Origin of the sequence: uncultured Parabacteroides sp., from assembly GCF_905196875.1 — a bacterium.
GTDB lineage: Bacteria > Bacteroidota > Bacteroidia > Bacteroidales > Tannerellaceae > Parabacteroides.
In genome coordinates this window covers 57,672-173,014 of the sequence record NZ_CAJJWO010000003.1, presented here as the reverse complement: position 1 = coordinate 173,014, position 115,343 = coordinate 57,672, and the positions used below count along the sequence as shown (strand labels likewise).

Annotated in this window: 65 protein-coding genes (1 of these 65 only partly in view); 3 read left to right on the top strand and 62 right to left on the bottom strand. The window is 42.0% G+C overall.

From position 1 onward, the window contains the following. The 23 genes from QZ076_RS02185 to QZ076_RS02075 form a co-directional block, all read right to left on the bottom strand. Nucleotides 1-1,610, bottom strand: partial view of a RagB/SusD family nutrient uptake outer membrane protein gene (locus QZ076_RS02185; protein WP_365324320.1) — the 5' portion only. The gene continues 178 nt to the left of window position 1, outside the view; only the first 1,610 of its 1,788 coding nucleotides appear in the window; its start codon is at nt 1,608-1,610; its stop codon lies beyond the left edge, outside the window. A 19-nt stretch (nt 1,611-1,629) separates the two neighbouring features. Further along, complete coding sequence (locus QZ076_RS02180; protein ID WP_293709903.1) at nt 1,630-5,094, bottom strand: TonB-dependent receptor; 3,465 nt, start codon at nt 5,092-5,094, stop codon at nt 1,630-1,632. A gap of 121 nt (nt 5,095-5,215) precedes the next feature. Then, nucleotides 5,216-6,298, bottom strand: coding sequence for a FecR domain-containing protein (locus tag QZ076_RS02175; protein WP_293709901.1), 1,083 nt, complete (start codon nt 6,296-6,298; stop codon nt 5,216-5,218). A gap of 67 nt (nt 6,299-6,365) precedes the next feature. Next, nucleotides 6,366-6,914, bottom strand: a complete 549-nt coding sequence (locus QZ076_RS02170; protein WP_293709900.1) for a sigma-70 family RNA polymerase sigma factor — start codon at nt 6,912-6,914, stop codon at nt 6,366-6,368. A gap of 489 nt (nt 6,915-7,403) precedes the next feature. Next, complete coding sequence (locus QZ076_RS02165) at nt 7,404-8,294, bottom strand: YitT family protein (RefSeq protein WP_293709899.1); 891 nt, start codon at nt 8,292-8,294, stop codon at nt 7,404-7,406. Between the two features lie 165 nt (nt 8,295-8,459). Further along, nucleotides 8,460-9,551: a glycoside hydrolase family 43 protein gene (locus tag QZ076_RS02160; RefSeq protein WP_293709926.1), complete on the bottom strand. Its 1,092-nt coding sequence runs from the start codon at nt 9,549-9,551 to the stop codon at nt 8,460-8,462. Between the two features lie 34 nt (nt 9,552-9,585). Further along, a complete protein-coding gene (locus QZ076_RS02155; protein WP_293709896.1) occupies nt 9,586-10,470 on the bottom strand; it encodes a TIM barrel protein in 885 nt (294 codons plus the stop codon). Nucleotides 10,471-10,703: 233 nt separating this feature from the next. Continuing rightward, nucleotides 10,704-13,871 (bottom strand): DUF5107 domain-containing protein, encoded by a 3,168-nt coding sequence (locus QZ076_RS02150; RefSeq protein ID WP_293709891.1) that lies wholly within the window; start codon nt 13,869-13,871, stop codon nt 10,704-10,706. 101 nt (nt 13,872-13,972) lie between these two features. Further along, a complete protein-coding gene (locus tag QZ076_RS02145; RefSeq protein ID WP_293709888.1) occupies nt 13,973-16,957 on the bottom strand; it encodes a glycoside hydrolase domain-containing protein in 2,985 nt (994 codons plus the stop codon). Between the two features lie 19 nt (nt 16,958-16,976). Further along, complete coding sequence (locus tag QZ076_RS02140; protein ID WP_293709886.1) at nt 16,977-17,984, bottom strand: sulfotransferase; 1,008 nt, start codon at nt 17,982-17,984, stop codon at nt 16,977-16,979. Between the two features lie 5 nt (nt 17,985-17,989). Next, nucleotides 17,990-19,168, bottom strand: coding sequence for a chromate efflux transporter (gene chrA / locus QZ076_RS02135; protein WP_293709885.1), 1,179 nt, complete (start codon nt 19,166-19,168; stop codon nt 17,990-17,992). Between the two features lies 1 nt (nt 19,169). Then, complete coding sequence (locus QZ076_RS02130; RefSeq protein WP_293709883.1) at nt 19,170-20,660, bottom strand: aryl-sulfate sulfotransferase; 1,491 nt, start codon at nt 20,658-20,660, stop codon at nt 19,170-19,172. Between the two features lie 74 nt (nt 20,661-20,734). Further along, nucleotides 20,735-22,291 (bottom strand): RagB/SusD family nutrient uptake outer membrane protein, encoded by a 1,557-nt coding sequence (locus tag QZ076_RS02125; RefSeq protein WP_293709881.1) that lies wholly within the window; start codon nt 22,289-22,291, stop codon nt 20,735-20,737. Nucleotides 22,292-22,322: 31 nt separating this feature from the next. After that, a complete protein-coding gene (locus QZ076_RS02120) occupies nt 22,323-25,490 on the bottom strand; it encodes a TonB-dependent receptor (protein ID WP_293709879.1) in 3,168 nt (1,055 codons plus the stop codon). 501 nt (nt 25,491-25,991) lie between these two features. Further along, complete coding sequence (locus QZ076_RS02115) at nt 25,992-26,387, bottom strand: hypothetical protein (RefSeq protein WP_293709877.1); 396 nt, start codon at nt 26,385-26,387, stop codon at nt 25,992-25,994. A 272-nt stretch (nt 26,388-26,659) separates the two neighbouring features. Beyond that, the gene (locus QZ076_RS02110; protein WP_293709875.1) at nt 26,660-29,488 is read right to left on the bottom strand and encodes an NPCBM/NEW2 domain-containing protein; all 2,829 of its coding nucleotides are present in this window, start codon (nt 29,486-29,488) and stop codon (nt 26,660-26,662) included. Between the two features lie 81 nt (nt 29,489-29,569). After that, entirely contained in the window at nt 29,570-32,329 is a 2,760-nt protein-coding gene (locus QZ076_RS02105) for a GH92 family glycosyl hydrolase (RefSeq protein WP_293709873.1), read from the bottom strand. A gap of 83 nt (nt 32,330-32,412) precedes the next feature. Further along, nucleotides 32,413-34,389, bottom strand: coding sequence for a glycoside hydrolase family 97 protein (locus tag QZ076_RS02100; protein ID WP_293709871.1), 1,977 nt, complete (start codon nt 34,387-34,389; stop codon nt 32,413-32,415). A gap of 196 nt (nt 34,390-34,585) precedes the next feature. Then, complete coding sequence (locus QZ076_RS02095; RefSeq protein ID WP_293709869.1) at nt 34,586-36,736, bottom strand: TIM-barrel domain-containing protein; 2,151 nt, start codon at nt 36,734-36,736, stop codon at nt 34,586-34,588. Nucleotides 36,737-36,794: 58 nt separating this feature from the next. Beyond that, nucleotides 36,795-38,507 (bottom strand): RagB/SusD family nutrient uptake outer membrane protein, encoded by a 1,713-nt coding sequence (locus QZ076_RS02090; protein WP_293709866.1) that lies wholly within the window; start codon nt 38,505-38,507, stop codon nt 36,795-36,797. Between the two features lie 18 nt (nt 38,508-38,525). After that, complete coding sequence (locus QZ076_RS02085) at nt 38,526-41,897, bottom strand: TonB-dependent receptor (protein WP_293709864.1); 3,372 nt, start codon at nt 41,895-41,897, stop codon at nt 38,526-38,528. Nucleotides 41,898-42,091: 194 nt separating this feature from the next. Next, entirely contained in the window at nt 42,092-43,072 is a 981-nt protein-coding gene (locus QZ076_RS02080; protein ID WP_293709863.1) for a FecR family protein, read from the bottom strand. 64 nt (nt 43,073-43,136) lie between these two features. After that, entirely contained in the window at nt 43,137-43,682 is a 546-nt protein-coding gene (locus QZ076_RS02075) for an RNA polymerase sigma-70 factor (RefSeq protein ID WP_365324330.1), read from the bottom strand. A gap of 475 nt (nt 43,683-44,157) precedes the next feature. On the opposite strand from QZ076_RS02075, the gene QZ076_RS02070 reads away from it, so the two are divergent. After that, entirely contained in the window at nt 44,158-44,604 is a 447-nt protein-coding gene (locus QZ076_RS02070) for a helix-turn-helix transcriptional regulator (RefSeq protein WP_293709859.1), read from the top strand. Nucleotides 44,605-45,382: 778 nt separating this feature from the next. Here QZ076_RS02070 and QZ076_RS02065 read toward each other — a convergent pair. The 34 genes from QZ076_RS02065 to QZ076_RS01900 all read right to left on the bottom strand — a co-directional run bounded on the left by QZ076_RS02065 (nt 45,383) and on the right by QZ076_RS01900 (nt 100,566). After that, nucleotides 45,383-47,848: a beta-galactosidase gene (locus tag QZ076_RS02065; protein ID WP_293709857.1), complete on the bottom strand. Its 2,466-nt coding sequence runs from the start codon at nt 47,846-47,848 to the stop codon at nt 45,383-45,385. 16 nt (nt 47,849-47,864) lie between these two features. Further along, the gene (locus tag QZ076_RS02060; RefSeq protein ID WP_293709855.1) at nt 47,865-49,691 is read right to left on the bottom strand and encodes a right-handed parallel beta-helix repeat-containing protein; all 1,827 of its coding nucleotides are present in this window, start codon (nt 49,689-49,691) and stop codon (nt 47,865-47,867) included. Beyond that, the gene (locus QZ076_RS02055) at nt 49,688-52,072 is read right to left on the bottom strand and encodes a glycoside hydrolase N-terminal domain-containing protein (protein ID WP_293709853.1); all 2,385 of its coding nucleotides are present in this window, start codon (nt 52,070-52,072) and stop codon (nt 49,688-49,690) included. Before QZ076_RS02055 ends, QZ076_RS02060 begins: the two co-directional genes overlap by 4 nt. A gap of 32 nt (nt 52,073-52,104) precedes the next feature. Then, entirely contained in the window at nt 52,105-54,378 is a 2,274-nt protein-coding gene (locus QZ076_RS02050; protein WP_293709851.1) for a hypothetical protein, read from the bottom strand. Nucleotides 54,379-54,413: 35 nt separating this feature from the next. Further along, complete coding sequence (locus tag QZ076_RS02045) at nt 54,414-55,994, bottom strand: glycoside hydrolase 43 family protein (protein WP_293709850.1); 1,581 nt, start codon at nt 55,992-55,994, stop codon at nt 54,414-54,416. 108 nt (nt 55,995-56,102) lie between these two features. Then, nucleotides 56,103-57,713, bottom strand: a complete 1,611-nt coding sequence (locus QZ076_RS02040; protein WP_293709848.1) for a RagB/SusD family nutrient uptake outer membrane protein — start codon at nt 57,711-57,713, stop codon at nt 56,103-56,105. Nucleotides 57,714-57,747: 34 nt separating this feature from the next. Continuing rightward, nucleotides 57,748-61,038, bottom strand: coding sequence for a TonB-dependent receptor (locus QZ076_RS02035; RefSeq protein WP_293709846.1), 3,291 nt, complete (start codon nt 61,036-61,038; stop codon nt 57,748-57,750). A 231-nt stretch (nt 61,039-61,269) separates the two neighbouring features. Next, nucleotides 61,270-62,274: a FecR domain-containing protein gene (locus tag QZ076_RS02030; protein ID WP_293709844.1), complete on the bottom strand. Its 1,005-nt coding sequence runs from the start codon at nt 62,272-62,274 to the stop codon at nt 61,270-61,272. 136 nt (nt 62,275-62,410) lie between these two features. Further along, nucleotides 62,411-62,971 carry an RNA polymerase sigma-70 factor gene (locus tag QZ076_RS02025; RefSeq protein WP_293709842.1) on the bottom strand — a complete coding sequence of 187 codons (561 nt, stop codon included), beginning with the start codon at nt 62,969-62,971 and terminating at the stop codon, nt 62,411-62,413. 595 nt (nt 62,972-63,566) lie between these two features. Further along, nucleotides 63,567-63,815 (bottom strand): hypothetical protein, encoded by a 249-nt coding sequence (locus tag QZ076_RS02020; RefSeq protein ID WP_293709840.1) that lies wholly within the window; start codon nt 63,813-63,815, stop codon nt 63,567-63,569. A gap of 39 nt (nt 63,816-63,854) precedes the next feature. Beyond that, on the bottom strand, nt 63,855-64,103 hold the full coding sequence (locus QZ076_RS02015; RefSeq protein WP_293709838.1) for a hypothetical protein: 249 nt from the start codon (nt 64,101-64,103) through the stop codon (nt 63,855-63,857). Nucleotides 64,104-64,419: 316 nt separating this feature from the next. Next, complete coding sequence (locus tag QZ076_RS02010; protein WP_293709837.1) at nt 64,420-65,799, bottom strand: hypothetical protein; 1,380 nt, start codon at nt 65,797-65,799, stop codon at nt 64,420-64,422. Beyond that, the gene (locus tag QZ076_RS02005; RefSeq protein ID WP_293709835.1) at nt 65,693-66,433 is read right to left on the bottom strand and encodes a hypothetical protein; all 741 of its coding nucleotides are present in this window, start codon (nt 66,431-66,433) and stop codon (nt 65,693-65,695) included. The genes QZ076_RS02010 and QZ076_RS02005 overlap by 107 nt, the downstream gene beginning before the upstream one ends. 86 nt (nt 66,434-66,519) lie before the next feature. After that, complete coding sequence (locus tag QZ076_RS02000; RefSeq protein ID WP_293709834.1) at nt 66,520-68,991, bottom strand: hypothetical protein; 2,472 nt, start codon at nt 68,989-68,991, stop codon at nt 66,520-66,522. Nucleotides 68,992-69,167: 176 nt separating this feature from the next. Further along, a complete protein-coding gene (locus QZ076_RS01995; RefSeq protein ID WP_293709832.1) occupies nt 69,168-72,065 on the bottom strand; it encodes a hypothetical protein in 2,898 nt (965 codons plus the stop codon). Between the two features lie 33 nt (nt 72,066-72,098). Beyond that, entirely contained in the window at nt 72,099-74,300 is a 2,202-nt protein-coding gene (locus QZ076_RS01990; protein WP_293709830.1) for a hypothetical protein, read from the bottom strand. A 100-nt stretch (nt 74,301-74,400) separates the two neighbouring features. Beyond that, a complete protein-coding gene (locus tag QZ076_RS01985; protein WP_293709828.1) occupies nt 74,401-76,263 on the bottom strand; it encodes a RagB/SusD family nutrient uptake outer membrane protein in 1,863 nt (620 codons plus the stop codon). Nucleotides 76,264-76,274: 11 nt separating this feature from the next. Next, complete coding sequence (locus QZ076_RS01980; protein ID WP_293709826.1) at nt 76,275-79,607, bottom strand: TonB-dependent receptor; 3,333 nt, start codon at nt 79,605-79,607, stop codon at nt 76,275-76,277. A 242-nt stretch (nt 79,608-79,849) separates the two neighbouring features. Beyond that, complete coding sequence (locus QZ076_RS01975) at nt 79,850-80,839, bottom strand: FecR domain-containing protein (RefSeq protein ID WP_293709824.1); 990 nt, start codon at nt 80,837-80,839, stop codon at nt 79,850-79,852. 82 nt (nt 80,840-80,921) lie between these two features. Then, the gene (locus tag QZ076_RS01970; RefSeq protein WP_293709822.1) at nt 80,922-81,500 is read right to left on the bottom strand and encodes an RNA polymerase sigma-70 factor; all 579 of its coding nucleotides are present in this window, start codon (nt 81,498-81,500) and stop codon (nt 80,922-80,924) included. A gap of 585 nt (nt 81,501-82,085) precedes the next feature. Continuing rightward, nucleotides 82,086-83,378, bottom strand: a complete 1,293-nt coding sequence (tyrS, locus tag QZ076_RS01965) for a tyrosine--tRNA ligase (RefSeq protein ID WP_293709820.1) — start codon at nt 83,376-83,378, stop codon at nt 82,086-82,088. A gap of 120 nt (nt 83,379-83,498) precedes the next feature. Next, nucleotides 83,499-84,140, bottom strand: coding sequence for a TatD family hydrolase (locus QZ076_RS01960; protein WP_293709818.1), 642 nt, complete (start codon nt 84,138-84,140; stop codon nt 83,499-83,501). Between the two features lie 2 nt (nt 84,141-84,142). Further along, nucleotides 84,143-84,364 carry a membrane protein insertion efficiency factor YidD gene (gene yidD / locus QZ076_RS01955; protein WP_075559599.1) on the bottom strand — a complete coding sequence of 74 codons (222 nt, stop codon included), beginning with the start codon at nt 84,362-84,364 and terminating at the stop codon, nt 84,143-84,145. Continuing rightward, a complete protein-coding gene (gene rnpA / locus QZ076_RS01950; RefSeq protein WP_293709815.1) occupies nt 84,364-84,750 on the bottom strand; it encodes a ribonuclease P protein component in 387 nt (128 codons plus the stop codon). Before rnpA ends, yidD begins: the two co-directional genes overlap by 1 nt. Next, nucleotides 84,740-85,507: a uroporphyrinogen-III synthase gene (locus tag QZ076_RS01945; RefSeq protein WP_075560210.1), complete on the bottom strand. Its 768-nt coding sequence runs from the start codon at nt 85,505-85,507 to the stop codon at nt 84,740-84,742. The genes rnpA and QZ076_RS01945 overlap by 11 nt, the downstream gene beginning before the upstream one ends. Then, nucleotides 85,504-86,232: a DUF4271 domain-containing protein gene (locus QZ076_RS01940; RefSeq protein ID WP_365324290.1), complete on the bottom strand. Its 729-nt coding sequence runs from the start codon at nt 86,230-86,232 to the stop codon at nt 85,504-85,506. Before QZ076_RS01940 ends, QZ076_RS01945 begins: the two co-directional genes overlap by 4 nt. A gap of 952 nt (nt 86,233-87,184) precedes the next feature. Next, nucleotides 87,185-88,534, bottom strand: a complete 1,350-nt coding sequence (lpdA, locus tag QZ076_RS01935) for a dihydrolipoyl dehydrogenase (RefSeq protein WP_293709811.1) — start codon at nt 88,532-88,534, stop codon at nt 87,185-87,187. Between the two features lie 47 nt (nt 88,535-88,581). Continuing rightward, a complete protein-coding gene (locus tag QZ076_RS01930; protein WP_293709809.1) occupies nt 88,582-89,004 on the bottom strand; it encodes a PH domain-containing protein in 423 nt (140 codons plus the stop codon). A gap of 1 nt (nt 89,005) precedes the next feature. Next, on the bottom strand, nt 89,006-89,389 hold the full coding sequence (locus tag QZ076_RS01925; RefSeq protein ID WP_293709808.1) for a hypothetical protein: 384 nt from the start codon (nt 89,387-89,389) through the stop codon (nt 89,006-89,008). A 203-nt stretch (nt 89,390-89,592) separates the two neighbouring features. Next, on the bottom strand, nt 89,593-90,981 hold the full coding sequence (locus QZ076_RS01920) for a right-handed parallel beta-helix repeat-containing protein (RefSeq protein ID WP_293709807.1): 1,389 nt from the start codon (nt 90,979-90,981) through the stop codon (nt 89,593-89,595). Between the two features lie 158 nt (nt 90,982-91,139). Next, nucleotides 91,140-92,780 (bottom strand): RagB/SusD family nutrient uptake outer membrane protein, encoded by a 1,641-nt coding sequence (locus tag QZ076_RS01915; RefSeq protein WP_293709805.1) that lies wholly within the window; start codon nt 92,778-92,780, stop codon nt 91,140-91,142. An 11-nt stretch (nt 92,781-92,791) separates the two neighbouring features. Next, the gene (locus QZ076_RS01910) at nt 92,792-95,554 is read right to left on the bottom strand and encodes a TonB-dependent receptor (protein WP_293709802.1); all 2,763 of its coding nucleotides are present in this window, start codon (nt 95,552-95,554) and stop codon (nt 92,792-92,794) included. Nucleotides 95,555-95,582: 28 nt separating this feature from the next. Further along, a complete protein-coding gene (locus tag QZ076_RS01905) occupies nt 95,583-97,343 on the bottom strand; it encodes a RagB/SusD family nutrient uptake outer membrane protein (RefSeq protein WP_293709799.1) in 1,761 nt (586 codons plus the stop codon). A 13-nt stretch (nt 97,344-97,356) separates the two neighbouring features. Continuing rightward, nucleotides 97,357-100,566: a TonB-dependent receptor gene (locus tag QZ076_RS01900; RefSeq protein ID WP_293709797.1), complete on the bottom strand. Its 3,210-nt coding sequence runs from the start codon at nt 100,564-100,566 to the stop codon at nt 97,357-97,359. A 322-nt stretch (nt 100,567-100,888) separates the two neighbouring features. Between QZ076_RS01900 and QZ076_RS01895 the strand changes: the two genes are divergently transcribed. Next, nucleotides 100,889-104,830, top strand: coding sequence for a hybrid sensor histidine kinase/response regulator transcription factor (locus tag QZ076_RS01895; RefSeq protein ID WP_293709795.1), 3,942 nt, complete (start codon nt 100,889-100,891; stop codon nt 104,828-104,830). Nucleotides 104,831-104,918: 88 nt separating this feature from the next. Here QZ076_RS01895 and QZ076_RS01890 read toward each other — a convergent pair whose 3' ends face one another. After that, the gene (locus QZ076_RS01890; protein ID WP_293709793.1) at nt 104,919-105,614 is read right to left on the bottom strand and encodes a hypothetical protein; all 696 of its coding nucleotides are present in this window, start codon (nt 105,612-105,614) and stop codon (nt 104,919-104,921) included. Between the two features lie 201 nt (nt 105,615-105,815). Between QZ076_RS01890 and nadB the strand changes: the two genes are divergently transcribed. Next, nucleotides 105,816-107,384, top strand: a complete 1,569-nt coding sequence (nadB, locus tag QZ076_RS01885; protein WP_293709791.1) for an L-aspartate oxidase — start codon at nt 105,816-105,818, stop codon at nt 107,382-107,384. A gap of 73 nt (nt 107,385-107,457) precedes the next feature. Here nadB and QZ076_RS01880 read toward each other — a convergent pair whose 3' ends face one another. The 4 genes from QZ076_RS01880 to QZ076_RS01865 all read right to left on the bottom strand — a co-directional run bounded on the left by QZ076_RS01880 (nt 107,458) and on the right by QZ076_RS01865 (nt 115,334). After that, nucleotides 107,458-108,957 (bottom strand): alpha-L-fucosidase, encoded by a 1,500-nt coding sequence (locus QZ076_RS01880; RefSeq protein ID WP_293709789.1) that lies wholly within the window; start codon nt 108,955-108,957, stop codon nt 107,458-107,460. 90 nt (nt 108,958-109,047) lie between these two features. Next, the gene (nanU, locus tag QZ076_RS01875; RefSeq protein ID WP_293709787.1) at nt 109,048-110,586 is read right to left on the bottom strand and encodes a SusD family outer membrane lipoprotein NanU; all 1,539 of its coding nucleotides are present in this window, start codon (nt 110,584-110,586) and stop codon (nt 109,048-109,050) included. A gap of 38 nt (nt 110,587-110,624) precedes the next feature. Beyond that, nucleotides 110,625-114,089 carry a TonB-dependent receptor gene (locus QZ076_RS01870; RefSeq protein ID WP_365324278.1) on the bottom strand — a complete coding sequence of 1,155 codons (3,465 nt, stop codon included), beginning with the start codon at nt 114,087-114,089 and terminating at the stop codon, nt 110,625-110,627. Nucleotides 114,090-114,392: 303 nt separating this feature from the next. Then, nucleotides 114,393-115,334 (bottom strand): FecR domain-containing protein, encoded by a 942-nt coding sequence (locus tag QZ076_RS01865; RefSeq protein ID WP_293709785.1) that lies wholly within the window; start codon nt 115,332-115,334, stop codon nt 114,393-114,395. Nucleotides 115,335-115,343 lie beyond the last annotated feature (9 nt).

Sequence of the window (115,343 nt, the reverse complement as noted above, 5' to 3'; positions counted from 1 at the left end):
ACATTCAATTTGTATTTCTCTTTATCGGCCTGAGGAATAGCATCGGCATCGGCCTGTGTTGCTACCACAGCAAAGTCAGGCTGACCATCCCCTGTCAAATCAATATACCCCAGCTTACCGATATACATTCCTTCCGGAGCTTTTTCCATCAATTTACCGGCTCCCCAACGCATCAAATCTGCGAAACGGAATCCTTCACAAGCCAATTCGATACGTCTTTCACGTCTGACTTCCAAAATAGCTCCCTTCTGTGCAGAAGTGACATTCGGATAACGATTTGACTGAATCGGATCTACATTTGCCATCCAATCCGCCAAGGTAGCCCGGGGCACACCTGCACGATCCCGAATCAGATTGATACTTTGATCAATATCGTCCTGAGTCAACTCTCCCAACTCTGCTTTTGCTTCAGCATACATCAATAGTACTTCTGCATACCGGATCAATGGCAGGTCTGTATAAGCTTTACCCCATTCTGTCTGGTCGAATGTCAGCGGAGAATATTTCACCTGCGGATACCCGCCGATAGTGATTTTCTGACGATGAGGTTCTGTTTCACCCGGACGCATAAAACCGGGCATCATGAAGGTTTGTCCCAGGCGAGGATCCCTGTTCTCAAAGATCTCAAGAAATGTTTTCTTATCATAACCAGGTACATCCTGAAATCTCTTTGTCTTACCATCCTCAATCACGTAATAATCTTCCATCAAGTCGCGTGACAAACCGGTTGTCCAGTCAAACCGGGCACCGGCACCATGCTTGCGTCCCAGTTCATTGCTATAATCTTCAAAGATGATCATTTCCTTATTGGAAGACAGATCCTGGCTATTAAACAAAGCTTCATAAGCACCTTCACCAGTAGACAACTCATAATTGCCTGTATTCATAATGGCTTTACAAGCATCGGCAGCCACCCGGAAGAAACGATCGGCATCATTCAATCCCAACTCCGAATGATATTTACGCCAACAACCTTCTGACAGAGCGATACGTGCCTGCATAGCCAATGCACCACTCTTATACCAACGCGTCCGACCACCACTTTCATCCTTCATAGTAGCTACCGCGAAATCCAAATCGGCCATGATAGAGTCAACAACCAGAGCACGCGTATCCTGCGGTTTAAACAATTCTTCCGTATCCGTTGTCTGCAAATCGCGGCTGTACCAGGGCACATCCGAATAAGACAACACTTTGTCATAATACAATTTAGCTCTGAACATACGGGCCATACCGATATAATGGTTGATTTCAGCCACATCACCTTCTGCTTTATGCGCTCTTGCCAGCATAAAATTGACATTGCGAATATCTCCCCATCCCCATGTTCCTGCATTATCCGGATTGAGTTCTCCCCGCATCCTTGAATAAATGTTGGACTCTTCCACATATATCACATTATCAGATGCAACATCCCAATAATCGGAAACAATATACCCGTACATTTTATTGGTATAGATCTCCAGGTCACCGGCTGACTTGAAAAATCCTTCTTCCGTAATGGAAGTCTCAGAGTATTTATCCATAAACGAATCGTTACATCCGCTTAACCCTAAAATGCCGACGAATCCTATCGCAGCTATTTTCATAATATTTTTATTAATAGTCATAACTTTCAGCAATTAAAAATTAGAATGTAACATTTAAACCAAACGAATAAGAGCGTTGCAACGGATACATCTGGCCACCCAAACATTCCGGATCCAGTTTATAATGCTTGTACAAGCCTGTTATTTCACATAAGTTGTCACCAGAGAAGAAAAGGCGTAAACGCTGGATATTGGCTTTATCTGTCCACTGTTTCGGAAGTGTGTATCCAAATGTCAGGTTCTTCAAACGGGCATAAGTGGCATTCTGCAAATAACGGGTCTGGGTAAGAGCCGCTTCAGATCCTCCTTCCGCAACGTACGATTTAAAACGTGGGAAATAAGCATCCTGACTTGGATTTTCTTCCGTCCAACGATCATAGTAATTACCATAAGTAATATTTGTCCACGGCTGTGCATAAATACCCCAGAAATACAAGTCGCCACTCGGACTATAATTTTTCTTTAAAACTCCCTGGACAAACAGACTCAAGTCAAAACCATTCCAATCGGCATTCATATTAAAACCAAAACCATAACGGGCACGGTTATTACCGATAATCTTATAATCGCCATGATCGTCAATTGTCCAGGCTCCTTTATCTATTTTGCCATCATTATTTAAATCTTTAAACTTCAAATCGCCTGGTGCAATCGGTCGTGTACCGATATAAGAGGCTACTTGTGTTTGGTCGGCATGGCTGTCAATATCTTCCTGAGAAGTAAAGAATCCTTCTGTTTCCAATCCCCAGATAGATCCCATTTCCCAACCTTCATAATAGCTATCCAAGGACCCCGTATCATTCGAGAACTTGGTAATCCAGGAACGGCTATCACCGATATTAAAGCTCAATCCGTAATTCAATGTTTTACCTGCCAGTTTCACATTATCACGCCAGCTAACCGTCAAATCCCAACCGGTTGTTTTCAAGTCTGCCGCATTTTCCAGAGGTTCACTGGTTCCCAAAACATTAGGAAGTTCCGCTCCTGCTGTCAACATATCTTTTGTACGGCGGATATATCCATCGACAGTAGCAGTCAGCCGATTATTCAAGAAATTAACATCCATACCCCAGTCGGCAGTCGTCACCTTCTCCCAGGTTAAGTTACCAGCAACCAGTCCCGGTGCAGAAACACCTATCGGTTGTTTGCCATCCAAAATCTGAGAAATCTTTCCTGAACCCATAGTTGCCAGGTAAGCGTAATAATTCTCTTTCAGGTCCTGATTACCCAAACTACCATAAGAGAATCTGAATTTCAAGAAATTAACAACATCACGTACCGGTTCAAAAAAGCTTTCTTCCGAAAGTCCCCAAGCCACAGAACCTGAAGGGTTAAATGCATACCGATCATCATGCGGAAAACGCGATGTTCCATCATAACGACCATTAAATGCCAGAATATACTTATTATTATAAACATAATTCAAACGACCGAATACACTGCGCATAGAAAGCGTATAGACACGTTGTCCGACATTCATATCACCTGAGGCCAATCCTAATGAAGGTAAAGAAGATGAAATCAACTCTTTACGGCTGGCAGAGGTATAATTGTCACGCCAGTCTTCCTGATTGAAACCGACCATCGCCGTAAAATCATGTTTGTCATTGAACAGCTTGTGGAAAGTAGCATAGGCATCAAATGTAAGTGTACGTGCATTAGTATGGTTCAGGTAAGCCTGAGATACCGGATCCTGCTGGGCCGCCGGTCTATCCGGACCATCATAGTAATCAACAGGCAAAGAATATCCTTCTTCTGCATTTTTATTCGTCGAATAGTTGAACGAACCATTTACAAAAAGGACGTCTTTAATAATATCGATCTTTGTTGTAAATTGTGTTGAGAAAGTTGTTTTCTGCTGGTTCCAACGACCTCCGTCTATCAAACGGCCAAATACACTACTACCAGCCTTTGTCCAAGAACCATCCGGATTAGAAATCACATCCAGCGGATTGATACGGTTTACTTCCCAATAATAAGAATCGCCCAGATAATTCGGAGAATCATAATCCGAATTTACAAAGCTGGTATTATTACCCAATGTCCACCAGTCAGTCAATTTAAAATCCAGTTTGGAACGAAGGTTATAACGATTATATTTATCAGTTCCGTACTTCACCATACCGTCCTGGAAATTGTAATTGGCAGAGAAATAATAATTTAAACGATCCGTTTTACCTGACACATCGATTGTATGGTTAGTAGAGAATGCCAAATTTTTATACGCCTCATCAAACCAGTCAGTACTGCCAAAATAAGCATATGTACCGTCCGGGTTCAAATAATAAGGGGAAGTACTTGGATCTCCCGATACCTTTTTAGCATAGGCCAATTGTTCTTCGTTATATAAGTTATACCAGGGGTAAGACATGGTATTTCGAGTTGAAGCCACGATATAAGGATCGGTAATGACGTCTGCCATTCCGGTCAACTTACGCATTGCAAAGTTATTATTGTAATTGATTGTCAACTTTTCCTGACCGGCTGTCTTAGTAGTAACCAAAATCACACCGAATGCTGCACGCGAACCGTAAATGGCCGCTGACGCTGCATCTTTCAATACAGAAATACTACCGATATCGGTAGGGTTCATTCTATTCAACTCTTCAGCCGAAGAAACAACACCGTCAATTACAACCAGGGGATTACCACCATTGATAGAAGTTGTACCACGAATGTTAAAGCTGGGAGAATCCGTCGCCTGCCCACTACCAATCGAAACAGTCAGGTTAGCCACCGACCCCTGCAATGCCTGTCCAACCGTCAAAACCGGACGGTTTTCCAATACTTTTGTCGGAACAGTCGACACCGCTCCCGATAAGTCTGCCTTTTTCAGTGTACCATAGCCGATAACCACTACTTCATCCAAAGCTTCGCTATCTTCGCTCAGAGTCACATTCACCGAATTCTTACCGTTCAGGGCTACTTCCCGTGTTTTATAACCGATATAAGAGATACTAACAACAGCATTCGGAGAAACATCCGATAATGAAAAGTTACCATTGGCATCCGTTACACTACCAACAGTTGTTCCTTTTACCATGACATTCACCCCAATCAGCGGTTCGCCTGTCGCATCTTTTACATTTCCTGTTACAGTAATTTTCTTCTCTTGCTGAGGAACAACTACAGCAACTTGCTTTTTGTTTGTTTCGTTTTTCCGTACGATGATCTGACGGTCATTAATGATATACTCTATATCCGTCCCCGCGAACATTTTGCTCAAAATGGCTTCTACAGTCTGATTACTAACATCTACATTAACTTTCTTGTTCAGATTGATGTTTGAACCATGATACACAAAAATAAATTCGCTGTTCTTCTCGATGTAAGAAAATACATCTTTTACGGTGCGGTTATTCATACGGACTGTTAATGTGGTTTGCTCCGCATAGGACGACGCTGCATATATAGCAGATCCTCCATAACTTACCAGACATAAGGCTAAACAGGCACTTTTAAGAAAATGAGCCGATTTTCGGCTGAATTCTTCATTCTTTTTCATACATTTGTAATGTTTTTTCTTTGATACATAAATTAATAGATTAAACAAAAACTATTGAACCGGGTGATATGGCCGTATCATTCGGTTCGTTTTTTTACTCGACGTCTTTTACATAGGCATTCTATTTTGATATTATTATGTTATTGTTCGCATCAGTTTTGTATTGCAGGAACAAAGACTGACAAAGGATACTGATCACATCTTCCATATTCTCCCGCAAGTCCAGTTTGCCAGAAACAGGTATATTCCCTATTTCTTCATTATACCAGATACCACGTCCGTAATAGCGCGAAAGGCGGTCGAGAGTCTCTCCCACTTTCCGGTCGTTCAGTAACATCATATTATCTTTCCAGCAGATATATTCAAATACATCTACTTCACTTATGTTCGAACCCTTCTCATTAATTTCAATCCGTTGGTTGGGAGAAAGCTGTGATTTTTCATTCCTACCCATCCGAACCTCTACGCTTCCATTCACCAGAACCACAAAGGCCGAAACATCCTCTTTATATGCACAGACATTAAATTCAGTTCCAAGCACTTTCACGTCAAATCCATTCGTTTTAACTATAAAAGGACGTGAAGGATCTTTTTCCACCTCCAGGTAAACTTCACCTTCCACCAGAATTTCCCTTTTATCTTTCTTGAATACAGCCGGATAGATAACCCGTGTACCCGCATTCACAAACATTTTGGTACCATCCGAAAATGTTATATTAGCCCTTCTTCCTTTCGGAACGATGATCTGGTTGACTTCTTCTTTCTTCTCTTCCCTTTCGACAGCTGTCTCCTTCTTTACCACGTGCTCTTCCACATTCGATTTTCCCTGAGCATCATACCGGATAGATGATTCATCCTTCAACTGCATCTTATCTTTATTTTCTATCAGGACAATCTCATCACCGGACAAGGAAGAATTTGCCGTATCCAGCAAGGCAAGCGACATAGATGAGTTTTCCTCTGTTTCCATCCAGTAATAGATCCCGATTGAGAGAAGAACCGCAAGAGAAGCGGCAACAGAAAGGATACGCCGGATATAAAAACGGGTTGAAGAGTGAGTCTTTTCCAAATGTAATTCTATTTCCTGCCATGAATTCAGAGCTTCACGCAGTTCTTTCTTCTCCGCCTCACGCACCTTTTGAAGCAAGTCCCGGCCAGCCTGTTCAAATGATTGTTTATCTGATATATTTTGTTTTTTATCCACGAGTAACCTCTTTTTTACTTTTATTACGGGGAAAATTTCATTTGGTACTCACTTTCCGGAATAAAAATCAATTATTTTTCAAATATAATCTTCTCAACTTAGACAAAGACCTGAATAATAAATTCTTACTGGATTGATAATTTATTTCCATGATCTCTGCGATCTCTTCATGCTTCAGTTCATTTACATAATAAAGATAGATGATCTCCTGCTGATGAGGGGACAATTCTGAAAAGACCTTCATCAGATGCTTAGCGCGATGATCCGCATCGGAATCATCGAAAGAGAGTAAAGGGAGTAGTTCATCGGTTACAAACGTTTCCTCATAAAGGGATATATCATCGGTGGCTCTTTCCTTTTCCAATGTATCGTATAATTTGTTACGAAAAGCTTTTAGCAGATATCCTCTTACATTCGGAGTCGCAGAAAGAGATTGATAGTTCTGGATCAGTTTAATGAAAATATCCTGTATACAATCTCTCACCAGATCCTGGTCTGAGACTAATTTAGAACCATAATTATATAACAGAGAATAAAAGCGGCAGTAGATTTCCTTAAAGGCCTCTTTATTCCCCATCAGGCATGATTCCCATAACTTCTCATCGGATATTTGCATATAAATAACTACTTATAATTTTGTAATAGCGCCTCAACGGCAACTGGGTGCGCAAAAATAGATACACTGTATTACACTCACATTACATAAAAATTAAGTAAGCATTAGTATTAAGATTATATAATTTGAAAGTCTCCCAATAGTATTCCTACTCAAAATACATCTATCCCTTTAAAATAAAATGATATGGAAATAGTTCTGTTAGAACTAAGATATAAACAAGTAACTTTACTAGAAAAACAATGTTTTTTACGCACATCGATCCTCAAATATGTTAACAAATGTTCTTGTCAATTTGTATTATTGGCACTTATTTAACCTCTCATAATAAAAATGAACTATATTTGCATCCGTTGTGGTCTTAGTTCTAACAGAACGAAGGTAGATTTATATGATTTAACCAATCTTTCAGAAAAGCAAATAGCGTTTCTACAGGATAATTCCTATAAAAACGCTACCTGAAAATAAACAGTATTATAAAGCCTGTCCCTATTTCACTTTAATATGGTCGAACCCTTCCCCATACACGCCGATGACAGAACTCTGTGATACAAATGCATTCGGATCTATATCCTTGATCAATCGGAAAATAGTGGTCGATTCACGCTTCTTGGCCAACACGAACATCATCTTAATCCCCAGACCGGTATACAATCCGGTTCCGTCGATTACCGTCACTCCACGATGCAGATCTTTATTGATACGGCGGCCGATCTCTTCATATTGCTTGGAAATGATGAAGAACTGTACAGACTGACGTGCACTGTTCACTACCTGATCGAGCACAAAACTGGAAATATAAAGGGTAGCAAAACCATAAACAACCTTCTCCCAATCATGCAGAACGAAATAACTGGAAGAAATAATAATCATATCCGTCATCAGGATCACACGTCCTAAAGTGATATCACGGTACTTATTGATGATAGCGGCAATAATATCCGTACCTCCCGAACTGCCGTTGGCAGAAAAAGCGATGCCGATACCAGCTCCACAGAAAGAAGCACCAATCACGCAAGCCATGAACGGCTGATCACCAAGTAAATGCAAACCGGATGTCGCTCCCTGGATGATGGGCAGGATAGTAGTCATCACCATCACGGCGAAAATAGTTTTTACACTGAACTTCCATCCGAGAACAATCAGAGAAGCGATCAACAATCCGCCGTTAATCGCAAAATAAGTGTACTGCACATTCAGGCCTGTCGCCCAATATACAATAGAAGCAATACCCGGCACACCTCCGGTAGTAATGTCATTGGGTAACAGAAAGACAGTCCACCCGATGGCATAGGAAAGCATCCCCAGTGCGATCATCAGATAATCATGCATTTCCCTCCACATTAATTGTCGTGAAGAAACTGATAAAGAAGGTTTCATTTCAAATGTTTATTATGTATTAAAGATCTGTTGCCACAAAACAAATTTGCAGCTCCGCGAAAACGAAGCTGCAAAATTAATCAAGATTAAATCAATTTATGATGCGGGCCTGATGAATTTACCAAAAACATACTGTTAATTTTCAATTCCATCTTTCCTACGAAGTCAATAACTCCATGTATCCAGCCATTCGATGACAGGTTGATCACCTTCAAAGCGGATAGGAAGCCATATATAACGACCGTCGATAGCATTCTCCGGAGTCCAGCGGTCGCCCATATAAATGAACTGTCCCGGTTTACCCGGAGTAGGCAATACATAGGTACTCTGCGAATGGAAAGAGAGATCGGCATCCGGTCCGACAAAGGGATTTTCGAGTTCTTTCCAGGGTCCCCAGATAGAAGAGGCAACAGCCGAGCGTCCGGCATTCGGCGCCCAACCTGTACAACCCGACATGATCAGATAATATTTACCGTCATGTTTGAACATGGCCGGTGCTTCCATAAACCGTCCGATGAAGAAACGGGAATAAGTACCGGCATAGTTGGTATAATCGTCCGTCAGCTGAGAGATATGCAATGTACTGTTCTCCTCTGAAGAATAAATATGGTAAGCTTTACCATCGTCATCTACGAAAAGATTCATATCGCGTGCCATCTGTCCGCCTTCTCTGTCACGTCCCAGGAGATTCAGACTGTCGGGATGTGCAGGCAGACTGCCCCCTGTCATACCCTCACGATCGGTCACAGGCTGTTTGGTCTTATGAATATCCTGTACATTCTGAGGCCAGTAACCGGCATTCGGACGAACGGCACGGAGGAATTTATACGGGCCCGCCACGTTATCACTTATAGCGATACCGCTAAGCGCACCGGAATAGCCGGCACCTTTGGGCTCCAGATGGAACCACATCACATAGTTATTATTCTTCTTGTTATAGATCACCTTAGGACGTTCCAGGATGCAACCTTCTGCAATGCTATGAGCAGGATCATCTTTCACAACGGATAAAGCGACGCCTTCATCTTTCCAGTTATACAGGTCTTTGGAAGAATAGCAATGAACACCGACCAGGGCATTATTACCGGCAGTACCTTCCGTCTTATGCTCGCCAAACCAGTAATAAGTATCTCCCTGATGCAGGATACCGCCACCGTGAGCGTTAATATGCACACCGTTATTATCCGGCCAAAGTTCGCCCGGAGTAAACGCGCCTCCGGGCTTACATCCTGTTAACACAAGAGCGAACAACAGCATACAAAGCTGTATCAATCTTATCTTATTCATCTTATCAGACATCACATATACGGATACATTTTTCAAGGGAAGCGATCTTGTCCGGCTGGCGGGGAACAAACTCCTGGCCGACAAATCCTTTATAGCCGGTTTCTACTATCGCCTTCATAATAGCCGGATAATAGAGCTCCTGTGTTTCGTCTATCTCCGCACGGCCCGGATTACCTCCGGTATGGATATGGGAGAAATATTGGTGATACTTCTGGATATTCTCGATAATATTCCCTTCCATGATCTGCATGTGGTAGATATCATATAACAGTTTGAAGTTGGGAGAACCGATACGACGGCATAGTTCAGCCCCCCAAACAGTATGGTCGCACTGATAATCTTTATGTCCTACGCTGTTCAGCAATTCCATAGTAAGGACTACATTATGCTTTTCAGCCAATGGTATCAGTCGTTTCAACCCCTTTTCGCAGTTTTCCCAACCTTGCAGGTCAGTCAGGCCGTTTCGTCTGCCGGAGAAACAGATCAGATTGGTCAGTCCGGCTGCGGCAACCTGCGGGATAACTTCTTCGTAGCTGGCTACCAGTTCATCATGCAGTTTCGGATCGTTAAATCCACGGTCGATACCCAGGCCGGCACCTTGTGCCATTGCCACAGTTAGGCCGTGCTTCTGAACGATCGGCCAGTCCTTCGGGTCGAGCAGTTCGATAGATTCGATACCGATCTTCTTACATATTCCGCAAAACTCTTCCAGCTCATAATCACCAAAGCACCATTTACTTACGGAGTGACGAATATTCCCTTTCAAAGGTTCGGGTGCTTCCGTCTTTTTCTTCTTTGCCGGATTTGCAGCCTCCAGGCCGGATACAGCTATCGCTGCTCCTCCGACTAACGCGGTCTTAATTGCAGTTCTTCTTGAAATGTTTTCCATGCTATTAGAATTGATAATTAATTAGATGCTACAAATATAAGTAAAATTAATCTACTTCAATAACTCATCCAGCCAGGGTAATACCCACTCTTCTTTAAAATAATGATTCTTCGCAGTCCGAAAGTTCTGGCTCCATATATCTATGGGATATCACATAGGTAAAAGAAAAGTTTCATAGGCATGAAACAGTTGTTTCACCTAGAAGAAACAACTGTTTCACTATAGAGAAACTATTAGCGGAAGCTATTACCGTTATTTGAAAACAGACGGACGATCAAATCAAAGTTAGCGTCGCGGAAAGAAGTTTCCCACGGAGTAGTATCCGCCTGATCGTTGCGGGATTCAAGTATCCCGGCAGCTTTCTCCTTTTCACCGTTATAAACGGCGGCACACCATTGGGCGATACGGTTTTCCGGGAAGCCGGTAGCCCACGAAGCCACCATACGATCCGCTTCGGCCTGTTTGCCTGATTCACGCAAAGCGAGTGCACTCAACAGGTTTCCGGAACCGAAATGAGAACGGGCGGAGGGATAGCCGACAACTGAAGCCAATAAAGCCTCCGATTTCTGTTTATCACCCAGTCCGGCGTATGCCTGTGCTTCCATATAATCTTCCAGACGGCTGTCGATCATATTGTCGTAAGGCTTGCCTACACCTAAGTTTTCGGGCCATTCCTTCGATGTTTCCACACTCTTCAAGACCTGTTTATAACTCTTTTTACCCAGCTGTTCCATCGCCTTATATAGATTGGCTTCACGGTAGACAGCACGGCCGGCATAAGAACCTTCGTTGGGAAGAACCTGTATTTTGCTCAACAAGGAAATACACGGCTGATACTGGCCTGTCTCACACAATGCTTTTGCATACTTCAAACCGATGTAGTAGTTCGACGGATATTTCTTCGTGTATTTCTTTCCTGTTTCAACCGCTTGCTGCCATTGGTTATTGGAGATATAGTGGTTGATCAATGCAAAACCGGTACGCCATGACATTTCTGTCTGCTCCGCTTTCAGCAGGTCTACCAGGCGGGCTTCGCCGCTCTTCAATGACGCACGGCTCAGGTAGAAAGGAGCATAATCCGCTTCACCACAGTTGTTAAAGAGTTCGAGTGCCTTCTCCTTATTATGGTTTGCCCAATAAATAAGGCCCTGATAATAACCGGTCTTCCAATCGGGACGAACCGTTTCAGCCCACTTCAATGCTTCCAGTGTGGAAGGACGGAAAGGGAATACCGACTGGGGAGATCCGGCGTTTGCCTTCTCCAAAGCGGCCAAGCTTCCGGTTTCATCGCCTTTCTTATGCAGAAGATAGGCCGTCTTATAGTTTGCCATCGGATAGTCAGGGACAAAAGACAGTAATGTCAATGCCTCCTCTTCACAGCCGGCTGATTCATACCATTCAGCCAGTTCCATATAGGTTTCGAAAGGTAGTTCGTTGCGGATCAGGGATCCGAAGTCCTTTTTATCCGTGCCGTTCAATAGATAGTTTTCAAACCGTGCAACATGATATAACGGAAGTTCCTCCAGGAGTGAAGAGATGATCGCTTTCGCCTTTTCCGGTCGATTTGTTTTACGATAGACAACCATCAATACATGATCGGCACTCAGGTTCAGCTTATTGAAGTCAAGACTCTTCAACGCATAATGTTCTGCTTTCTCCCAGTTCTGATCGATCAGGAACATTTCCGCCAGCTTTTCATAAGCAGCGCTACGTACCGACGGAGAATAAGAAGCGACGGAGAAACCGTCCTTTGCATCGGTATTATTTCCCAGTGCCCTATTACATAAGCCGTATAGATAGTTGGCTTCTCCCTGATACGTATTAATGCTCAGTGCCGTACGGCAATGCTTCAATGCTTCTTCGTATCGTCCTTCCCGGTAATAGAGGGAAGCCAGGCTTGTCAGCGCCGGAAGGAAATAAGGATCTTTCTCCAATGAGGCGGAGAGATATTTTTCTGCCTTGTCGTATACTTTCTGGTTCATCCACTGATCGCCCTGCGTATAAAGGCCGTAAACAGAATTCCAGTCAAAGTCCGATGACAATTGTTTCGGACGGTTAGTAATATTATCCGACGGGACTTCCGAATAAACCAGCAGGTCGTTGCCGACCACCACTTTCAGCTTTCCGGCGGCAACGGCATTGTCCAACGGAACAGAATCCTTCCATGTCTCCAAAACACCGCAACGAAGCGGAAGGGAACGAACCATCTTATCGCCATCGTAAAGCTTGATCTCTGTGGATAATTGTTGCAACGGAGAGAAATACAGTTTCAGGAAACCGTCTTCCCTCAGCACATTCAATGCACCGATACGTCCGGCTTTGGATACGCCTTTGATGCCTTTTACCGGAAACCAGTATTCCGTCCACTGGTCGGTTGCCTGCGGGCCGAATGCGGTATGTTTATACGGAGTAAAGCTACTGCCCGATGCCGGTTGGTTATACATGCGGCCGGATTGCAATTCGATATACTGACCGTCGGTATCCGTCAGCAGGTCTTCCCAGATACCGCCTTCACGGGACAGTCCCCAAAGGAATATTTTCATACCCAGCTTCTCGTCGTAATCGGTATGATGGATGGAACCGAAATCATCGTCGTGCCAATAGGCTCCATAGAAATCGTTGTATTTACCCAACACGTGGTAGGATTTGGAATTTCCGAAGTCATTCTTTTCATACCAGGAGATATCGCGTCCCTGTTCATCGATAGGGAAGGAATAAAGCTCGCCACCGTGGCCGATGTAGTTGGTGCCGGGATAACAGAACTGCGCGTTTCCGGCTGCCTTATAGCCTGCATTCATCCACTGGTAATAGGGTTGGTCGATCGAAGAACTGTTATGCCAGGTCGTTGTTGTCGTAAAGTAAGCCTTGTCTTTGGGAAGGTTTACTTCGACTGTCCAAAGGGTGCGGGTTACCAGTTCATAGGAAGAAACATAGCAACTGACACTGCCGTCGGCTTTCTGTCGGGTTACATAGTCGACCGGCGTGCTGGAGGTCGGTACATGACCTATAATACCGAAGTTAAACTCGATACCGCCGGAAGTCCACGGCCCACGCATGGCAATATCACGGAACTTCACCACGTGGTTGTTATAGATAAATTCTTTGCCGGTCGTTTTATCTACTGCTCCCCAGATCTTCCCTCCTATCTCGGGGAAAAGAGTCAGGCGGATATAATCGTTTTCAAGTGCCACCACTTTCCACTCTTTATCCACCCCTTTAGCGGCAAAGCCATCAAAACGGAAATAGGGATAGAAGAGGTCGGAAGGATCGGCCACCGGGTCCGGATCGGAGAATGGATAGGTTTTAACCGTTTGTATACTTTCGGAAACAGTAGCCTGTTGTTGTGCAGATAAAGGTTGCAATATAGCGGTTGCACAAAGAAGGATGAGAATCTTTTTCATGGTAATTTCTTTAAATAATAAACAATTGTATAAGGGGAGAAATTCTCCCCTTATACAATTAAGGAGTACATTTACTGTCAATTATACTATATCAGCCCGCTTTATTTTGCAATAATTAACAAGCCTTTCCCTTTTGGTACGGTGATCTCATCACCCGGTTTCCAGGTTGCTTCGGTCTGGAAATTATCTATGGCCGGAGCATACAATGTTACTTTTGCCGGATCGAGGCCCAGTTTCGCCCAGTCGACAGAAAGAGTGACCCGGGCATCGCCCTCTTCCCAGGTAGCCAGCGAGATCAAAGTCTTCTCTCCCGGATGCGTGTAAATGGTAGCCAACGTCTTTTCACTGTTCGTCTTCACCGGGTTGTCTTTCACCCAGTAGCCGATCATTTCGCTTTTCTGCATACCGAATGAATCCCAAAGATGCCACAACGGTCCATTGTCTACACGCGGACTGCGACCGGTCATGCCATACAGCATTCCACGCCAGGCGTTACCGCCGCCTTCCAGCATTTCACCCATCAATCCGTAAGGGATACCGGATACTTCAATCAGCCAGAATTCGGGCGGGAAGTCATAATTGAAATATTCGCCGAACCACAAACGATCCAGATACGGGAAATGTTCGAGATAAAGATTGGCGCTGTTGGCAAAGCCATCCTTCGGATTATACTGATTAGCCGAATGCAGGTCGATCATTGCGCCCGGATTCGTACGGTTCAGTACCTTACGGATACGTTTCATCGTCATACGGTCGAATGCCAGGTCATCGATATACAGGCCGTCGATACCGACATTTTTGCCCAGCCAGTCGAGTCCTTCCAAATAATAATTATGCCAACGGGATACACCGCTGTTCACGATCGCTGCATCTTTCAGGTGAGGGACAAACCAGGCTCCGATATAATTCTGATCCAGATGCTCCTGCAACCAGGAGAAGCCGCCGCCGGGACCTTCCGAGAATATCTCATTTCCCAGACTGCGAAGGGCATACATTTCCACACAGCTGTTGGACAGTTCGCGGACAGTATTATAGATCTTCACCTTCATATCCCGTGCATGTGCACCATCGATATAAGCCTTCATTTCTTTCGTGCGAAGGAACGGATAGTTGATAAACGGATTGATACCCGTTGCATGGTGGATATTCAGCACATTGGCACCCAACTTCTCTACCTTTTCGATAAAGTCATAACTATGATAGTAGCGTTCGCGCCATTGCTTATCCGTATCGATCGGGCGGAACGGGGTGATTGCCACATTGAAATAGTAATACAGCTTATCGCCTTTCTTTACTTCCCGTTTACCGGAATAAGCATTGATCCGTGTCCCATCGGAAGCGTTATTGATGTCGATCCCTCCGTTTCCGTTATTGCACCAGGACAGAGGCATATGTAACGGTTTCTGATGATAGAAGTTTGTATTCAGCGGACGCTCATATTTATTATCGTAGAAACGGATCTGAAGACCGGCATTTACATCGCCCACCCACGGGCCGTCCTGGTTCTTTTCAACATCCCATTTCCAACGCAGGTCATTAGGGCAAAAGCCGCCTTTCTCTCCCAGTCCCATCATATAACGTCCGATGCCGGGAGCCAGATGAGTACGCAGACCGATATCTTCGACAGATGCATTTTCGCGGGCAACCAGCGTTACCTTATATTCGATATTTCCATCCGACTCCATCTCTCCTTCCAGATCCATCAGGAAATGGCTGTTCTGGTTCAACGCTTTCCAGGCAATAGCGCCCTGTTTATGTTTTGTAATTTCGAAGTTCAGATTTTCCCAGGCACCGCCGTCTGCCGCCAGTTCCATAGGTGCAGCCAGGATAGAACGGCCATCGGTACCGATACCGGTCATCGTTTCTTTAAAATAACTGGTGATATCTGCCGGCAGGCCGAGAGAAGACAGTTTCACTTCACGTCCCAGGCAACTGATCGTTTTATCCTTCAGGACTAATGGTGTGTAAGGAGCGATCACCTCATCGTCAAAACCGATCTGTGAGTTCAGCCAACGCAAGCGGGAGTGACGCCAGGGTTCATTATCCCCATGATTGGCTATTATATTCTTAGAGACATTCAACGTTACCTGTACAGTCTTACTTTCCGCATTGGCGGCAGACACAGTAACCGTACCCTGATACATCCCCGAAGAAAGATGTTCCGGCAACTGGGTTCCGATCCATAATGCCTGTACCTTGCCTTGCTCGACAGAACAGTTCTTTTTGAAAACAGTGCCCGTTACATCCGTTCCTTCCGTATTGAAACAGGTAAATGAAGATGCCGGAATCTGTTCGCCAGTAGCTGTATTTGTCAGAGCAGAGAAGTCTACGTGCAGGTTCTCCACCTTTGAACGGGCCGCCCATACGCCTAACTGGAAAACATAATATTCGCCCTTGTCTGCCTGGCCGCTGAAATGGTCGTGACGGTCGTCAGCAATCCATTTATAAGGAATATCGGTTGTCATACGGATCGGATATTCCCGGTCTTCGGTAAACAGGATATATTTTTCTCCCGGACGCTCTTTCAGTAAACGGGCCGTTTCATCAGCCGTAGCAATCACTTCCATCGGATAGAAGCTGTTCAACTGGTTTATAGCCTGGAATTGTACTACCTTAGCAGCCGGAAGCGACGGGGCTTTCTTTCCCGACAGTTTATTCTTCTTCACCCAATCGGCTGAAGCCGTATTTTCGAACGGCGGATAATTAACGGTTGGATAATACGGGCTACCGCTCATTACATTCTTCAGGTAATAGATATAATACTCGCCCGGAACTGTCTGCGGTTGAAAAGCGACTTCCCCTTTCTCCCGGTTCACTGTAAAGCGGCATACATTTGTAATATGTTTTCCCGTGGCAGCATCTACCACAATCAGATTCTTATCTTCCGGATTCAAATCACGGCGACGCCATTCGATCGTTGCCAGCACTACATCCGACGGTTTCTCTACCGATACGACTACCCGATGGTTTCCCAGGGAGTCGGCATTCCAGGTCCCCAACCCATACAACTCGTCGGTAGGTACGGTCTGAGCTTGTAAGTTACTGAAGGTAAACAAACAAAGCAGAGTAAATAGCATTTGTTTCATACGCATTAGTGTTTAACGATTAATATTGTTTTATTCGATTGATCAATTCATCCTGCGGACGCCTTTTCTCGAGGTCGGTCGGATCGGCCTGCTGAATAAAAGCATTCTTTAAGCGACTGTTTTCTTCATTAAATATCTCTATCTCCTTGTCGGAAAAGCTATCTTTCAGTAGATCAGGGGGAGTACATAAGGAATACCCCAGTTGCTGTAAAAGATCTCCGGCTACGGATTCAAAGATAGTAATATCTTCCGAAGATAATTCACGCAAAAACTTATTCGTGTTATCTTTTATGATCGGCTTGGTTACATTCGACCACATCTTACCGGCTACAGCTGTATTTTCCGACTCCCGGCTCTTATAATACTCCATTACCTGATCGGAATAGGGTACATGCAGGAAGTCACAAAGGCGGCGCATCGTTTCTTCCGGACAGGCAATCAGTGTTTCATAGTTCAGCATAAAGAAATGATCTTCTGCAGTTTTCTCTTTTAAACGAAGTGCCGCCTCCTGATCTTTTTTCCAGTTTTGAGCCAGCGCATAAATATGTTTTTCTCCTACAATCGCTTTTTTAAAGGAGAGAGCCACATCACGTCCGTCACGATAGAGATAGATATAATAAGGCCGAACTCCCGTAGACTCGATTCCTTCTGCATAAAACATATTCTTCATGCTCTTACAAAGCCAGAAAGAAGCTCCGGTCTGACAGGCTGCCGCTTCATAGATCACACGGAACAGTTCATATACTGTTTGCTGTTTACAAGCTGCAAGTATTTCATCGGTGCGGATGCTAATTCCCTCCCAGGAGACAGGATTTACTGTAACCAGTTCGCAGACATCCGTTGCTAGTCGATGAAAATTCGACTGATCCGACAAGTCGCCATACTTAGGTAATAAAGGCAGGAAACGCTGAAGAATATGCGGAGGATGCGGAGCGACAATCTGTTCTATACCATCCAGCATTACACGCAGCAGATTGGAACCGGATCGCTGCGTTCCAATCATTTGTATTCCTTGTATTGTATTCATAGAATTTAGAATAAGATAAAACCCGCCACGCCTGCTCCAAGGATCAGGTAGATCGGGCTGATTGTGTATTTAAATGAGATAATGAATGTGATTATAAAAATAGCGACCGCGCCAACCGATAATGTGATCGTCTGCCCTATCGTTATTGCCGAAGCGAAGATCATCCCGATAACAGCCGCCCGTATCCCTTTCATTGCGGCTTTTACTACAGATGAATGATTCAGCACCTCTACAAAACGGGATAATAAAACCGTCAGGATTGCCGGTGGAGTAAATATGGCAAAGGTAGCCAGGAAAGCTCCCAATACTCCGGCCACTTTATAACCGATAAAGGTCGCTGTAATAAAAATAGGACCGGGAGTAATCTGCCCGATAGCAATACCGTCGGCAAATTCCGCCGAAGTAAGCCATTTCAGATTCTCTACAAATAATTCATGTAATGCGGGAATGACAACGTAACCTCCTCCAAACAGTGTCAGGCTTATTCCGGAGAAAGTAGACAGTATCTGAATATCCTTAGGTGCCTCCGGAATTTGTCCACCCCATAACAACGTACAAAGTAGCAATAACAGCACTATACCCGACACAACCAGCTGTTTCCTATTTATTAACGCTTTTCCATCAGGCAATACATCTTTCTTTCCCGGCTGACGGAATAAGAAGGCTCCGGCTATCCCACTACACACCAGCAATAAAAAAGTAACAGTAAAACCTCCTATGAAAATCAACAACAAGGCAGCTAACAGGCAAATAATCCATTGCATGGTTAGTTTCACTGTCTTACGCGTCATTCCAATAGCAACCGTAACGATAAGGGCCATAATAGCTGGCGTTATTCCGCTGAATACATTCTTCACTGCCGGAATATTTCCATAAGAAAAATACAGCCAGGAAAGCAGAATCACCAATAGGAAAGAAGGAATGATTATTCCGGCAAAGGCCATTATCGCTCCCGGAATTCCTCTCAGGCGATACCCGACATAAGCGATTGTATTCACCGCTACAGGCCCCGGTAATACCGAGGTCAACGATATCCCATCCAGCAAATCTTCTTCTTTCAGTTTTTTATCAACCTCCACTAACTGTTTCTGTACGATAGCGATAAGTGACATATAACCGCCAAATGCCGTAGCGCCCAATTTCAAGAACGTGAGGAAAATGTAAAAGAGTGAAGCCTGCCCCATATCACTTAATTTCTTTAAAATATTTATCCCAGGTTTCTACCGGAACATACACTGCCCGATAGGGGGCATAATACATGATACTTTCCCAGAGAACCTTTCCGGATTGGTCGGTAACCATTATAGAACCGGTCTTCGAACTGGTCTGCAACAGATTTCCGTTAGGAAGGAGATAAGCATTCCCCATGCGGGAAGTATACTTTTCGGGAGGCAACATAGCATTAATAACCGTTTCTGCTGTAAAGTTCTTTTCATCTAGTTTAAAAGCTTTCGCTCCCGAACGTTTGTCATACAAGCCGTTATCAAACAGCATCAAATCCCCCTGTTCCGTAATATAGGGAGCATGCTGAAAAGAGAAATAGGCAGTTGTATCCATTTTGAAGTCCCCATTTCTACCAAACTTCCAAAGTAATTTACCACTCTGACGGTCAATCTTCCATATCTGGTCTTCAATCGGATTAGACACCAGGTAATTTCCATCCTTATCAAAGCACAATCCGTTCATATGGAAACGGTCGTAACGGTATTCATCGATATACGGATCGTTAGCGACATCCCATACATCCCATGCCGACCAGGTTTTCAAAACATTTCCCAGGGTATCTATAACCATGATTCCGTCACCCCCCAACGTATCGGTCACCATTTTACCATTCACCGGTATTTCTGCAATCTTTTTAGGGCGGTATAAAGTGTGGATATGATTTTCTTCATCCATCCAGATATCATGGTGGATAATCTGGTGGTCTTTTTCTTTTTCAATTTTATTAAGGTCTAGGCGCCACATTTGTTCGCCCGTTAAAGAGACTTCGACCAGTCCGGTTCCACCAGCAAAACCCATAGAACCACGGCGCATCGGTTTCTTATGTTCTTCATTGGCTATTTCGGCCGGCGTTTGGGGAGCATCATCTATCTGATCCATTTCAAAGGGACGGAGCATTGCCAGAATCGTACCACGCGGCGTTAGTGAGGCTGCACGTACCCCCACATCATCCACCTGCCAGTACCAACGTACTTCTCCCTCATTATCAATCAAGGCCATATATCCGGGCAAACGACCGAAACAAACCAAAATCATACCATCACCCAAAGCAGAAGAATCATGCGGATATTTTTCACTAAACCAGTGATTAACGAGCCAGGAAGACTGTTCACGGGTTTTAAACGTCAAAGGTTTCGATTTCTGTTTAAACAGATTATCTATCACTATCTGATAAGTATATTCAGTATTGGCTTTCAAGAGCAGGAGGTCCAGGTGGTGAAGCGTATCAGCCGGAGTTGTAACTGTTCTGAATTTCTTTCCTGTTAAGTTTTCCGTGTATTCTATGTAAACAGGAGCCGGTTTTTGAAGGACTATCTCTGCTCTATTATACATAGCGGTATTTCCAGGAGAAGTTAACGTAACTTCTACAATCGCATTCCGTTCGCTTAAATAAATCCAACCTATAACTACTCCGACAATCAATATACAAACAAAAAAAATCAGACGCTTCATATCAATCTCTTTAAAAATATTAAACAAAGGATGCCTGTATCCCTCTTAGATACAGGCATCCGACAAACTCGAATTTATTTAGGAAGGCGTTTAGGATTTTCTGCCTCCATATAGCTATTCTGCTTAGTTTCTACAAAAGGATACGGCAAATAACGCATATCAGGTGTTACTGTAGTTCCCGTTATATCCATCTCTTTCAGATGAGCATTTACAGTCTCTTCATATTTACCAAAGCGGATCAGGTCAGGACGGCGTTTATACTCAAACACCAGTTCAAAACCACGCTCATCAAGAATAGCCTGATTCATAGCTTCCTTACTTGCAGGAACTGGGAAACGAGGATCTTTTCCATAAGCAGGAGCACCGGCACGTTCACGAATCTCATTCAAATAAGGCAATGCAGCTCCCGGTCCATTCAAGTTGTTTTCTATTTCAGCTTTACACAAAATAACATCTGCCAAACGGAAGATAGAGATAGTACGTCCATCATAATATACATCCGAGACCATCTCATAAGTATATTTTTTGGTCGCTACGTTAAGTAACAGTTTTGTTGTGTCATTAGGAGGTGTGTTCTGTCCCTTTTCCGGCATCATATAATAGAAACCATAATCGGTTTTATCATCTCGGGGACTTCCTCCTGTATAATTAAAATAGAAAAACTGCTTACGCGGGTCTGCATCATCAAATTTGCGCCAGAAAGGCAAAGACACAGCATAGAACTGCCAACGTCCCATAACTTCCGGATGATCGGAAGGACCAAAGTGAAGAGCTATTTCACCACCATTTGAACCATTTTCATGTAAGATACAAAAGATAGATCCCATATCATATTTATTGGATTCAGACCATTCATTCTTAAAGTCAGGATTCAAAGTATAAATGCCCTTATCACGCAAAGCCAATACCATATCGATATAAGTTTTTGCATTCTGATAATCATGTGCACGCATATAAATTTGTCCGATCAAAGTTGCAGCAGCGCCTTTAGTTGCACGGCATAAATCCGTTCCAGTCCATTTCTCAGGCAAGACCTCGAGTGCTTCTTTCAAGTCTTTCAAAATGAAAGCATCAATCTCTTCTACAGAAGTTAAAGGCATATCCCTCATTGCAAGCGGATTTTCAGAATATTCCGTCACCAATGGAATCGGTCCAAAAGCATCTGTCAGATCGCGATAAGCCAACGCCCGAAGAAATTTAAGCTGAGCAGCTATCAGTTGCATCTTTTCTTCAGTCATATCTGCATTTACATTTGTATTGTTCAACTTTTGAAGAACTGTATTGGCATTCGATATAACCTGATAAATATATCTCCAGTTATCACGAAGATACTGATTGTTTGCATCATAAGACATGACACTCATAGCAAGCGGATCACTTGCTGTTGAATAACCAATATCTGTTGTGTAATCAGTAATCATTACCAAATAACCTGCATAATACTGCCAGGCATCACCCGGGAACGGATTTAAATCCGCATAAACACCGACTAACGCTGCATTGAAATCTTTTTCCGTTATATAAGCGTTGTCAGTCGTCAAATTGCTATATAAGGTCGGCTCCAAATCTGTACATGCCGTAAATCCGGAAACTAACCCGGTGGCTAATAGGCCCATCAATATTTTTTTCATATATCTCATTATTTAGAAAGTAACAGATTATTTAAAATGTAATATTTAAACCTACCGTGTATGTTCTCATACTTGGATAGGCATTAAAGTCGAGACCGGCACCCACATTGGCCGTTTGATTGGAACCACTATTCTTGGCTGTATCATAGGCTTTAGTATCTACTTCAGGATCCCAACCACTATAACCGGTTATTGTGAACAGATTCTCCATAGATACATAAACACGACAGGAAGAAACTACTTTCTTAAACGGAACAGTATATCCAATTGTTAAATTCTTCAAACGCAAATAAGAAGCATCTTCAATAAAGTGGTCATTTACATATCCCCCCTTATTCTTTGTTATATTAAAGAAACCATTACGAGGTATATCTGTATTCGTATTAGTAGGTGTCCAACGCTTCAAAGCATCGGTTGTACGATTCAGTTCCATATTCATGCGTGTCATATTCAGCAACTCGTTGCCTATAGAGCCTTGGAAGAAAATAGAAAGATCAAATCCTTTATAAGCAAAATTATTCGTCAAACCAAAAATAAAGTCAGGAGTAGCATGACCAATAATCTCACGGTCTTTATCATTCAATTCACCGTCACCGTTCAAATCTGCGAATTTAGGATCCCCAGGTTTAGCATCCGGCTGTAACGGATAGGTTTCTCCCTCCTGTATTACACCTAAATATCTATAGCCAAATAATGATCCTAGGGGTTCTCCTTCACGAACAATAGCATATTCCTGTTCTGTGACTGTACCTGTCGGCTTAGATGTTTTAAGACGTATTTCACCATTTGTACCCAAATCAAGAACTTTGTTGCGGTTGAGTGAGAAATTAAATTTAGTATCCCAAACAAAATCACCGGTCAGGTTATGTGAGGTCAAATCCAGTTCAAAACCTCTGTTTTGAATAGAACCTACGTTGCTCTGTCCCGAAACAAAACCGCTATAGAAAGGCATATCCATATTCAGCAACAAATCTTTTGTCTTTTTGAAATAACCATCCACTGTTACCGACAACCGATTGTTGAAAAAGCCCATGTCCAGACCGATATTATATTGTTGAGTTGTTTCCCATTTTAAATCGGGATTTGCCGGACTAGATTGGTTCATATGCATACCGGCAAGATTACTGGAGCCGTCCATCGTCAGATGTGTGTTTGACATAAGAGCAAAAGAAGCATAATCGCCAATACGTTCGTTACCTGTAACACCAAAACCGGTTCTTAATTTCAAGCTGCTGAAAATATTCAGATTCTTAATGAAGTCCTCTTCACTCATTCTCCAAGCTAAAGAACCTGAAGGGAAAGTACCCCAACGATTATTTGCACCAAAACGGGAAGAACCATCACGACGAACTGTTACTGTTGCCAGATATTTGTCCATCAAGGTATAATTAACACGTCCGAAGAAAGAGATCAGGATATTTTCAGTTTTATTGGAAGCGATACTTGTCTTCTGAGCAGCAGCACCTAAATTGTTATAGCTGAATACGTCGGTAGAGAAATCTTTTGCATTGATCTTTCGATAATCAGCAGAAAACTTTTCATAAGTATAACCGACCATCGCTCCGAGGTCATGAATCGTATTGAATGTCTTCATATAATTAACAACACCTTCAAATAACTGACGGGTACCGGTATAATCATACGTACTGGCTACGCCATTATCGATACTTCCCTGATAAGTTGTAGAGGCAGGAAGATAAGTGCCCTGAAAGTCATGCATAATTTCGACACCACCTGTAGCTTTAGCAACAAGTCCTTCTAACGGATGAATCTCCAGATAAGCACTACCGTTAAATTTATCATTTTTAGCGTCATTCTGACGTTCCATCAGGTTAGCCAACGGGTTATCTCCACGGCCACCAGGCACACGGCCGTAAGTGCCATCATCATTATATGGTTTTACTGTCGGATCATACGACAGAATGCTAAGTAATACGTTAGAATTAACTATATTACCACTATATTCCTGAAATTTAGAAGTTTCACGATGTGCATATACCGTAGCACCAGCTTTAATATAATCATTAATAGTCTGATCCACATTTACACGTCCCGAAATACGTGAAAAGTCTGTATTCTTCAAAATACCATCTTGTTTATAATATCCTAAACTGGTAAGTACTTTTGTTTTTTCAGAACCACCCTGAAACTGGATACTATGATCCTGTACCATACCCAGACGTGTACAGACATCGATCCAGTCTGTATCTACATCCGATTGCAACTGTGAAGGAGTATAAACGCCATTCTCCGTATTTTCACGTCCTGGCAATTCCTTGAACAATGCATTTTGTAGATTCATATAATCCTTTGCATTAAGCAGGTCAAACGGGTTAAGTCTTTTTTGTACTCCAAAATAGCCATTGTAAGAGATCTTATTCTCACCGCTCTTTCCACGTTTGGTTGTGATCAACACAACTCCATTTGCTCCACGGGCACCATAAATAGCAGTAGCGGAAGCATCTTTCAGAATTTGCATGGATTCAATATCATTCGGATTAATATTCAACCCCTCTGAAGAAGGGAAACCATCCACAACATACAATGGTTCATTAGTAGAACTGATAGAGTTGCTACCACGCACACGTACAGAAATACTTCCTCCCGGAGCTTTAGATGTTTGAGATACCTGAACACCAGCAGTTTTACCCTGCAATGCCATAGCAGCATTACTTACCGTACCTCCCATAGTCATATCATCTGCCGATACGGAAGATACAGAACCTGTTAAATCTTTCTTCTTTTGATAGCCATAACCAATTGCTACAACTTCATTCAGCCCGATCGCATCTTCTGCTAAAACAACATTAACAGTGGGTTGGCTACCAACTTTAACTTCTTTGGTTGTATAACCAATAAAAGAGATAACCAATGTCGCATTATTAGGAACTTCCAATGTATAGTTACCATCCATATCGGTAACCGTACCATTTGTAGTTCCTTTTACTACCACATTTGCTCCGGCAATGGGTTCACCCGCATTGTCTTTTACTACACCCGACACCTTTTTAGCCTGTTGAGTGATCGTAACACTTTCATTTTTAGCTTTCGTTGCATCTATTCCGGTCGGAATTGCATACGAAGAAACGATGGAAGAAATACATAATCCGACTATAAGACCGGATCTTGATAGCACCTTCCGCGTTTGAAAATCTGTTGCTTTAGCAACAAAGTTCTCTTTTGGTAAAGCGTTGTTCATAAAATAGAATAATTAGATTTATATCTGCGTTACAATAGCATTAACTCTTACAATAAACTTATCAGAATACCAACAATTGACCTGAGTTCAATAAGAACTCAGGCAAAAACATATAAATTCTAGGATGGGAATACGTAAAATGGTCTTAGGTTGCCTCTATTCATAAAAAATTGAGTAACAAGAGTGTTAAATCCTTATTATTTTTAATAAAACCAACCGATATTAGTTCTTTTTTTATATATTTGGCAAAAAATTGAAAGAGTTCTTATTGGACTAAATCATATCTTTAAGAAAGGTTTTCTTGATCCACAAAATGATATTCATAGCATAAAGTTGATTTACAACAAATTACATACTGCTTTGTAAAAAAGAAGCGGGAATTATTTTAGCCTAATAATACATACATTGATAAATTTATAATAAAAAAGGCATGCTTCGTTTTGAACATGCCTTTTTAAAATATATTCGTTATACCTAAACTAAGAAAATAAGTTAATTGACCTATTTACGTACACGAAAATAAATTTCATAAACTTCTGAACCACTCCCATAGTCTGCAACAATTTTATATTTAACTGCTACTGGAGTTTTATCACCCACACAAAACCAAAAGCTAGGTCCCGTACCAGATGTAGGTCCACAGCCAGCCGTTTCCGGAGTCTCCAATGTCCAACTACAAGAAATTAGGCCTGCTGTATTTAAATATACAGATACATCTTGATTATTCTGTATATAGTTCTCATCTCCCAACTGGAGTTGACCAGACGTATTTGACGTAGTATAATAACCGAGAGGGCTAGGAAGTGCAGAAGCCTTTTCCCCAGCATTAACCAATAACAAGCTTATTCCGCAGAATAAGAACAATAAGAAAATCTTAATAAATTTCACTCTTTTCATAATCAGTCTTTTTAATTAGGTTACTGTTTCTAAAGATACAATAAAACAATCACAAACAGCCCCATCCTTCCTTAAATATTCAATGCGTTAACATTATTTACACGAAGATCGCAAAATCAATATTACGTTATTTCATAAGTATCTCCAATTGCATATACTTTTAAGCAAATAAATTTTCACTTTTCACCTACTACAATATAAAATACTGATTTAAAAAGCAATACCTATTCAAATAGCAGGTGAATAGTTTAAATACCATTTTAATATGTAGATTATTCGATCACCAACCAGGTATTTCCGCGAGCAGGTATTGTTACTTTTATATCTACCGTATAATCGCGATTCAACTTGTAAGAAAGCGGAGCATTCTCCTGTTCCCGTATCCTGGCAACATCAGAGATTCCCGTATAGTAAAGCGGAAGGCGCACTGTCCGGGTAATCGGCTGGTCGGTCGGATTGAACAACAAGGCAAACCCTTTTTCTTTTTCGTCCGGATTCACATGCATAAAGCCGTCCCAGTCGCGTCCATCGGCACGGCGCAGATGGATCAGTTCGCTGTTGAGGATATTACGGTATTTCTTATACCAATCGATCACCTCGACTACGGCCGCCTTTGTTTCCGGGGTGTCATATAGACGAGGACCACGATAGCAAGCCTGTACACCGGCTCCGTAATTCTGGATCATATGGGCTTTATAGTCGAGGATATGGTCTTTCAAAGGTTCCAGTGTAGCGGCTGATCCGCCTCCGTGGTATTGGGTAAGCGGAACAAATGTCCAACACATTCCCGGAAGACGTTCCCACAAGCCATCGTACATCACCTGACGTCCCAGCACCAACTGACGTTCGCGGGGAAGCGACCAGTTTACTTCACGATAACCGATACCGACTTTCGATCCGCCATTCAGCATATAACCGCAATCGGGGATGTTCGTATAAATACCGGTTTCACACATCCACTGGTAGAGGTCGACTATTTGTTTTCGCTGTTTCCATTGGGAGTCTTTTAATCCCTTGTGATGTGCATGCGTGGTAGAGGCGCAAACATTCCCCGGATAAGAGCCATCGTTCTCAAAGACAGTCATTCCGGTCTTTTCGAAGAAACCGCGTATCTTGCGGAAATAATCGTATCCCCATTCACTGGACAGGCAGGGGGAACTTCCGAAGATCATGCCTCCCCGTTTTCCTGTCTCCGGATTGATCACATCGACTTCATCGCTGATCCACCGGCTGGATAACAAGGAATAACCGCCAAGTTCTATTCCTTTGGAATTGGCATATTCGGTAAATTCTTTAAATTTGGCAATGTTCGCATCACTTTCATCCTCCATGTTCATGCCTGAACCAAAGCTGAGGATCACCATTTCGTAACCGGTTTCGGCACATTGGTCGATCGCCGTTTTCACTACCTTCGGGTCAGAGGAGACACAATGCAGAAAGATCGGATTCTCAGTTGTCCAGGGAGCGATTTTACGATACATCCGTTTCTGGAAAAGACCTTTCCGCTCACGGTCGTCGCTATCGAAAGGCATCAGCCAGGTACGGAAACTCTGGAACTTACCTCCGTCAGGAATATCTTCATCAGGCCCCATCGGTAGTTTTACTTCCAACAGGCACGGCGTCAACAAGGGATAATTACATTGAGAAGTATAACGAGGATCCACACTCCAGTTTTCCGTCCGTTCCGCTTCCCGTTCGGTAAAACCGAGAAAAGCCCAATCACTTTCCACATGGATATTCGGTTTAAGGAACTGTTCCGGCCTTTTGGCTTCTACCGGAGATTCGGGTTCTGCCATAGCCAGCTGTTCAAGGGTAAACTCATCCAGCGTTATCTGCATTCCGGTTTTATTCTCGATCTCAAACCATTTGCTGATACAAGGGATGCCGTCATACAAGGCATAATTCAGTTTGACTTTGACACCTTTCAGATAATCAGGCCCTTCCAGATAGAAAGAAAGCACTTTGCCGGATGTTTCTCCCGGCTTTACAAGCGACCAACGTTTGTTCGCCCATTGGATGCGAGGCGCCAACTCCCTAATATCAAATCCGGTCACACGAAAAGAGTTAGGCAGAATAGTTAAACTGTCAATCCATTTATATTGTGTATAACCATACTCGAATTGTCCGTCGAGGCCGCCAAGCGTATAAATCTTATCATCGATCTTCAGGATGCCTTCGTTACTGACAGCACGGAGCATGCTTTCACCGGTCATCTGATTGATCAGGTCGACGGTAGCAAGATTCGGATAGATGCGGAATATACGGCTTACCAACCCGTTAGAAAGAACGATATCTTTTCCGTTATGTGTTTGATACACGCCGGCTTTTATACCTTTGGTATTGAGCAGCCAGTCTGTTTGGGGGCGTGCCACCGGCAGATCGATCGCCGGTAAAGTGGCAATCTTACTTCGCAACGTTCTTTCTATTTCAGCAGGCATTGTCTCAACGGCTCCTTTATAATCTGCATTTACCAGCGAAGGTTTGATCTCGTTATAAGAGAAAACAGGATCGATCCAGTCGGCATGGTCGCCACTTACGCCATCGCCACCATCATCCACGATCAACTCCAGTACGTCTATTCCGGATACATCGAGTGAGATATCACGGGCTTTCTCTCCTCCGCGAACCATTCCGCAGTTATACATTTCCTTTCCGTCGCCTACCAGGCGGAAGACAACACTTCCTTTATCAAAAGAGCCGTCCCCGGAACCGACTCCGACAAACTGCTTCTTTCCTCCGGTACCGTCCGTCCGGTAAAACAACATCGTCCCGTCCGTCATCGGTATCTTGCTGAAATCTTCTTTTTTATAATCCAGCGAATGGTCGTTTATACCAATTTTGCAAGTGAATTGCCCGGTGTTCTTTCGCAAGCTCAGTTTTATCTTACTGTTTGACTGCACACCGACACCTTGTTTAAACTGTTCGCCGGTTACCACCAGCTTTTCACCGGTAACGGCCGCATTCTTCATAGGTGATCCATACTGCTGATAAGCCAGAGACAGATCCATCTCAGGTAAAGAAATTGTATTTTGGGCACCAGCGTCCCAACCTGAAAAGAAAAATCCTCCCATAAGGAGAAATAAAGAAAGAGTCTTCTTCATGGTAGTTAAAAGTTAGAATATAATAAGTACCCAAAGATACTCAAAATATCTCCGGGGACTATATAGGTTACATAGAACATTTTATTTGCCCCAAGCTTCATTGGGAGTATCGCCCAGCCATAACTCCAGTACACCTCCGTCTGCAAAGACGGTATGAGGGATTTGGAAAGAGTTATGCTCTTTTCCGTTAAGACGTGCACGCTGGATATAACAATTGGTTGCCGAATTATTATATGTCTTTATCTTGAACGACTTTCCCTTATAATAATCAGTATCCAGCGAAATGGTCACCTCATCAAACACCGGACTCGTTATGTCATAGTACGGATCACGGGAAGAGCCACCATCCAACCCAAACAATCCGATCGCCATCAGAGCGCTTACACCACCCATCTGTCCCTGGTCTTCATCATGTCCGCCATATCCTCTGTCGGGAGTAACCGCGCCATAGGCCTGTTCCTTTACACGACGCACCCAGTATTGGGTCAACCAGGGTTTTCCAGCATGCGAAAAGACATGTGCATTCGAGCATCCCGGCTGGTTGGCATAGCTGACATAACCACTGCCATATCCATAGACGAAATCCGTGGCTTCCGACTCCCTGAAAGCAAAGTCCAGCTTACTGCAAAGACTGTCGTTTCCTCCCATCATCTTTGCCAGCCCGGGGATATCGTGCGAAAGTCCGAACGTAGCCTGCCAGGCATTCGCCTCTACATATCCGCTACCGCTCAACGGGTCGGTATGGCTCCATTCCCCATTAGCCTTCTTCGGTAAAATCAGACCCAGTTCCTTGTTGAAGGAAGCCGGCCAACCTGTTGCCCGCTTATTGTAATAATTATAATCGCTTTTCTTTCCCATTTTAGCAGCCATTTCAGACAAAGCCCAGTCCTCGAAAGCCCATTGAATGGTCAGGCCGGCATTACCGGGGCAATATCCGTTGCTGACATAGAAGTCCAGTTCCTTATCCAAGTCCAACGCCAGCATTCCTCCTTTGGAATGATTCCGTTTCATCGCTTTGAAAGCCTTTTGCGGGTCCCACTTCCGGACAAGCCCTTTCTGGAAGGCACTCGTGATAAGGGAAGTGGCCGGACAGCCTGTCATGATATAAGAATATCCGCCGGCACAAGGACCACGGGGAAGCAGGTTCCCATTGGTATCGTATTCCAGCAAAGAGGCGGCAAAGTCATCCAGCACGGAAGGGTAAGCCAATCCCCAAAGCGTATTCAGGTTCCATTGAGTCAACCAGAATGCATCCGAGTTATACATATGATGTTTCACTTTTCCCTGTCCGTCTTTAGCCAGTTGCCGCACATGGAAACGGATATTTTTCGTCTGCGATCCTTCCCGGGTTCCGTCTGTATAATCCGGATATTCGCCATTAAAATCATCCAGTTTATGTCTTCCCAGTAAAGAGTGCCATAAATCGGTATAAAACTTCATCTGTTGGTTGTGGCTTCCTCCTTTTACATCGATCCGTCCCAGCCATTCATTCCATTCTTGCTGTGAATCGTGCCGTACCCGGTCAAAATCCCAGTGGTCGCAGTCCTGTTTCAGGTTCTCCCAGGCATTATCCGTACTTACGTAAGAGATAGCCACTTTCATCTGTAATTGCTCTCCCGGCTGTACCTGATAATTTGCCTTCACCCCGGAAGTAGGGGCGTCATGATAACTCATTCCCTGGTTTCTAGGAGTACTCTCTTTCGTTCCCTGCAACTCATTTATGTCCTTGAACTGCTGTTGGTCTACCCAACCGTCCAAAGCCTTGAAAGGAGTATCGAACGTTACGGCAAAATAGATCCGGACCACATCTGGTCCTCCCCATAACCGCCCGGTAGTATCAAAATAACCTTCTACACTGTTATCTCCTTTCTTATGCACATGCGCATTCACCATGGTTGAAGTCCCGACATAACCGCCCAGGTTCAGCAGGATATCAGCCGCATTCTCTTCCGTATATGTAAACCGGTAGAAGCTAACCCGGTCGGTAGCCGTTTGTTCCACCCATATTTTATAATTATCCAGAAACAGCCTGTGATAACCTGGTTGCACAATCTCTCCCTGATGCAGGAAAGAAGATTTCCAGGACTGTTCTCCTCCTGTCGGGTCTACCTCTCCCGCCACCGGCATCACCGTCAATCCCGACAGCATCCAGCAATGGATTTGTGGAAAACCCAGCACTTCCGTCGAATTATAATTATACCCGCCGCCATACTGATTTTTATTTCTTGTCAGCGGTGCTGCCCCTATCATTCCATAGGGTTGATTTCCTGTGATAAAGAAAAAGTATCGTCCCCGGGCAGTCTCGATATAAGGATTGACCCAGGAGACATAATCGGTATAATCGTCGGGAGAAGGAAAAACCTCTATCTCCGAAAGACCTACCTGTGTACCAGCTGCATCGGTCACCTCAAACCGTACCCATTCGACCTTCCGTGATTCAAACTCAACTTCTTTGGGAGTCCCATCGTTGGCCATTCCCCATACATTAATCTTACTTCCATCACTGAAATGCAATACGCCTCCGGCTATATGAGATTCCATAGCCGGCCGATCATACAAAATGATCTTATTGATATTTACGGGACGCTCCCAATCCAGTTGTATCCAGGGATAATCGATCTGTCCCCAGAAAGTTTCGGTACTATTGGATACCCATTCGCCTTTATCCAAAACTCGTATTACACCGTCGATTGCCTTGTTCGCATCACGATCAGCATCGATCGAGGAAGAAGCCGATGCACGGGCCTGCAGGGCTATATTATAAGGGGTTGCCCGGCAAATAACCGGACAACAACTTAAAAACATGATAAATAGTGCAAATAAGCTTATCTTTTTTTCCATATAGTTGTACATGATATTTAATGCAAAAATAGACTTTCACATTCCTTTCGGAAATAGCAAAAAACTGCCTATTCTGTGCATTATTATTGTTTACCGCTTATGGATATGCGTGCCACAAAACCTCCTCCTGACATTAACTCTTCCTTTATTCGTTGTCCGGAACGTATCTTGCTCTTTTTTACTTCGATCTGTTTCCGGTTACCCGAGGCATCCGAAGCTATCTCTATCTGATATTTTCCTTTAGGCAGGAAATCCAGTTTCGCATCAAACGTGTGGGCTGTCTCTCCGTTAAGAACGGTCAGATACCAGACATCTCCCTTTCTCCGCGCCAAAGCGGCCAACCGACCGATCTCGCTTTCCGGTAAAACGATCGTTTCATCCCAGGTTACCGGTACACTTTCTATAAACGACCGCCCCGGGCACGACAGCATATCTTCCATGTCTGCCGCAAAGATCAACATCGGGGAAGTGAACATATAGATCGATGACAGCTGATGTCCAAAAGTCACAGACGGATGACAAAAACCACGGAAGTTCAACGGTGTATAATCGGCAGCTCCCACCAGCCAGCGGGTAAACGGCAATACCGTATTATGATAAGGCCAGGGCGGACCCGGAGCCCAGCTATTCTCTCCGCCTACACATTCCAGTCCTCTTACAGCCTCTTTCGCCAGCAGGTTCGGATAGGTATATGAATCGCCTGTCGGCTTATTCACGCCATGAAAGATAACCATGAGCTTCTCTTTGGCAGCAGCTTTCAGAATATTTTCCATCAGATTGACTGTAAAAGCATTCTCCGTATGGAAAAAATCAATTTTCAAACCTTTCACTCCAACTTCCGCACACTTCTTCATAAAATCGGCACGCTCTTCCGCATCTACCAGACCCACATCTGATTTATTTCCAAACCGGGGAGACGAAGAACGCCATACCCAGATATCCACATTCTTTGCTTTAGCATAATCGACCAGATCTTTCAACATCTCCCACTTGGTCCGTCCGTTTGCCTCTTTTTCCGTTTGCTGCCACAACTCCCAGCCGTCATCCACCACAACAGACTCAATACCCAGTTCGGCACATCCGTCCACATATTTTTTATGATTGGCTACACTCAGCCGGTCATTACCTTCCACCAACCAGGTGAACGTCGCTCTGCCGGGTTTGATCCAGTCGGTCTTCGCCCCGTCAGGGAAAAGCGTTTTATCCGGTTGGTCGGATACCTGAGCGACAATCCGGTTATTCACCAGGCCATTCAGATCTTTAGCCAGCATAAGAACACGCCAGGGAGTTACGATTTCCTGACTCTGCTCTTTTGGCGAAACAGTCCACGGGACATTACGTACAGCTTCATGCCAGTATTTTGTAGGTGGAAGACCGGTTATTATCCCCGTTTCCATATGTCCTTTATTTTCCACATAACCGAATTGTACCCTGTTTGGAGCTGTTCCAAACAGTACTGCTCCATGATAATTGAACAGATTGGCTTCCGTGATTGCTGCATAAATCCCATTCGGCAGATGGAAAGTGGCAGGCGGAGCCAGTAACTCACCTTCTATACGATCGGTCTCCCGTTCCTGATACTGTTGCAACCAGCCATATTGGAAAGGACCGCTGGCATACCAAACTTTCGTCTGTGACGGAAAGATAAATGATGTTTCCTCTCCGTAAATACAGACTGGTCCCTCTGCCGGGATACGATACCGTAAGGCAATCCCATCCGGAAATATTCGGATATCCATATAAAAACGACTTCCGTCGGCTTGCTGTAACTCATAGACAAGCGTATTATTTTCCTTTTTTTCCTTGTTAAGCAATTGAACGTCTTTCCCCAGCTGACGATTGTCGACATTCAAACCTAAAGGAGCTTCCCTGATAACTGAGTTTTCCTCATAAGAGACATCCAGCACCAATTGTTTATCGGCATTCGCCTCTACTTTCAACTTTACCGGGGTAGCACCAGACATGGCATCAACTCCCTCTGCATTCTTCCCTTTTACGAGCTGATTAGCACTCAGTAAAAGCAATGCTATCACTAAAATCTTCGATACATGATTATTCATCTTCAGTTATATTAGGGTTCCAAACTTTGAAATGGTAAAATTAAGAAACAAATCCGGTTGAGACTTTTATAAAATACGAGCTTTATTTTGCAGAATCCGAGATTAGAGAGGCTAGTTACACTTTCTCTCCAATCCCGGATATATGACATTTCAGATTTACATCTCCAACTAGCGATGAATTTATTCCTGTCGATATTTACCGAGCAGTCATAAAACGGAAATTATAATCACTGAACGACCAGACTTTAGCCCCTTCAGAAATGACGACTTTTCCCGTCTTATTTCCATTCCCGTCTACATCCACTTTCAGTACAATGCGGGAGAAGTCTCCTTTCTCATAATCAAAACTCTTCCCGTCGTCGTCATACAAATTGTAAGAAGAAGAGGCTTTACCATAATGACGTACTTCCAGCGGCAGTTTCTCGTCCTTCACCTTTGTCACGGCAGGCCATAGAGGAATAATCCCTCCTTCTTTCACATATACGGGAATTTTTGACAGGCCGGGAGAAACTGTTATCACCTCGCCTTCTCCTGCAAATTCTCCTGTATAGAAATCATACCATTTACCTTGTGGCAGGATCACCTGACGTTCTTTCTCACCTGTAAACAAAGGAGCGACAAGCAGGCTCGGACCTACCATAAACTGGTCTTTCACCTCTTTTTTTACAGCCATCGCATACGGATTAATTGTCGCATCCAACACCCCTTTTTCTGTTTGAGCATCCACCTGATACCCTTCTTCCAGATTCATGGCACGAACAGGAGGAGTTCCTTCAAATGCATAATCGGCAAAAGCCGTATAGAGATAAGGGATCAGCTGCATACGTAATTGGGCGATCGCACGCACCTCTTTTTCCACTTCCGGAAAACTCCAGGGTTTCGTACCGTCTGCCCAAGCATCCAATTGAGCCACAGGAGAAAAACAAACTGTCTGCATCCGTCTTAACCACTCTTCCCCTGTCCCGGAAGATCTTACCTCCGGCGTCCAGAGAACACCGATGAAGGAGCTGTTTATCAGTGCCGTTATAAAATCGCGATGAGCATAATAGTCATTATAAATAACATAAGGGTACGAGCTTGTTCCTGCATTCCCGGCGCGAACCAACCCATACGTTCGTGTATTATGTTTGCGAAACATATCCATCGTAACACTCTGCATCATTGAGCCGTATATCTGGCGCATCTGTTCCGCAGGGATTCCGGAGGGGAAAGAAGCCACATCCGGCCAAAGCCAGGAATCATAACCATCATTCTCATCCATCTTATATCCACTGACACCTTTGTCCAACTGATGTTTTTCAAAATGCTCTACCATAATCTTCTGCGCTGCAGGCATCGAATAATCGGGAACGATCCCACACCATACGGTATGCGAACCGGTATAAGGTTCTATTTTATTGTACAACTCTCCATCCGGTGATACATAAGGATTAATCCATACGTTTGTTTTTATATACTGGTCATCCAGGCTTTTCACAAAGTTATCCGGATCCGGGAAACGGGTTTTATCCCATTCGTAGGTACACGGATAAGAGCGGCTCATCCAGCCAGGTTCAAGTCCAACTACGCTCAGTGGAAAACCTCTTTTTTCAAACTGAGCAACTTCTTCATTGACTTCCTTATCAGAGAACAGAGAAGGTACACGATGCCAGAACCCCAGCCCCCATCTCGGTGGTAATGCACCACCACCATTATACAAATTAAAACGGCGAACGACATCCAACATTGTGGGTCCGGCAAACAGGACAACTTCCACTCCTTCTGCCGGGATCAAAAACTCCAGATTATCCGAATAAGGTTGAGCTTCCCACTGCTTATCCGTATTCCTGTCTCTGACAACGGGTGGGTTCTTGCTGTCTTTCCGCACACTCGTTCCAACCCATGTATCGATATAGCGGGCTGAATTTATAAATGCCCCATACCCTTTCGAAGATACGAAGAAAGGTACCGGTGTATGTGTTCGACCGTCATCTTTTCCGGTATAATGATCCACATGCAGCCGCATGATCCGGCCTCTCTGTTCTACCGTCTTAAAGTTGAGCCCCAAACCGAATATCTTTTCATCCTTGTCAAGCGGGAAACGAATATAGGTCTTTCCATCGACCACCTCAAAACTGATATCCTCCCGGGATACAGGTAGGGAAGCTTCTCCCATCTTTCCGATAGCATCTAATTTGGGAGTAATATTCAATTCACTCAACAGATTCACCTTCTCGGGAGTACCTACAGAAACGTTCCATACGCCTGCTACCTCCTCTTTCCATTCGACTCCCCCTTTACGTTGAGGAGAATGATTACATGCACTCAAAATACAAAGAGTACAGATTGCCACAAAATATCTTCTCATATATCCTATTTAAAAGAAAGCAGAAACACAAGTCTCTGCCTTCTGTAGTTATTAAAAATCAATCCAGTGGATTGAAGGTACCACCGCTCCAGCCTTGTGTCTGCTCCATCTTAGAGTTCGTTTCCAGATACTTGTTAGGTATCGCATAGAAATAGTAGTTGTCCTTAAAATCAATCGCAAAGTTCTTATCCAGAATAACCAGCGAATCTCTGAAATAAGTAGCATAATTATTCTCAAAATCAACCGTATCCTTTATCTTATTGAATTCTTCTTCCGGGATATTCAGTTTAGGCAGAACTCCATGACGAACCTTACCATTCAATTCTGCTTCAAACAAACGTCTGCGCCGCAAATCCCAATAACGTTTACCTTCGAATGATAATTCCAGCTTTCTCTCCAGCATAATAGCATCGACCATTTGTTCAGAGGACAGTCCTTCTTTTAATCCGTACATGCCATTATTACCAGCTAATATACCGGCTCTCGCCCTGATCGTTTTCAATACGTCATAAGCTTCTTCTGTTTTACCCGACATAGCCGCACATTCCGCATAGTTCAGCAACACCTCAGCATGACGGATCTCAATCCAGTCCGTGCTGCTTCTTTCCGTATAATAAGAAGTATAACTCGGCTCGACAGCCTTTCTGCAATAAAAACCTGTTGCCGTAGGATTATTCAATTCAGCGCCGACATACGTCCACTGTTTCCTGCCGGATTTGCCACTCAACTCCCATATACAACTATTATAAGCGATAGTCACATTGAAACGGGGATCTCTATTCTTCCAATACAGAACAGGATCATACTCCTTAGATTCAGTAATAGGAATACCCGTTACCATCGGATATGACTCGACCATTTCCAAGGTCGGATGATTAGCGCCTGTATAGTTCTGTGCCTCGGACAAAGGACGAGTCGCCGCATTCCATTTGTTTGTAGCTCCCGGTTCCTGATATCTGCGGCCCCAGATAACTTCCCGGTTCATCTCATCATACCATATCTTTTCATAACTGGCATACAATCCATAGCCATTTGCTTCTAACTCTTCTTTCGCTTGTTTATTCACTTTATATGCAGCTTCCCAACGGTCCATCCGATTATCCGGATTAAACTGAGGACTGGCATAATACAGTAGAACACGCCCTTTCAAAGCCAATGCAGCAGCTTTGGTTGCCCGTCCCAGGTCATCACCGGTCCAGCTCCAGGGAAGATTTTCATAAGCGTAATCAAGATCTTTGATAATGATATCAATACACTCGGACGTTTTATTACGCGACACCAGTAAATCATCCGTAAGTTTCTGAGGCAATAATATCATCGGAACACCGCCATAGACGCGTACCATGCAAAAATATCTCCAGGCACGAAGGATAGAAGCCTGAGCCTTTAAGCTTGTACAAGTCTCCGTATCTATCGCTTCATTATTCTCCAGCTTCTCAAATAACATGTTTATATTACGAATATCTTCATAATACCAATAATCGCAGGAAGCTGTCGTCAACTGACCATACATCACACTGCCGCCGCCATCGGCTTCATCCGAGTAGGAGGAATAAAAAATAGAATTCGCACCATCTCCATCCCTGTCTTGTTCTCCTTCCCATTTCGGCAAGTTCTTTTCATACAGTCTGTTCAGGTAGGCTGTCGCATATTTGGCATCTCCCCAAACCTGGTCGTCCGTCACGGCAGATAAGTCTTTTTTATTCAGGATATCCGAACAACTCACACTCATAGCTAACAATGAGCCGTATAATAAATATTTGATAGTCATAAAGCTTTAATTTTAATATTAGAAACTAAGATTCACACCAAAAGAATAACTCTTCATCATAGGATAGTCGAAAATCGTCGAACTTTCCGGATCATAATATTTCACTTTGTTCTGAAGCAAACACAAGTTATTTCCTGTCAGGAAAAACTTCAGCTGGGCAACCCCCAACTTAGTAAGTACAGATTTAGGCAACGCATAAGAAAGATTCACATTTTTCAAACGCAGGAAAGAACCGTTACGCATCCAGAATGTAGACTCCTCCCCGGCTGCATTACGGGATGCACGCGGAAAAGCGGCATCTACATTCTCCGGAGTCCAATGGTCGGTCCAGAAGTCAAAGTTCGTTTCCTGCGGACGTGCCTGAGCCCCCCTCATAGCAATCATCACATCATGTCCGGCTACCCCCTGTAAGAAAATATCCAAAGAAATGCCTTTCCATGAACCACCTAAAGAAATACCGTAGTTCAAAGGAGGTGTCGTATGATTCATAATCCAGTCCTTGTCATTATCATCGATCACACCATCCGGTTCGTCGCTATTCGCTCCACGCAAGTCTTTATAGTTCAACATTCCCAGTTCAGGCTTCTGACCAAAAATAGTATAACCTTCCGGCAGTGCATCCAAATCGGCCTGTGTACGGATAATATCTGTTGCGATATATCCCATTTTACGATCCGTACTGTAACCGATCTCAGACTTATAGGAACGAAGATTTTCGGCTTCATCTTTTGTGATCACCTTATTCACTGCATATCCCAGATTTCCCTTTACATAATATTTAAAATCATCACCGATCTTATCATTGTAACCCAATTCCACTTCAAAACCTTTGGCATCGATCACTCCGTAGTTTTCAGAAGGCATCTTCGCTCCAAAAGTGGCAGGAATACTGGCTGCCCGATCTCCCAAAATATCATACGTATGTCTGTAGAATGCATCTACCGTCATTGAAAGCTTGTTGTTCAGGAAAGTAGCATCAAGACCGAAATTGTATGTCAACGACTTTTCCCAAGTTATATCCACATTAGGAATTACATCCGCTGCAACACCACTGCTCAACGAACCGAAGTATGCTCCGTTCACCAGATTATAACGCTGCATCCACTGCCATCCGCTAATCGCATTTTTATCTTTCAAGACAATGCCGTCATTACCCAGCAATCCGATAGAAGTTCTTAATTTCAGATAGTTGATAAACTTAACATTCTCTTTGAAGAATTTCTCTTCCGATACTCTCCATGCCAATGAAGCAGACGGGAAGAATCCCCAACGGTTCTTGGGTGCAAAATTGACAGAACCATCATAACGGAAAGAGGCTTCTATCAGGTACCTATCATCGTAACCATAATTCAAACGACCGATATACGAAATACGTCCAGTTTCTTCACCTTTTCCATCCACTGTTGAATTCTTTGAATCAGAACTACCAGCAAACAACTGATCCACCGCAGATGAGATAAAATAATTTCTTACGCCATTAAACCAATCCACAGTACCTTCCGACTGTTCATATACAAATAAAGCACCAACATCATGTTTACCGAATTTATTAGCATACGTAATATATCCATTTAATTGGTAACTGTCACGGGTATCATATTTTTCCTCCAGAAAATCACCGTCAGATCTCACTTTGACACGATCTACCACATCTGTTATAATATGATTGTGGCCGCCTGTCATTTTATATTCATACAATGAATAAGGACGGTTGAACTGTTTGATAAATGTGTGTCTGTCGTATTTATTAAATAATAATTTAAGACTCAACCCTTTGACAAACGGGACATTATATTGCAATGAAATATTTGCTTCATAATTGGAATATTTCTTTCTGTTATAACCGGTATTCCCTCCCAGCAATTCTATCGGGTGCCATTCTACAAAACTTCCGGTCGGCTTCCCGTTAATATACGGAGGTACCTGCCCTGTCCGGAAAAGCAACCCTCTGTACAGGTTATCCATCTTATCGGAATCATTGTCATATCTCCAATACGGTTTATCGTCGTTTCTCGTATCCATATTCAGATTCAGGGAGACGATCAAGTCTTTCGTGATGTTTGCCTCCAGGTTGCTTCTCAGATTATATTTTTTGAAGCTCAGATTATCGAAAGAACCTGTTTCATAATAGTAGTTACCTCCAATAAAATAGCGGACACGTTCGTTACCTCCGCTGACATTCAAAGAGTGTCTTGTAAGCAGCGGTTGTTTCCATGCCTCATCCAGCCAGTTATAATTGTTCTTTTTGAAGTATTCCAACTCATCGTCCGTATAATAACTCAAATCTGTCGGATCGACATTTTCCACAATTCTATTGTCATTGATAAAGACTGCCTGGTTGTAAGCATTCTGTGTCTCAGGGATCATAGTTGCATCCGATAAACCGATAGAACCGGTATAAGCGATAGTCGGTTTTCCTACTTTTCCTTTCTTGGTAGTAACCAACACAACACCGTTGGCTGCACGTGCTCCATAGATAGCAGCAGAGGCCCCGTCTTTCAGTACAGATAGGTTTTCCACTTCACTTGCATCCAAACCGTCAAACGCAAATTTATCTCTGACAATCCCATCAATCACATACAAAGGAGCTGAATCGTTCCATGTTCCTTTAGAGCGAACCGTCATATCAGCACCGGCACCGGGTTTACCTCCGGACTGCGTCAACAATACCCCTGCCATCTTACCGACAAGTGCACTTGATAAACTACCTGCGGGAGAATCTTGAATATCTTCGGCACTGACAGATGAAACCGATCCTGTCAGGTTTACTTTTTTCTGGATACCATACCCTACTACAACCACTTCTTCCAATTTTTGGGTATCTTCCAATAGCTTCACATCAACGGGAGCTCCCTCCCGTATAGACACTTCCTGACTGATATAGCCGATGTAGGAAATCAGAAGAGTTTTTCCGGAAACATTATTCAGGGTATATTTACCATCGATATCTGTTATCGTTCCGTTTGTCGTTCCTTTTTCCACCACATTGGCCCCGATAATCGGCTCACCGTTGGTATCTGTAACCACACCTCTAATATTTCCTTTTTTCCCCTGTGCCACAACCGGCATTCCCGGACCGCCACTCTTTTCCGCCGGATTGATCAGAATAAGATTATTCTCTGTGATCTCATACTTGATCCCTTCCTTTGCAAACAGACGGTTCAGGATCGTTTCGACACTCTGGTCTTTCTCGCGGACAGAGACTTTCTTATCCAGGTTGATTTTTCCACTCTCATAAATAAACCGGAACTCAGACTGATTTTCTATCAGGAAAAGGATTTCCTTAATGGATTGATTGTTTACGTCCAACGACAATTTCGTCTTTTGGGAATAAACGGTAGCGGAAATATTGAGCGAGAAAGCAATTAAAGCTAATGTTGTCAATCTCATAATAGCGTATACCTTTTTAAGGGCCGGATACGATTCCGGTCTTGACAAATTAAAAAATTTCATATATTTGTAATTTGATTGTTAGTTAACAATAGTGCTGGACACACTGTGTATTAATGATCAAAAAATAGGACGGGAAGTGTTGCTGCATTTCCCGTTTTTCGTGCTTCATGGTTGTTATTTCATAGGCAAACTTATTTAGAGGTTATACTTATATTTTTTCCTTTCACGTGATAGGCTATATTACTTAAATGGGATAAGGCCTCCAATACATCTGCAATTGTCTCTTCCTGTAATACACCATTGTAATGTATGTTTTTACCTAAATCTCCCTGAATATAAATATCGACATTATACCATCTTTCCAAATATTTACAGACATCCCCCAATGACATATCATCCATGTAAAGCTTATTATTCAGCCATCCATAAGAATGGGACAAATCACCACTAAGCTGTTTCAATGTACTAGTCCGCTTATCGAACTCTGCCATATCACCTGCTTTCATCTTCAGTTTGTCATTATTATGTCCCAGTTCAATATATCCCTCCACCAACGAAGCTTGTACAGTCGGGTCGTCTGCATAAGCTTTCAGGTTAAAAGATGTACCTAATACTTTCACCTCTACTCCATCAGTCATTTTCACAATAAAAGGGGTTTTACTTTTCGATACATCAAAATATCCTTCCCCCTGAAAACGAACTTCCCGAATTTTCTTCTTCGAGTTATACACATAGGTAATATCCGACCCTGAATTCAACTTTACGACCGACCCGTCAGGCAACGCTATTTCCGAACGGTTCCCATAATCGGCGGTCAAGCTGACAGAGATATCCTGCTCCCTATCAAATACTCCGGTAACAGAAAGAACAACCATCAATAAGACAGAGGCTGCGATACCCGACAATGTATAATAAATATTATTCATACGTTTCCGGAGAAGAGCCTTCTGTCTGTTAGACGTATCTACTTTCTCCCAGGCACGATCCACATTGAAAACACCGGGATCCATATAATGTCCGGATTCCTCCCAGATCCTGCGATACCGCTCCAGTTCCTGCCGGTTCTCCCCATTTCGATCCAACCATTCCTGTAGGACCGGGTCGGTGACCTCTTTTTCACCACTGAGCAGGTAATCTATTATATGATCACTTATATGTTCTTTTTCTTCCATGAATCTTCCTTTTATAATTAAGACACAGCAAAACAAAAAAGGTCCTATACAGACCTAAAAAATTTTATATACCTTTTACTTCAAGGCACTTTTTCAATCTCTGGAGAGATGCCCATATCTGATTTTTAATTGTTTTGACTGAAATGGATAACTGGTCTGCAATCTCTTTTTGCTTCAGCCCTTTTACGCGGTGAAGGAGTAACACCTCTTTACACCTGCCAGGCAGCAGGTTGATACAATCGTAAAGGGCCATGCGAAATTCTTCAGTCTCAAGCGGATTTTCTTCGTAATAAGGAAGTTGTTCTTCCCGGTTCTCTAAAACTGTTTTGTAATTCGTTTGTGTACGGATATGATTCAATGCCAGATTTCTCGCCATCTTATACAGGTAACCGGAAACATTCTCTCCAATCGCTATCCTCTTCCGGTTATTCCAAAGGGTAAGGAATAGTTCCTGCACAACATCCTCAGCATCCTCTTTCTCTCCTAACAGACGATAGGCATAACAACACAGACGGCTGTAGTAACGGACAAACAGCTTATTGTAACTGGTGTAATCATCATTTGCGATTGCAGCAATTAGTTTATCATCTGTAATAGAAACATTCAATATATATTAAGTTAAATATTCAACAAGTATTATTCTGTAATTATCGCGACTATTTCTTAATGATATGGCTGTATGAGCTAATTAAAATCTTTTTCTATATAATTGCACGCTATAATCCAATGCAAATGTAAACTTATTTTTGTTATAAAAAATAGTATAAAACTACTTATTTGATGGACTATCCTCTGATCGGCCAATCACCTCTTACCGGAAGCTGCCACAAATCGTAAAAGTTCGCAATGCCCGTCAATATCCATTATTCCTTTTTTATCAATTCTCTTTCACGATACCTTTACAAAGAAAAGCAGTATATCTTCATGCCCCAATATTCATGCTTAGGTAAAATACACAAAACGGCTAGGTTTTTTACATCGCATGCAGGAAAAGAAAAAAGCAAGGTAGATTGTTATTTCCCATATGACAAGCAAAGACTTTATCGTTTTGTCCTTATATTTGTCTCAAATAAAATAAGTTCGATATGGAAAAAGAAACAGAAGAGAAAATCCAAAAGAACGTTCACCAAGGTTCGAACGTCCGCAAATTACGTAATATAATGGGTATCAAACAGAGCTCATTAGCAAAAGATCTCGGCACTACTCAGCAAGCGGTTTCACGTATCGAAAGCCAACGGGTGATCGAAAAAGATACGTTGATCCAAATTGCAAATATCCTTAACGTTTCTCCCAAGATCATTGAAGAACTGGATGAAAATCCCCTGTCAGTGATTATTGAAAATAATAATTTTGAAAGTGGAAGCTATAATACAGGAATAATTTCAAATGATCAATACAATCAAAATACCATTCATCCTTTAGAGAAGATAATGGAATTGAACAAACAAGCCACCGACCTTTTTGAACGCATGCTGGCGATTGAAAAAGAGAAGTCTGCTTTGCTGGAACAATTATTGAAGGAGAAAGGGTAATATTCAGGTAACAACCCGATATAACCTGAATTTCATCCCAAAGAAAAGATAAGATCCCGTCGTAGTAATTGCTTGTCGACAATTATAAACAAATTTGCCAATAATTGTGAGCATTCAGCGTAGTATACTACGCTGAATGCTCACTGTTCATGATTGATCATTTCATCCAGTAAATCTACCTCGATAACAAACAGATGTTCGCACCGCCTTCCTGGTTTTATCAAAATATCTTTTTGTCATTCTTCCTCCTGTTTCTTTTCTCTCTACGCATCTATCATCGAACGAGAGGTAAAACAAACCACTGTTACGAAGTTAAGGATTATCATTCCGATTGTTTTTAAAGTTACTAATAGCCTTTTCGACATCTGAAACAGAAAGTTCCAGCAGTCAATTAAGAAAAACAATCAGGTTACAACTATTTTATTAACAAAATGCCAGTTTTAAAAGTATCATCAGGAAAAGGCATCTATAAGAGAAAAAGATGATTTTTCCTCTTACGGATGCCCTTTTTAGTCTTTTTCCTCCGAAAAATGAATTTTCCCCGAAGTTGTTTCCGATTACCTGGGAGCTAATTCCAATTATCTCGGACTTCAGCACCGATTACCTCGGACTTCGTCGCAATTATCCCAAGGATAATTTCAATCAGCTGGGACTTTATCTGTGTTATCAGGCTGATTTACTCCACAAAACAACTTATCAGAGTAATATAGCTCCAAACAGCTGTTAGTAAAACAGTCAATCAGGTGACTTTTTGCAAAGAAACAACAGCATATCCCACTCATATGGAAGGATAAGGAGCCACCTGCATCGCCTTTATGATCGCACCATTAACTGTCTGACGTAATCCCAGAACAAGAACATTTTTCTTTTTCCCGAAATTCAACCAACATTCCGGCAAGTAAAACTCACGTTGCGGACCAGCCTCCCAATGACGACCGATATTATGTCCGTTCAGCCACATATAACCGTTGCCGGAAGCATTGATACGCAGCAACCAGGGAATCCAAACGGAGGGATCAACCGATGGCAGTTCAAACTCAATTCGATACCAAGTGAAAAGACCGTCGGGATCACTTTCAGGCTGTATATCGTTTCCTTTACAGGGGATATCGCAGGTCGTATCCAATGCGACTGATTGCCAACCTTGCGGAGTGAATTGCGGCAGATTCCAACCGGCAGTTATTCCGGCTGCATCTTTTGCACATTCCCATTCAAGCGGATGTGTCATGGCCGTTTCCGTGACGGACAAACCACCCTGACGGATACCAGCCAACTCTTCCATCGGTACATACCCGTGAGCATGTCCGAGATTCTCATATACGGCAATGATTTCATTTTTGCCTTCTTTCAACAAACCCGATACGTCAAAACGGTTGTCGTATTCATCCGGTCGAATACGATCGAAACAGTTGCGGGTAGTCCAGGTCTGAGCATCCGCCTTGTCGGGGAACAACCGTTTTGCCTGCTTGCCGTTGACCTGTACGGAAACAATATCACGGGTAAACATATTGAACAACAAGAAACGCTCATCCGCCGCCTGCTGAGATGTCAGATTTACATGCGTGCGATACAGGCTATAACGGAAATCATTCACATCCAGATCGGAAAGCGATACCAGCTGCGGTAACAGCTGCCATTTCGCCTGTGAGAAATCGTCCTCTTTCTTCAATACGGAAGTGATACGGACAGGGTCAGGCAAACGGGAAGGACGTAGCGGACGCATTTGTTCTTTAGGCCACCACTCTCCCTGTGAAGGTTTCTTTCCTGCCGGAACAACCAATACCTTACAACCTAGTGCAGGTAAATCATAACGAACCTCTATCGGCTCAACCGTCAGCGAATCGGTATCTTTTATATCCTCCGAAGAGATCAGAACTTTCTCACCGTTCTGATTGATATTATACATTGGTTCTGCCGGTTTGCTCAATTTACCGGGAATCAGTGTCACCTTTCCTTTCACCGGATGATCCGGATCGGTATTATGGAGGAAGATGAAGCGAGTTCCGTCTACAGCGATACGTACACCGCCGAACAATTCCTTCGGTCCACCTTCCAACTCACAGGGACCACCTTCCGAGCGGACTAGCTGCGGTTCGAAAGCTTTTATAAAACTACCAATTCCTTTAGCTTCATAATATTTAGGACCTAACATCCCGTTTTCATGTATGGCAGCATTATAATCGTAGGTGGTAGTCATCCCCCTGGCTCCCCACCCTGCAAAATGGGTTCCGCCAAAAAACATATAATAATTGATGCCGGTAGCTCCACCCAATATGGACATCAAACCGATAGCTTTGAAATGACGGTTATCGGAATAGTGATCTTCGCTCAACTTTCCGGTAACCAGTGAAAACCAGCCACCCTGTAACTCAGTAACAAACCCGGGAGCATCCGGCTGTCCTCTGCGCAAGGCAACCATCCGGTGTGCACAACTGGGAGCAGCAGACAGACCGACATAATAATTATCGCAGTCAAATACCTGTGACAGTTCGGTATCTTCACTTTCACGGCATTCACGGGTCAGACAGGTAAACACCGGAACATCGAAACCGTTCCTGCGTACGGAACGATACAACTCTTTCAGGAATTTATCTTTTCCGTCACAATCATGGGCATCGTATTCATTTTCTATCTGGATCATGATAATCCCTTTTTCCCCTTTCGGTTTACGGGTGACCTGCTCATCTGCCAACGCCTTGCATACAGCATCGAACCAATGCACCGACCAGCGGATATGCTCCGGATCGGCACTGCGTAACCAAAAACCTTCCACTCCTTCCGGACGGAATCTAGTCAGCCAGCGGGGGTAACCTCCACCAGAATATTCGGCACAGATAAACGGACCCGGGCGGACAATAGTGTAAAGCCCAAACTCTTCCTGTGCAATCTTCAACCAGCGTTTCAGGTCAGAAAAGTCAAAATTTGTCGTATCGTTCAGACTCTTCGGCATACTTCTTTCATGCCAGTTCCAGGGAACATAAGTCTCCACCACATTAAATCCTGCCTCCTTGATTTGCCGGAACCGGTCACGCCATAATTCTTCCGGACAACGGAAATAATGAAAAGCAGCACTATAAACAAAGATATCTTTCCCGTCTATAGTCATACAGGAACCGTCATAACGAATCCGGGCGGGATAGGTAAATTGTTTACCGGTTATTTCCTGCTTAACAGAGTCATTTTCTCTTGCCTGTACAAATGGATTACTCACACAAAAAATAAAAGCCAGACAGGCTGTTCTCATCAAAATTGTATTCATTCTATTTCTTAGGGAATATTTTTATTATACATACGCCATCTGCCGTAAAGTTGACCGGACCGGGATAAGCCTCTTCCTGTCTCTTATTTTCCAGATAATCCAGATCAAAAACAATAGGAGTACCATCTTCTCTGTTAAATGATTGATGCGGTATAACTGCAGCCGGTAAGTCTTTAGTACTGAGCACAGACTTTTTTGATTCTTTTCTCCATTCCTCCAGAACTTTCATCTGTAAGTACCAGCCATCCGTTTTTTCAATGACACGGATATCGGGATCAAAACCGGAATTCATATGGGGGAACTCTTCTTTTTCAGACGGAATTGCCTCCGACAGGAAAATATTACCTCCCATCCGAACAGGAAGCGAACAAGCATCATAAGGTGTCATATCTATACGAGTAAAAATGTTGTTATAATATGTCACATCACCACAAGGGCAATTATGGAGTCCTTCAATCGAAGTTCCATGCGGAGCCAGATAAGGAGTTTCCCTTTCATCGACCAAAGGAGTCTCCCAAATCTTCCATGCGATCAGATTATTGACAAAAGCAATGCCCTGCGATAGTTTCACCTGTGATAATTCTCTCGACAGAAAGAAGTTATTATCGACCAGTACAGGTCCGTGATTGACTTCCAGAGAAAAATCCTGAACTTTATTATCGTGCAGAAAATTCCGGGTAATACGGGTTCCTTGTGTCATCCAGTCGAGCCAGATACCACCTTCGGTCCTGTAAATATGGTTGTTACTAATAACAGCATCGACAGCGGCATGGAATTTTATACCAGCCAGTTCATATCCCCAAAACGACTGGTGCATCCCGATCTCAAAGATACTGTTCCCTTCGACCAGGCTGAATATCGCTCCCAGGCTTCCGGCAATACCGGCCTGTCCGCAATAGGATATCTGATTATTTCGAATGATATGACTTCCTATATGATCCCTATCCCAATTGTTTTCCAAAGCACGCTCCGTCGTCCTCACAAAAGCTTCCGCCGATTCGGATTTATTATCCCATTCGTCACCATATTTACCCAAGGTAATTCCTACACATTTCGAATGACTGACCTTATTATCTTCAATAACCCATCCTTTACTCCAATGGGTACCGATCAAACCTATCTGTTCTGCTGTTGGCGGTGCCCACGGGGTTGCGGCATGGCTCATAACAAAACCGCGAACATGAATATAATTCACATACGGCTTACTGGGGTAAAATACGGATTGTCGGACATTAATCTCGACAGTCTCTTTGTTAGGGTCACAATCAAAGTTTGCCCAAATAGTCGTTGTATCCTCGTTTACCCGGCAATACCAAAAAGCCGTATCGCTTTTCCCGGCAAGTAACCGATCCAGTTCCGGTGTTTCCGACAATGCTTCATTATTCAGGTAAACTTCACCGGTATGGCACCATTTGCCTTTTTCCAGCCAGTCTCCATATATCGTATCGGCATAAGGATTAAAATCACCCCAATATGTATTGGGTAAGCTGACAAACCAGGTTCGGTCGTCTTGTTTTTCCCAACCTTTGATTACTTCCGATCCTTTTATTTCAACCTTCTCTCCTTTAGCTGCCTGATAAATAATCGGCTTATTTTTCTCTCCGCCACGTAGCGGATCAATTCTTTCCCGGTACGTTCCTTCGTGCACAGTAATTACGTCACCAGGATAAGCAACCCGAGCTGCTTTATCAATCGTTTTAAAGGGAGCTTTCAGAGTTCCGCTATTATTGTCATTTCCCTGTACGGATACATGATATTCCCTGGCTGGCAAAGAAGACCAACTAATACACAAACTAAATATATAAATGATATATAATACTTTTTTCATGGTATAGTTATTTGATATGTTTCTCCTTTATGAAGTTCCAGCTGTTTTGTTTTATCCCGGTAAAGGACCTCATACGGTCCGTCTTGTGCCGCATACAAAACAGCATCGACCAGTTCCCCCTCTTTCCAGGATATGTCGAGCGTATGCCCGCCAAAGACCCGGACACCTTTCAATTGTCCGTTGGCATACTCTTTCGGCCAGGCCGGTAACAATTCCATTTTCCCCGGTTCGGTGTATACCAGCATTTCCATAAACAAACGAGGCAAGCTTAATATAGCATCCAGGTTATAGATCTGATGATCAGGGTCGTGAGAAGTTACCAGCCCGTCGTATACATAATAACGACGGCTGAAACGATCCAGATTCTTCACGACTTTGTCCATATCTCCGATACGTACAGCCTGAAGGGCCAGATGAAGCAAACCGTGTGCCGAACTGGTATCGAACTCAAAACGTTTATCCAAAGCTACTTTAGCTGCTTGTCTCAATTGCTTGTCCCCTTTATTTTCACTAAGCTGAGATCCTGGGAATACAGGGTATAAATGAGATAAATGCCGATGGTTGTATACATCAGGATAGCCGGGATCTATCCATTCGGCCAAAGCACCGTCTTCATTGATCCGATATTCGGGTAGTCTTTCCAAATAGAAATTCCATTTATCCATCTCTTCCTGCGGCAAACCGAACTGCTTTCCCATATCCAACAAGATTTCAAAAACTTCACGAGCTATCGCCACATCCATCGTAGCATCTTTACTCAACCAGGTATCATTCCCGTTCGGAGCATTTTCCGGCGATACGCTCGGAGTAATGTGGAACAGGCTGTCACTACCCAGTACCAGAAAGTCTTCATAGAAATCCGCCATCTCACGATACAAAGGCAGCACTTTTTTTTCCAATGCTTCATTATTCCCTGTCAGCATGGCATATTCATAAAACGGACGTAGATTCCAGCCCGCTCCTCCCGGCCAGCACATCCAGGGGAAAGAGGGCCCGAAATGAGTCAAGTAGCCATTCTCCGGATCATTATAATGAGCTACGATGAAGCCCCGGCATCCGAGATAGTTGCTAGCGTTCAAACGCCAGCCGGGTAACAGTCGTTCAACATAGCTGCAATAAGATTCCGCACATTCCTGAAGGTTACTCATCGAAGCAGCCGAGATTGCCAGATTGATGTTGGAGTCCCAGACAAACCCGCCGATCCAGTTCGGTTTCCATCCTCCTCCCCAAATACCTTGCAAAGGAGGAGGATATTTACCACACGAAGAGATCAGCAAATAACGACCCATTGCATGCATTTGTTCCATAAACAAAGGAGTCGCTCCCTGCTTGTTTACTGTTTCTAACATTTGTTCCGTAGGGATTTCTTTCCACTCTGAAGCACATCCCAGATCCAACTGCATCCGGCAGAACATCTCTTTATGTTCCTTGCTGTGCAAAGACAGTAACTCTTCGTAACTGTCCGATAAGCCGGACAACTCCTGTCGTACATTCATTTCTTCCGATGTTTTGCCATCCGCCAACGGAGTAATACGTACCAAAACAAGTATTTCGTCTGCATCTTCAATTTTCAGACATGAACCTTCCTGTTGCATATTTCCGCCTTTCTGGGTAACCCGCGCCAAGCCATGGTATCCCCCGGGATCGTTCATATAGGCAGCATGATAAGTAAGCCAACCAGGGATAGCCCCTGACTCAACCGAAAGAAAAGCACTATCCAGATTATGTTCAAAGTGCATACCCTGTCGTCCGGGAGTTTCTTCAAGACTCAGGATTGTATTGATTTTTCCATGTTTACCAGCCTTCAGCCGAATGACATTGACATTATGTTTCCTGGAAGAGAAGATCGATTCCGTCATCCCGTTCTCTTCATCATAAAAAACAGAAGCAACCCCTGTTTCCAGATCCAGCTGGCGGCGATATTTTCCATTAACAGAAGCGAGCCGATCCGGATATTGTATCCGCAAATCGAAAGCCGGATGAGGGATCAAAGGCCATCGTTGTTTAGCTCCCATCCCGACCAGCTGACGATCAGCCTCATCAGCAATCAGGCTCGATGCTTGATTATTTTTACCTTCATCGATCAGACGGCGTACTTCCGGCAACAGATCAGCAGTGACAGGTACCGTCTCTTTATTATGATCCCATCCACGGATAAACAGTTCTTCATGTACACAAATGATCCGTTCATCGCCAGGTTGTCCTAAAACCATTGTTCCATGACTGCCATTTCCCGTCACAAAAGCATCTTCCCATATCGCTGACGGTTTCCCTGACCAGGCTACCCATCGCCCGGAAGAGTTCCCTTCAGAGAGAGAGGTCTCTGTTTGTAAACCACAACCGGACAAACAGAATATTAAGAAACTAATAATATATTTCATCGATAACAATCTTTTTCTATTAATAACAACAACTATTCAATCGGCATAAACTGATAAGTTTCATCAGCAACCGTCTTCATTTTGATAAACTCGCCTTCCATCACTGTTTTACCGGTTGTCTTTCCTCTTACCTCCACTTTCCCTTCTCCCCATGGGTTCTGTAATGTCAGATCACGTCCTTTTTCACTGGACAGAATCAGGGAGGTTACTTCTCCATTTTCAAGTGTAGCGGATACCAGGAAAGCCCCTTCTACCCGTATCTGGTGGAATGAAGCATCTTTATCACGGGGCCAGACAGGAAAAACACGGACAATATCCTGATGTCCCATACAAAGCATTTCATTAATGGTATTAGGAACAGTACTCAGATTTTCAATGCCATGCGGATTTCTATACTGGAACCCATTAGAATAAGTATGACGGGAATAAGCATTCAGATGAACTAATATACTATCCGGATCATAACCGACCCGCACGGCTGCAGGATAAAAACTGTTACTCCCGTTATAATCAGACCAACGGTTCATTTCCTCAATCGTGTTACGAGCTATCTTCAATAATTCGGAGTCACTATCCAACCCGATCTGACCTGCCGGGTAAATATGTTGGATTCCCAAGGTATTGCCGTCCCACCAGTCCGTACCTTTTTCAGTATAGCGAAAAACTGTCTTCCCGTTTCGTTCCTGTAACGGATACTCAGAAAGATGATCATGAACAAAAGTCCATTGAGATCTTTTATCAGCATCAACTCCTAAAAAAAGACTCATATCGGAAACTGTCTGCATAACCATACGTACCAAACCCAATGAAAGGATCGGATTCTTTGTGCCTACCGTACCTTCATGGATCGCATCGTTGTAAATGACATAACGATCTCCCTCACGGGTCAGATAATTTTCCCAAAAGGTAGCAACTCCTCTCACAAAAGGATATACTTTCCGGGTATATTCCTCATCCCATGTACGATAAAACTGCATGGACATATTCGCAACTGCATAAGCCGAATTACTTTTCTGTCCCCAGAACAGCCCCTCATCTTCCACATTTTTACCATCGATCCATTCCTTGAAATACAGATCCATGAAAGGAGAACGGCGGGTCGTTTCAATCCCCAAAGGACCGCTACCGACTGGCAACAAAATACCTCCAGGTATAGAAGTCACTTTTTCCGAATAATAATTTCCCCGCGATATCAGTGCCAATAAAGGCATATAATACGGATCAGCTTGTTCAATTCTGTTAGCAGAGTAAAGGGCATAATAAGGGGCCATATGATTATAATTCAGATGATAATCCCCATTCCACCAGGGACGTTCCTTAGTAATCCAGGAACCGAAAATAGAAGGAGGAAAATCAAGGTCGCGACTACAAGCTCCCATGCCATAAAGGGATCGATAATATTGTTTTTCAATGATACTGTCAGATATACTGACATATGATTTCTTCCAATAATTTTTCCACCATTGTTTATGATCTTTTTCTATAGCCACCAGTTCTCCGACCGAACAATCCGCCACCTTTCGTATGACTTCCGCCACACAATCATCACTTTTAAAATTACTGGAGAACGAGCCTACTATACGGACTGTTTCTCCAGGTCTCAAAATAAATTTACCATCCGGGGAACCTTCTACATGCAATGCCATAGCAGCTTTGGTTGGAATATCTACAGAATCAACAAAGGCACGGGATACATATTGGATTCCATCCGAAGTGAAATCATTTTCTCTGATATCCGGAAATACACGTTCCAAAGGCGGCTCATTCAATATTTCTTTTTCTCCGGGCAAAACAATCCGGGCAGATCCTTCCAATGCATCCTTTCCCTCCATTCTTATCTCTAAAACCCAGATATCTTCGGTAGCAGCCAAATAGGTTTTACAATACACAGAAAGACTTTCTTTAGTAAAAGATGCATAAGAGATCGCGTCATATAAATCTTGTTCTACCAGATAAGAAGTTCCCTTCAACTCAGGGACAGACAATTCTATTTTACCCAATACAGCAGGATAAGATTCATCTAGCGCTGATTTTAATCGCCAAAAATCATTACGCGCCACATAAAAAGCCAGTGCTTCCGGAGCTCCCCCCAACGCGATACCAGTAAAACCATTCCCCAGCAAAGGTGCATCAGTTGCATACCGGGCAGGAATTCGTTCCGGCGGAGTCGTAAAACGAATAATATGTTTTTTTATGATCGACTCCACCGGATCAGGTTGGTCAGCTTGTTGACGATCGCATGCAGAAAAAAAGTACATACTGAAAACCGGCAACAATAATATCAAAGTATTCTTGATGTTTTTCATTTTATTCCGATACAAGATTCAAGTTCATGATCCCATTATTTTCCAATAAAATGGAACCAGTCGAAATCAGCATAACCGCCAACTCCATTTGTTTTCGTTGAATAATTAAACAAAGCAAAACGGTTTGCAGTCCAATCCAAACCTAACCCCATTTTCAGTTCATTTCCTATCGGAGAATAAATCTCTCCATCGAGACTGTAATAGAAACGAGCTGTAAAGTCTTTGTCCATAACCCGGGCACGAATCCAGATCTTATTACCTTTTAAAGCATCTACCGTCTCTACGATCTCTCCGTCATTACACATAACAATCTTCCGGTCATCTCCCTCCTGCTGTACAGCTACATAAGCATACGGAAACTGGAATACTCCGAATCCTGCCACATTTCCATCTTTCAGACCGGTAATATCCACCAATACAGAACCTTCTGATGACGGCCCCTGTACACGTTGAGTTAAAGTATTACGAGCCTCTTTCAGATTTTTTGCCTGCGATGCCTTTAGACGCATATATCCCGGACGTTCAGTCAATGTCCATTTCATATCATCCGGATTATGGTTCCACTGCCATTGTAAGCCCAGTTTTTTCCCTTTAAACTCATCTGATGTCTCCGGTACCATAACCGGATATGTCTTACCGACATTCGGTTTCGGGTAAGTAATGACATCTTTTCCTTCAGTACCCAGCATTGGCCAGCCATCGACCCATTTTACAGGCATTAAACAGGGAACACGACCGATAGGTCCCCGATCCTGCATGATAATAAACCACCAATCGCCATTCTTCAATTGAACCATCCCTCCCTGATGTAAACCGTTAGGAGGATAAGAACTGTTGTCGTCCACGATTATTTTATGTTCGTACGGACCATAAATACTATCGGAACGAAGACAAACCTGCCAGCCTTCCGTGCCACCAGCCGGACAAGTGATATAATATTTTCCGTTAATCTTGTACATATGGGCACCTTCCATTCCAAAACGTTTACCGAATGTCTGGCTGTTCTCAAATCGTTTATTCCAGATTTCAACAGGTTTTCCTTTAACAGACCTCACGTCTGAATTCAATTCCGTAATGAGTAACTTTCCCTGCCCGTGAACCACATATACCTTGCCGTTATCATCGAAAAACAGCCCCGGATCGTAGAGATATTCCGGGAATATGGTACGCTTCCAGGGACCCTCCGGTTTATCTGCTTCACAGATGGAGAAATGTCCGGTTTCCGTGCCCAACCCATAAGGGGTACAGAAACCTACATAAAATTTACCGTTATTATAACGGATCGTATTTGCCCAGGAACCATTCAGGTATAACTGTCCGTTCTGCATATCATAACGTTCATCTTCGTCATATCGGTCAACGGCATATCCCACCATTTTCCAGTTAACTAAATCTTTAGAGGTAGCGATCGGGCTTCCCAGAACATAATGCATACTGGTCGATATAAAATAGAAATCATCGTCGACGCGAATAATATCGGGGTCAGGCCAGTCTCCCCACATAAGAGGGTTCGTAAATGTTCCGTCTCCGTTATCAGGAGTCCATACTTGTTGTGCCTTAACCAGGAAAGAGGCTAAACACAATAATGCTATATTGAAAAGGTTGTGTAATTTCATTCTAATTATTTTTAGCAAGTACAACACTGGTCTTCATTAAAAAAAGAGGAATATCTCCGAAACACAGAAGACATCGGAGATATTCCAAGCTTTCAAACAATTACAAAATTAATAACCTGGAGTCTGATCCAGATTCGGATTCTTATCCATTGCATCCTGTTTAATCGGTAAATAACGATTATGAGGTGCATACTGACGAGGCTCGATCAATTCCGTTCCTGTTACTACCGCACGTTTATAAGGATCACTTTCTTTATAATCGATAGTTCCTGTTATACGGTTTAACGGACCATTCAAAACTTCTTCCGCCACTAGTTTTCCGCTATCGTCTTTCCAACGGAGGATGTCCGCCCGGCGAAGACCTTCACCAGCCAGTTCTACAGAACGTTCACGGCGGATCAATTTACGCAGTTCTGCCTGTGTATTATACTTTGTCTGATCGACATCAGGCATCCCGACACGATTGCGAATACGGTTCAGTATGTTATATATTTCAGCAGAAGGACCATTCAGTTCATTTTCTGCTTCTGCATAGCTCAACAAGACTTCTGCATAGCGGAAAACAATAATATTAGCATTCGCAGACCACATATCAGCATAATAATTCACACTTTTACCCAAATACTTAGCCCAAGTCAAAACGGTTTTAGAAGAGTTATCCGCCCCGTTCGGATCATTCGGATTGGCAGCTCCGTTAACGGTCTTATCCAGCGTATTCAATATTCCGCCTCCCCAGTCCTGTCCGGGAAAAAGCACTGTCATAGCCATACGCGGGTCTCGATTGGCAAACGGATGAACCGGATCATAACCGCTACCGGCTTCCTCCTTTGTTAAACCGTTATCCATTTCATAAAAATCAACAAGATTCTGGGTAGGAACCATTGACGACCAACCACCATCTGCATTATTATACATAGTAGCTATTACCCAGGTAGAAGTCAAATTCGTATCATGCTGAGTGGCCATGATAATCTCTTTGGAATCCTGACCTTCTACCAGGAACAGTCTGGAATAATCAGACTCCAGATCGTACATTCCCATATCAATAATAGCTTTTGCAGCTTCTTTTGCACGTGCATAATCACCATAATATAAAGCGGAACGCATCTTCAATGCCAAAGCTGTCCCTTTTGCAATATACCCCCTGGCTGCAGGTGCTTCTTTTAACAAAGGAATGGCAGCATCCAATTCATCATAAACATATTGTTTTACTTCTTCCTCCGTATTACGTTTCACCTTTGCTTCATCTGCAGTAGAATAAGAATCGATAATAGGGATACCACCATACCACCAGTTCTTATCAAAATACTGGAAAGCACGGATAGTCTTTACCTGGCCGATCATATCATTTTTTTCTGCTTCATCTTCAAATTCAACATTTTCTATATTAGTCAGAAAATCATTACAACGACGAATCATACTAAAACTATATAAATTGGCCACCTGATTTCCCGGAGACATACCACCGTTACCTATAAGCCTCCAGCCTTCATGTATAAAATTATTATAGCCGAAATCAGAGCCACAATCCCAATAGAGAATCGCACTGTCATCCACCCATCCGTCATAACAACCAACCAAAAACTTTTGAGCGTCTTCTTCAGTCTGCCAAGTCGTACTTGGAGATAAAGCATCCCGGGGAATCGTATCTAAAAAATCAGAACAGGATGTGCCCATTAACGATGCACCTGTTAGCATATATATTAATAGTCGTTTCATAAAACTTTCTTTTAAATTGTAGATAATAAATAGATTAGAATGTCAGATTTACCCCAAAAGAATGGGTCTGAAGCAAAGGATATTCATTTGTTCCTGAGTTTTCCGGATCAATATCAAAAAACATATTATCAAGCGTAAATAAATTCTCTGCAGAATAATAAACACGCAAGTTCTCGATACCGATCGGTTTCAATATTTTAGCAGGGATCGTATATCCCAACTGAAGGTTCTTCATGCGTAGATAACTGGTATTTTGTATCCAGAATGTCGACATGACATTATAAGACGCACTCGGAGAGTTTTGCATATAATATATACGAGGCATCGTTGCATCCTGATTATCCGGGGTCCAGGCATCAAGCCATATAGATGCAGGATGAGAAATATCACCGGAAAAAGTACCGACAGAACCTCCATCAACCATACGATGTACACCCGCAGCACCCGAAAACAGCATCGACAAATCGAAGCCTTTATAACCGGCATTCAGATTCAGTGCAAATGTAACAGTCGGATCAGTCGATCCAGCCAAAATACGGTCATCGGCCGTAATTTTACCATCGCCATTGGCATCTTTATAAATCAAATCCCCAGCCTTAAACTTTTGAGAACCAAACGGATACCCATCCTTTCCTGCATATTTATCCATATAAGCCTGTGCTTCAGCATCAGAGCTAAAAAAACCATCTGCTTTATACACATAGTAGGAATTAAACCGTTTTCCGATTTCACGACGTTTATACTCATTTTTAGGGTCAGCCATATAATCGACTCCACCTAAATTCAGCAGTTCGTTCTTATTATAAGCCATATTTGCCGTTGCACCAAACTTCCAATCTCCCCAGGAATTATTATAACTTACCATCAGCTCGATTCCGCGATTGGACATTGCACCGACATTATCTTTATAAGCATCCAGACCGAATTCTGCAGGTACCGGCACATCCATAATAATCCCTGTTGTTTTACGATCATAATAATCGAAAGAGATATTGATCTTATTATTAATCGTTGCATCCAAACCAATACCCCAGGTACGGGCTTTCTCCCATCCAATAGTAGAAAGTTTATAAGATTTCTGATAATACCCAGTGTTCACCTCTCCTCCAAACAGATATTTGGCATCCAGATTATAAGTACTCATCCACGGATAATATTCGTCCAAAGCATCCTGATTTCCCAATAATCCCCAGGAAGCACGGATTTTCAGATTATTCAACCAGTCTTTTGTACTTTCCATAAAGCTTTCTTCACTCAAACGCCATGCTCCTGAAAACGACGGGAAATATCCCCAGCGATTTCCATCAGCAAAACGGGACGAAGCATCAGAACGGATATTCGCTTCGAATAAATATTTACCGGCGTAATCATAATTAATACGACCAAACCAGGAAACCATTGCCAACTCTCTGGTGTATCCTTCATTGGTTTGGGAAGCTGCATCCCCTGCACCGATATCCGTCAAATCGTTTGTAGGAAAATTTTTACGATAAGCTTTAGTATAGGAATAATCATACTTTTCGGTATGCCATCCTGCCATTGCCTTTAAATTGTGCAGCCCGAATTGTTTATCATAATTCAATAAGGCATCAAATGTTGCCCGATGCCAACCATAATAACGTTCATCCAAATGATTAGGCTCCGACTCTTTATTCTCATTGTACCTGATATATTTCTGAAAATCACGATAATGTTGTTGATCGTTCACATAAGAACCTGTTACTGTAGCCGTCAAACCATCCGTTACCTTATAATCTACAGCCAGGACTCCCGAGAAATTTTGATTTTTACGGTCAACGGTCTGATCCAAATCCAGCCATGCTAAAGGATTACCATCAGAAACAGTACCATAAGTTCCGTCCGGATAACGTCCGACAATCCAGGGAGCCATTCCTTGCAATGAACGGAAGATCTGACCGGATCCACCTCCCGCGTAACAAGATGTAGGATCTGAATAATCATTCTTAATATAGGCCAGATTCATACGAACAGCCAATCTAGGATTCAGCTGCACATCCAAATTCGTACGACCATTAAACTGCTGTCTTTCTGCATTCGGTAAAATACCACTCTGATTCAGATAACCGACAGACCCCATATATTTCACATTTTCCGTACCTCCGCTCATGCTGACGTTATGAGAATGCTGGATACCAGTTCTATAAGCCTCTCCGTACCAATCCGTATTCGGATAATTCGGATCTGTTCCATCTTTAAATTTCTGTATCTCTTCTTCTGAGAAACGAGGTGTCAGACCTTCAGCAACCATTACCTGGCTATAAAGGCGTGCATAATCATAAGAGTTCAGACGCTCAGTAAGATTCGTAGGATTCTGAATACCGACGTATCCATTATAGGAAATACGAGGCTTACCGGTCTTACCGCGTTTGGTTGTAATCAAAATGACACCATTGGAAGCTTTGGAACCATAAATAGCAGCAGAAGCAGCATCTTTCAGAACCGAAATACTTTCAACATCATTCGGATCGACCGAGTTCATCGTTCCTGTTTCAATGCCATCCACCAGGATGTAAGGATCGGCCGTATTCAAAGTCCCGACACCACGGATACGGATAGATCCGCCATCCTGTCCCGGACGTCCTCCCTGCGAAGTAACTGTTACACCCGGCATCAAGCCCTGAATACCAGAAGACAAGTTCTGAATAGGCCGACTTTCCAGATCCTTACTGTCAATCTGGGCTACAGCACCGGTCATATTTATCTTTTTCTGAGTACCGTATCCGATAACAACAATCTCTTCCAATGTCTGGGTATCTTCTTCCAAAGTAATGGCTACAGTTTCCTTGCTCCCTACTTTGATTTCTTTAGGGCGATAACCTATATAAGAAATTTCAAGAATCGAACCTTCCGGTACGTCCATGCTGAAATTACCATCGACATCGGAAATGACTCCGTTGGTTGTACCTTTCTGAATAATATTTGCCCCAATAACCGGTTCACCGTTTGTATCCGTTACAGTCCCCTTCAGTGATTTTTTTTGATTGGTAGCATTTTTTTGAAACTCCGGCTCAGTCAGTACAACCTGTGTTTCTCCTTTTATAGTATAAGACACAGAAACCTGTTTAGCAATCTGTCCCATCACCGTTTCAATACTCTGATCGTTTGCATCAACGGAAATAGCAGTATTCATGCCGGGAAGACCCTTTTTATAGAAAAAGCGATATTTACTTACTTTTTCAATTTGCTTCACCACTTCCGAAGCGGGTTTGTCTTTCATATGTATGGTTATCTGAGCGTGGATTTCCAACAGTGGAAAGGTTAACAATAATGTCAGAATAACCGTTTGTTTAAATAAATGCTTCATGTTACTCAATTTTCTTTTAATTAGAAATAAGATGTAGATAAAATAAATGTTTGTAACTTTGTAAGCAGAGGAATCCCGTTAATAACAGTCAATCTCCTACATCGACTATATCAACTGATGGGATATCTGCTAAATTGAACTTGTGAGGTAGCTCTATCAAGGGTTACCTCGCTTTTTTATTCTTTCAGTCCTTTCTCATAGGCATATTTATTAGATTAGACATATTAGTATTTATCTCCTGTTGGTTAGAGTTCTTCTTTTCAGGAAAACAGTGTCTCCTTTATACTCATAAACAACCGGAGTTGTCAGGTTAATAATATCGATAAAGTTTTCAAGGCTGTTATTCCGGATGGTTCCTACATAACATTCTTTCTTCAACGATTCGTCCTCTATATGTATGGTCGTATTATACAGGCGATTCATTATACGGGTAATCTCTTCTAAAGACTCACCGTCGAATGTGATCTCATTCTCCCTCCAAAGAGCTATATCCTGCATGTTTTCATCTTTATATTGTAAAAATCCCCGTGTCAGCAAATCAACCTTAACAGACTCATGCGGTTTAAGAATCGCCACATGATCTTCATAGCTGACTCGCACAGAGCCGGAAAACAGCGATGCAATCATTTTATTATCATCCCTGTAGGCATTAATATTGAATGCAGTACCCAAAGCTTCTACTTGCATGCCTTTCGCTTCTACGACAAAGCGTTTATCTGGATTTTTTGCCACTTCAAAATAAGCCTCTCCTACTAATGTCACATTCCGTTCTTTCATGCCATAGTCCGCCGGATAACTGATCTTTGTATCGGAGTTCAACCAGACCTTTGTACTGTCAGGCAAAGTGACAAAAGCTCGCTGTCCTTTTTCCGCAAAGACCATGAAATTCTGTGTCGACAATTGTTTTTGCTTATGGTTCATATTATAATTGAGCAGACTCAATACAATGATTATACAAGCCACAGCAATTCGCTGACCAACTTTCCATGAAAAACGAGAACGCAACGGAACGCTTTTCACCTCTTTCTCCTTCTCATCCAGTCTAAGACTCAACCGACGATACATACGTTCCTGTACATCTCTGGGCATTTCATCCGAGCTGTCTTTCCAAGCAGTTTCAAACAGTACAAAAAACTCTTCTTTGGATGCACACTGCCGGAACCATTCCATCAACTGCCGATTTTCTTCTTCAGTGGTGGAACCTGCTATCAGACGGTGAAGTAATTCTATTCTCATTATTGATTCGTTTATATATAATAGTCTTCCCAATGTATCTACTACTTAGTCGAAAGATAAAAAACATTTGTATTTAACTTTAATTTACACACTAGTCATAAATAAAAGGAAACATTTAGAAAAGAAATATGTGCTTTTACAAGGAAAGATAAATAAGAAGGAAAGCCACTGCCTTATTGCCCAGCACTTTACGGAGTTCTTTCAAAGCCTGATAGATATGGGCTTCTACCGTACGTTCGGACAAGGATAGGTTTTCCGCAATTTCTGCATGCGATAGGTTTTCAAAACGGCTCATGATAAATACTTTCCGGCGCATTTCCGGGAATGACGAAATGACATTAAAAATATACTCCCGCAATGAATCGGCTTCAATGGCATCTTCTTCTGAACTGGATATCAGTTTTATATCATTGAGCTCTTCGAGCGATTGATTTTTACGAAGAGCTTCTTCTATGTATTTATAAGCCAAATTACGGGCGATAGTTGAGATATAGGCTTCAAAATTAAGTTCGGGTTGAATGTTCCCGCGTTTTTCCCAAATAGTCAGGAAGAGTTCCTGCACTACATCTTCAGCCAAATCAGCGTCATTCAGCAAATACAGAACAGTGTTGTATACCTTCGGACTGTACCGCCAATAGACAGTATTAAAAGCATCCCTGTCTCCCTCCTTCAGACGATATAAAAGTTCACTATCCATGTTTATACTGCAATCCTCCTCATTAAATAGCTACCAGGTTAACATATTTGACAAGAGATAATTATTTCCACCGAGTAACATATTCTAATCCAGTACAAATATAAACCTATTATTGTTATTTGCCAATTATACGGCTATTACTTACTAATCTCACTCTTTCAGAAAAAAGAACAGAGTTTCCCAGACTATTCGTAAGAAAGGAACAGAGACTGTTTATTTCACCATATTAATATGTAAATCAACACATTACACAACACTCCAGTTTACATTAAAATGGATTTTGACATCTGGGACAGTCAGTTGGACAACGACGGGACACCCATAACCATCTATAAAGCACTTATTTACAACAACTTAAAGTACACTTAAAAAGGCCTGAGGAACAGCCGTGGGACAACCGGATGGACACTCTATATAATATAATAAGAATATATAAATAAAACTACTATAAAGGTCACTGTTTTATTTTGTAAAATGCACTATAACTTCAGGTTTCGTAGCACAGTAGTGCTAATACAAACAGGACTATAGTGCTAAACAAGCTAACACTATAGTCCTATTTTCAAAAAAGACATATTTTACTTGGAAGCCTTCTTTAACGGATACGAATGGCCTCTTTTTGCGGACAACTTTCCATGTCTTTCTGGCTTAATTTCAGAGCATAACTTACTCCCCAACCCACCGACATGGCTTCGACGTGCTCATATGTCTCCACTGTAGATGTTTCCACTATCGGGAAATTTGAACCAAACGAGATCGGGAAGAAGTTAGCAAAGCATTGGTCTCGGGCATCCTTCCCCTGGCTGGTGGTACTACCCCATACCCTCAATTCCGTATCATACAAATTTTTTCCGCCACCGGCATTATTGATACTTTGATAATGCTATGAACCTTCGTTGAACCCTGCACCGGTGAAACGGATGTAATCCACTCCCAGTTCTTTGGCATGTTCAAACATTTTCCGCAAAAAGCGTTTAGTAGAATAATAACCATGACCGCTGTTCCAAAGAAACTCAAAACCATCAAAATCGTAATAACGGATACCATTGACTGACACTATTTCCGCATATACCTCAGCTATTTCATCCTGAAGATCCATATTAGGAATCACTTCGTCATAACCGTAATTCAACGTAACCTGTAACTTATAAATAGTGTCATTGGCTGAATGACTGCTTGCTTCCGTATTTCAATAACCACGAGTTACGTTCAACAGCCTGTATGGTTCTGTATCCGAAACACCTAGATAATGGATCAATAATCGGTCTTGAAATTCCAAGACCCTTTGGATGTACATCCGGCAACCAACAAGGTTACTCTCAAAAACAATATTTTCTTAAGCATAAAACTATGTTTATTTAAATGAGAAACTCTGTTTTACTGACAAGGCAACATACATTGCACGGTTTCACCCGATTTTATGTCGACCTTTTTTCCAACCAAGAAAGTTATGGTATCCTAAAGGCTTCTTTCGATGCTTCCGCAAAAATACTTACAGAGGCATCAAACCGCGTCGGATTGGTGATCTCCAAAGTTATACCCGACTTATCACGTTTGACTACTTTGGCATCCACATGATCGAATACATACATTTCATCTTTATCCGTCTGGAGGTAAATACCTGGTATTTCGATTCCCATCAACATACCATTCCCTTCCGTCCAACCGTTGGATGTATAAAGGATAACACCGACGGCTCCTTTGCCATCGGCATCTGTCGTCTGGATACGTTCCATCGAAGAGCCCAGTCCCATGCCAGTGGTAGGTCTTCCCGGTGTTTCCATGACTTCCGCATGTGCATGGTTTATATCTCGAAGCAAATCCGCATACCGCTGATCGCCTGTTGCCCCGTAAATCTTGAACAAATGGTCTGCCGACATCGTACATACACCGGGAGCCGCATGCTTATTTTGGGTACTGGCCCATACCGCACCGGCCACATGGCCACCTAACTTGCTAATGATAGAGTTTACGGGGAATTGGTAATCGTATGTAAGAGTCCATGTAGCGGCTATATTGGCTACATTACGAGCCATATCCAACCATTGTTTATCGGAAGTGGCATAATACAACGCCATCAACGACTCAGTAAAAGCGAAGTTCGACTCTGAATCGGCATCCTGCATGATATCACCACAGGCACCAGAGGTAAATCCCAAACCGATAATTTCCTTGTCATACATAAACCAGGCTGTCTCTTTCGCTATTTCCAAGAATTCCGGTTCATGAAAATAACGGCTTGCCATGACCAAACCGGCTGGAGCCATAGCTCCTGAAGCAGAATGGTAGATAATCACATCCCCAGTTTCCGTATTTACATAGTTCCCGAACGCAAAGTCGCAGGTCGTAAGAACCCGTTCGCGCGACAAAGGATCGTTCATGGCTAAAAGAGCGTATGTGTCCATCAATCCTCCTACCCATCCGACCAAATAACCATCCCCATTTGCGGTACGGTAAAAATGGCCGAAAGGTAATTCCGCCCGACGGTTCTTGTTTTTATACATTGCCGTAAGTTCCAACGTCTTGCTGAACGGTGTCAGATTCCTTGAATGGTTCGGGCCGACCAATGCCTTACGTTCATCCATAAACCGCGCGTATAAATCCTGCTTACTATTAGCCTTGAAGCTATACTCTTTGAATCTCAGGTTTATCTTGTCTCCGGATTTCCAATCTGCTCCCTTATCGCCACTTGGAGAAAAATCGCCGAACCCGGCACGCAATTCACGTACGCCTGGTCCGATCACGACAAATGAAGCCTCGTTTTGCGTCGCATTCTCTTCTACAAATATTCCATGATCGCCAAATTCTGAGCGTTGTTGAAACAACAAGATGAATACCCACTTTTTTGGATGGGGAGAAGAAACACATAGCGGTTGTAGAGGCATTCCCGGTAAGTCCCTCTATCTTCCCCGGTGTGTTCTCCTCCAAAGCCAACCGTGGATTGTTGGCAAACAACTGGGTCAGGACTTCTTTATTATACAAATAATGTTTCGGATAAGGAGAGCAATAACCGTTTGTTTCTACATTGAAACGATTGCCATTGTACACATACGCCGGTATCAATACAAAATTATCCCGGCTCCAATCTTTGAAATCAAAAGCGACGGCGACACCTCCGGATTGTAATTCGCCTTTATCCACTTTAAAACAGATATCCAAGTCCAATACCTCCCAATGAGATTTCACCGGTTTCAAATCGCAACTCCACTCCGAAGAGCGCAGGCTTGCTTTCCCTTGTTGAAATGTTGCTTTCTCACAAACAACCGATCCATCGTACCTCACCAACATCGGCCGGAAACTACCCCCGAGTGATTTCAGAAAGGCGGTTATCTCCTGATTGCCTTCCAACGGATTACCATCTGGCAACCAACTGCCTTTCCGGTTTTCCTGGGCTTGAAGAAATGCAGGAAACATGGTTCCACACAAAAAACATAGTAAGATAAAGTATATTGCTTTTTTCATGTTCCAAATATTTGAATAAACATACTAAAAGCAGCTATCCCTATTAAAAATAGCAAATAGCTGCTTATTTAGTGGATTATTGTTGTTTATCTTCCTTTTACAATTTCCTTATTTCCCAATGCCTTAAATTCCACATTAACAGAAGGGGCTTTTGAGGAAGAGAAGTCGCATTGTACCGTCACATTGTTTTTCCCCTTTCCCCATGCAGTAGTTTCGGATACGGCAAAGCTTTTACGAGGCTTCCAGTATTCATCACATACATATACGGAATTGCCATCGCAATAGAGTTTGTCGCCCGCTTTCAATATCTCTTGCATTTGGATCGGAGCACAACCTTCCACCAAAATTTGCAGGTTGGTGATTTGTGCACCCGCTTCGTCTCCGGCTTTCATCGTTGCATAGAACTGTACTGGCTGCTTCTCATACGGATTATCAAAAGTAAACTTACTTAACAAAGGTTCTCCCGTTTGTACCGAACGATACTTGTGGACATTATCCCCTTTCAAGATTACATCATACAAGTTCCAAACATTATCACCCGCTTTTTCCAAATGGAATTCGTTTTTAGGATTCTTCATCTTTTCCCTCTGTTCGGCAGTCAGCAGGTGGTTGTTACGCACTTTCTGCCATTCCCGAATAGCTTCGAAAAGACGACTCTTAAATCCGTTCTGTTCGATGCTTTCGTCTACGCGCAACAAATAGCCGGCATCAAAAGCGGCACTACGTGCCTGGATCCATTCAATATCTTCCGGTCGATAAGTCTGTTCCAATTTAAACCAACCCAACATACCCGGCATCAGGTTCCGTTCGAAATAACGCTGGTTTTCCAAACGGTAATTGACCTGGCTTTCACGCAGATTGTCGTACCAAGGTTCTCCCCAGTTCATGAAGGAATAGATGTGCCACCAATAATGGAACGGTGATGAGCCGCAAGAGATAATGCCTTTCTGATCTAGGTCGTCAAACCATTGTTTCAAAAACCTGGAAGCCCCATATAAACCATGCCCTGTAGGCGAACCTCCGTAATAACCGTCGAAGTCCATCAATCCGACTCCCGTTTCATTACAAACTTCAGCCAGACGTTTAGCAAAAACATCACTCAAATGAATATCCGGAAAAAGACCGCTATAACAATTATTCAGCAGCTTATCGATCTTTTCACCCGCTTTATGATCCGTTGGCATCGTTCCGAACTGTCCACGAGTGCAATCCAACAACTTATAAGGTTTATCCGGTGTCACCTCCCGATACGACACAATCTCCGTACCTATCTTTGCCGAATGCGTTTCACCCAAATAGGTAAAAAATTCCGGTGATTCAATTTCTATATCCTTATCAGTAGCACTGATCTCTTTTGTCAAAACAGAACTACCTGAAATGGCCAGGCTATCACTTGGTACGGGAGAGACATACAGGTCATGCGTAGAAGTAAACATCGTCAGCGTATGCACGCCGATTTCAATGCCACGAGCTTTCGCCCTGTCGGTAAAAGCTTTGATTTGCTCTGCTCCCTCCGGAAAACGAGAGGTATGTAAATCAAAATGTCCCCAGCTTTTGAATATGTCCCCGATATGAACTAAATTGAAATTACAAGAATCAGCATAATTCAATGCATTATCCAGCGTACGACCCTCATATAACATATAAGCCGGATTCTGAAGCTTCCGATTTTTGATCCACTCCCCGTTCATCATCGGATGTGGCAATCCTTCCCCTATCTCGATCTTCCCGATAACATCGACAGCTTCTGAAGATGGCACGGCAAACAAGGCAATGGAACTTCCTATGAAATCCTGGTCCAAAGCCGTCACAGTCTGTCTTCTCCCTATATAGTCTATTACTTTTTCTTTTCGCCAATCACGTGCGAAAAATTGAATATCACTACCATACGGACGTGCAACAGCCGCATTCCCCCTTATCATGCGTACATATTCGGGCATATCTCCTTCTTCATTCACATTGATGTCATAAGTTTGCTGACCTATTTTGTCTTTCAAATCGTCAGGAAGTTCTTGTCCCGGCAGCGGATCAATATAACAGCCGCCTGTAGCATCATCCCCCAGATGAGGTCGTCCCTCTGTCGTATTTATGCCGAGCGCTTGTACACCGACAGCAAAAATCGTATCACGCACCACTCCTACCGTCTCTCCTATATATTGAGATATATTGGTTGCATAAGGTCCCCAGGCTATAGCTTCAATCCGGTCACGATTACTTAATGAAACCAAAGATAAGCGAATATACCCGTCTTTCACTTCTTTTGAAACGACAGCTTCCGACTGATTGGCAAAAGTCAGTATCCATTTGTCGTCTTCGGCTATCAGGCTGGTGGGCATGATGTATTCTTTTCCATCATAGAGACTTAATAAGGGAGACGTTCCCTCTTCCGCCAGATAATTTACGCCTGTTCTGTTATCCGCCACCTTGCGAATAAAACCTTTTCCATCTACACTGAATGTTGCATATTGAGTCGAGAGTTCATCGACATACGAATGTTTGCATGAACATAATATCAAAAATACAACAGCACAAACACTACTAATTCTTCTAAATCTCATAAGGTCACAAATTAGATTATTAGATTTCTTAATTTACATATACTTACTACACAAAAATAAAGACAACCATTCACATTAAACATAGCAAATAATTGCCTATTCAATGGATTATTATTGTTTACTAGTATGTCCGGCTATTAATCCTAAAAGAGACATAATACTGGACATCCTCGTTATTATTGGGAAATAGATGAAACTGGGCAAATCCTATATTTGTAATATTGAGGCTCATGTTCAAAATGAACTTGATTAGTCAGAGGAGTTTGGTTTATCACTGTTATGGCATTTCCGTCCTTATCAACCGCTTCTATATCTACACCTAATGCAGAAAGTCCAAGTAAAGATAAATCAAAATCTACTTTCTCTAAATCTTTCAAAGGAACAATTTCCCAACCAAACTTTTCTTTTTTCAACATATAAGAACCTTTACCTCCTAGATCACCCTTCTCCGTTTCGCCATACGTATCAATATAGAACAAATGATCCGAATAAACTTTATCTAATAATTTTCCTGCTAAAGAGATAGGATTTATTGAAGAAACCGAAAACAAACGGCTTCCTGGCAAAATGCCCAAAGTTCCATATTTAGGTAATGAATAATCATGGTTATTTTCTTTAACCAACCATGGTTGATCTGAGAAATTAGCATAAATCTTTAAACCATTATTGTATTCAACTCGGATACAAGGAGATTTCAACAGATCTTTTTTAATTGCATCGGAAGATGAGACATAAGATTTTCCATCAAAATACAATATCTCTTTTACCGGAATCATCGAATAACTATTTTGAAATGGTTGCAAAAAGGCATATCTGCGAACTGCATCAAAACCATCAGACAAAATTCCGATATTACCAAAAGCATAAGCATAAGCCACATAAGCTTCATTAGATACGTTTGACATTCCATCCATTTCCAATGGATTAATCTTTAACAACTGAAAATCCGGGAATATAGGTAAATCATGATTCATATGTGAATAATTCCCATCCAACAATCCGGCATAAAACCAATGTGTACCACCTTCCGAATAAACCGGGCCTTGATAAGCACGACGTTCGTTCATCAAAGTCATACCAATATATTCAAATACAGTACGAAATTTTCCTGCTCCCGGAGTACGATAATCGTAATCTACCCGATCCATAGGAGAAATACAAGTTTCCACATCACAATAAGAAAAGTTTGTTCCAAATGTCTTATGTATTTGCGGAGCCAAAATGGCCTGTTGTTCCCAACCTATAGTTACTTTATTAGCATAGCATCTACACCAAGCAGGTCCCCAACCATAATCTTTGTAGCTAATACGTACCCAATCTTCATTCCACAAAGCATTTACAGGGGCAAAATCCATGTAATTTGAATAAAAACCAATCCTCCAATCTTGCCCTTGTACAAAACGAACATATTCTTTCAAACGTTCCGTACCTAGATCAGGGTTAGGTATTGTTCGGAATGTATAGCTCTCTCCATTAGCACGCCAAAAATCTTCGTGATAGCGAATGCTAACATTTTCTACTCCTTTAGACCGTAAGTCTGTCACGAACTTTCCTAATTTAGGCAGATCACTACCACCGTTGATCGCCCACAAACGGTCTACCTGGTTAGAACGCATAGGAGATGAGGGGTTGTCAATCGTTGGAAACACTTCATGTACATCCGGCGATACGTTAATGAAAAGACGTTCGCGTAATGGATTACGTTTTTTGTTGTTCAACGGATAATATTTGACACCTCCATTGTAGGTCGCTTTACCATCTTTGATACCCTGTTCTCCACCATAATACATGGAAGCATTGGTATAATACCAATCAAACATTGTCAAATAGAACAGATTGTCGGCATACAGTATACTGGGAGCATCAGCCGTATAGGAATCATTAGCAAAAGGGTTATACACCAAGAAAGGAACGCCCACCAATTTACCATCCGACACGTTATCTGTTATGCCTAAGCAGATCTCTTCCACTTTCCCATCCGCTGCTTTTTCTTCAATCGTCCAAATCAAAGATTTCTGCTTGATCGTATAGGAACAATCAAAGCGTTGGCTCAAACCCTTTCCTACTGCTTTATAACGGATGAACAAAGTATCGTTTTCTAATCTCTTATCTATAACTTTCCACTCTGCTTCTGTCCGTTTTTCAAAAAGGATCTTAGCGTCGGCATTCACCTTTTTCTCTTGTCCGTCACACAAGAGTGTCACGCCGCCTATCGGATAAACCGGGTCTACTTGATACGTCAGCTTAGTATCTTTCCCTTCGTATGAGAAAAGGTATTTCTCGCCTTGTTGCTCTGCACGATTGCTAAATCCAGTCGTCTTATTCGTCGGCAAAATCGTCTCTTCACGAAGCGGAAAAGGTAATTTCTCCGGGAACGGTTTAAACTTCATCGGCTTCAAAACTTCTTGATACCCATAGATAGGACCCAAGAAAATATTGTTCTCCACATCCGGTTTTGTGCCATTCCCTTTAAATTCCAATCCGATGAATGTAATCGGTCGGGCAATACTATCATTCAATTTGATATGATTCAAAAACCAATACTTGTAATTCAGATTCCGCCATAACCATTCTTGCATGAACGGAATTGTTATTTCCCGACCTTTGGCATCCTGGATAACAGCATAATGAGTCATGGCTTCTCCACTGTTCTCCCATAACCAATGGTTTCCATAATTCCAAAAGTTAATGCAATCCCACTCTTTATCGAATTTATAAGGTTCAACAAGTTCTACACGAAATCCGGCTTTTGCCTGTTTGGTTTTGTAAACGACTTTTCCGCTGTAATCGCCTATTACCCGTTGTTCTTTAGTTCGATATAATGCCGCTTCCACCTGATCCGTCCGGACTTGCCATTGCGTACAATCATCAAACGTAAGCAACGGTTTCCGAGCTTCTTGACGCCCATCCATTTCATACGGTTTACTACCGATACTTTTTTGCTTCGGATCTTGATTCACCCCTTGGACCGCCTCTCCATATTCCAATCCGTTTGCCTCTTGTGCTTTTCCTTGTTGGATACCTAGTACCAAACACAACAACACACAGATTTGTACTATTTTATGCTTTACCATATTGTATATTTATAAGTATAAAGATTTCAAGATTCATTGAAGCGCAATAGCCGATGAAAGCGTCCTCGGATTGGTTCGTTCGCCGGAATCTTCCACCGTATATAGTGTCCATGTATGTTCATCGACACGTTCCAAATGGTACCGGTTCTCTTGGGCTTTCATCTCTTCTTTCAACTCTTTCGGGAAAATGTCGGCACGACGGGCATCCTCCCACACACGAAACGCCTTAAACACGCGCTCTTTATCCAAACATTTTTCAACCGCGTTTTCACTTAAACCAAGCATATAGGTGGCATTCCATGCCACGGCTTTCGATTGCAGGTTCTCTATCACTTGTTCATTCCATTCCGATTGGAAATTCTGGATACCGAAAGTGGGACAAATGAAGTTATTCATATTACCGTTCCTTTCATCTTTCCCCTGGATGCCGAACGAATTGGTTACAGGGTTAAACATGTTGTTTCCTCCACCAATATTCCCATTTCCCATATAGAGCCAATTCCCATACATGATACCAGATCCCATCACACGAAGTTCATTTCCGCCATACGCATGGAACTTCTCAAACAAATTCCGATAGAATCGTTTTATCGAATAATAGCCATGTCCTTGATACATGAAACTTTCCTGTCCATCAAAATCGACATAATCCATGCCACCGTCAACTAATAACCGGGCATAATAATCGGCATAATCGTCTTGCAAATTCATATCCGGAACAAAACCATTATAACAGTTCATCTGTAATTTTGCTAACACCTCACCCGCTTTATGTGTTTGAGCCACCGTGTTGTAAGCACCACGCTTCACACCTTTCAATGTATAAGGTCGGGTTGTTGTAACTCCTTCGTAAGTAAGTAGTTCTTTCCCAAGTTTCAAAACATTGAGTTTATTGCAATGCCAAGTTCCCCATTCATTTAACCAACTGGTATCAGCCACACAAATATCCGTTTGAGAAGCATTCAAATCATGAGTGATCGTTGTCTTCAACACCATGCATAAGCTATCATTAGGAATGGGACTGACATCACCGCAATGTGGTTGCAAAAACTCACACAACGTATGTAACCCATAAGCGATTCCAGCTTCGTTCGTCATTTTTGTAAACTCAGCGATCGGAATTTGTTTTCCACCATAAGAAATCATCTTATCCGCCCATCGATTTGCCGGGTTGACATAATACTCTCCCAAACCTTCATCCTGTACAGCGCGTACTCCCAACTGAGTGGCATAAGAGATCAAACTATCATGTCGTCCCCACCATGCTAAATCGGCACAAGCAGCTTTCGGATCACGAACCCATTTCCCTTGCTGGGTAATATAAGGCAGTCCTTCCTCTAAAACGACCTTCTCATAAAGTTTTAACGTATGCTCTTTAGGACAAACAAAAAATGCCACCGATGATCCTAAAACATCCTCATCTACAGCCTCTACCCGATGATGCTTAGGTACATTCACATTTTCAAAACCGGGTATAAGTGTAAAAAATATATCACGGGTAGTACGGCGATCACGCGAACTCATTACAATGTAAGAACCGTACTCCGGTATATACTCAGCCCCATTTCCTTTATTAAAAAAGAAATGACCTTCTTTCCGATTCGTAAAAGCCACATCACTAATGCCATCTCCACCTATACGCAATCGCTGCCCCTCATATAACGAATCCGGCAAAGGATATTTGATCGGATCTGGTGTATGTACTCTGTAATACATTTGGTGCATATCTCCATCTGTAGGGAGACCGGTATTCGTATTGTCATTACAGGCGACCATACCGATCGTACAACGTTCATTACTGACTACTCCCAACAAATCTCCAATATATTCACGTATCGTAGTATAATAAGGTCCCCATACTACATGATCCGCTTTACCACGATTAGTAAGTGATATAAGTTTAAACGTCAAGTACTCTTCTTTTTCTCCTATTTCTATAACAGCTTCAGCTCCATTGGCATATGTTAACATCACCTTTTTATCGATTTGTCGAGCCGAAACAGGCAAAATAGCCTCATCGTTACCGGCATAAAGAGCCAACAATGGAGAACTTTTCTTATCAGATAAATATTCTATATTATCAACTTTACTGTAGATACTCGTTAAGAATCCTGTAGAATCCATCTTTAATACTGCATAATCCGTTTCAAAGCAGAGATCCTTCCCTGCCTGATTACACGAAAAAAAGAATGGAGATATAACTACCCATACCCATTTTAATAAGAATTTTTTCATTTGCCTCATATATTAAGTATTAAAAAGCGAAGTAAAAGATCTTTTGGCAAGTATCTTCTACTCCGCTACAAAATAATGAATCTTCAAATCCAATCAGACATTACTTCAATGGATCGAATGAACCACCCCATTCATTGTTCTGCTGTGCCATATCATTGTCAAAGTTAGCACCCATAGTCTTGTCCCCAATGGCACCGAACCAATGCTTGGTGGAAATATTAAATGTGGAAACTTCAATTTGTTTCACATTCGGCACGAAATCAATATGGAAGAACTTCTGCGTATCTGCATCTTTCAACGTACGTGTCCAGTCGAATTTTCTTGCTTCTTCCTCTGTTCCGTTATACACTACATACAGGTTGTTGTAATGCTTTTGGGCATTGATGTTGTCGAAATTCATCCAACGGCGGAGGTCGTCATAACGGAAGTTTTCTTGAGACAACTCAGCAGCACGTTCGTTGTATAACAAACGACGGAAACCGTCGAGCGTGTTATATACATCCAGTCCATACCCGATAGCGCCCGTACCTTTATCGATACCTGCACGTTTACGGATGGCAGCCACATAACCCAACGCTTCATTTACATGTCCTGCTTCGGCAGCACATTCGGCAAGGTTCAGGTAAACTTCACCCAAACGCAAAGCGATGGCATTATTTTCACCTTTATATGAATCGGCATTGTTCAATCCCGGCGTAATAGCCTTTAACGGGAAGAATGAGCCATAATGAGTAGTTCCGGCATTACGTTCAAGCTGCAAGTTAGACATCGCTTTATAGAACGTTTCTGTTTTCGCATACGAAGTCCAGAAATACTGCCCGGCAGGAATTTCCAACGACGGGAAATCACAACCCGGGACAGAATAAGAATCGTAGAAACGTGGATCCATTCCGTTCACCAATTTGTCAAGAATTTCAGCATTGTAAGCAGCATCTGTAGAAAGGCGGTTTACATCCAGTTTTTGGCTCTTATACTCTTCGTTTTCGTAGATAGCCATCGAAGAACCATCCTTCAACGGGAATGCAAGAAGTTGAGGTGTCTGCGGTACTTGACGGCATGCCCATCCATGGGTAATATCTTCAGGAAGATATTGGTTCATGTCATAATACGAATCCGGATATTTGTAATTTCTATAGATCAAGGCTTCCGTATTAGACTTCCCTTTTGTCAACCAAATGTCGCCAAATTTATCCATCAATTTATAGCCACTCTTTTCAGCCAGTTCTAGAGCTTCCTTATTGGTTTTATAGGCTGTTTCCCAACGTTCCTTATCATTGGAACGGTTGAATAACTTACTAGCATACCACATTTGTACGCGTCCTTTGAAAGCCATGGCAGCACATTTGTCAATACGCCCATAGTCGACACCCGACCAACGGTCTGGCAAGCCTTGAATGGCATCATCCAAGTCCTTCACAATTTGTGCCATACAATCAGAAGTAGAACTTCGCTTCATCATCAACGAAGGCAGGTCGTTCACATCCTGCGATTTAAGGATGAGGGGAACACCACCCAAATCCTTTACGTAAGACCAATATCGGTAAGCCCGCCAAAACTTGGCTTGTGCCACCACTGCATCTTTATCCTCAAGAGCCATGACACTTTCCGGTACTGTTTCCAACTGCTCAAGCAAGTAGTTAATCTTATCAATAATTGTATAATTAAAATCGACCCCACGGCTGGAAGCTGAAATGTTTACCCCACGCAACCACTCGCTCATGCTATCGTTTGAGTCCGTTGTAAGATCCGTGTCGGTATCAGACGTAGAAGACCATCCCGGCACCATGCCGCTATAGATATCGGTAAGATATGCCTGGATCATTGTTTCATTCTGCCACACATTATCCGGATTAATTGCCGATTTGTTCTCGTAATCTAACTGGCAAGAAGACAACGCCAATAGGCATACCGATAAAGTCAGGAATTTACGTCCACTTCTTTTTATTATATTGAAATTGTTCATAGATTTTATTTTTAGAAATTAACACTAACACCACCACCAAAGGTTCTCATTACAGGATAACCAACACCGCTCCATCCTGGGTTCAATTCCGGATCCCAGTGACCGAATCCAGAGATGTAGAACAAGTTCGTACCTGTTGCAAACAGCTTGATACTAGAGATTGCGTTACCTAGAGGCTGGGCAAAATTAAACGTGTAACCGATATTTAAATTGGAAAGGCGGATATAGTTAGCCTTCTTCCAGAAGAAATCAACATCTGTCCAACCATATGAACGATAGTCACGCGGAGCCAACATAGGCAGGTCTGCATTGGGGTTTTCCGGAGTCCAAGAATTTTCAATCCACTCCATATTCCACATCTGGTTGTCATGGTAATCTCCTATTACACCAAAGTTTTTATAATTATGGAATTTACCGGTGAAAGTAGCTTCTACAGAAAGTCCCTTCCAAGTAGCACCCAAATTCAAGCCCATATAAACCGGGTTATTGTTGTTGTATAGGATATCCTTATCATACTTGTTGATAATACCGTCTTTCACACCGTCAGGACCACTTTTGTCAATATAGACAAACGAACCGGGACGAAGATCTACGCCACCACCTGAAGGCATGACATAATTAGGATTCTCTTTTTTGAAAGCATCTACTTCTGCTTGCGAACGGAGGATACGTCCTTCGTAAGCAGCAATATAGCTACGGTCTTTACCTACGGGGATTTCCCAGTCCAACAAACCGGCAGCATAATCCTGAACCTTTACATTGTTCCATCCGTATGACAAGTTCAAACCGGCATGCCAATTAACATTACCTGTCTTATCTTCCCATCCCACACTGAAATCAAAACCTTGTCCGTTGATCACACCGTAGTTTTCAGCCGGCATTGTCTTGGAGAAAGTGGTTGGAAGCGAATTTTGGCGGTCACCTAAGATATCATACGTATGCTTGTGCCAATATTCAACAGCACCGTGCAGGTGACCCAAGAAACGGTAATCTACACCGACGTTGATACCGGTAGATTTTTCCCAAGTCAGGAATTCATTCACCAAATTTCCATACTGCAAACCATTATTCACAGCAGCATTTTCACCAAACATGTAGTTACCACCATTCTTATAACTGGTCTGCCACTGCCATCCACCGACAGCGTCATTACCTGTTAAGGCAGCAGATCCACGCAACTTCAAGAAGTCAAGCCATTCAACATCTTTCAAGAAGCTTTCTTCAGAAGCGACCCATGCAGCCGATACAGCCGGGAACACACCCCAACGTTCGCTCGGAGCAAAGTTCATTGAACCGTCATAACGTACAGAGAAATTCAAGATATATTTGTTGGCATAATCGTAACCACCGATAAATACCCAAGAAGCACGCCCACCGTCTGTATCAGGACCACCATTGGAGAACTGTTTATCGGCAGAAGAACCGGCTGCCCAGAACTGGTCGGTCTGGTACAACGGGAACTGTTCGCGTCTACCATATACATAATAGTGATTGTAGTTCGAAGCTTCGTATACGGTAGCCGCATTCACATGATGATCTCCCCAACGTTTATCGTAATTAACCTGGAAGTTCAACTGTTGGTAAGTCCACCAATTGCCCGAAGCAGAAACACCGGCACCTTCATTGCTGACATAATAATTAGTCAAATTGTTTACATCGATGATATGGTTGTTTTCACCCGATTTTATCGGATAATAAAACCTTTGCAGCTCAGTGTAGTCTTTACCACGCGATGAGTTCCAACTTCCCAAATAAGAAGCCTTTACGCTCATTCCTTCTATCCATGGTAATTTATAAGTCAAGCTGACGTTGGCTTCGGGTCGTATCCAGCTATTTTTTCTGTAACCGGAAGCACCTTCGGCAGCCGCAGCCGGGTTACCATATGCCCATCCGTCGCCAATCCACTTACCGTCAGGCGAACGTGAAGGCATATATTCAAATGATACACGTGCTTTCGTGTAAGTTGCATCTGTACCTTCTGTTGGAGAAGAAGCATAGTTTGTATTCGTATTAGCAACAGAAGCGTACAATTGCAAATCGTCGGTTATGTTAGCCGTCACATTCAAACGTATATTCAACTTATTGTATTCGGTTGACTCCATAAAACCACTCTGTGTATAGTAATTAGCTGCCCCAAAGAATTTGATTTTTTCCGAACCGCCGCTGACGCTTAATGCATGATTCATCACGTAAGGTGTATGCCAGGTGTCATCAAGCATGTTAAAGCCTTGTCCGGGAAGGTTTTTCGCCCATTCCAACTCTTCATCGCTCCAACCTGCACCTTGGGGAGCAGTCAAGCCAAAGTTTTTGTATGCCTGATTAATAGCCATACCTTGCTGATAAAGATTCGTCAAAGCTACTTCTTGCGTAGCGAAGTCGGCAGAGTAATTGGCTGTATAGTTAACCGATATCTTCCCTGAGCTACCGGAACGTGTCGTAACCAAAATAACTCCCGCATCCGAACGTGCTCCATAAACAGCAGCCGAAGCGGCATCCTTCAACACGCTTACCGATTCAATTTCATTCGGGCTTAAATTATTGAACGTTTCCGCATCACGTACAATCCCGTCAATTACAAACAACATCGGTGAGGAATTCCACGTTGTACCGGTACGTACCCCTACACTTGCCTGTTCACCCGGCTTACCGGAAGGAACGGAGATATGTACACCTGCCATTTTACCAACCAACGACTGGGCGGCACTGTTTGTCGGAATCTGTGACAACGATTCTGTGAATTTGGTTGTCTCTACTGATCCAGCCAATAACCCTTTCTTTTGAGAGGTATACCCTACAACAACCACCTCTTCCAAAGCCTGGGTGTCTTCTTTCAAAACAATCGAGAAATTATTTTTTTTACTTACAGATATACTTTGGGTTATATAACCAATATAAGAGATTTCAATTTTTGCATTATCGGGTACTTCCAAAGTAAACTTTCCGTCCATATCCGTAGTTGTTCCTGTACTTGTTCCCGGAATGGACACGTTTGCCCCGATAATAGGTTCACCGTTATTATCGGACACGACCCCTGTTATCGTTTTAAGTTTCTGATTCACACCTGGTAATTCAGACTTATCAGCTCTGTATAATACAATATGTTTATCACTGATCGTATACCTGATATTCTCACTTTTAAATATTTCATCCAGAATATCCGTCACCAGCTTATTCTTTACATTTACTGATACTTTACGGTTTACATTTACCTGATTCAGGTTGTAAGTAAAATAGAATGAACTTTTCTGCTCTATCATTGACAAGACATCCTGCACCGTTATGTTCTCCACGTTCAACGATAGTTTTACCGATTGCGAGTAAGTAACACTCGCTGTGATTTGCATTGTACCCAATAATAAAAACAATAAGATACACCTCATAATAAATAGACTTTTCCAGAGCCATGCGGATTTATGCGTATCGCATGGCATACACTTCTTAATAAAATTCATACATTTGTAAATGATTAGTTAGTAATAAATTTAGGTTGTCTCTAATACGTTACTTGCTTAATCCGAACCGGGGGTGTTTGCGGCATCTTCGGTTCTTCATTTTTACTACATCTGTTTTTTCTTCATAAGCATCTTCATTTTATAGGTTTATAAATTTGTATATGATCCCCCTGAATTTGATAATCCAGTTTGTGGGTATTTTTCAATAAAGTAAGTATCTGATTTATTCTAGCAGTTTCTTTAAAACGACAAGTAAATAATTCTGTATTAAGTTCCTGATCTTTCACTGTGATATGAACATTAAAGCGACGTTCCAGATCAACTACAATATCGATCAGTTGTTTACTAATATAAGCAGCTTCGCCTACCGTCCACGATTTGACCAAAGAGGCATTGACTATTTTATTGACTACCAGGCCACCGTCTTTGGAATAGATAACCTGCTCATTCGGTCTTAGAGTGACTTTATGTTCATTGTCATTTGTAGCGACTTCCACCTTTCCTTCTGCCAACGTTATGGAAGACGGTTCTTCATTGTACACCCGCACATTAAACTTCGTGCCCAACACTTTTACCTGAAGTAAATTAGCATGTACGACAAACGGCGCTTTTTCATTATGTGCGACCTCAAAAAAGCCTTCACCTTCAAGGCTGACATTTCTCTTCCTTGATGAAAACTGAGCTGGATACGAAAATTTACTATGGGAGTTCAGCCAGACTTTTGTACCGTCGGATAAGGTCAAAGAAGCTCGTTGCCCATTAGGTACTTCAACTATATTCATGGAAGAGGGCTGTTCCTGCGATAAAAAATAAAGATTAGTACTTAATAATCCGATCAGCACAATTACTGCAGCATATTTCATCCATGAAATAGAAACAGGACGTTTTCGGCTTATTTCCACTTTTACCTCCTTTTCCTGCAATCCGGACATAAAACGTGCATAGGCCATTTCTATCTCTTGTTTGTCGGAAAAACGTAGCTGGTCTTTCAAACTCCAGATACGTTCCATCTCAAACAGCCAATCGACATTTGCCTGATCGAAAGCAATCCATTGATCAACCTCCTTTATTTCTTCCGAAGTACATCGGTGAGTTAAAAATCGTATTAGTATTTCCTCATTCATATATCTTTCTTATCGTTTATATAAAGAAGACAACTGAGGCACCGGAAACTACGTAGTCAAAATGAAAAAAGTTCAGATTGATTTATAATCCTACAAAAGCGATATATAGTATCAGCAAATCTTTTAAATCTTCCCGCAGGAAAAGTACTGCATTACGGACATGGACCGCAACTGTACGTAATGATATTCCAAGCCTTTCGGCGATTTCTTTATGTGGTAAATCTTCATAATAACACATCCGAAACACTTCTGCCGCTTTAGGTGGTAATTTTTTCACAGACGCTTCGATCTGTTCACGAAAATCACTGTCAATCACTTGTTTCAGAACATCATTTGCATCGGTCCGGTCATTCAAGAAAGCGATACGTGCTTCGGCTATTCGTATTTTAGCATTATACTCTTCTACGACCATTTGATGTTTCAGATAATTCAAACAGCGATTTTGAAGAGATTTAAAAAGATATGACTGTACACTATTTACATCGATTTGTCGTTTTTGTTCCCAATAGAATGTAAAGATATCCTGCACCAGATCTTTCGCAGCCTGTTCATCCACAAAACGACAAGCCAACGACATCAGTTTCGGATAAAAATGAACAAAGAATCTTTTAAAAGCTTCCTGATCTCCTTCCTTTATTCTATGTATGTCAATGGGACCCAAGCCTTAAATTTTATATTTATACAACAATATAGACGAATTGGAGTACATAGTTCTTGAGGAACTAAGGTATTTTATACTGGTAGTAAATTAATAATCAGCAATATACAAAATTGCATCATATTCTGATGGATATTCTTTTTTAAAGATTATTTTTCTATTTATAATAAGATAAGTGGATTTGAGTGGCTAAATTAACCATTTACAATATAAATAGGCTATATTTGCGATTAAAGAAGTATATTAGTTCCTCAAGAACTTCGTATCACTTTGTCTTATTTATTTCACAAGATCGAATAAAACAGGTCTCATTATTTTGTAATAAATTGATTATTAACATATACATATGATAATTCCCATACGACCTTGTAAAATAATTTGATATATTGAAATGATTATAAATAACGAGGTCTAAAACAAATGTTTCAGACCTCGTTACTCTGTTGTCTCACGAGGATTCGAACCTCGACAGACAGAACCAAAAACTGTAGTGCTACCATTACACCATGAGACAATCCGGCGCTTTATCTAAAGCGATGCAAAGGTAAGAATAAATTCTTACCTTGCAAGCATTTTTTCTTATTTTTCTTACTTTGCAATTAGCAGGTAATAGTTCTTCTTACCTCTCTGAACCAACAGGTACTTTTCATCCAACAAAGAAGAACAATCGATAACAGCTTCTGCATCTGCAAGTTTTTCCTTATTTATGCTTATACCTCCACTCTGTACCAGTTTACGCATTTCCCCTTTTGAAGCGAAAACAGCGGCCTTTTCCGTTAATAGATCAATGGCTTTAACACCACCACTCAGTTCATCACGGTTGATCTCAAACCGGGGTACACCATCAAATACAGCTAATAAAGTATCTTCATCCAGCTTCTTCAATGCTTCAGAAGTAGAGTTGCCAAACAAGATATTAGAAGCTTCCACAGCAGCTTCATAATCTTCCAGAGAGTGAACCATCACCGTGATCTCTTTCGCCAAACGTTTCTGTAAAGGACGAAGATGAGCAGCAGCTGCCTGTTCTTCTTCCAGTGCAGTGATCTCTTCTTTACTCAGGTCTGTGAAGATCTTGATATATCTGGCTGCATCAGTATCACTGACATTCAACCAGAATTGATAGAACTTATAAGGAGAAGTATAACGGCGATCTAACCACACGTTACCGGATTCAGTCTTACCGAATTTACCTCCGTCTGCTTTTGTGATCAGCGGACAAGTAAGAGCGAATGCTTCACCACCTGTTTTACGGCGGATCAATTCCGTACCAGTAGTAATGTTACCCCACTGATCGGAACCACCCATCTGCAAACGGCAACCTTCATTCTGATACAGGAACAGATAATCGTATCCCTGCAATAATTGATAAGAGAACTCTGTGAAGGACATACCTACACTCGATTCGGAGCTAAGACGTTTCTTTACAGAATCCTTAGCCATCATATAATTAACTGTCAGATGTTTACCGATATCACGGATAAAGTTCAGGAATGAATAATCCTTCATCCAGTCATAATTGTTTACCAACTTGGCTGCATTAGGAGCATCTGAATCGAAATCCAGGAACTTCGACAACTGCTTTTTGATGCTGTCCTGGTTGTGACGAAGTGTTGCTTCATCCAACAGATTACGTTCTGCCGACTTCATTGAAGGGTCTCCGATCATACCGGTGGCACCACCAACCAGAGCAATAGGACGGTGTCCGGCACGTTGCAAATGCTTCAGCATCATTACACTAACAAGGTGTCCGATATGTAATGAATCGGCCGTCGGGTCAATGCCAACGTAAGCAGAAGTCATTTCTTTCTGTAACTGCTCTTCTGTTCCGGGCATCATATCATGAATCATGCCCCTCCATCTTAATTCTTCAACAAAATTCATCGTTTTAATTATAGTTTTATATTGAATGCGGACAAAGGTACGACTTTATAATTGAAAATAGAGAATTGGAAATAGAGAATTATTTGATACTGCAATGGTTAGTCGCTTTCATTGCAGGGATTAATAACCAATAGAAAAAATATTATGCACATTGTTTTCTAAACCGGAAGCAAGTTCCTCAAGGGATAGATGCAACGAAGAGGCTATCTGTCGATACACAGCCTGTATATCAATCTCTTTATCATCTGTTTCTGCAAATATACGGTCAAGCCGTGCCGATTGGAGTGCTGACGGATTGAAATACTCACCAAAAGAAAGGTAGAACCCTTGTAAGATTAATTGCTGTGCAAGTTCACCATTGCCACGAAAACCGTGAATAATCCAAGGCGTTTGAGGTTTTACCATTTTCCTGGCAGCAATTAGTTCGGTCCAGGCTTTTACACAATGAATAATAAGTGGTTTACTCTTCTCTTCAGCTAATGCTGCTTGCTTCAGAAAGACATCCTGCTGAATAGCCAAAGGAGTTTCCGCCAGCTTATCTAAACCCGCTTCACCAATAGCTACAACATTGGAAGCCGAGATTATCGATTCGAGACAAGATAACTGTTCACGTACATTATATATATACCACGGATGAATACCAACAGAACAGTATACAGGAGGTAAAGACAATTCGCAATCCTCTTTTATTATCGTATTCACAATCGCAATATCCTCCACATGAACCGATGGCTGGTGAGTATGTATATCGTAGTAAATCATATTTACGGTACCGGATCATACCCGCTTCCTCCCCACGGATGACAGCGGAGTATTCGTTTGACAGCTAGGTAAAGTCCTTTGATCGGACCATATTTCTTCAGGGCTTGCACAGCATATTCGGAACAGGTAGGTGTATACCTGCACGATGCCGGTGTCATAGGAGAAATACAATATTTATAGAAATAAACCGGCAACAGAAGGAGTGTAGTAAAGAATTTCTTCATTATTCTTTGTCACGCAATACCTTGATCGCTTTCGTCATCGCTTTTTCCATATCCGTGAAAGGATGTATCTCTTTGTCCAGATAAAGGAAAGCAATAAGCATACGCTTATTTTTTTCTGTCAGCGGATCGATCAGATCATATTTACGTACCCGGTAGGCTTCACGGACCTGACGTTTGATCAGGTTTCGTTTTACGGCACGCTTAAATTTTTTCTTGGGAACGCTGATCAGGATAGAGACGGGGGCAGACATCTCCTCTTCCAGCGGTAAATAAACAACCCGCAGTGGAAACGCTACAAACGATTGCCCTTTTTCGAATAACAGGTCAATGTAACGTTTCCACGACAGGCGCTCTTCTTTAGAAAGGGTATACCTTTTATTTTCCATTCTTTTTATTTCCACCCAGCTCTTTCTTCAGATATAGATCCAAAGCAGCCGTCATTGAAGGAGCTTCGGGAGTAGGTGCTTCCACATCCAGCCTGAGGCCGGCATCCTTTACAGCTTTCGCCGTTGTAGGACCAAAGCAACCGATCTTTATATCTTCCTGCTTGAAGTCGGGGAAGTTCTTCAATAATGAAGAAATACCTGAAGGACTGAAGAATACCAGCATATCGTAATCAAATTTCTCATCTTTAGCAAATTCGTTACTTACTGTTCTATACATTACAGCCTTTGTATAGTTGATCTTTTTTGCATCCAGCATAGCAGTCAAATCTTCTTTATGCACGTCAGATACAGGTACAAGATATTTCTCCTTTGCATGCTTTGCAATAACGGTAACCAAATCTTCAGGTTTTCCGGTCTGGCCGAAAAATATTTTACGTTTTCTATACACGATATACTTCTGAAGATAAACTGCAATAGCTTCCGTCATACAGAAATATTTCATTGTTTCCGGAATGGTGACACGTAGTTCTTCACATAAATGGAAAAAGTGGTCAATAGCTGTACGAGCAGTAAAAATTACTGCCGAATAGTCCAGAATAGAAATTCTCTGCTGTCTGAACTCTTTAGATGAAAGAGCTTCTACTTTGATAAAAGGACGGAAGTCGATTTCAACCCCATATTTCTCTGCAATGTCGAAATACGGTGACTTCTCGGATGCAGGCTTCGGTTGCGATACCAACAACTTTTTGATGTTCAATGCCATAGAGTACTCGTCTCGATAAAGTTATACAAAAAAATCATACCTTCATACAAAAATATAAGAGGTAAAATTTCTTGGGTGCAAAGGTACAAACTAATATATAATAATCCGACATTATTCTTGTGAAATATCCGTATTGTCTTATAAATTATTACAAAACGACACAAAAAATAGAAAATACAAAACAATATAACGGGAGCCAATGTTTTACTGCCTACGAACAATAACCAAAGCACCGGAATGTATAATAAAATGCCCCAGCTACCCATTATCGCGTTATAACTTTTTTTCCAGAATCTATATTTATCCGGAGAGGCAAAAACAAATCCCAAAAGAGAATTACAGAATTGCTTAAACTGAAAGAACAGGAGTAGCACACAAAAAATAAAAACAATCGCAAAAAGGACTTCTTTCTCTCCCAGATGACTGACGGTTCCCTTTACCCGGGCAATAGTAAACAAGGCTATACTACATAAAAAAAGTGCTTGAAAAATCATAAAATGTCGAAAGAAAGCTCCACTTTTCCCAGCCGTTTCATCAAACAGATTCTGCCGTTCTTTCAAATATACGACATCCTTCAGCATTTTTATAAAATACTGATAATTAGCACGAAATATAACTGCAAAAGCGACCAGCAAGGAAAGTAGCAATGAGAAAATCACATCATCCACCAACTGTCCGTCCCACAAACGAATTCCTACATATCCTTCAAACATATTCATGCATTGCAATTTAGCTCTGCAAAGATAGGGAATTACTTTCTATATATGAAGATTGCGTCAGGTAGGTATATTTCCACATCCAAGATTTTTTCCCAGTGACTGCGGCAATCACTGAAAACAGGTAGGCATTTATCGAGGAAAAGACTTACACTTCTTTCGGGAAAAGCTTACAGTTATTCTCTACACCCTGCGCAATCCTATAACGCAGCAGGGGACAGGCTATAGGGTAGAGAGTGATACCTTTTAGGATATGGGGTAGTACTTTGTAGGGAAGAAACCGGGACTATAGTGTTATGCATGCCACGGCTACTATCTTACCCCTCTTGACGCTATAGTGCTGCTACCCGACAAATTGTCCCCTAATTGCCCCCAAACAGACTACTACAGAACAATTCAAACAGTACGTTCCACCTGTCACCGCTTCCAACCAGCTAAGAATTAGTCAATTCTGATGAAAGGACAATTTTTTTTGTTTATTTTAAGAAAGTCACAGAGAATGTCTTAAGCTACTACCAATAAAGAAATGGGTAAGCATCGAAAAGCTAACGGACAAGCATCGGATGGCAAACGGATAGTCACCCATTTTTAAAGGTATGGTGTTTTGAAATGTTAAGACCTTAGTTTTGATTTCAAAAGAAGGTACTTTTGATTTTAAAAGACTGGTCTTTTTTTGTGACTCCGGCTTGCTTCGGTGAAAGGAGCTGGTTTCACCGTTTCATACTGTTTCTTAATACGTTACAAAAGGGTGAAAGGTGAACTCAATAGCTTGAAAGATACTGATTTGAATGTTACTTTTCTCTTGAAAGAAAAGTAACCAAAAGTTCAAGGCTGCACCGGCTTCGCTGCTACGGTGAAAGACTCCGCTGTCGTCTGCGAACTCGCTTCGCTCAAACAGTGCAGCCTTGATCTTTTGACTACTTTTGGATCAAGCCAAAAGTAGGTTCAAAACTTTCTAATAAAGAGCCTCTTTTATAATCTCACCAACAGTTGGATGCGGGAAAACAATCGACCTCAATTCGTCAGCTTTCATCCCTTTTTCTATGGCAAGACCTGCAATAACGATCAATTCAGATGCCGGATTACCCAACAAATGAGCACCAATTACCGTCTCGTCTTCAGCCAGAATCAATTTACAAACGCCATTTCCCTGTTCGTTCTCAGCCACAAAACGGCCGGAGAAGGCCAGCGGCAGTTTCTTTACTATATAGGGAATTCCTTCTGCCTGCAATTCTTCTTCCGTCTTACCGACACCGGCTATCTCAGGATTGGTATAGACTACCCCCGGAATCGCTTTATAACTCATACCAGCTCCGGCTTTTCCCCGGATATGCTTTACTGCAACCTCCGCTTCACTCACGGCTGTATGGGCCAGTAAGGAATTGGCTGTGATATCTCCGCAAGCATATACATTCGGTAAAGAGGTTTGCATATATTCATTCACCTTTATACCATTACGGAAAGGTTCCAATGATAAAATTTCCAATCCGAAACCTTTCGTTACCGGGCGACGTCCCACACTCAGCAGAACCTTTTCGCCTTGTATCACAAAGCTTTCCCCATCTTTCTCAACGGTCACATCACCCCCATGAACGGCAGTCACTTTATGGCTTAGATAAAATTTAATACCTCTTTTGGCATATTCAGCCTGAAGCATTTCAGAAAGTTCCCGATCCATCGGACCGAGTATCTTATCCAGCATTTCCACCACATGCACTTCGGTGCCCATGCTGTTAAAGAAAGACGCAAATTCCATACCAATCACTCCGCCGCCGATAATGACAAGGGAAGCGGGAAGCTCTTTCGTCTGCAAAGCTTCACGGCTGGTCCAATAGTCTGTCTCCGCCAAACCGGGAATAGGAGGAATAACCGTTTCCGAGCCGGTACACAACAGAAGATTGGCTGCTTCATACATTTCTTCCCCGCTGACAATGGAGATCGTGCCGTCGGCAGCACGTCCCTTTATCTCCGCTTCACCACTTACAACAACAACACCATGTTCCGTCATCTTCATCCGGATACCGGCAGTCAGTTTCTTTACGACCTTATTTTTACGGGCAATAATCTTGGGGAAGTCGAAAGACGGGTTTTCTGCTTTTACCGCATATTTAGCCGCATGTTTGATCGTGTCGTACACTTTAGCTGAGTAGAGTAAGGTTTTCGTAGGAACACAACCTTCGTTCAGGCAAACACCCCCTAAGGCATTTTTCTCGAAAAGTACGGTAGAAAGTCCACCGGCAGCCGCTCTTTCGGCAGCAGTATAACCGGCAGGTCCTCCACCGATTATAGCAACATCATATTTCATGTTATCAGATTTAATTAAGTTTTATATTGTGATTCTATATTATCATTCTACAATAGTCCGGCATTACTTTTGATCTCGATATCCGGATTGTACTTCTTCAGCAACTTCACAAACTCTTTTTCGTTCTGCGGAGATATCAACATCCACATCCTACCTTCTTTCCAGATCACGATCCTGTCCAACGACAGAGAATAACTAAAAACGGGAAGAATAGACGGTTGCAACGCCTCTATATCAGCAATCGCGATTTCTTTTTTAGGAAAAAAGCCACAGCGGAGCAACAGCATACCGTCTGCCGTAACCACATAATAGGTATTAAAAAACACATGCAACGTCAGTGCGCTGGCAACCAACGATGTAACAATTGCCGCCACATTCTGATGCAGTACAGATACCACACACAATACTGCCAGCACAATAATCAACAAATGGTACCACCACCCGATCTTAGATTTGAAGACTCTGTCCATTTTACGAATTTTCGCGCAAGATAGTCATTTCTTCATTTACTTGTTGTAAAGCTGCTACAAATCCTTCGGTATCTACCGGATAGATCGTGTTCGTATATTCTTTGTCCTTATAAGGTTTACTGTAATATACGACCACGCTACCGGACTCTTTTACAAACACTTTATCGATCGAGTCAATAGGGATGGCAACAAAGTTACCTTGTGTCAGGTAATTGTTATCTATTCTGTACGGCTGAAAAGCAACGCAAGCAATTGCTACAACTGCTACATAAATAAACCAGGGCACATCATTCAAATAAAATAACCCCAAAATAATCAACAGGCAAACGGTAATCGAGAGGTGTTTCGGAGTTATTATCCGTTTTCTAAATGCTTTCTTTTCCATAACCTTAAGTATTAAAGTTAGTAATAAGCAATATTACGTTTTTTTATTCACATAAAAAAGCTTATACATCTTCTAATCTCATTTTAATGGAAAATACAACAATAAATACTCAAAATAACCGAATAACGATTTACCAGAATAAAATAAAAAGAGACTGAATTCTACATCCTTCAAGGAATCCACTCTCTTTTAAACAACACTCCCTATTGTTGTTTTAATCTTTTAATCACTTTCTCTCTCAAGTTGTCAGGGAAATTTTCATGAAAAGGAAATCCGAAAGTAAAATCCGGTTCCTTTTCAATAGCATTCCGATCATCCGGTTTATTTATAAAGTTGCCATAAAAGATATTCCCATCAAACTGAGTAGCTTTACTATCACCTGTTACAAACTTATATTCCAGATCATCGTTTATTACATAAAAAATATTTTTATTGAACACTGTATTTTCCGGCCAGGGTCCTCCCCAGTTATCCATAATAAGTACCGAACGGTCTATCTCCGGAGAAGGCTTTTTCATAATAACAATCACATTCTCTTCAATAGCGGTCTGTTTAGCCGGTCCGGAAATATGTATGACAGGAGAGAACCAACCGGGGCGTGTCGGATAAGCACGCAAACCGTCATTGATACTTACATTATGACGGATTATCGTATTTTCCGTTCCTATATTATAGGGTTTACCCAAAGTATTACCTTCGTTACACACCATTACAAAACCTCCGGCATTATCATGGCTGAAATTGTACTGGATAACAGTATTACGACAATTGTAATCCGAATCGAAAGCCTGTCCGTCCCATTTGGCATTCTGTTCGCTTACCTCATTAAATTGGATAATCGTGTTATCACAACTCCAGGGCCAGATACCGGCAGCGGCATCTTCTATCCGCAGAAGATCAGGACTATCCCTTACTATATTATGTTCTACCAATGCACCGTCGCAGGCAATAGGAACAATCCCATCTCCCGGAACCTGTTCGATCAGGTTCCCCCTGATAACGACATTCAGACTGGGAAACCATTTATCACGGCCACTATTACCATTACCGGTTATTCCATTCCGTTGGCAACGGTAAATATGGCAATTCTCTATCAGCAAATCAACAAAACGGGTCGGTACTTCATCTCCACCGTTATGCCAGTAAATTCCGTTTCCAGCTCCTTCATTCTTTATACAACTTCCGTTCACATCTCTAACAGTCATATTTTTCAAATGGATATGATGTACGTCGCCTTTATCCCAGGCATAAATAATAATACCATTTCTACCGGGATCCGGTTTTTCTCCCTTATTGGTAACCTCCAGATTATTCAGTTCCCAATACTCAACTCCTTCCAGTAGTATCGTATGTTGTTTCTGACCGTCTCCATGCAAGATAGGTTTCCCTCCGTCTCCATATTTATCGACCATCACCGGTTTCCCTTCACTCCCACTACCTTTCGGTTCAAACTGGCCGACATATTCAGTCCCCGATTTAAATAAAATCCTATCACCCGGTTCAAAGACTTGCTGGTTCAGTTTATCAAGACTTTTCCAAGCTTCTGTCGGTGAAGCCCCTTTATTCGCGTCATCTCCGGTTATGCTATCCATATAAAAGGTTCGCTGTGTTGAGGTACAGGCACATAATAACAATGCTAGTACAAAAGTGTACATTTTCATTTTCTAAAGTTCTATTGTTTCTAAATCAAGGTATTATAAGAGAAGCCACCGTAAACAAGTTTAAAACGGCTTCTCTGCTCATTCTATTCTTACCAATCAGGATTTTGTTTCAAAAGTGGATTTTTAAACAATTCTTCATTGGATACAGGATACAGATACATCTTGTCACTCCATGTACGCTTGTCAACAAGTTGACGGGTATAAATCAAACCGTCTCCCTGTTTCTCAATCTTCACCCCATAAATATCCATTGTCTGAGGAGCGATTTTCCATCTTCTAACATCCCAGAACCGATGGTCTTCAAAAGCGAGTTCCACCCGGCGTTCATTCCTGATCCGTTCAAGAAAATCATCCGAAGCAACTCCCGGCATTCCGGCACGCATCCTGACTTTGTCGATAGCTGCCCGTGGAGACAACGTAAACGTATTATCGGTATAATCAGGATTACCGTAAGCCTCATAAAGAGCTTCCGCATAGTTCAACAATACCTCTGCGTATCTGAAAAGTATCCAGATATGACGATCGGTAGTTGTATTGTTCGGATTCAGACTGATCGTTTCGACAACATATTTTTTCAAATAATAGCCTGTCGGTGTCGCACCATCCAGAGGCGCTCCGTTTTTACCGCCTACAAAAGTCTCAACAGTCGCATTCTTGAAAGTAGAGCCATTTGTCAGTACGGTCTCAAACAAGCGGGGATCCCTCTTTTCCGGATTGTACATATTATCGATATGTTCCTGGTTTCCCCAGTCGAACCGGCTTCCATCCTTCATTTCAAAAGCATCCACCAGATTTTGTGTAGGACAGGTTCCGGAGTTTCCTCCCTCATAACCGATAGGGAAATTCAGTTTTTCAAAATCATTTGAATTACCTCTGCGCGTTTCCAGAATCAGTTCTTTGGAGGCCAGATTATTCCATATTTGTTCATCTACCAGTTGATACCGCCCGTCCGATTCAACCTTATCGATCAGCTGTTTGGCCGCTTTAGCCGCTGCAATCCATTTTTCCTGACCAGCCGTCCCGTCATATAAAGGGCTGGCTGCATACAGTAACGTTCTTGATTTCAAGGCCATCACGGCTCCCTGGGTGATACGGCCCGTTTCATATCCCGGCACATCTTTATAAGATACAGGCAGCTTATCCATGATCTCATCGCATTCACTGACAATAAAATCAATCACTTTATCAAAATCAGAAGGAGTCACGCTATTCGCCTCATCGAGTTCCAGGCACTCCGTAATCAACGGGACGTTCTTATACCGTTTGGCCAACTCGAAATAGTAGAAGGCACGTAAAAAACGAGTTTCATACGGATAATACTGATATTGCTGCATTAAAGTCTCATAATTATCATTCCATTCAATATTGGTAAAGTCTTCCTGATAATTATTTAAAAACATATTAGCAGAACGGATTGCGGTATAGTAAGTGCCCCACACATTATCGATTGTCAGGATCGGACTCCACGAACCGTTATTATACCGAATGATGCCCGATGTATTCCAAGCATATTCCGCTTCATCGGTCGCCGCTGCCCGGATCGCTCCGTCAAAATTACCAAAATCGGCAGGAAGATATGAATATACGGTGGTAAGCATACCTTTTGCTCTTTCAAAATAGGTGAACATATCTTCTTTGTCAAATCCGGACGATTCATTATAATCTAGATAGTTACAGGAAGACATACACACTGCAAAAGCAAATATGGCAGATAATATTTTCTTATTCATAATGTCTATTTTTAAAAATCAAGAGTTAATCCAATGTTATATGATCTGAAAGATGGATAGGTAGCATACATTTGCTCCGGGTCCATATCTTTCACATGGTCAAATGAAAACAGATTCATACCTCTGGCAAACAGGTTGATATTGCTGAGTCTGATCTTGTTTACCCATGATTTAGGCAAAGTATAAGCCAATTCTACATTTCTCAGTTTCAGGAAACTGCCGTTTTCAGCCCAGATAGAACTTTCCCTGAAATTATTATCATTCTGTTTGGTAGTCAGACGCGGATACCGGGCATTGGTATTCTCCGGTGTCCAGCGATTTTCCAGATAATGTTGAGAGACATTCTTATTACCGACCAAAGGACGGTACATACTTGACATATTTCTAACTAACGTATAGTTGGCTACTCCCTGGAAATCTGCTTTCAGACTCACATTCTTATACCCCAATCCAATTGAAAACCCGTACATAATTTCCGGCAAAACAGTACTGTAACCGATAGCCACCTTATCATAATCATCAATCACCTTATCACCATTCTGATCTTTATACTTTACATCGCCCGGAGCCACATTGGAGAAAGATTGGGCAGGACTGCCCGCTATATCTGCCTCATCCTGAAAAAAACCGATAGCCTCCAAACCATAATACTGCCCGATCCGGTTTCCTGTATTTTTCAGGTAATCATACGGTTTATATCCTTCGTCCATATTTACAATCTCATTACGGGCAAAAGTGAAATTACCAGCCAGCATATAGGTGAAATCTCCGATACGGTCACGCCAGGAAAGGCCGGCTTCAAATCCATAGTTCTTAACTTCACCATCATTCAAAATCGGCGTGCTGACTCCCAACACGGAAGAGTAAATAGCAGAGGAGTTCACCAGAATATTCGTCCGCTTTTCATAAAAGGCATCCGCTGATAAAGACAACCGTTTGAATACTTCCATATCGACACCGAAGTTAAACTTATAGGCTGTTTCCGGTTTCAATTTCAAATTAGGCAAACGGAACTCGCCATTACCGGATACAGAGTTATTATTATCTCCAAAAAAATAGGAACTGATGCCCGTTTTGAAATAATATTTATCATAATCATAAGCAAACCGGTCACTTCCGGTAATACCCCATGAAGCCCTCGCTTTCAGATAATCTATCGGTGTAACTTCTTTCATAAAGTCTTCGGAAGAAATGATCCACCCGGCAGAAATAGCAGGAAAAAATGCATACTTATCAGAACTTCCTAACACACTCGAACCGGAATAAGTCAACACCAAATCAGCCAGATACTTGTTTTTATAAACATAGCTTGCATTTCCCATATAACTCTGCCGTCTATACGTATTATTAATTCCTTTCAGGGAATTTTCCTCCTGATGATAAATGACCACAGCATTCAGTTGATGTATATCCTGCCAGTTTTTTTCGTAATTGACTTTTGCTTCGAATGTGGTTACACGGTTCTGATATCCCAAGCTGGAACTGAAAGACAAATCCGTTTCCTGTCCGTAACGTGTACGGGTTATGTCGGTAATAGTACCTCCGTTATCCCTGACCGGCTGCAAACTTTCATACAGATAATTCTTTGTTTTATTATCCCAATAGCTGGCCCGGTTATCATAAGCAATAGCAAGCTCTGCACTCAAACCGGAAGTAAGAACGAACAGGTCCTGAATAATCCGCAAGTCGGCATATAAAGCCCGGTCATTTCCTACGGAAAAACCTTTAGCTACCGATTCTGCAACAGGATTTTTACGCACATTATCACCGCCCCATACACCTGTACCCGTCTTTACCGGGAAAGCCGCTGCCGGAACATCGTAGATCATCGGGAACAAAGTCGAATACTCCGTTGCCGGACGATTATGTTGCGACAATTCACCCAACAAGTTCAATTTTACCAGCGTGAGTTTTGTCGCATTAATATCGAGGTTCGCCCTAGCACTCAGTTTATCCCATGACATCTGACTGGAATAATCCGGACTGAAATAGTTCTCATTCATAAAACCGTTATCACCGATGTAATTGATTGCGGCAAAATAACTCACATTCTTTCCTCCCCCGGTAAAAGAAGCATTAAACTGATGAGTCGTCCCTTTATTCTTCAAGACTTCATCCTTCCAGTTCACATTCGGGAAAAGTTCCGGGTTGGAACCCGTACGGAAAACTTCCAGATCAGAATTGCTATACAAAGCGGACAATCCGTCCATCCGTAAAGCTTCGTTCATTGCCAATGCATACGCATATCCGTCCGCCATATCAGGGAGGCGAAATGGAGTATTTATCCCGAACTGATAGCTTGCATGCACTTTCATTCCTTCCAAAATACCGCGTTTGGTAGTCACCAGAATGACACCGTTTGCACCCCGTACACCATACAAGGCCTGCGATGCAGCATCTTTCAGAACCGTAACACTCTCTATCTCATCCTGTGACAAGGAACTGAGGGGGCGTTCAAAACCGTCGATCAAAACCAAAGGGGTTCCTGTCCCCATCGTGGCAAGACCTCTCACATACATTGTCGGATCATTATCCCATGCTACGGTCGAGCCTTGCAGACTGAACAATCCAGGAAGTTTTCCATACAGGGAATTAGCCGGATTAATATCAGACGTTTTAGAATCATCCATATATATCGTGGAAACTGCCGCCGTACTTTCTTCGCTACGCCCGGATAAATTGAATCCACGGTTTATCATTTTTGTATCCTGTGCATACGAGAAAACAGACACAGACAAAAATGTAGCTACATATATTTCTTTTATTATTTTCATAACCTGCTTTTATGATTTATCAAATGAATTACCATCCCGGATTCTGGACCAATCCATAACCTTTATTAATCTCTTCAGGCGGGAATGCACACAAATACCATTTGGGCGACCAATTCTTCTTCCAATAACGTTCGGCCAACTGCCATTTTTCATATTTATAAGAACCATCTGCCTGACTCCAGATTTTTACACCATACAGAGGTTTGGTAAAATCTTCCGTACGCTTCCAACGGACCAGGTCAAACCATCTGATCTCCTCAAAACCAAATTCCACGGCACGTTCATTCAGTACCATTTCACGGAATTGCTCCTGTGACAGATTACGCTGTAATTTCGGTAAACCGACTCGTCCGCGGACTTTGTCTACCCACTCATAAGCTTCACCCGTACGTCCAAGTTCATTCAAAGCCTCCGCATAGCTCAGATAAATCTCAGCCAGACGCAAATAAGGCCAGTGAATAACCGAACCGGTCAGAGTGGCATAATCATGTTCACGAAGGAACTTACGCATAACGGAACCGGTACGGCAACGCGTATCATTTTCTGTTTTCTGTTCTTGCCCACCGATATAGGTTTCAGCTGTACGCCCCTGCCATTTGTCGCCGTTAATAACAAGAGTTTCATACAACCGAGGGTCTCTGTCTTCGAACGGATTGACGCCCTGGGGTATATTATCCCAGTCTATATTAAAAGACGAACCGTCGGCATTACCGAACATATCCATATAATTCAATGTCGGACAGCTACAACCATACCAGCCAGCCGACTGCATAAAATAAAAGTTCCCATCCCAAATATCCGGACAAGTATACGCTACACGAGTAGAAATCAATACCTCACCGTTTCTTCTTTTATACCATGCATCCTGAAAATCCTGTCGGTAATCCCCTGTCTCAACCAACTGGTAGTTATAAGAACCCGAGTTGTTCGCCTGTTCGAATTCTTTACAGGCATCCACAACATCCTGCCAGCGTTGATCGGATTTATTTCCATACCAAACCATCAGGTTCGTACTGGCTTCGCCATCCAGATAAGGCTGGTTGTCATTAAACAAAGGACTCGCGGCAAATAATAGCACACGCACCTTCAATCCGAGTGCAGCAGCTTTGGTAAAGCGCCCGTCTTCTTCCACCGATACCTGCCAGGGAAGTACGGATGCCGCTTCATTACACAAATTGACGATAAAGTTAACCGTCTTTTCAATAGTTTCACGCGGATAATTATAGTCATCGCCCGGGTAAATCGCTTTATCAATCAAAGGCAAGCCGCCGAAATGACGCATCATTTGAGTGTACTGTACCGCTATCACCATCTTGGCTTCCCCCTTACGGATAGCCTTTTCTTCTGCTGTCATATCCGGTACCCGGTCTACGTTTTCCAAGAAAATATACGCTTTACGAATGGCTTCCCAACTACGTTCTTTTGTGTAAGCATACATTACATCATAGGTGTCGGCAACAGATGCATTATATTGTCCGTTATAATAATGACGTTCCGCACCACAACCCCATCCCAGGTAAGACTGGCAAAGGTCGGTTGTCGATTCAAGCAGGTCCACTCCCAGTTTATCTTCGGCAGGGTCCCAACTGTACATAACCCCATAGGGTAAATGCCTGTAAGCCGCAGCCAGCGCACGTTCGGCATACTGCTTGGAAGCAAAAATCGTATCCAACGTTACATCTGCTCCCGGGGCTTTTTCCAGAAAATCATCGCCTATCTTCAAGTCATTACATGAACCGAAATAGAAAGAGGCAGCTATTATAGATATTGGTATTAATAATCTTTTCATACTATTTGTATCATTAGAAATTTACATTCACTCCAAAATTGTAAATACGCGTATTGGGATACTTGTTCTTATTACTGATTTTTGATTCCGGGTCGATAAATCCCAGATGGTCAAATGTCAGCAGGTTATATCCGTTGGCAAACACCCTGAGTTTCTGAATACCGACTTTCTTCAACACATCCGCATTCAACGTATATCCTATCTCCAGGTTCTTCAGACGCAGATAAGAAGCATCTCTCACCCAGAAATCCGACATTTGCGAATTATGCATTCTGTTGGTTTGGGTAAAACGCGGAAATTGGGCCGATTGTCCTTTCTCTTCTGTCCAACGTTCCTCGACCATCCATTTCATCAGGGGAGCGTCACCGGTATTGAACGGACGGGTAAAGTCTTCTTCCAAACGTCTGGAAACGTTAGTTGCCCCTGTCCAATTCATCGAGAAGTCAAACCCCTTATATTCGAATCCGGCATTCAGGCCGAAAATATATTCTGGATTTTCCCCATAACCGAAATAAGTTTTATCATCCCCATCAATTACTCCATCATTATTAAGGTCTTTGAACAGTATATCACCCGGTTTAAATGTTCCCGACTGCGTAGGGATTCCCGTGATTGTCGAGCCATCCTCATTAAAGTCTTTTGCCTCGAAGAAACGGTCGAAAACATATCCGTAATTCAAACCAATAGAACGCCCTGTTTCATACATATAAGGCTCATTCTGTGGAATTTCATCTTTATAAACAATCTCATTTCTGGAGAAAGAAATGTTTCCTTTCAACCAGTAGCGGAACTTACTATCAATTTTACCGTTCCATCCCAAAGAGATTTCATATCCTTTATTGTTCACTTTTCCTAAATTGACAGCAGGCAGGTCGGCAGCAACGAATCCCGGAACTGTATTTTGTTGGATAAGAATATCCTTACGTTTCTCCAAAAATACATCCAGAGAGAAACTCAAACGCTGATCCAGCAAGTTCATATCCAAACCGTAGTTTTGCTTGGCAGCCTTCTCCCAGGTAACATCCGGATTTCCCAGAATCAGTTCCGATGCACCCGGATAAGCCTGCGGCGTATTCACTCCCCAATAATATCCGCCCGAACTGGCAGAATATGAGTCCGGCAAATACAGAAAACGTTTATATTCATTCAATATATCGTTACCTACCAGACCGTAAGAAGCTCTTAATTTAAGAAAGCTGATAAAATCTACCTGCTTCATAAACTTCTCTTCCGATATCACCCAACCGAGTGAAGCCGCCGGAAAAAATCCGTACCGTTTACCCGGTGCAAAGTTTTCCGAACCGTTATAACCAGCATTGAAATCAACCAGATAGCGATCTTTATAAGTATAGGTGACACGTCCAACCAATCCCAAATATCCTTTCGGGATATCCGTATTAGCCTTGGGATAATACTGTTTGGTCATATTATACAAAAGCAAGCCGCCGACTTTATGGTCCCCGAAAGTACGGTCGTAATGTAAGCTGGCCTCCACATACCAGTCGCGTGTCTTGGTACTCCAGTCCTCCGAAGCGGACAAAGCACTCGCTGTACCTTCAAGCTGATACACAATCGTATGATCAAAATTAGGATCATCGATAGCCAATCCCGGATCGGTCAGACTGGATTTATAGACCGGAGTATACGATTCCATCGAGCCGTTCCATGATTTACTTCCCGTATAAGAGGTATTGTAAGCTCCTTTAATATTAAAAGAAAGGCCTTTGGTGATAAAATCCAGTTTCTGTGTTAAATCCATATCCAGATTCATCGTATTTTGAGAAGCCTCTGTGTATCCTTTTCCATAATACATGGAGAATAGGTTACGCATTGTCATCGGAATATAACGGTTTTTAATCTGAACCAGATTTCCATCTACAAAGCCCGGGCTGGAGAATGGCTGTACGCGGAGAATCTCCATCCACAAATTATTTTGTTCACCGAACTTAGGATCCTTCTTTGTTTCTAGACGGCCCCCCAACCCCAATTTCAAAGTAGTGCTCTTAGTTATGTTAATGTCGAGATTCGCCCGGTAGTTATAACGGTTGTTTTTATAGTTCGGATTATAACTTTCATAAAATCTCTTCAGCAAACCATCCTGATACAGATACCCCAGGGAAATAAAAAACTTCACATCTTTCGTTCCCCCCGAAATATTCAGGTTATGCTGTGTTTGTAAAGATACTTTCTTAAACATCAAATCTTCCCAGTTCGTATTCGGGAACATGATCGGATCGGCATTCGTCCGGAACATATCCAATACATAAGGCGAAAATCTCAAATCATTGGGACCCAAATCGGGATTGTCGCTCAATTGCATTTCATTAAAATATTTGGCATGTTCATAACTTCCCATCATTTCCGGAACACGCATTGCTTCACTGATACCGACTGAAGAAGACAGCGATATTTCCGTACGTCCTTCTTTTCCTCTGCGTGTCGTTACCAGGATAACTCCATTCGCACCCCGCACCCCGAATACGGCCGTTGCCGAAGCATCCTTCAAAACAGTAATATTTTCTATTTCATTAGGATCCATGCGAAAGAAAGAACGTTCCACCCCATCCACCAGAATCAATGGTTGTGAGCGAACGCCATCCAAAGAAGCAATACCTCTGACAAATATTTCCGGATCTTCAGCTCCGGGCTGTCCGCTATACTGAACGGTTGAAATACCCGAAACAGAGCCGGCCAGCATATTACCGATACTGGATGTGGGCGATTTTAATAAATCTTTTGTGTCAATCGAAGAAACAGAGCCGGTCACAGTCAACTTCTTCTGGGTTCCATAAGCGATGATCTGCACCTCTTCCAGCTGAACATTGTCGGAAGCCAAAACAACATTGATGACTTTCCGGTTACCAACCTTTATATCCTGAGGCGTATAGCCCAGATAAGAAACCTGAAGAATATCATTGTCCGTACATTCAATTTCATAATTCCCATTTATATCAGAAAGAACTCCCTGAGCCGTTCCCTTGATAGAAATCGTGGCTCCTATCATTAATTCGCCAGCATCGTCGCTGACCGTTCCCTTTACCAGCTTCTTTTGTCCTTTTTGCTGGGTGATGGACGGAACATTACTCTCCAGACCGGAAGTAAGAGCTGGACTGTTAGCCTCAGCCTGTACATCTGGTCGTATAAACAAAATAAGCAGCAACAGTACGCCGACCTTTTGAAGAGGACTACCTACCAGCTTATACTTAGCCTGTACTTGATTCATAAGTTTAATCGTATTTTTAGTTTAAAGTCAAAATCACCAATCATTTTTCCAAGAATCCATCGATTAGACGGAGGTGGTCCTTTCTGCATAATAATTACATTTTTTTTCATCTGATTTCAAATTTAAGATATGCCGACAAATGTATAGTCTGCTTTCAAAAAGGGCATCAAATCCTGTCTAAAAGTATTCCTCTATTGTATAATCATTTATTAATCAATAAATAGCAATCAACATTTTGAATACAAATTCACTCTTCAGGCTATTATCCTTGTTGGGAAATTCATTGTTTAGCCGTATATTTGTAAAAAAGTAAAATTGAATTATGAAGTTTTTTTCACACATAGCATGTGTTATTCTACTCTGTCTTTTACCTGGTATCGGACAATGTAACAACGCCAGCTATTACTTCAAACAAATAGCAATCGAGCAGGGATTATCACAATCGAGCATCAACTCTATTCTATGTGACCATAAAGGAATATTATGGATAGGAACAAAATCCGGCTTAAACTGCTACGACCAACATGAGCTAAAAAGCTTCTTCAACGAAAAAGACAATAAATATTCGCTTCCCGGTAACCACATACAATTTGTTGCGGAAGATTCACTCAATAATCTTTGGGTTTCTACTAACAAGGGATTGGTTAAATATAATCCGGACTATAACCACTTCGACCCGATCATAAAAGAAAAGATATTTTCTTATCTCTGTATACCCGGAGGGATTCTTTTCGGAGGAGAAAAAACACTTTACCGGTTCGACTACCAAAACAAAAATACCGAACGTATCCTTCTTCATACGGAAAATCACCTACGGGAAAGCGGAGAATACTCGATTCTCAACATATTAAAAATAGAAGGAAAAGTATTACTGAATACAAAGAAACATGGGCTACTCACCTATAATTATACGACAAACGAAATTTATAAAGATAACTCGTTGCCATTTACCAATACCGTATCCGCCATTTTTATCAATGAAAAAGGATATATTTATCTATCACCATACAGACAGGGACTTTTCTGCTACGATCCGAAAGGGAAATTGATCGCCCACTACAAAAGCGAAGACTCTAAACTAAGTAACAATATCATTCTCTGCATTCTGGAAAAAGACGGAAACATATGGATAGGGACAGACGGAGGAGGAATCAATATTTATCATCCCGACACTAAAGATTTTACCGTCTTACAACACGTTCCGGGAGATGTAAATTCACTTCCCGTCAATTCCATCACTGTTCTCTATATGGATAATGAAAATAACCTCTGGGCAGGGAGCGTGAGAGGCGGTATATTCGGAATTAAAGAAACTTATATCAAGACATTCAAAGACGTAGCCTTAAACAACACCAACGGATTAAGCGAAAAAGCCATTACCAGCCTGTACGAAGACAATGACAGTCTTTTATGGATCGGGACAGACGGCGGAGGGATCAATGTATACAACCCATTTACCGATACATTCAAACAATTCACCTTCACCTACGGCGATAAGGTGACTTCCATCACCGGCTTATCCGACACAGAACTTCTAGTATCGTTATTCAATCAGGGAATAGTTGTTTTCAACAAGAAAACGGGAAAATACACTCCATTTACCATTGTCAACAACCAGATCAATACAGAAGAATGTTATTACGGCTTTATGCCCCTAGCGCATAAAGTCAGCAACGACAGAATATATATTTTATCGCTCAGTGCACATATCTACTATCCTGAGACAAAGACCTTCTCTACCCTAAAAACAAAAGAAACCGATTTCTCCCTGGAAGCACTGAACCTGACCTATGCGGACGATTCGCTTATTTTCATGATAAAAGAGAATTATGTCTTACAGACATTACAAGAGAACGACAGCCTGTCCCTTCTATTCACCACTGAGCCGAATGAAACGATCCATACTCTTTGTTATGATAAAAAAGGGACCCTCTGGATAGGAAGCGACCAGGGACTCAGTTATTACAATCTGAATGAGAAAGTATTACACCGAATCAATACCCGGCTTTTCAATAACGTGTCTTATCTTTTCCTTGACGATAAAGAACGTCTCTGGATAGGTGCACAGAATATGCTCTTTTCGTATGTTATCGATGAAGGAAGATTTATTATCTGGAGCGAATCCGACGGATTTTCACCGAATGAAATCCTGTTTATGTACCAGGAACAGTCCAAAACAAATAACATCTACCTGGCAGGAACCGACGGACTGGTAAAAATAGATAAGAATATCTCCTATAATGACGATCTTCAACCGGAAATTGATTTATCCGATATTCTATTCAACGGAAGCACTTATCTGAAAGAGTTCGATGCAACTCAACGGTCAATAACGGTTCCCTGGAATTATACATCTCTATCGGTCGTATTCAATATAAATCAGAAAGATATATTCAGAAAAACAATGTTCCGCTACAAAATAGAAGGGGCAAACGAGCAATACATCGAATCTTATAATAACAAACTAAACCTACCGGTATTACTCCCGGGAAGTTATTCGATTATTGCATCCTACAATACGAAAAGCGGGATATGGAGCGAGCCCAAAAAGATACTCACACTCCATATCACTCCCCCCTGGTATAAAAGTAACCTTTTTATTTTCAGCATAATTCTGTTAATCATAGGAGTCATTTCCATCACGGTATATATTATCCTGAAGAAAAAAGAAAACCGGCTGAAGTGGGAAATGAAAGAACATGAACAGGCCATGAACGAAGAAAAGATACAGTTCCTGGTCAATATTAGCCATGAACTCAGGACTCCCCTTACACTCATTTACGCCCCGTTGAAAAGACTTATCGATACCAGCCATGAGAATCTGAATCTTGAAGTTATTCACGGACAGTTAAATACTATTTACAAACAGTCGAGAAAAATGAAAAATCTGATTAACATGGTTCTCGACCTGAACCGTATCAAAACGGAGCAAAAGTCTTTACAAAAACAGCCTCATCCATTAAATAAATGGATAGTATCCGTCTCCGAAGATTTCAATACTGAATTAAAGGAAAAGAGTATCCAGCTGATATATCAGCTGGATACTCAGATTGATTCAATCTGGTTCGATGAATGGAAATGCCAGACTATTTTTTCCAACATACTGATGAACGCCCTCAAATTCAGTGAACCGGAGACACAGATAACAATATCGACCCAACTAATGGGTAACTATGTCAGAGTCGCCGTCACAGACCAGGGTATCGGTCTGCAAAATGTGGACCCCAAAAAGCTTTTCAACCGTTTTTATCAAGGTGAACATAATAAGAGTGGTAGCGGAATCGGTTTATCTTATGCCAAAATATTGATTGAAATGCATGGAGGGCGGATAGGTGCATATAACAATCCGGACAGAGGAGCTACATTCTATTATGAGTTACCCGCATTGACCGATAGCACCAACTCCGGACAGCAAGAGGTACAGGAAACAGAGATTAGCGAAAATCTATCTATACCATTAGACTTGTCCGCGACCGGAATTTCCTGTGCCGGATATTCTTTACTCATCGTAGAAGATAAAGATGAACTCCGGCTTTTCCTGAAAGATTCGTTCAAAGATATATTCAAGCAGGTTTATACTGCAGAAAATGGTCTTGCCGCCCTGGAAATAACGAAAGCCAAACAACCGGATATCATCGTCAGCGACGTTATGATGCCCCGGATGGACGGCTATGAACTTTGTAAGAATATAAAGAACGATATTGAAATCAGCCATGTCCCCATCATCCTGCTGACAGCCAAATGCGACCAGGAAAGTACTGCACAAGGATATAAGCTCGGTGCGGATTTTTATATCCCGAAACCGTTTGAATTAGACTTCCTGCTGACTATCATTCTTAATTTGCTGAAAAGCCGGGAAGCCATCAAACAAAAATATAAGGAATCTTCTACCCTGCTCCTGCCACAGGAGACCACAATCAGCAATGTAGACGAACATTTCATGTCGAAGATGAATGAACTGATAGATAATAATCTGGCCAACCCGGACCTCGATGTAAGCTATCTGATGAAAAAGATGACCATGAGTCGTGCTTCCTTATATAACAAGGTAAAAGCTCTTACCGGTATGGGCGTTAACGATTACATCAATAGAATCCGGATAGAGAAAGCCTCTTTGATGCTTATACAAACGGATTTGAACATATCGGAAATATCTTATGAAGTAGGTTTCACTTATCAACGGTATTTCAGTACCATATTTAAACAAATCAAAGGAATGACTCCAACCCAATTTAAAGAAGAAAACAGAAGGAAAGAGAGCTAACAGGGGAAAAGAAAATACGCCGCCGCTTCACAGCAACAGCGTATCCACTTAAACCGGTCAAACAATTCCAAAAAGGAATATATTTTACTTATTTTACCTCTTCAAGTACAGAATAAGATTGCAACACATTATTATTATTGTATTGCTCGGTACGTACCACTCCGATATTAGGAGCATACCATTCGTATCCATAACCTTCGATCGTTTCTTTCGGGGAACGTGATTTGATTTTGAATTTGACTTTCGTACAGTCGAAAGTACCGGCCGGAGTCGTAACTTCTTCTGTCGTTACATACTCACGATCATAAATGGAGATGTTCTTTCTATCTTTACGATTTTTCTTCGAATAAATATTAATCACTGCATCATCGAAATAGACATCGCCGGAAGAAGCTCCTTTCGATACGCTCGGATAATTAATCACAGCGTCGGTAGCAGCCAGTGCGGTATTGGTTGTAGAAACAAAAGACGGATTGGTTAGGACTTCTTTCATATCCATAAAGAATTCGCCATCCTGGCAAAAAGCTTCCAGCTCGCCTTTATCGATAACTGTTCCGCTATTATTGGTGAATACATAGGCAGCGTCGACTTCCAGACCGGATTGGTTGTTTTCCACTTCATCCACCACATAAGTCATCACGCCCGACAGGTTGCCTTTTCCATCATAACTCTTTTTCACCAGCTGAGTACCTTTTGTCGTAGGGAAAAAGAATGTACAATCTTGTGCCATAGCCCCGCCTGCCAACATAGAGGCTAAAGCTAACAGTAAAACTTTAGATTTCATTTTTATAACGTTTAAGTATTAATAATAAGCCGGATATCCAATGCGTAGTTAAAACAGGGGAAGCCTTCGAATGTTTATGGCTTTTCTTTTAAAAATAGCAAAAGAATAAGTATTTCCGGACTTTTTAACCGAAAGGCAGCCGGGAATAGTACAACCATAAAAGTTAATTCCTAACTTTGGCGCTCTAAACAGTAATGTCTTATGGTACAAAGATTCGATTTCTTAGTGATAGGTTCCGGTATTGCAGGAATGAGTTTCGCTCTAAAAGTAGCCAATAAAGGAAAAGTAGCCCTGGTATGCAAAACTAATCTGGAAGAAGCCAACACTTATTTTGCACAAGGAGGTATCGCCTCGGTAACAAACCTGATCGTTGACAACTTCGACAAGCATATTGAAGATACAATGATAGCGGGCGACTGGCTCAGCGACCGCGGCGCAGTAGAAAAAGTAGTGCGCGACGCCCCTCAACAAATTAAAGAACTGATCAGCTGGGGTGTAGACTTCGATAAGGATGAGAAAGGGAACTTCGACCTGCATCGCGAAGGAGGTCATTCCGAATTCCGCATTCTGCATCATAAAGACAACACAGGTGCCGAAATACAAGACAGTCTGATTCAGGCTATCCAAAAGCACCCTAACATCACTGTATTTGAGAATCATTTCGCCATCGAAATACTGACACAGCACCATCTGGGGGTGACCGTTACCCGCCAGACGCCTGACATCGAATGTTACGGCGCATATATCATGGAGCCGAACGGACGAATCGATACATTCCTGTCAAAGGTTACGCTGATTGCAACAGGAGGTGTCGGCGCCGTTTACCAGACAACCACCAATCCGCTGGTAGCTACCGGCGACGGTATTGCGATGGTTTACCGTGCCAAAGGGACGGTAAAAGACATGGAGTTCGTACAGTTTCATCCCACCGCATTATATCATCCGGGCGATCGTCCGTCTTTCCTGATCACCGAAGCAATGCGCGGTTATGGTGGCGTGCTTCGCACGAAAGACGGCAAGGAATTTATGCAGAAATATGACAAACGTCTCTCGCTGGCTCCGCGCGATATCGTGGCACGTGCTATTAAGAACGAAATGGATACCCGCGGCGACGATCATGTTTATCTGGATGTTACGCATAAAGATCCGGAGGAAACAAAAAAACATTTCCCGAACATCTACGAGAAATGCCTGAGTCTGGGTATCGATATTACAAAAGATTATATACCGGTAGCTCCGGCCGCCCATTATCTTTGCGGAGGTATCCAGGTCGACCTCGACGCCCGTTCGTCTATCGACCGTTTGTACGCCGTCGGCGAATGTTCCTGCACCGGTTTACATGGTGGCAACCGCCTGGCTTCCAACTCGCTGATCGAAGCGGTTGTTTATGCCGATGCAGCTGCCAAACATAGCCTGAGCATTATCGATTCGCTGGATTACCAGGAAAACATACCTGAATGGAACGACGAAGGCACAACCTCCCTGGAAGAAATGGTATTGATTACCCAAAGTGTCAAAGAAGTCGGCCAGATTATGAGTACGTATGTAGGTATCGTCCGTTCCGACCTGCGTCTGAAACGTGCCTGGGATCGCCTGGACATCATCTACGAAGAAACGGAAAGTTTGTTCAAACGCTCGGTTGCCTCCAAAGATATTTGTGAGCTGCGTAATATGATTAATGTCGGTTATCTGATCATGCGACAGGCGATAGAACGGAAAGAAAGCCGGGGATTACATTATACGCTGGATTATCCGCCGGTAAAGAAATAAAGAAAAAAGGTGTGCCCTACTTTTGAAGCAAAATAATTTCTAAAATAGGGCACACATTCTTTTATTCTTTATATTACTTTACAGCTTCCAGCTTAAGAGTCCATGCATAATTACACGGAAGCTCGTCGAAAGTTAATGATGGCATTGTTATTTGAATATCATTGCTTTTTTTTGTCCATTTTACTTCCTTGTCACAGCCCAGCAAAGATATTTTTGTTTTAGATGTAGTATGGATATCCTTCAAAAGGATCTGTTGGGAATATTTGGGCAAAATAGCATATACATTCTTATCTTTTGATGTAAAGAAGACCTCCTGTACGGCATAACCCGGATCAGGATCAACTGTTTGTTTGAGTATCGCATTTCCGCTTACATAATACTTTCCTTTATATTTCCAGCTTCTGTCTCCATCAGACCATTGAGTTGTCTTTCTCCATCTGCGTGTTCCATAAATAGCTTCTCCGTTTACCTGTAGCCAATCTCCCATCTGTAGCAAACGTTCCTGCATAATCGGAGGAATTTTTCCATTGGCAGTCGGTCCGATATCCAGAAGTAAATTACCTCCCTTACTTACAATATTGACCAAAGTCAGCACCAATGCCTGAGGGGTTGAATAATCGGATAAATCCTCATTCTGATTATATCCAAACGAGAAACCCATGCCACGACATTCTTCCCAAGGCTTGTCGAACACGGCGTCATTGGCACTGTATTCGCGCGTATAATAATCGCCATGCTTTTTGCCATCCGAGAACTTAGCCCATCTGTCATTGACTACGATGCTGTCTTTCACGATAGATTCGGAATACAACCAGGATAAAAACTCTTTTGTTTTCCAAATAGTATCGCTAATATCGTCGGGGCCGTCAGACCACAAAAGATCCGGCTGGTAACGATTTATCAAATCCTTCAATTGCGGATAGAAATGCCGGTCGACAAAAATATCCATTGTTTCAGGGTAATACAAAGGATTATCCCACTCCCGGCAGGAAAAATAACAACCAACTTTAATGTCGGTTTTTCTAAGAGCTTCGACATATTCTCCGACTAAGTCTCTTTTCGCTCCAATCTCCATACTGTTCCAAGGCCTTCCATAGTCGCGGGAGGCTTCTTTATTAGGCCATAAAGCGAATCCGTCATGATGTTTTGTAGTCAACACGGCATATTTAGCTCCGGCCTTCTCAAACAGTTCGGCCCATTCATCGGCATTATAATCCTGAGCTTTAAACATTGGGGCAAAGTCGGCATACGTAAAATCTTTACCATATGTCTTTACATGGTAGTCATATATTTCAGTACCCGTAAAATCCCCGTTTCCGAATAACTTTTTGTTATCCAGCCAATATTTGTACCATTCCGAATAAGTACCTTTAGGCGACCAGGCAGGCACAGAATATAATCCCCAGTGTATAAAAATCCCCAGTTTAGCATCTTCAAACCAAGCAGGGACAGGCCTACTATCAATAGAACTCCAATCCGGCTTATAACTTTGTTGAGTAAAAGCAGTAATTGTCGTCAAACCAAAGACGATGGAAAAACCAATCCGCCTTATTTTCTTTATAAATCTATACATAGATAATCTTCTTAAAAACTTGAATAGAAAATTCAGGGATGCCTGTACAGACATCCCTAATTTTATAAATCAATTACACTTATCACTAAATTATTTGCTACCAGAGGTTTCATATCCCGGAGTCTGCTTCAAAGCCGTATTATTGGTCAAAGTAGTTTTATCTATCGGCCATAACAACTTTTTCTCATTACCGGATTCAGCCAGCGTATATTTGAAAATATATTCGCTACCAAAGCGTCTTAGATCATACCAACGTTTCCCTTCTATCAAAAATTCTTTAAAACGCTCTTCCAATAAAGCCTCATTGACATCCTTATCTATTGCCTGGTTCGGAAAGCCGATAGTCGCTTCATCATAATTTTCACCATAAGCCCGCCGTCTTATCTGGTTAATTTCATCTGCAGGATTCTCTCCCAACATTACTTTTGCTTCTGCCAATAAAAGCAAAAGATCTGCATATCGATAAATCGGATAATCATCGACATTAGAACGTGTGCTACCTGCATCTTGTGTTCCCTGGTATTTATAGCAGTAAACTCCTATAAGATCCAAAGAACCATCTTCCAGTTTATTATAAGCACCATTCAAACTGACCCGTTTACGACTATCTTTATCATCAAAACGTGCTAAATTGGTTTTCTTGATACCTAAACGCATTAATCCGGACAAATTTTCTTTAGATATATCAAACTTCTCTCCTGTAGAGGCATCATAATAAGTAGCCAAAGTTGCCGCATAAGGAAGTAGATTTCCACTAAAGGAGCCATTCCACATATCAAACTCTTTCAATTCACTACGCATAGCAAAGATAATTTCCTTATTTCCCTTCTGGGTATAAGCAAAAACATCTTTGTAGTTTTCCATTAAGCCCAAATCAGGAACATTCTGCTGAATATCAGTCAAAGCAGCTTTGGCTATGTTGGCATCACCGGTTCCGCCTCCCATTTGCTTAGCCGACCAAAGATATACTTCACCTTTCAACATCAATGTGGCAGCCTTTGACCAAAAAGCTTTACGACCTTTAATCGTATAATCAGAGCCAAAGCTTTTTACCGATTCATCAATATCATTTTTAATAAACTTCATGACATCTTCTGCCGGCGAAGCCGCTTTTGCCAGATTCGACCAATCCAACTCTCCTGTAGGCTCTGTCGTTATTATGACATCTCCCCAACTACGCAGTAAATGGAAATAATAATAAGCACGCATACCGTAGGCCTGTCCCAAATAGTAATTACCGGCGGCTTCTGTCAGCTTATCCGTATTAAGTATTTTATAAATCATCAGGTTTAACTGATTGATATTCTCATAAAACTTACCATAATTAGAAATAATAGGATTTTCTTCATTCAGCGTATTATAAGGTAAACGTTCCATTCCCTGTGAGGCTTCTCCACCAAACGGCTGATCACCGAATACATCACTACGAGCTTCCCCTAATAAGAAATAATTGAATGAACCTTCTCTAAAACGAGTATGCAGACCATTCATAAATGCTTCAAAATGATCTGGAGTTTTCCAATAATTATTATCGGTAATAGAACTTACCGGCGTTACATCCAAAGATGTACATCCCCCTAATGAGAGTAAAGAGGTAACAAATATAAAAGATATTGCTATTTTTTTCATCTGAGTCTTTATTTATAATTATACAATTTCAACATACATCAAAATGAGACTGATACCCCCAGCAAGATTGTACGAGGCATAGGATATCTACCCTCATCTACACCCGCATTATCCTTTTTGATGGCTGGTTCAGGAGACATCCCTTCATAACCGGTTATGTAGAAAAGGTTCTGACCGGTAATATATATTGATGCATCACTCAACGTTGCTTTTTCAATAATTCGCCTCGGTAAGCGATAACTCAGAGTGATCTCTCTTAACGCCAGATAATCACCCTTTTCATAAAAACTTGAGTTATTATTATTAATATTAGGATTTGCATTATTAGAACGCGTTATATTCTTCTTAACCAGCTGATCCGCATAGTAGAACTTCGGAAGATCTGAATTCGGATTTTCCGGTGACCAACTATCTTTCACATCCGTAATAATATTGAATGATCCCTGATACTGTCCCAACGAACGAGCTTTTAAGTCATTATACAAGATATGTCCCAACGAATAATCGAAACGGGCAAATAAAGAAATATCCTTATAAGACACAGTTGTTGAGAAACCGCCGGTCCATTTGGGTAACACATTACCAATCTTCACACGATCCAATTCATTAATAACACCATCCCCATTCAAATCGGCCCACATAACATCACCTGGTTCAATTGGTTTCTTCCCGATTTTTTCCTTATCACTCATCTGTGCCCATTTATTGGGACCGTAAAGCTCTGCAATTGCATCATAACGATCACCGGCATTATTTTTTACATCATCCCAGTCACGAAAGATGCGTTCTTGTTTATATGCATATACATCTCCTAAAGTCTTGCCTTCCTGGTATCCTCCCACCCAGACATTTTTGCCTGTTGCAGGATCATAAACCTCCATACCTCCCTGACGGTTATTCTCATTTCCGTTATAAGGTAATTTAATAATCTTATTCTTTACGAAAGAAGCATTGGCTGATAAATCCCAACTAAACCCTTTCTGGTCAGTCAATATATTGAACTTTGCCTCTACTTCAAATCCTTGATTACGTAAACTTCCTAAGTTCGTACGTATACTACCGAATCCGGTATAACCCGGCAAATTCAGATCGGTTAGCAAATCACTTGTCGTACGGTTGTAGTAATCCATAATCAAATTGATCCGGTTCTGGAAAAATCCGACATCCAAACCGACTTCAAATGAATTACTTTTTTCCCAACGCAAATTATTATTCACCAATTTAGTATTCAGGAAACCAACCTTTCCATCATAAGGAATAGGAATACCCGATGAATTATTAATTGTATTATATTCCCCATAAACCTCATAATTACCGAGGCCAGCAACATTTCCATTTACACCATAACTAACTCTGGGCTTCAGATTCGAAACCACATTTGCCAATTTTGAATCTTTAAAAAATGCTTCTTCATGCATATTCCAACCGGCAGATACTCCAGGGAAAAAGCCCCAACGGTTGTCACTTAACTTAGAAATACCATCATAACGGGCAACAACAGAAAACAGATATCGATAATCATAATTATAATTCACTCGTGCAAATCCGGATAACATCCGATAGCCATCCTTATAGGAATAAACAGATACCTTATCACTGGAAGCATTCAATGTCGGTATATCATCACTGGGTGCTTTATTTCCTTTCTCTTCCATCTTGAAACGGTCGTAATCAAAATATTCTCCCCCTACCATTGCATCCAACTGATGCTTTTCTGCAAATGTTTTTGCATAGGTAAGAGTGGCACTATGCTGCTGTTGGAACTGACGTTCATACATAGCACGTGCAGCACGGGTACTATTTGGATTGGAATTATTTTGTGTCTGATACTGCTTATCAAAATCTTCCTGCTCGTTATCTATATAATAGATCGAACTATTTTCATTCAAAGTCAAACCAGGAATTATTTCCCAGGAACCTCCGATATTGAAAGTCGTTTTTCTTATATTATTGAGGCGTTGCAGTTTATCTTTCCAATAGAGAGGATTACCATCGGAGGAACCAATACCTGATGTAGGTTCACCAGCTTCAGTAAACGGATTATAAGTTGGCCAGGAACTCATTGTACGATAAAACAACTGTGCTTCACTGATCCACATATTCGGTTTTTTAGAAAATGAATAAGTTGCTCCCGCATTGATTTTTATATTATCACGAACCTTATATGAGCCATTCACATTCCCTGTAAACCGTTGATAAGAAGTCCCTACTACCTGTCCTTGTTCATCATAATAACCAAAAGAAGTAAGGAATGTTGATTTATCGTTTCCTCCAGTAACACTTACATAATGGTCCTGTGTAAAAGAAGGATCATTGAAAGCAGCATCCATCATAATCCCACCATAATCTTTAAAGATCAGTTGACCTTCTCCGTCATAAGGGTCTGTCATTTGTTGCCATCCTTCATTCAAAAGATGCTTATTCTCATCAGTCAGATAATGAACAGAATAAAAATCACCTGCACTTGTTCCATATCCGTTAGTATTGTTCACCTGCTGTAAAGTACGGGATACTCCTGCATCATTAGCATATTTATTCCCTAAACGGTTGTAATATAAGAAGTCTTTCGCATTCAGAAAGTCATATCCTTTACGCGCAAAATTCATACCTCCTTTAAATTTATAAGAAACGGTAGCTTTCCCTTCTTTACCCCTTTTAGTTGTCACCAGTATAACACCACTATTCGCACGAGCTCCGTAAATGGCAGTCGATGCAGCATCTTTCAATACCTGTACAGATTCTATATCGGCAGGATTTATATCACTTAAAGAGCGTACGACTCCATCTACAACCACTAATGCCTGATTATAAGCAGGATCACCAGTTATCGTAGCACCACCACGCAATACTATATTCGGAGCCTCACCCGGTTTTCCGGAAGTATTAACGACACGTAAACCACTCACTCCCCCTTGTAAAGCCTGTGCAGCATTCGAAACGGCAACATTTTCCAAAGCTTTATTATCTAATTTCGATATAGCTGTGGTCAGCGTTGCACGTTTTTGCATACCGCCATAACCCGTTACCACAATCTCTTCTAACTGCTCAGAATCTTCAGACAAAACAACGTTTATTGTTGTTTTGTCTGTCACAGGAACTTCCTGTGGCTTGTAGCCAATAAAGGAGAATTGTAAAACGGCATTATTTCCTGTAAGAGAAAGAACATACTGTCCATTTAAGTCTGTTACCGTACCGTTCGTTGTCCCTTTCTCTATTACATTCGCACCGATAACAGGTTCACCAAACAGGTCCTTAATAACACCCTTAACGCTTTTTGTTACTTGTTGGAGAGATGAACTTTTTTTCATCAGAAGGATATTACTCCCTTCGATGGCATAAACGATATCTGAATTACTAAATATCTTGTTCAAAACCTCGGCTACCGTCTTATTCCAGGCTTTCAATGAGACCTTTCCACTCAGATCGACCTTTTCATGATTGTACACAAAAAGATAATCTGTTTGTTCTTCTATTTGTTTAATAACATCCTTCGTCTGCAACATATTAGCATCAATGCTAACACGTGCAGTTTGAGAGTTCAAATTCTCTGAGAAGACTGTTGAAATACACAATAGTATAAAAACTAAGGATAACTTCATAACTCTAATAATGTGCTTAAATTCACTTAATAACAGGGCACAATCCTCCCCTGTACATTTTTTTTTCATAACTTTGTATTACTGAAATGTTAGTACTTGATTTAATTATTCCAAGGTTGTCAGCGTGCTGACATTTTATGCTGGATTATGTTGACGCATAATCCAGCTTTTCTTTATTATACTTTCTGCTACTTTATCATAGGCTATTCATTTTATAGTTATTTGATTTAATTCGTTATCTTTCACATAGATAAATCTATGTTCCAATTGTAATACCTTTAAAACATGTTCAACACCATCTTTCACACGGAATTTCCCTGAGTATCGTTCTTTCAGGAATGGAAGATCAGCTACATCTATATGAATATCGTAATACAGACACAACTCTTCCATTATTTCTGATATAGGCTGATTATTAAAGCATAAAAGACCTTCTTTCCATTTAAAATGATCCATATTATTTATATCGGAAGATATATATTTACCTTCTTTAAATCGAATTTGTTCACCTGGTTTCATCATATATTTTAAAGAAGACTCCAGTGATTCAAGCTCTACACGCCCTTTCAGCAATGCGATCTTAAGTTCCGGATTTTTTGAATAGGCTGTTACATTAAACTCGGTGCCTAAAACCTTTATATCCACTTTCTCTGTTTTTACTATAAAAGGAGATGCTTCATTATGTTTTACATCAAAATAAGCTTCTCCCTCCAGCTCAACCTGCCGATAATTTTTTTGAAAAGTAACCGGATATACTATTCGGGACTGTGCGTTTACCCAAACTCTCGTGCTATCCGGAAGAATCAGTTCTGCCCGTTGACCAGAAGGGACATATAACGTCTGAAATAAAGAGGGCTCCTTTTTATGCTCTTCCTTGTTCAATAAAAATTCGATCCCCACTATAAACAAAGCAACAGCGGCTACTTTTCCGATTTCCATTATAATACGACGGAATACAAAAGGACGTAACTTTTTCACTTTCTCTTGTTGCTGTGCAGATTGATTCAGAACCGAAATATCATATAATTTATGTAAAGACATATATTCCTTGACATTATCATTATCGACATCCAGCCAATCAACAACCGTTTCCACTTCCTCTGGTGTAACGTTGCCTTCTACATATCTTTGCAATAGATCCTTATCCATTTCTCTATT

Coding starts and splice junctions, on each gene's coding strand:
- QZ076_RS02180 (WP_293709903.1), bottom strand. CDS start 5,094: ATGAAAAAGAATGAAGAATTCAGCCGAAAATCGGCTCATTTTCTTAAA.
- QZ076_RS02170 (WP_293709900.1), bottom strand. CDS start 6,914: ATGCAAATATCCGATGAGAAGTTATGGGAATCATGCCTGATGGGGAAT.
- QZ076_RS02165 (WP_293709899.1), bottom strand. CDS start 8,294: ATGAAACCTTCTTTATCAGTTTCTTCACGACAATTAATGTGGAGGGAA.
- QZ076_RS02160 (WP_293709926.1), bottom strand. CDS start 9,551: ATGCTGTTGTTCGCTCTTGTGTTAACAGGATGTAAGCCCGGAGGCGCG.
- QZ076_RS02155 (WP_293709896.1), bottom strand. CDS start 10,470: ATGGAAAACATTTCAAGAAGAACTGCAATTAAGACCGCGTTAGTCGGA.
- QZ076_RS02150 (WP_293709891.1), bottom strand. CDS start 13,871: ATGAAAAAGATTCTCATCCTTCTTTGTGCAACCGCTATATTGCAACCT.
- QZ076_RS02145 (WP_293709888.1), bottom strand. CDS start 16,957: ATGAAACAAATGCTATTTACTCTGCTTTGTTTGTTTACCTTCAGTAAC.
- QZ076_RS02140 (WP_293709886.1), bottom strand. CDS start 17,984: ATGAATACAATACAAGGAATACAAATGATTGGAACGCAGCGATCCGGT.
- chrA (WP_293709885.1), bottom strand. CDS start 19,168: ATGGGGCAGGCTTCACTCTTTTACATTTTCCTCACGTTCTTGAAATTG.
- QZ076_RS02130 (WP_293709883.1), bottom strand. CDS start 20,660: ATGAAGCGTCTGATTTTTTTTGTTTGTATATTGATTGTCGGAGTAGTT.
- QZ076_RS02125 (WP_293709881.1), bottom strand. CDS start 22,291: ATGAAAAAAATATTGATGGGCCTATTAGCCACCGGGTTAGTTTCCGGA.
- QZ076_RS02120 (WP_293709879.1), bottom strand. CDS start 25,490: ATGAACAACGCTTTACCAAAAGAGAACTTTGTTGCTAAAGCAACAGAT.
- QZ076_RS02115 (WP_293709877.1), bottom strand. CDS start 26,387: ATGAAAAGAGTGAAATTTATTAAGATTTTCTTATTGTTCTTATTCTGC.
- QZ076_RS02110 (WP_293709875.1), bottom strand. CDS start 29,488: ATGAAGAAGACTCTTTCTTTATTTCTCCTTATGGGAGGATTTTTCTTT.
- QZ076_RS02105 (WP_293709873.1), bottom strand. CDS start 32,329: ATGGAAAAAAAGATAAGCTTATTTGCACTATTTATCATGTTTTTAAGT.
- QZ076_RS02100 (WP_293709871.1), bottom strand. CDS start 34,389: ATGAATAATCATGTATCGAAGATTTTAGTGATAGCATTGCTTTTACTG.
- QZ076_RS02095 (WP_293709869.1), bottom strand. CDS start 36,736: ATGAGAAGATATTTTGTGGCAATCTGTACTCTTTGTATTTTGAGTGCA.
- QZ076_RS02090 (WP_293709866.1), bottom strand. CDS start 38,507: ATGACTATCAAATATTTATTATACGGCTCATTGTTAGCTATGAGTGTG.
- QZ076_RS02085 (WP_293709864.1), bottom strand. CDS start 41,897: ATGAGATTGACAACATTAGCTTTAATTGCTTTCTCGCTCAATATTTCC.
- QZ076_RS02080 (WP_293709863.1), bottom strand. CDS start 43,072: ATGGAAGAAAAAGAACATATAAGTGATCATATAATAGATTACCTGCTC.
- QZ076_RS02070 (WP_293709859.1), top strand. CDS start 44,158: ATGGAAAAAGAAACAGAAGAGAAAATCCAAAAGAACGTTCACCAAGGT.
- QZ076_RS02065 (WP_293709857.1), bottom strand. CDS start 47,848: ATGAGAACAGCCTGTCTGGCTTTTATTTTTTGTGTGAGTAATCCATTT.
- QZ076_RS02060 (WP_293709855.1), bottom strand. CDS start 49,691: ATGAAAAAAGTATTATATATCATTTATATATTTAGTTTGTGTATTAGT.
- QZ076_RS02055 (WP_293709853.1), bottom strand. CDS start 52,072: ATGAAATATATTATTAGTTTCTTAATATTCTGTTTGTCCGGTTGTGGT.
- QZ076_RS02050 (WP_293709851.1), bottom strand. CDS start 54,378: ATGAAAAACATCAAGAATACTTTGATATTATTGTTGCCGGTTTTCAGT.
- QZ076_RS02045 (WP_293709850.1), bottom strand. CDS start 55,994: ATGAAATTACACAACCTTTTCAATATAGCATTATTGTGTTTAGCCTCT.
- QZ076_RS02040 (WP_293709848.1), bottom strand. CDS start 57,713: ATGAAACGACTATTAATATATATGCTAACAGGTGCATCGTTAATGGGC.
- QZ076_RS02035 (WP_293709846.1), bottom strand. CDS start 61,038: ATGAAGCATTTATTTAAACAAACGGTTATTCTGACATTATTGTTAACC.
- QZ076_RS02030 (WP_293709844.1), bottom strand. CDS start 62,274: ATGAGAATAGAATTACTTCACCGTCTGATAGCAGGTTCCACCACTGAA.
- QZ076_RS02025 (WP_293709842.1), bottom strand. CDS start 62,971: ATGGATAGTGAACTTTTATATCGTCTGAAGGAGGGAGACAGGGATGCT.
- QZ076_RS02005 (WP_293709835.1), bottom strand. CDS start 66,433: ATGAAAAAAGCAATATACTTTATCTTACTATGTTTTTTGTGTGGAACC.
- QZ076_RS02000 (WP_293709834.1), bottom strand. CDS start 68,991: ATGAGATTTAGAAGAATTAGTAGTGTTTGTGCTGTTGTATTTTTGATA.
- QZ076_RS01995 (WP_293709832.1), bottom strand. CDS start 72,065: ATGGTAAAGCATAAAATAGTACAAATCTGTGTGTTGTTGTGTTTGGTA.
- QZ076_RS01990 (WP_293709830.1), bottom strand. CDS start 74,300: ATGAAAAAATTCTTATTAAAATGGGTATGGGTAGTTATATCTCCATTC.
- QZ076_RS01985 (WP_293709828.1), bottom strand. CDS start 76,263: ATGAACAATTTCAATATAATAAAAAGAAGTGGACGTAAATTCCTGACT.
- QZ076_RS01980 (WP_293709826.1), bottom strand. CDS start 79,607: ATGCAAATCACAGCGAGTGTTACTTACTCGCAATCGGTAAAACTATCG.
- QZ076_RS01975 (WP_293709824.1), bottom strand. CDS start 80,839: ATGAATGAGGAAATACTAATACGATTTTTAACTCACCGATGTACTTCG.
- tyrS (WP_293709820.1), bottom strand. CDS start 83,378: ATGAATTTTGTTGAAGAATTAAGATGGAGGGGCATGATTCATGATATG.
- QZ076_RS01960 (WP_293709818.1), bottom strand. CDS start 84,140: ATGATTTACTACGATATACATACTCACCAGCCATCGGTTCATGTGGAG.
- yidD (WP_075559599.1), bottom strand. CDS start 84,364: ATGAAGAAATTCTTTACTACACTCCTTCTGTTGCCGGTTTATTTCTAT.
- rnpA (WP_293709815.1), bottom strand. CDS start 84,750: ATGGAAAATAAAAGGTATACCCTTTCTAAAGAAGAGCGCCTGTCGTGG.
- QZ076_RS01940 (WP_365324290.1), bottom strand. CDS start 86,232: ATGAATATGTTTGAAGGATATGTAGGAATTCGTTTGTGGGACGGACAG.
- lpdA (WP_293709811.1), bottom strand. CDS start 88,534: ATGAAATATGATGTTGCTATAATCGGTGGAGGACCTGCCGGTTATACT.
- QZ076_RS01930 (WP_293709809.1), bottom strand. CDS start 89,004: ATGGACAGAGTCTTCAAATCTAAGATCGGGTGGTGGTACCATTTGTTG.
- QZ076_RS01925 (WP_293709808.1), bottom strand. CDS start 89,389: ATGGAAAAGAAAGCATTTAGAAAACGGATAATAACTCCGAAACACCTC.
- QZ076_RS01920 (WP_293709807.1), bottom strand. CDS start 90,981: ATGGATAGCATAACCGGAGATGACGCGAATAAAGGGGCTTCACCGACA.
- QZ076_RS01915 (WP_293709805.1), bottom strand. CDS start 92,780: ATGAATAAGAAAATATTATCTGCCATATTTGCTTTTGCAGTGTGTATG.
- QZ076_RS01910 (WP_293709802.1), bottom strand. CDS start 95,554: ATGAAAATAATAAAAGAAATATATGTAGCTACATTTTTGTCTGTGTCT.
- QZ076_RS01905 (WP_293709799.1), bottom strand. CDS start 97,343: ATGAAAAGATTATTAATACCAATATCTATAATAGCTGCCTCTTTCTAT.
- QZ076_RS01900 (WP_293709797.1), bottom strand. CDS start 100,566: ATGAATCAAGTACAGGCTAAGTATAAGCTGGTAGGTAGTCCTCTTCAA.
- QZ076_RS01895 (WP_293709795.1), top strand. CDS start 100,889: ATGAAGTTTTTTTCACACATAGCATGTGTTATTCTACTCTGTCTTTTA.
- QZ076_RS01890 (WP_293709793.1), bottom strand. CDS start 105,614: ATGAAATCTAAAGTTTTACTGTTAGCTTTAGCCTCTATGTTGGCAGGC.
- nadB (WP_293709791.1), top strand. CDS start 105,816: ATGGTACAAAGATTCGATTTCTTAGTGATAGGTTCCGGTATTGCAGGA.
- QZ076_RS01880 (WP_293709789.1), bottom strand. CDS start 108,957: ATGTATAGATTTATAAAGAAAATAAGGCGGATTGGTTTTTCCATCGTC.
- nanU (WP_293709787.1), bottom strand. CDS start 110,586: ATGAAAAAAATAGCAATATCTTTTATATTTGTTACCTCTTTACTCTCA.
- QZ076_RS01870 (WP_365324278.1), bottom strand. CDS start 114,089: ATGTTGCAGACGAAGGATGTTATTAAACAAATAGAAGAACAAACAGAT.
- QZ076_RS01865 (WP_293709785.1), bottom strand. CDS start 115,334: ATGGATAAGGATCTATTGCAAAGATATGTAGAAGGCAACGTTACACCA.